At 60.6% G+C, this 113,766-nt stretch carries 117 protein-coding genes, 1 tRNA gene and 1 pseudogene (1 of these 119 only partly in view); 65 read left to right on the top strand and 54 right to left on the bottom strand.

The annotated features are described in order from the left end of the window. A protein-coding gene (locus tag G8767_RS24340; protein WP_240952731.1) for a TetR/AcrR family transcriptional regulator crosses the window boundary here: on the bottom strand, positions 1–494 show its 5' portion. It extends 154 nt beyond the left edge of the window; the window shows 494 of its 648 coding nt (coding positions 1–494); its start codon is at positions 492–494; the stop codon falls past the left edge of the window. 111 nt (positions 495–605) lie between these two features. Between G8767_RS24340 and G8767_RS24335 the strand changes: the two genes are divergently transcribed. The 7 genes from G8767_RS24335 to katG all read left to right on the top strand — a co-directional run bounded on the left by G8767_RS24335 (position 606) and on the right by katG (position 8,318). Then, the gene (locus G8767_RS24335; protein WP_166812297.1) at positions 606–1,982 is read left to right on the top strand and encodes an NAD(P)-binding domain-containing protein; all 1,377 of its coding nucleotides are present in this window, start codon (positions 606–608) and stop codon (positions 1,980–1,982) included. A 34-nt stretch (positions 1,983–2,016) separates the two neighbouring features. Continuing rightward, positions 2,017–3,255 carry an NADH:flavin oxidoreductase/NADH oxidase family protein gene (locus G8767_RS24330; protein ID WP_166812295.1) on the top strand — a complete coding sequence of 413 codons (1,239 nt, stop codon included), beginning with the start codon at positions 2,017–2,019 and terminating at the stop codon, positions 3,253–3,255. Between the two features lie 17 nt (positions 3,256–3,272). Then, a complete protein-coding gene (locus tag G8767_RS24325) occupies positions 3,273–4,073 on the top strand; it encodes an SDR family oxidoreductase (RefSeq protein ID WP_166812293.1) in 801 nt (266 codons plus the stop codon). 28 nt (positions 4,074–4,101) lie between these two features. After that, positions 4,102–4,854 (top strand): acetoacetate decarboxylase family protein, encoded by a 753-nt coding sequence (locus tag G8767_RS24320; RefSeq protein ID WP_307846870.1) that lies wholly within the window; start codon positions 4,102–4,104, stop codon positions 4,852–4,854. A gap of 89 nt (positions 4,855–4,943) precedes the next feature. Beyond that, positions 4,944–5,378 carry a nitroreductase/quinone reductase family protein gene (locus G8767_RS24315; RefSeq protein ID WP_166812289.1) on the top strand — a complete coding sequence of 145 codons (435 nt, stop codon included), beginning with the start codon at positions 4,944–4,946 and terminating at the stop codon, positions 5,376–5,378. A 237-nt stretch (positions 5,379–5,615) separates the two neighbouring features. After that, on the top strand, positions 5,616–6,059 hold the full coding sequence (locus tag G8767_RS24310; protein WP_166812287.1) for a Fur family transcriptional regulator: 444 nt from the start codon (positions 5,616–5,618) through the stop codon (positions 6,057–6,059). 36 nt (positions 6,060–6,095) lie between these two features. Continuing rightward, positions 6,096–8,318, top strand: a complete 2,223-nt coding sequence (katG, locus tag G8767_RS24305; protein ID WP_124567413.1) for a catalase/peroxidase HPI — start codon at positions 6,096–6,098, stop codon at positions 8,316–8,318. Positions 8,319–8,487: 169 nt separating this feature from the next. On the opposite strand, the gene G8767_RS24300 is transcribed toward katG, so the two are convergent. Genes G8767_RS24300 through ctaD form a run of 3 tightly spaced genes read right to left on the bottom strand, consistent with a single transcriptional unit; the run spans position 8,488 to position 11,273 of the window. After that, positions 8,488–9,309 (bottom strand): universal stress protein, encoded by an 822-nt coding sequence (locus G8767_RS24300; protein WP_166812285.1) that lies wholly within the window; start codon positions 9,307–9,309, stop codon positions 8,488–8,490. Continuing rightward, positions 9,287–9,538: a hypothetical protein gene (locus G8767_RS24295; protein WP_166812283.1), complete on the bottom strand. Its 252-nt coding sequence runs from the start codon at positions 9,536–9,538 to the stop codon at positions 9,287–9,289. Before G8767_RS24295 ends, G8767_RS24300 begins: the two co-directional genes overlap by 23 nt. Then, positions 9,531–11,273, bottom strand: a complete 1,743-nt coding sequence (ctaD, locus tag G8767_RS24290) for a cytochrome c oxidase subunit I (protein ID WP_166812281.1) — start codon at positions 11,271–11,273, stop codon at positions 9,531–9,533. The genes G8767_RS24295 and ctaD overlap by 8 nt, the downstream gene beginning before the upstream one ends. Before the next feature lie 201 nt (positions 11,274–11,474). Here ctaD and G8767_RS24285 point away from each other — a divergent pair, with 201 nt between their 5' ends. Next, positions 11,475–11,855, top strand: a complete 381-nt coding sequence (locus tag G8767_RS24285) for a VOC family protein (RefSeq protein WP_095971948.1) — start codon at positions 11,475–11,477, stop codon at positions 11,853–11,855. A 3-nt stretch (positions 11,856–11,858) separates the two neighbouring features. Here G8767_RS24285 and G8767_RS24280 read toward each other — a convergent pair whose 3' ends face one another. The 3 genes from G8767_RS24280 to G8767_RS24270 all read right to left on the bottom strand — a co-directional run bounded on the left by G8767_RS24280 (position 11,859) and on the right by G8767_RS24270 (position 14,859). Beyond that, positions 11,859–13,559, bottom strand: coding sequence for a GAF domain-containing sensor histidine kinase (locus G8767_RS24280; RefSeq protein WP_166812279.1), 1,701 nt, complete (start codon positions 13,557–13,559; stop codon positions 11,859–11,861). Beyond that, positions 13,549–14,280 (bottom strand): response regulator transcription factor, encoded by a 732-nt coding sequence (locus G8767_RS24275; RefSeq protein ID WP_166812277.1) that lies wholly within the window; start codon positions 14,278–14,280, stop codon positions 13,549–13,551. Before G8767_RS24275 ends, G8767_RS24280 begins: the two co-directional genes overlap by 11 nt. A 234-nt stretch (positions 14,281–14,514) precedes the next feature. After that, positions 14,515–14,859, bottom strand: coding sequence for a nitroreductase/quinone reductase family protein (locus G8767_RS24270; RefSeq protein WP_166812275.1), 345 nt, complete (start codon positions 14,857–14,859; stop codon positions 14,515–14,517). A gap of 239 nt (positions 14,860–15,098) precedes the next feature. On the opposite strand from G8767_RS24270, the gene G8767_RS24265 reads away from it, so the two are divergent. After that, the gene (locus tag G8767_RS24265) at positions 15,099–15,320 is read left to right on the top strand and encodes an RGCVC family protein (RefSeq protein ID WP_095971810.1); all 222 of its coding nucleotides are present in this window, start codon (positions 15,099–15,101) and stop codon (positions 15,318–15,320) included. Between the two features lie 108 nt (positions 15,321–15,428). Here the strand turns inward: G8767_RS24265 and G8767_RS24260 are convergent, their stop codons facing one another. After that, a complete protein-coding gene (locus G8767_RS24260; protein WP_166812273.1) occupies positions 15,429–15,992 on the bottom strand; it encodes a hypothetical protein in 564 nt (187 codons plus the stop codon). A gap of 62 nt (positions 15,993–16,054) precedes the next feature. After that, positions 16,055–16,504: a helix-turn-helix domain-containing protein gene (locus tag G8767_RS24255; protein ID WP_166812271.1), complete on the bottom strand. Its 450-nt coding sequence runs from the start codon at positions 16,502–16,504 to the stop codon at positions 16,055–16,057. Positions 16,505–16,553: 49 nt separating this feature from the next. On the opposite strand from G8767_RS24255, the pseudogene G8767_RS24250 reads away from it, so the two are divergent. Beyond that, a pseudogene (locus G8767_RS24250) lies at positions 16,554–17,828 on the top strand (MFS transporter); the annotation flags it as partial. Here the strand turns inward: G8767_RS24250 and G8767_RS24245 are convergent. Together G8767_RS24245 and G8767_RS24240 are read right to left on the bottom strand one after the other, a co-directional pair. After that, entirely contained in the window at positions 17,796–19,046 is a 1,251-nt protein-coding gene (locus G8767_RS24245; RefSeq protein ID WP_166812269.1) for an amidohydrolase, read from the bottom strand. The pseudogene G8767_RS24250 and the gene G8767_RS24245 sit on opposite strands and share 33 nt — an antisense overlap. Positions 19,047–19,143: 97 nt before the next feature. Beyond that, positions 19,144–19,566, bottom strand: coding sequence for a hypothetical protein (locus G8767_RS24240; RefSeq protein ID WP_166812267.1), 423 nt, complete (start codon positions 19,564–19,566; stop codon positions 19,144–19,146). Positions 19,567–19,963: 397 nt separating this feature from the next. Here G8767_RS24240 and G8767_RS24235 point away from each other — a divergent pair, with 397 nt between their 5' ends. Both G8767_RS24235 and G8767_RS24230 read left to right on the top strand, forming a co-directional pair. Beyond that, positions 19,964–21,661 (top strand): 3-ketosteroid-delta-1-dehydrogenase, encoded by a 1,698-nt coding sequence (locus G8767_RS24235; protein ID WP_095971813.1) that lies wholly within the window; start codon positions 19,964–19,966, stop codon positions 21,659–21,661. A 588-nt stretch (positions 21,662–22,249) separates the two neighbouring features. Next, positions 22,250–23,050 (top strand): M23 family metallopeptidase, encoded by an 801-nt coding sequence (locus G8767_RS24230; protein ID WP_166812265.1) that lies wholly within the window; start codon positions 22,250–22,252, stop codon positions 23,048–23,050. A 106-nt stretch (positions 23,051–23,156) separates the two neighbouring features. Here G8767_RS24230 and G8767_RS24225 read toward each other — a convergent pair whose 3' ends face one another. The 5 genes from G8767_RS24225 to G8767_RS24205 all read right to left on the bottom strand — a co-directional run bounded on the left by G8767_RS24225 (position 23,157) and on the right by G8767_RS24205 (position 27,206). Beyond that, positions 23,157–23,300, bottom strand: coding sequence for a hypothetical protein (locus G8767_RS24225; protein WP_166812263.1), 144 nt, complete (start codon positions 23,298–23,300; stop codon positions 23,157–23,159). Positions 23,301–23,408: 108 nt separating this feature from the next. Next, complete coding sequence (locus tag G8767_RS24220; protein ID WP_166812261.1) at positions 23,409–23,870, bottom strand: Hsp20/alpha crystallin family protein; 462 nt, start codon at positions 23,868–23,870, stop codon at positions 23,409–23,411. 199 nt (positions 23,871–24,069) lie between these two features. After that, positions 24,070–25,440: an FAD-binding oxidoreductase gene (locus G8767_RS24215; protein ID WP_166812259.1), complete on the bottom strand. Its 1,371-nt coding sequence runs from the start codon at positions 25,438–25,440 to the stop codon at positions 24,070–24,072. Between the two features lie 279 nt (positions 25,441–25,719). Continuing rightward, the gene (locus G8767_RS24210) at positions 25,720–26,268 is read right to left on the bottom strand and encodes a hypothetical protein (protein ID WP_166812257.1); all 549 of its coding nucleotides are present in this window, start codon (positions 26,266–26,268) and stop codon (positions 25,720–25,722) included. A gap of 53 nt (positions 26,269–26,321) precedes the next feature. Beyond that, the gene (locus G8767_RS24205; RefSeq protein WP_166812255.1) at positions 26,322–27,206 is read right to left on the bottom strand and encodes an MBL fold metallo-hydrolase; all 885 of its coding nucleotides are present in this window, start codon (positions 27,204–27,206) and stop codon (positions 26,322–26,324) included. A gap of 182 nt (positions 27,207–27,388) precedes the next feature. Between G8767_RS24205 and G8767_RS24200 the strand changes: the two genes are divergently transcribed. Next, positions 27,389–28,138 (top strand): pentapeptide repeat-containing protein, encoded by a 750-nt coding sequence (locus G8767_RS24200; RefSeq protein ID WP_166812253.1) that lies wholly within the window; start codon positions 27,389–27,391, stop codon positions 28,136–28,138. An 18-nt stretch (positions 28,139–28,156) separates the two neighbouring features. On the opposite strand, the gene G8767_RS24195 is transcribed toward G8767_RS24200, so the two are convergent. The 5 genes from G8767_RS24195 to G8767_RS24175 all read right to left on the bottom strand — a co-directional run bounded on the left by G8767_RS24195 (position 28,157) and on the right by G8767_RS24175 (position 34,298). After that, positions 28,157–28,615 (bottom strand): HtaA domain-containing protein, encoded by a 459-nt coding sequence (locus G8767_RS24195; RefSeq protein WP_166812251.1) that lies wholly within the window; start codon positions 28,613–28,615, stop codon positions 28,157–28,159. A gap of 172 nt (positions 28,616–28,787) precedes the next feature. Next, positions 28,788–29,225 (bottom strand): TetR-like C-terminal domain-containing protein, encoded by a 438-nt coding sequence (locus G8767_RS24190; protein WP_240952729.1) that lies wholly within the window; start codon positions 29,223–29,225, stop codon positions 28,788–28,790. Between the two features lie 332 nt (positions 29,226–29,557). Beyond that, positions 29,558–31,030 (bottom strand): MFS transporter, encoded by a 1,473-nt coding sequence (locus G8767_RS24185; protein WP_124567395.1) that lies wholly within the window; start codon positions 31,028–31,030, stop codon positions 29,558–29,560. Positions 31,031–31,309: 279 nt separating this feature from the next. Continuing rightward, positions 31,310–32,587 carry a wax ester/triacylglycerol synthase domain-containing protein gene (locus tag G8767_RS24180; RefSeq protein WP_166812249.1) on the bottom strand — a complete coding sequence of 426 codons (1,278 nt, stop codon included), beginning with the start codon at positions 32,585–32,587 and terminating at the stop codon, positions 31,310–31,312. 46 nt (positions 32,588–32,633) lie between these two features. Beyond that, on the bottom strand, positions 32,634–34,298 hold the full coding sequence (locus tag G8767_RS24175; RefSeq protein WP_346843032.1) for a hypothetical protein: 1,665 nt from the start codon (positions 34,296–34,298) through the stop codon (positions 32,634–32,636). 475 nt (positions 34,299–34,773) lie between these two features. Between G8767_RS24175 and G8767_RS24170 the strand changes: the two genes are divergently transcribed. After that, the gene (locus G8767_RS24170; RefSeq protein WP_166812247.1) at positions 34,774–35,265 is read left to right on the top strand and encodes an FBP domain-containing protein; all 492 of its coding nucleotides are present in this window, start codon (positions 34,774–34,776) and stop codon (positions 35,263–35,265) included. Between the two features lie 140 nt (positions 35,266–35,405). Here the strand turns inward: G8767_RS24170 and G8767_RS24165 are convergent, their stop codons facing one another. The 4 genes from G8767_RS24165 to G8767_RS24150 form a co-directional block, all read right to left on the bottom strand. Next, positions 35,406–36,146, bottom strand: a complete 741-nt coding sequence (locus tag G8767_RS24165) for a hypothetical protein (RefSeq protein ID WP_029254675.1) — start codon at positions 36,144–36,146, stop codon at positions 35,406–35,408. Then, complete coding sequence (locus G8767_RS24160) at positions 36,143–37,078, bottom strand: ABC transporter ATP-binding protein (RefSeq protein ID WP_166812245.1); 936 nt, start codon at positions 37,076–37,078, stop codon at positions 36,143–36,145. The genes G8767_RS24165 and G8767_RS24160 overlap by 4 nt, the downstream gene beginning before the upstream one ends. Further along, entirely contained in the window at positions 37,075–37,437 is a 363-nt protein-coding gene (locus G8767_RS24155) for a GntR family transcriptional regulator (RefSeq protein ID WP_019747490.1), read from the bottom strand. The genes G8767_RS24160 and G8767_RS24155 overlap by 4 nt, the downstream gene beginning before the upstream one ends. 2,305 nt (positions 37,438–39,742) lie before the next feature. Beyond that, a tRNA-Gly gene (locus G8767_RS24150) sits at positions 39,743–39,816 on the bottom strand. Between the two features lie 306 nt (positions 39,817–40,122). Between G8767_RS24150 and dcd the strand changes: the two genes are divergently transcribed. The 4 genes from dcd to G8767_RS35910 all read left to right on the top strand — a co-directional run bounded on the left by dcd (position 40,123) and on the right by G8767_RS35910 (position 42,854). Then, positions 40,123–40,692, top strand: a complete 570-nt coding sequence (gene dcd, locus G8767_RS24145; protein WP_019747488.1) for a dCTP deaminase — start codon at positions 40,123–40,125, stop codon at positions 40,690–40,692. A 25-nt stretch (positions 40,693–40,717) separates the two neighbouring features. Then, positions 40,718–41,002: a hypothetical protein gene (locus G8767_RS24140; protein WP_019747487.1), complete on the top strand. Its 285-nt coding sequence runs from the start codon at positions 40,718–40,720 to the stop codon at positions 41,000–41,002. 91 nt (positions 41,003–41,093) lie between these two features. Next, positions 41,094–41,300 carry a hypothetical protein gene (locus G8767_RS24135; protein ID WP_019747486.1) on the top strand — a complete coding sequence of 69 codons (207 nt, stop codon included), beginning with the start codon at positions 41,094–41,096 and terminating at the stop codon, positions 41,298–41,300. Positions 41,301–41,330: 30 nt separating this feature from the next. After that, complete coding sequence (locus G8767_RS35910; RefSeq protein ID WP_346843031.1) at positions 41,331–42,854, top strand: hypothetical protein; 1,524 nt, start codon at positions 41,331–41,333, stop codon at positions 42,852–42,854. A gap of 2 nt (positions 42,855–42,856) precedes the next feature. Here the strand turns inward: G8767_RS35910 and G8767_RS24125 are convergent, their stop codons facing one another. Both G8767_RS24125 and G8767_RS24120 read right to left on the bottom strand, forming a co-directional pair. After that, entirely contained in the window at positions 42,857–43,609 is a 753-nt protein-coding gene (locus G8767_RS24125) for an IclR family transcriptional regulator C-terminal domain-containing protein (protein WP_166812243.1), read from the bottom strand. Next, positions 43,609–45,120 (bottom strand): APC family permease, encoded by a 1,512-nt coding sequence (locus G8767_RS24120; protein ID WP_166812241.1) that lies wholly within the window; start codon positions 45,118–45,120, stop codon positions 43,609–43,611. Before G8767_RS24120 ends, G8767_RS24125 begins: the two co-directional genes overlap by 1 nt. Before the next feature lie 238 nt (positions 45,121–45,358). On the opposite strand from G8767_RS24120, the gene G8767_RS24115 reads away from it, so the two are divergent. Genes G8767_RS24115 through tatA form a run of 3 tightly spaced genes read left to right on the top strand, consistent with a single transcriptional unit; the run spans position 45,359 to position 47,825 of the window. Then, complete coding sequence (locus tag G8767_RS24115) at positions 45,359–46,939, top strand: FAD-dependent oxidoreductase (RefSeq protein WP_166812321.1); 1,581 nt, start codon at positions 45,359–45,361, stop codon at positions 46,937–46,939. A gap of 38 nt (positions 46,940–46,977) precedes the next feature. Next, positions 46,978–47,649 carry a Rid family hydrolase gene (locus tag G8767_RS24110; protein ID WP_166812239.1) on the top strand — a complete coding sequence of 224 codons (672 nt, stop codon included), beginning with the start codon at positions 46,978–46,980 and terminating at the stop codon, positions 47,647–47,649. Beyond that, positions 47,649–47,825: a Sec-independent protein translocase subunit TatA gene (gene tatA, locus G8767_RS24105; protein ID WP_050655684.1), complete on the top strand. Its 177-nt coding sequence runs from the start codon at positions 47,649–47,651 to the stop codon at positions 47,823–47,825. Before G8767_RS24110 ends, tatA begins: the two co-directional genes overlap by 1 nt. A gap of 51 nt (positions 47,826–47,876) precedes the next feature. On the opposite strand, the gene G8767_RS24100 is transcribed toward tatA, so the two are convergent. From G8767_RS24100 to G8767_RS24080, 5 genes are all read right to left on the bottom strand, one after another. After that, positions 47,877–48,491, bottom strand: a complete 615-nt coding sequence (locus G8767_RS24100) for an SAM-dependent methyltransferase (protein WP_166812237.1) — start codon at positions 48,489–48,491, stop codon at positions 47,877–47,879. Further along, entirely contained in the window at positions 48,488–49,246 is a 759-nt protein-coding gene (locus tag G8767_RS24095; protein ID WP_166812235.1) for a PIG-L family deacetylase, read from the bottom strand. The genes G8767_RS24100 and G8767_RS24095 overlap by 4 nt, the downstream gene beginning before the upstream one ends. Next, the gene (locus G8767_RS24090) at positions 49,240–50,178 is read right to left on the bottom strand and encodes an acyl-CoA dehydrogenase (RefSeq protein ID WP_166812233.1); all 939 of its coding nucleotides are present in this window, start codon (positions 50,176–50,178) and stop codon (positions 49,240–49,242) included. Before G8767_RS24090 ends, G8767_RS24095 begins: the two co-directional genes overlap by 7 nt. After that, the gene (locus tag G8767_RS24085) at positions 50,175–50,879 is read right to left on the bottom strand and encodes a glycosyltransferase (protein WP_124567386.1); all 705 of its coding nucleotides are present in this window, start codon (positions 50,877–50,879) and stop codon (positions 50,175–50,177) included. Before G8767_RS24085 ends, G8767_RS24090 begins: the two co-directional genes overlap by 4 nt. A gap of 201 nt (positions 50,880–51,080) precedes the next feature. After that, positions 51,081–51,848, bottom strand: a complete 768-nt coding sequence (locus G8767_RS24080) for a GAF and ANTAR domain-containing protein (RefSeq protein WP_124567385.1) — start codon at positions 51,846–51,848, stop codon at positions 51,081–51,083. A 109-nt stretch (positions 51,849–51,957) separates the two neighbouring features. On the opposite strand from G8767_RS24080, the gene G8767_RS24075 reads away from it, so the two are divergent. Then, positions 51,958–52,656, top strand: a complete 699-nt coding sequence (locus tag G8767_RS24075) for a HemK2/MTQ2 family protein methyltransferase (protein WP_206029714.1) — start codon at positions 51,958–51,960, stop codon at positions 52,654–52,656. Here the strand turns inward: G8767_RS24075 and G8767_RS24070 are convergent. After that, a complete protein-coding gene (locus tag G8767_RS24070) occupies positions 52,613–53,662 on the bottom strand; it encodes an iron-containing redox enzyme family protein (protein WP_166812231.1) in 1,050 nt (349 codons plus the stop codon). The genes G8767_RS24075 and G8767_RS24070 overlap by 44 nt on opposite strands. Between G8767_RS24070 and G8767_RS24065 the strand changes: the two genes are divergently transcribed. Continuing rightward, complete coding sequence (locus G8767_RS24065; RefSeq protein ID WP_166812229.1) at positions 53,663–53,902, top strand: CDGSH iron-sulfur domain-containing protein; 240 nt, start codon at positions 53,663–53,665, stop codon at positions 53,900–53,902. It begins immediately after the preceding gene. 122 nt (positions 53,903–54,024) lie between these two features. Here the strand turns inward: G8767_RS24065 and G8767_RS24060 are convergent, their stop codons facing one another. From G8767_RS24060 to G8767_RS24050, 3 genes are all read right to left on the bottom strand, one after another. Further along, positions 54,025–54,228: a cold-shock protein gene (locus G8767_RS24060; RefSeq protein WP_003943666.1), complete on the bottom strand. Its 204-nt coding sequence runs from the start codon at positions 54,226–54,228 to the stop codon at positions 54,025–54,027. A 316-nt stretch (positions 54,229–54,544) separates the two neighbouring features. Then, on the bottom strand, positions 54,545–55,522 hold the full coding sequence (locus tag G8767_RS24055) for a YhjD/YihY/BrkB family envelope integrity protein (protein WP_166812227.1): 978 nt from the start codon (positions 55,520–55,522) through the stop codon (positions 54,545–54,547). A gap of 86 nt (positions 55,523–55,608) precedes the next feature. After that, entirely contained in the window at positions 55,609–56,046 is a 438-nt protein-coding gene (locus tag G8767_RS24050) for an STAS domain-containing protein (RefSeq protein ID WP_124567382.1), read from the bottom strand. 315 nt (positions 56,047–56,361) lie between these two features. On the opposite strand from G8767_RS24050, the gene G8767_RS24045 reads away from it, so the two are divergent. Beyond that, on the top strand, positions 56,362–56,610 hold the full coding sequence (locus tag G8767_RS24045; protein ID WP_124567381.1) for a modification methylase HgiDII: 249 nt from the start codon (positions 56,362–56,364) through the stop codon (positions 56,608–56,610). 16 nt (positions 56,611–56,626) lie between these two features. Here the strand turns inward: G8767_RS24045 and G8767_RS24040 are convergent, their stop codons facing one another. Both G8767_RS24040 and G8767_RS24035 read right to left on the bottom strand, forming a co-directional pair. Continuing rightward, complete coding sequence (locus tag G8767_RS24040; protein ID WP_234036979.1) at positions 56,627–57,346, bottom strand: SigB/SigF/SigG family RNA polymerase sigma factor; 720 nt, start codon at positions 57,344–57,346, stop codon at positions 56,627–56,629. A gap of 59 nt (positions 57,347–57,405) precedes the next feature. Next, entirely contained in the window at positions 57,406–57,840 is a 435-nt protein-coding gene (locus tag G8767_RS24035) for an ATP-binding protein (RefSeq protein WP_166812225.1), read from the bottom strand. A 236-nt stretch (positions 57,841–58,076) separates the two neighbouring features. On the opposite strand from G8767_RS24035, the gene G8767_RS24030 reads away from it, so the two are divergent. Continuing rightward, positions 58,077–58,514 carry a hypothetical protein gene (locus G8767_RS24030; RefSeq protein WP_095971958.1) on the top strand — a complete coding sequence of 146 codons (438 nt, stop codon included), beginning with the start codon at positions 58,077–58,079 and terminating at the stop codon, positions 58,512–58,514. Between the two features lie 9 nt (positions 58,515–58,523). Here the strand turns inward: G8767_RS24030 and G8767_RS24025 are convergent, their stop codons facing one another. The 5 genes from G8767_RS24025 to G8767_RS24005 all read right to left on the bottom strand — a co-directional run bounded on the left by G8767_RS24025 (position 58,524) and on the right by G8767_RS24005 (position 60,742). Continuing rightward, positions 58,524–58,841 carry a WhiB family transcriptional regulator gene (locus tag G8767_RS24025; protein WP_095971959.1) on the bottom strand — a complete coding sequence of 106 codons (318 nt, stop codon included), beginning with the start codon at positions 58,839–58,841 and terminating at the stop codon, positions 58,524–58,526. Positions 58,842–59,025: 184 nt separating this feature from the next. Beyond that, on the bottom strand, positions 59,026–59,697 hold the full coding sequence (locus G8767_RS24020; RefSeq protein WP_095971902.1) for an ANTAR domain-containing protein: 672 nt from the start codon (positions 59,695–59,697) through the stop codon (positions 59,026–59,028). Between the two features lie 48 nt (positions 59,698–59,745). Beyond that, the gene (locus G8767_RS36385; RefSeq protein ID WP_020968725.1) at positions 59,746–59,880 is read right to left on the bottom strand and encodes a hypothetical protein; all 135 of its coding nucleotides are present in this window, start codon (positions 59,878–59,880) and stop codon (positions 59,746–59,748) included. A gap of 73 nt (positions 59,881–59,953) precedes the next feature. Continuing rightward, entirely contained in the window at positions 59,954–60,499 is a 546-nt protein-coding gene (locus G8767_RS24010) for a DNA starvation/stationary phase protection protein (protein ID WP_095971904.1), read from the bottom strand. Between the two features lie 84 nt (positions 60,500–60,583). Further along, positions 60,584–60,742: a hypothetical protein gene (locus G8767_RS24005; protein WP_166812223.1), complete on the bottom strand. Its 159-nt coding sequence runs from the start codon at positions 60,740–60,742 to the stop codon at positions 60,584–60,586. Positions 60,743–61,100: 358 nt separating this feature from the next. On the opposite strand from G8767_RS24005, the gene G8767_RS24000 reads away from it, so the two are divergent. Beyond that, the gene (locus tag G8767_RS24000; RefSeq protein WP_124567380.1) at positions 61,101–61,403 is read left to right on the top strand and encodes a MerR family transcriptional regulator; all 303 of its coding nucleotides are present in this window, start codon (positions 61,101–61,103) and stop codon (positions 61,401–61,403) included. Positions 61,404–61,428: 25 nt separating this feature from the next. Here the strand turns inward: G8767_RS24000 and G8767_RS23995 are convergent, their stop codons facing one another. From G8767_RS23995 to G8767_RS23980, 4 genes are all read right to left on the bottom strand, one after another. Continuing rightward, on the bottom strand, positions 61,429–61,806 hold the full coding sequence (locus tag G8767_RS23995) for a hypothetical protein (protein WP_095971906.1): 378 nt from the start codon (positions 61,804–61,806) through the stop codon (positions 61,429–61,431). 137 nt (positions 61,807–61,943) lie between these two features. Beyond that, the gene (locus G8767_RS23990; protein WP_095971907.1) at positions 61,944–63,431 is read right to left on the bottom strand and encodes a trehalose-6-phosphate synthase; all 1,488 of its coding nucleotides are present in this window, start codon (positions 63,429–63,431) and stop codon (positions 61,944–61,946) included. Next, entirely contained in the window at positions 63,428–63,847 is a 420-nt protein-coding gene (locus G8767_RS23985; RefSeq protein WP_095971908.1) for an STAS domain-containing protein, read from the bottom strand. The genes G8767_RS23990 and G8767_RS23985 overlap by 4 nt, the downstream gene beginning before the upstream one ends. A 259-nt stretch (positions 63,848–64,106) precedes the next feature. Next, entirely contained in the window at positions 64,107–64,295 is a 189-nt protein-coding gene (locus G8767_RS23980) for a PI-type proteinase (RefSeq protein ID WP_124567378.1), read from the bottom strand. Positions 64,296–64,482: 187 nt separating this feature from the next. Here G8767_RS23980 and G8767_RS23975 point away from each other — a divergent pair, with 187 nt between their 5' ends. Next, positions 64,483–64,731 carry a hypothetical protein gene (locus G8767_RS23975; protein WP_095971909.1) on the top strand — a complete coding sequence of 83 codons (249 nt, stop codon included), beginning with the start codon at positions 64,483–64,485 and terminating at the stop codon, positions 64,729–64,731. A gap of 264 nt (positions 64,732–64,995) precedes the next feature. Here G8767_RS23975 and G8767_RS23965 read toward each other — a convergent pair whose 3' ends face one another. After that, positions 64,996–65,487: a hypothetical protein gene (locus tag G8767_RS23965; RefSeq protein ID WP_206029713.1), complete on the bottom strand. Its 492-nt coding sequence runs from the start codon at positions 65,485–65,487 to the stop codon at positions 64,996–64,998. Then, positions 65,484–66,062, bottom strand: a complete 579-nt coding sequence (locus G8767_RS23960) for an RNA polymerase sigma factor (RefSeq protein WP_029537811.1) — start codon at positions 66,060–66,062, stop codon at positions 65,484–65,486. The genes G8767_RS23965 and G8767_RS23960 overlap by 4 nt, the downstream gene beginning before the upstream one ends. A gap of 185 nt (positions 66,063–66,247) precedes the next feature. Here G8767_RS23960 and G8767_RS23955 point away from each other — a divergent pair, with 185 nt between their 5' ends. The 10 genes from G8767_RS23955 to G8767_RS23915 all read left to right on the top strand — a co-directional run bounded on the left by G8767_RS23955 (position 66,248) and on the right by G8767_RS23915 (position 69,963). After that, entirely contained in the window at positions 66,248–66,712 is a 465-nt protein-coding gene (locus tag G8767_RS23955; protein ID WP_003943699.1) for an Asp23/Gls24 family envelope stress response protein, read from the top strand. Continuing rightward, positions 66,709–66,993: a hypothetical protein gene (locus tag G8767_RS23950; RefSeq protein WP_095971912.1), complete on the top strand. Its 285-nt coding sequence runs from the start codon at positions 66,709–66,711 to the stop codon at positions 66,991–66,993. The genes G8767_RS23955 and G8767_RS23950 overlap by 4 nt, the downstream gene beginning before the upstream one ends. Before the next feature lie 70 nt (positions 66,994–67,063). Then, positions 67,064–67,252 (top strand): hypothetical protein, encoded by a 189-nt coding sequence (locus G8767_RS23945; protein WP_235171495.1) that lies wholly within the window; start codon positions 67,064–67,066, stop codon positions 67,250–67,252. A 38-nt stretch (positions 67,253–67,290) separates the two neighbouring features. Beyond that, positions 67,291–67,470, top strand: a complete 180-nt coding sequence (locus G8767_RS23940) for a hypothetical protein (RefSeq protein ID WP_003943629.1) — start codon at positions 67,291–67,293, stop codon at positions 67,468–67,470. Then, positions 67,463–67,855, top strand: a complete 393-nt coding sequence (locus G8767_RS23935) for an Asp23/Gls24 family envelope stress response protein (protein ID WP_095971914.1) — start codon at positions 67,463–67,465, stop codon at positions 67,853–67,855. The genes G8767_RS23940 and G8767_RS23935 overlap by 8 nt, the downstream gene beginning before the upstream one ends. Further along, a complete protein-coding gene (locus tag G8767_RS23930; protein ID WP_095971915.1) occupies positions 67,852–68,424 on the top strand; it encodes a DUF6286 domain-containing protein in 573 nt (190 codons plus the stop codon). Before G8767_RS23935 ends, G8767_RS23930 begins: the two co-directional genes overlap by 4 nt. Continuing rightward, positions 68,421–69,005 (top strand): hypothetical protein, encoded by a 585-nt coding sequence (locus G8767_RS23925; RefSeq protein ID WP_095971916.1) that lies wholly within the window; start codon positions 68,421–68,423, stop codon positions 69,003–69,005. The genes G8767_RS23930 and G8767_RS23925 overlap by 4 nt, the downstream gene beginning before the upstream one ends. A gap of 64 nt (positions 69,006–69,069) precedes the next feature. Next, positions 69,070–69,192: a hypothetical protein gene (locus tag G8767_RS36380; protein WP_260395499.1), complete on the top strand. Its 123-nt coding sequence runs from the start codon at positions 69,070–69,072 to the stop codon at positions 69,190–69,192. A 221-nt stretch (positions 69,193–69,413) separates the two neighbouring features. Then, positions 69,414–69,677 (top strand): GlsB/YeaQ/YmgE family stress response membrane protein, encoded by a 264-nt coding sequence (locus tag G8767_RS23920; protein ID WP_003943661.1) that lies wholly within the window; start codon positions 69,414–69,416, stop codon positions 69,675–69,677. Positions 69,678–69,765: 88 nt separating this feature from the next. Next, entirely contained in the window at positions 69,766–69,963 is a 198-nt protein-coding gene (locus tag G8767_RS23915; RefSeq protein WP_007726588.1) for a CsbD family protein, read from the top strand. Between the two features lie 33 nt (positions 69,964–69,996). Here the strand turns inward: G8767_RS23915 and G8767_RS23910 are convergent, their stop codons facing one another. Further along, positions 69,997–70,719 (bottom strand): hypothetical protein, encoded by a 723-nt coding sequence (locus G8767_RS23910; protein WP_124567375.1) that lies wholly within the window; start codon positions 70,717–70,719, stop codon positions 69,997–69,999. A 305-nt stretch (positions 70,720–71,024) separates the two neighbouring features. Between G8767_RS23910 and G8767_RS23905 the strand changes: the two genes are divergently transcribed. From G8767_RS23905 to G8767_RS23890, 4 genes are all read left to right on the top strand, one after another. Next, the gene (locus tag G8767_RS23905; protein ID WP_166812219.1) at positions 71,025–72,986 is read left to right on the top strand and encodes a hypothetical protein; all 1,962 of its coding nucleotides are present in this window, start codon (positions 71,025–71,027) and stop codon (positions 72,984–72,986) included. Continuing rightward, entirely contained in the window at positions 72,983–74,716 is a 1,734-nt protein-coding gene (locus G8767_RS23900) for an ABC transporter (protein ID WP_124567373.1), read from the top strand. Before G8767_RS23905 ends, G8767_RS23900 begins: the two co-directional genes overlap by 4 nt. A 46-nt stretch (positions 74,717–74,762) precedes the next feature. Beyond that, entirely contained in the window at positions 74,763–75,911 is a 1,149-nt protein-coding gene (locus tag G8767_RS23895; protein ID WP_095971920.1) for a cellulase family glycosylhydrolase, read from the top strand. A 571-nt stretch (positions 75,912–76,482) separates the two neighbouring features. Further along, a complete protein-coding gene (locus G8767_RS23890) occupies positions 76,483–77,406 on the top strand; it encodes a UTP--glucose-1-phosphate uridylyltransferase (RefSeq protein WP_166812217.1) in 924 nt (307 codons plus the stop codon). Here the strand turns inward: G8767_RS23890 and G8767_RS23885 are convergent. The 3 genes from G8767_RS23885 to G8767_RS23875 all read right to left on the bottom strand — a co-directional run bounded on the left by G8767_RS23885 (position 77,400) and on the right by G8767_RS23875 (position 80,923). Further along, positions 77,400–77,726: a helix-turn-helix transcriptional regulator gene (locus G8767_RS23885; RefSeq protein WP_235171503.1), complete on the bottom strand. Its 327-nt coding sequence runs from the start codon at positions 77,724–77,726 to the stop codon at positions 77,400–77,402. The genes G8767_RS23890 and G8767_RS23885 overlap by 7 nt on opposite strands. Before the next feature lie 261 nt (positions 77,727–77,987). Continuing rightward, positions 77,988–79,424: a glycosyltransferase gene (locus G8767_RS23880; protein ID WP_172436649.1), complete on the bottom strand. Its 1,437-nt coding sequence runs from the start codon at positions 79,422–79,424 to the stop codon at positions 77,988–77,990. A gap of 29 nt (positions 79,425–79,453) precedes the next feature. Beyond that, entirely contained in the window at positions 79,454–80,923 is a 1,470-nt protein-coding gene (locus G8767_RS23875) for a hypothetical protein (RefSeq protein WP_206029711.1), read from the bottom strand. Between the two features lie 874 nt (positions 80,924–81,797). Here G8767_RS23875 and G8767_RS23870 point away from each other — a divergent pair. From G8767_RS23870 to G8767_RS23760, 22 genes are all read left to right on the top strand, one after another. Then, complete coding sequence (locus tag G8767_RS23870; protein WP_166812213.1) at positions 81,798–83,318, top strand: sugar transferase; 1,521 nt, start codon at positions 81,798–81,800, stop codon at positions 83,316–83,318. Between the two features lie 145 nt (positions 83,319–83,463). Further along, a complete protein-coding gene (locus G8767_RS23865) occupies positions 83,464–84,561 on the top strand; it encodes a glycosyltransferase (RefSeq protein ID WP_166812315.1) in 1,098 nt (365 codons plus the stop codon). Further along, positions 84,542–85,684, top strand: coding sequence for a polysaccharide pyruvyl transferase family protein (locus G8767_RS23860; RefSeq protein WP_166812211.1), 1,143 nt, complete (start codon positions 84,542–84,544; stop codon positions 85,682–85,684). The genes G8767_RS23865 and G8767_RS23860 overlap by 20 nt, the downstream gene beginning before the upstream one ends. A 377-nt stretch (positions 85,685–86,061) precedes the next feature. Next, positions 86,062–87,111 carry a glycosyltransferase gene (locus G8767_RS23850; RefSeq protein WP_166812209.1) on the top strand — a complete coding sequence of 350 codons (1,050 nt, stop codon included), beginning with the start codon at positions 86,062–86,064 and terminating at the stop codon, positions 87,109–87,111. After that, a complete protein-coding gene (locus G8767_RS23845) occupies positions 87,108–87,899 on the top strand; it encodes a glycosyltransferase (protein ID WP_166812207.1) in 792 nt (263 codons plus the stop codon). The genes G8767_RS23850 and G8767_RS23845 overlap by 4 nt, the downstream gene beginning before the upstream one ends. Continuing rightward, complete coding sequence (locus G8767_RS23840; protein WP_095971929.1) at positions 87,889–88,815, top strand: glycosyltransferase family 2 protein; 927 nt, start codon at positions 87,889–87,891, stop codon at positions 88,813–88,815. Before G8767_RS23845 ends, G8767_RS23840 begins: the two co-directional genes overlap by 11 nt. Positions 88,816–88,820: 5 nt before the next feature. Next, positions 88,821–90,155 carry a polysaccharide biosynthesis protein gene (locus G8767_RS23835; RefSeq protein ID WP_260395490.1) on the top strand — a complete coding sequence of 445 codons (1,335 nt, stop codon included), beginning with the start codon at positions 88,821–88,823 and terminating at the stop codon, positions 90,153–90,155. A gap of 64 nt (positions 90,156–90,219) precedes the next feature. Beyond that, positions 90,220–91,251, top strand: coding sequence for a GDP-mannose 4,6-dehydratase (gmd, locus tag G8767_RS23830; protein ID WP_019747432.1), 1,032 nt, complete (start codon positions 90,220–90,222; stop codon positions 91,249–91,251). Continuing rightward, a complete protein-coding gene (locus tag G8767_RS23825; protein ID WP_166812205.1) occupies positions 91,248–92,216 on the top strand; it encodes a GDP-L-fucose synthase in 969 nt (322 codons plus the stop codon). Before gmd (G8767_RS23830) ends, G8767_RS23825 begins: the two co-directional genes overlap by 4 nt. Before the next feature lie 52 nt (positions 92,217–92,268). After that, positions 92,269–93,594 carry a UDP-glucose/GDP-mannose dehydrogenase family protein gene (locus G8767_RS23820; protein ID WP_166812203.1) on the top strand — a complete coding sequence of 442 codons (1,326 nt, stop codon included), beginning with the start codon at positions 92,269–92,271 and terminating at the stop codon, positions 93,592–93,594. A gap of 640 nt (positions 93,595–94,234) precedes the next feature. Beyond that, complete coding sequence (locus G8767_RS23815) at positions 94,235–95,680, top strand: polysaccharide biosynthesis tyrosine autokinase (protein WP_166812201.1); 1,446 nt, start codon at positions 94,235–94,237, stop codon at positions 95,678–95,680. A 1,413-nt stretch (positions 95,681–97,093) separates the two neighbouring features. After that, positions 97,094–98,617, top strand: coding sequence for a sugar transferase (locus G8767_RS23810; RefSeq protein WP_206029710.1), 1,524 nt, complete (start codon positions 97,094–97,096; stop codon positions 98,615–98,617). Between the two features lie 16 nt (positions 98,618–98,633). Further along, positions 98,634–99,902 carry an O-antigen ligase family protein gene (locus G8767_RS23805; RefSeq protein WP_260395483.1) on the top strand — a complete coding sequence of 423 codons (1,269 nt, stop codon included), beginning with the start codon at positions 98,634–98,636 and terminating at the stop codon, positions 99,900–99,902. A gap of 1 nt (position 99,903) precedes the next feature. Then, positions 99,904–101,115 (top strand): glycosyltransferase family 4 protein, encoded by a 1,212-nt coding sequence (locus tag G8767_RS23800; RefSeq protein WP_166812197.1) that lies wholly within the window; start codon positions 99,904–99,906, stop codon positions 101,113–101,115. Next, complete coding sequence (locus tag G8767_RS23795; RefSeq protein ID WP_166812195.1) at positions 101,112–102,323, top strand: hypothetical protein; 1,212 nt, start codon at positions 101,112–101,114, stop codon at positions 102,321–102,323. The genes G8767_RS23800 and G8767_RS23795 overlap by 4 nt, the downstream gene beginning before the upstream one ends. Continuing rightward, positions 102,320–103,216: a glycosyltransferase gene (locus G8767_RS23790; protein WP_166812193.1), complete on the top strand. Its 897-nt coding sequence runs from the start codon at positions 102,320–102,322 to the stop codon at positions 103,214–103,216. The genes G8767_RS23795 and G8767_RS23790 overlap by 4 nt, the downstream gene beginning before the upstream one ends. Beyond that, positions 103,213–104,379 carry a glycosyltransferase family 4 protein gene (locus G8767_RS23785; protein WP_166812191.1) on the top strand — a complete coding sequence of 389 codons (1,167 nt, stop codon included), beginning with the start codon at positions 103,213–103,215 and terminating at the stop codon, positions 104,377–104,379. The genes G8767_RS23790 and G8767_RS23785 overlap by 4 nt, the downstream gene beginning before the upstream one ends. A gap of 5 nt (positions 104,380–104,384) precedes the next feature. After that, the gene (locus G8767_RS23780; protein ID WP_166812188.1) at positions 104,385–105,182 is read left to right on the top strand and encodes a WecB/TagA/CpsF family glycosyltransferase; all 798 of its coding nucleotides are present in this window, start codon (positions 104,385–104,387) and stop codon (positions 105,180–105,182) included. Positions 105,183–105,279: 97 nt separating this feature from the next. After that, on the top strand, positions 105,280–106,311 hold the full coding sequence (gene gmd, locus G8767_RS23775) for a GDP-mannose 4,6-dehydratase (RefSeq protein WP_095971940.1): 1,032 nt from the start codon (positions 105,280–105,282) through the stop codon (positions 106,309–106,311). Beyond that, the gene (locus tag G8767_RS23770; protein ID WP_166812186.1) at positions 106,308–107,276 is read left to right on the top strand and encodes a GDP-L-fucose synthase; all 969 of its coding nucleotides are present in this window, start codon (positions 106,308–106,310) and stop codon (positions 107,274–107,276) included. The genes gmd (G8767_RS23775) and G8767_RS23770 overlap by 4 nt, the downstream gene beginning before the upstream one ends. 53 nt (positions 107,277–107,329) lie before the next feature. Continuing rightward, the gene (locus tag G8767_RS23765; RefSeq protein ID WP_166812184.1) at positions 107,330–108,655 is read left to right on the top strand and encodes a UDP-glucose/GDP-mannose dehydrogenase family protein; all 1,326 of its coding nucleotides are present in this window, start codon (positions 107,330–107,332) and stop codon (positions 108,653–108,655) included. Between the two features lie 130 nt (positions 108,656–108,785). Next, positions 108,786–110,210: a polysaccharide biosynthesis tyrosine autokinase gene (locus tag G8767_RS23760; RefSeq protein WP_166812182.1), complete on the top strand. Its 1,425-nt coding sequence runs from the start codon at positions 108,786–108,788 to the stop codon at positions 110,208–110,210. Here G8767_RS23760 and G8767_RS23755 read toward each other — a convergent pair. Beyond that, positions 110,182–110,706 (bottom strand): low molecular weight phosphatase family protein, encoded by a 525-nt coding sequence (locus tag G8767_RS23755; protein WP_166812180.1) that lies wholly within the window; start codon positions 110,704–110,706, stop codon positions 110,182–110,184. The genes G8767_RS23760 and G8767_RS23755 overlap by 29 nt on opposite strands. A 108-nt stretch (positions 110,707–110,814) precedes the next feature. Here G8767_RS23755 and G8767_RS23750 point away from each other — a divergent pair, with 108 nt between their 5' ends. Together G8767_RS23750 and G8767_RS23745 are read left to right on the top strand one after the other, a co-directional pair. Next, positions 110,815–112,134 carry a UDP-glucose/GDP-mannose dehydrogenase family protein gene (locus tag G8767_RS23750; RefSeq protein WP_166812178.1) on the top strand — a complete coding sequence of 440 codons (1,320 nt, stop codon included), beginning with the start codon at positions 110,815–110,817 and terminating at the stop codon, positions 112,132–112,134. Positions 112,135–112,283: 149 nt separating this feature from the next. Next, positions 112,284–113,766, top strand: a 1,483-nt coding sequence (locus tag G8767_RS23745) for an Hsp70 family protein (RefSeq protein ID WP_240952725.1), incomplete at its 3' end; no start/stop codon positions are given.

The raw sequence follows: 113,766 nt of genomic DNA, 5'->3' as shown, positions 1-113,766 counted from the left end.
CGGGCGGTGAGGTCGACATCGACGGCGGGAAGTCGATCCGGAGGTGTTGCCGCTCGTACGAAGTCCGTCAGTGCTGCGATGAGCGCCTGGCGGCCGTTCTCGAGGCGTCTACGAAAGGTTGGCGTGCTCGAGTCGGCGAGCTGGAAGACCGCCCGCCACCGGTTGGGTGCGGCCAAGACGGCTGTAAGGAAAACTTCGAGGCTTTCTGTCATCGCGTGGATCGGGTCCTGCGTGTGAAGAGGCACGACGTTGGCGAGTTGCGTCAGTGCTGCGTTCTCCTCGCGGTCGAGGCAAGCGCGCAGCAGTTGGTCGGAGTCGTCGAAGTGGCCGTAGACGACGGGGCGACTGACGCCCGCTTCCTTCGCCACGGTGTCGATGGACACCTTGTGGACGCCTTGTTCGACGATCACCCGCAGGACTGCGTCCAGTAGCTGTTCCCGACGTCGTTCAGGAGCCATTCGCGGTGCATACGCCCGGTTCCGTCGTTCGGTCATGATCGTTTGCCGCCTCTCCGTCACGGCGTTGCTTGACATGCAACAACGCCTGGGCAAATACTACACTGACTGTAGCTACACAGACTGTAGCTTTGAGGGAAGGTTGCAACCGTGACTCGGTACTGCATTATCGGAGCTGGATACACCGGGCTGGCGGTGGCAAAGGCCTACGCGGATCTCGGCTTGGACTACGACCATGTCGAGGCCGCCGTTGCGATCGGCGGAAACTGGTCGCACGGGGTGTACGACTCCACGCATCTGATCAGTTCGAAGGACGTCACCGGGTATCCGGACTATCCGATGCCCGACGACTACCCGGACTTTCCCAGCGCCGCACAGATGTGCGAGTACCTGCGCGCCTTCGCTGCCGAGTTCGGCCTGGATCACCGGATCGAATTCAACACGCTGGTTGCCGATGTGGCGCCACTCGATACTTCGGGAAGAGCCGGGTGGCGGGTGGAATTCGGAGACGGCACGGTGCGCGAGTATGTCGGCGTCGTGATCGCCAACGGTCACTACTGGGATGTCAACATTCCCGCGTACCCGGGCGAATTCACCGGCAAACAAATCCATTCCAAGAACTACAAGCGCCCTGCTGACCTCGACGGCTCGTGCACGTTGGTGGTGGGTGCGGGAAACTCCGGTTGTGACCTGGCGGTAGAAGCCGCGCTGACCTTCGGCACCGCGGAGATTTCACTGCGCCGTAGCTACTGGTTCATTCCGAAGTACGTCCTCGGTGTCCCTAGCAGCAAGTTCGACGTGGGCTCGATTCCCGTTCCAAAAGTGTTGCAGGAGATAGTCTTCCGAATGATCGTTGCTGTCGGAATGGGAAGTTTTCGCAGTTTCGGGCTGGAAAAGCCGAAGCACCGTATCTTCGATCAAGATCTGGTAGTCAACCAGCAACTGCCTTACTTCCTCAAACACGGCCGCATTGCAGTCAGGCCGGAAATATCCCGGTTCGACGGACGTACAGTGCATTTCACCGACGGCACTAGCGGCGAATACGACACCATCGTCTGGGCTACCGGCTTCAAGACCACCTTCCCCTTCCTGCGCGACGGACTGCTCACATGGGATAACGGGCAACCGCGCCTGGTGTCACACACCTTCGCCCCGGGGCTGGCCAATTTGTATTTCGCGGGACTGGTCGCCCCGCGCTCGGGTGCAGGAATGCTGCTGATGAACAGTTCACGCCTGCTCGCCGAGGCCGCGATACTGCAGCAACAACTGCATACACCAGTCGGTGATCTCTACTCGTATCTGTCCAAGCCATCCGGAGAAATCCTCGCCGGTGGCCCCGAATTGCGCTGGGAAATGCGGCGCGGCCGGTGGTCGGTCCGGATCATGACCCAACTGGTCACACTCCGCTCGAAGCTTCTCGGTGCACTCGCCGACCCACCGACTACGCCGACAATTCCCGACCCGCAGCCTGTTTTTCCCGGCAGCATCCGGCGACCGATCCTCGCTGCCGCGCACCGCAACGCCTGACCTTCAATTCTCCACCACGACAACAGGAGTAACCATGCTACCCAAGAAGCACGCACCCTGCACCGCTGCCAGTTCACTCACGCTGCCATGCGGCGTTACCCTGCCCAACCGCATCGCCAAGGCCGCGATGAGTGAACAACTCGCCGCGATCGACGGCTCACCCAGCCAGAACCTGACCCGCCTCTACAGCGCCTGGGGACGAGGCGGTGCAGGCCTGCTCATCACCGGCAACGTCATGATCGACCGTCGCGCCTACGTCGAGCCACGCAACGTGACCCTCGAAGACGACCGCCACCTCGAAGCCGTCGGCAACTGGGCCCGGGCAGGATCCCGAGAGGGTGCGGTGATGGTCATGCAGATCAACCACCCCGGACGAGTCGCCGTGGGACCACTGCATCGACGCCCGGTCGGCCCGTCGGCACTGCGGCCGCAGGCGCTCGGATTCAATTTGCGCAAACCCCGGGAACTCTCGCTCGGCGACATCGCCTTCCTACGTCGCCGCTACGCCCGAACCGCGGAACTGGCCGTGGCAGCCGGATTTTCGGGAGTGCAGGTCCATGCCGCGCACGGATACCTCCTGTCGCAGTTCCTCTCACCTGTCGCGAACAAGCGCACCGACAGCTACGGCGGAAGCCCGGAGAACCGGAGTCGCCTGTTGCTCGAGGTGATCGCTGACGTTCGCGCAGCCATCGGCCCGGAGTCCGTTGTGTCGGTCAAGCTCAACTCAGCAGACTTCCAGCACGGCGGGTTGGAGGAGTACGAGTCGCTCGATGTCGCGCTCGCTTTGGAAAAGGCCGGCATCGACCTGCTCGAGATCTCCGGCGGCAACTACGAGGCTCCAGCCATGACCGGCGTCGTGCAGGACAGCACCCGAGCCCGGGAGGCTTACTTCCTGCGCTACGCCGAAAGCCTGCGCGCTCGTACTGCTATGCCGCTCATGTTGACCGGCGGTGTACGCACCCGCGACTTCATCCGCGACGTGCTCGCTCAGGGCGTCGTGGATGTGATCGGGCTCGGCCGACCATTCGCCGTGCGGCCGACAATCGCGGCCGACCTGCTGTCCGGGACCAGTGAGCCGCAGGTGCTTCCGACTGCGCCACGCGTTCCGCTGCCCGGCGCCACACCAATCAATTCCTATCTCCAACTCGCCTGGCATGCGGCGAATTTCCGCCGGATTGCGGCAGGTGCGGAGCAGGTACGTCAACCGGGTGCAGTTCGCACTCTGATCGCTGCTGGTACCGCCGTGACTGCCCGCGCGCTCACCCAATTCTGATCACCCAGGAGCGAACCATGAGCCTTACCCCACCCACCTCAACCACGCGAGCTGTCGTCACCGGTGCGTCCTCCGGCATCGGTCTCGCCCTCGCCGAAGGCCTGGCGCGGCGCGGATACTCGTTGATCCTGGTAGCCCGTCGCGAGGATCGATTGCGTGAGCTGGCCGCGCGGTTGGCCCAGCGTTACGGCATCGAGGTCGAGATCCGAAGCGTCGATCTGTCCGACCGTGCCGAGCGCGCGAAGCTCTGTGACGAGCTCGCGACCAGAGATGTCGCAATACTGTGCAACAACGCCGGATTCGCCACCTACGGGGAGCTCGCGACCGCGAACCCGGAGCGAGAACGCCAACAGGTCGAACTGAATTCCGTTGCTGTGCACGACCTCATCCTCGCTGTACTGTCACCCATGCTGGCGCGCGGCGTGGGCGCGATTCTGATCACCGGATCTACCGCCGGCAACCAACCCGGACCGAACAACGCTACTTACGCGGCGAGCAAGGCATTCGCTAACACCCTCGCCGAATCGCTGCACAGTGAGCTCGTCGGCACCGGAGTGCAATGCACGCTACTCGCGCCAGGCCCAGTACGTACGGAGTACGCCGAGGTAGCAGAGGTCCCGAAGCTCGACGGCCTGTTGCCGGGCCCGCTGTGGGTCAGTGCCGAACAAGCCGCAACGGCAGCAATCGTCGGGCTGGCGGCCGGTCGCCGCCGCGTGGTCCCCGGCGCGTTCGCCAAACTGCAGACCGTCGGTGGCCAATACACCCCGCGAGGGCTGATCGGGCCGATTCTGCGTACCGTCTACCGAAGGGTCAAATGAGATGGGCTGGGAACCTGCCGTCAGGACTGTGGGTCGCTCACTCCGGACGGACCTGCGCCGCACACTGACACTCGGCGATCCGCGGCGCAGCCTCTACCGCGACGCTCACTACTTCAGCGCCACCGTCGAAATCGACCCCGACATCATGAAGCAATGGCTTCCTGCGGGGGTACGGCTGGCCGAACCGGCGCGCGCCGACCTGTTCACCGCCTGTTTCCCGGACAACAATTTCGAGTCACCCGGCTATCACGAGGCCGGACTGTTCGTTCACATCAAGACAGTGCAGGGCACCGGAATTCACTGCCCGTGGATGATTCTCGACGACGACGTAGCCCTGATCATCGGCCGTGAACTTCTTGGCTACCCGAAGAAACTGGGTGAGATCGAGTGGACGGTCACCGATACCGAAATCCGCACAGCGGCAACCCGGCGTGGGCACAAGCTGCTCACCATGAGCGGCCGCGTGGGCGACGTCATCACCGACCCACCGCCGATCCTCGCCCGACCGCACCGCAATGTCGTCGGCGTCGCGGGCATGCTGCCGCCTTGGTTGGTCGCCTTCACTCCACGTGAGAGCGTGCTCGAGGTACGGCGCATCGACGAATTCGCGCTGGAAGTGTTTGGTTCAGAAAGAGACCCACTGGACCAGATGGGAATCGGCCGGGTGGTCGAAGCTCGGCTGCACCGCGTCGACCTGCCGGGCGTGTGGGTGCCGCCTGTCCCGGTACGCCCACTTACTCCGTTGTTCACGACCAGCCGTCTACGGCCGCGGGTCCTGTGACCCTCACATGCTCGAGCGCAACCGCGGGAAATCAACGTGAGCTGCCGCCACCGACAGAATCCCTCTGCGAGAGAAACTTCAGGACCGTCATGAGCGATATCTATCATCACATCTTGCGTGCCCACAAATGGATCTACATGCGTACCGGTGGACTGGTCGGGCACCGTCTCCTCTTCGGCAACCCCACCCTTCTGATACGCACCCTCGGTCGCAAATCCGGTCTGCCGAGAGTTTCGGCATTGACCTACGCACGCGATGGCGGAACCTATCTGGTGGTCGCCTCCGCCGGAGGAGCAGCCAAGCCACCTGACTGGCTTGCCAACCTCACCGCACAACCCGTGTGCGAGATGCAGATCGGCTTACGCAGTACACGAGTTCGCGCGCGCGTCACCCTGCCGACCGATCCGGATTACGCGCGACGGTGGTCGACCCTCGACGCCGTGAACAAGGGGCGATACACCGCCTACCAGAACAAGACATCTCGCACGATCCCGATCGTAGAACTGGTCCCGATGAAGTCTTGAACACCGCAGTCGTTGCGCTGAATGCGTCGAAGTCACGAAAATGAACGGAGTCGCCCGACCACCGCCGCATTTAGGTTCTGGTGTCGGACGATAACTCGGGGCTCGCGGGCGAGCCCGCGTTGTACTTGTTGCGGTGACGGGTGACCGGACGGATTGTTCGCAGGGCCATTAGCTCGATCGGGCAAGAATTTCGCGAAAGTCTGGGTTCAGTCCAGAAGATTGCGCAATAGTGGAAAGGTGCCTTCGACGCCGGATTATGCAGCCCAACTGCGTAACGCTGAGCTTCGCGTGACTCGTCCCAGAGTCACGGTGCTCGAGGTTGTGCATGCACGCCCACATGCAGCCACCGAGACGATTTTCGATGCTGTGCGGGCAGTTCTGCCGGGGGTATCTCGGCAGGCGGTCTACGACGTGTTGCACGCTCTCACCGACGCCGGGCTGATACGGCGGATCCAACCGTCCGGATCGGTGGCGCTGTACGAGTCCCGCGTCGGCGACAACCACCATCACGTCGTCTGCCGGTCCTGCGGGGTCGTTGCCGATGCCGACTGCGCAGTCGGAGAGGCACCGTGTTTGACGCCGTCGGCGCGCAACGGCTTCGTCCTCGATGAAGCCGAGGTCATTTACTGGGGCCTGTGTGCCGACTGTTCGACAACTCAGAGTTTGCGATCACACCCGTGATCGAAGTCCGTTCTACTCGCTCATGGAGGGATTACCGTGTCCGATAGTTGCCCGGTTGCTCACGATGGAAACACCGAGAGCACCAGCGAAAGTGAAAACCCCGCAATCCCGTCTCCGACACCTACCGGGAATCGTCCGAGAACGAACAGTGACTGGTGGCCGAATCAGCCGGATCTCTCTGTCCTGCATTCGCATTCGTCGAAATCCAATCCCATGGGTGCCGACTTCGATTACGCCCAGGAATTCGCCAAACTCGATGTCGAGGCACTCAAGCGCGACGTCATCGCGTTGATGACGGCGTCGCAGGATTGGTGGCCGGCCGACTACGGGCACTACGGCGGACTCTTCGTGCGTATGAGCTGGCATGCTGCCGGCACCTATCGCATCGCCGACGGTCGCGGCGGCGGAGGTCAGGGCGCTCAGCGTTTCGCCCCGCTCAACAGTTGGCCGGACAACGCCAGCCTCGACAAGGCGCGGCGCCTGCTCTGGCCCGTGAAGCAGAAGTACGGAAAGCAGGTTTCCTGGGCCGACCTCCTGGTGTTCGCGGGCAACTGCGCTTTGGAGTCGATGGGGTTCAAGACGTTCGGCTTCGGCTTCGGTCGAGAAGACATCTGGGAGCCGGAGGAGATCTACTGGGGTCCTGAGGACACCTGGCTCGGCGACGAGCGCTACAGCGGAGACCGCGAGCTGTCCGGGCCGCTGGGCGCAGTTCAGATGGGCCTGATCTACGTCAATCCCGAAGGGCCCAACGGCCAACCGGACCCGGTAGCGGCCGCCCGCGACATTCGCGAAACCTTCGCTCGCATGGCGATGAACGACGTGGAGACAGCCGCACTGATCGCCGGCGGCCACACCTTCGGCAAGACGCACGGCGCCGGCCCGGCCGACCTCGTCGGACCGGAACCGGAAGGCGCACCCATCGAGCAGCAGGGATTGGGCTGGAAGAGTGCCTTCGGTACAGGAGTGGGCAAGGACGCGATCACCAGTGGTCTCGAGGTCGTATGGACGCCCACTCCGACGAAGTGGGACAACACTTTCCTGGAGATCCTGTACGGCTACGACTGGGAGCTGACCAAGAGCCCGGCGGGTGCCTGGCAGTGGATTCCGAAGGACGGCGCGGGGGCGGGCACGATCCCGGATCCGTTCGATTCGTCGGCCGGACGCACTCCGACGATGCTGACAACCGACCTCTCCCTACGCCTGGATCCGACGTACGAGAAGATCACCCGGCGCTGGCTCGATCATCCGGAAGAATTCGCCGAAGAGTTCGCCAAGGCTTGGTACAAGCTCCTGCACCGTGACATGGGACCGGTCACGCGCTACTTGGGGCCGTGGGTTCCCGAGCCGCAGCTGTGGCAGGACCCTGTTCCCTCGGCGGAGGATCAACTGATCGGGGACGCAGACATCGCCATCCTCAAGAGTCGACTTCTCGACTCCGGGCTGTCCATTTCGCAGTTGGTATCGACGGCGTGGGCGTCGGCTGCGAGCTTCCGCAGCACCGACATGCGCGGCGGCGCCAACGGTGCGCGAATCCGCTTGGAACCGCAGAAGAATTGGGAAGTCAACGAGCCCGCAGCTCTCTCCGCGGTGCTTCAGACTCTCGAGCGGGTTCAGCAAGACTTCAACCAGGCAGGTGGAGCCAAGGTTTCGCTCGCCGACCTGATCGTTCTGGGTGGTACAGCGGCCGTCGAACAGGCTGCGAAGAACGCCGGACAGGACATCACGGTCTCGTTCACTCCGGGACGTACAGACGCAACGCAGGAGCAGACAGACGTCGACTCGTTCGAGGTACTCGAACCCCGGGCCGACGGATTCCGGAACTACCTCAAGGGTGGGGAGAAGATTCCGGCCGAGATTCTGTTGGTCGACCGCGCGTACATGCTGTCGCTGACCCCGCCCGAGGTGACAGTGCTGGTCGGTGGACTTCGCGCGCTGAACGCGAACTTCGGCAAGACCGGTCACGGAGTGTTCACCGACCGCCCAGAGACGTTGACCAACGATTTCTTCGTCAACCTTCTCGACATGGGTACCGAGTGGAAGCCGTCGAAGACGGACGAGAACGTCTACGACGGCGTTGATCGTGCGACGGGCGATCCGAAATACACGGCAACTGCGGTCGATCTCGTTTTCGGATCGAATTCGCAACTGCGTGCACTCGCCGAGGTGTACGCCAGCGAAGACGCCAAGCAGAAGTTCGCCGAGGACTTCGCCGCTGCCTGGACCAAGGTGATGGACCTCGACCGGTTCGACGCCCGCTGATCCAGCAGATCAACCGACGGCGCCCCGCGAGCTTTGTTCTCGCGGGGCGCCGTCGCTTCTGCACACGATAGCGTGGTCGTGTGGCCGATCAATTTGCGCTGGTACCAGCGGTGTACGGTCAGCTCGCACCCATCCACAGCTACGGCTTCTGACCGGTTGAGGATCTGATTCAGACTTCGCTCGCAACGATGACCGGGCAATGAGCTTTTCGAATCATCGTGCTGCTCGTCGTGCCGAGACCGGCGTCGTCGAACGAACCTCGCCCACGCCGACCCACGACGAGAAGCCTTGCCTCGGTAGAGAGTTGTTCAAGAATGGCAACCGAGGGGCCGTCGAACTCGATCTGACGGATGGCGACGCCAGGGTAGAGCGTGGCCCAACCCGATAGTTGCCACGTCAGCGGCGTCGAGTGCTGGGGCGCGTGCCCGGATGCGAAGTCTCGACGCAGTTCGCCCTCTGGCGGGGCGCCGTGCACGACGACCAGTTCGGTGTTCGCAGCCTCTGCTTCTTTGAATGCAATAGCCAAAGCGCTTTCACTGTGGGCGCTTCCGTCCAAACCGACGACAACGGGCAAGGCTGCCGCAGCGATGCTTTCACGCGGTCTTCCGACTTTTGCGAACGAACACCTCGGGGCAGGGGCAGCGAGATCGTCCTGTGGTGTGACGATCAAGGCGGCCTCAGCGGTCAGCGCGGTGAGAATTGCGGTGTTCTCCCCGGAGATCAGATCGGTCCGGATCCGAAGATCTGGCGCCACCGACTCGGCGATCTGAATGGCTTCCATGAACAGGCCGGTCGGTGACGCCGAGGTGTTCGGATCGGCGGTGGTCGGAGCTACGAAAACAATTCGCATCCAGAGATTGTGGCGATGCGCGAACTCCGCCGCCCACGTGATCACGTCATGGCGCAGAGGGGATCCGTCGATACACACGACGACCGCTCCGTTTGCGGACCACTCGGAGGTGACGAGGTCAGTCGATAGTTCGGGCTTCATCGTGAACTCCTCGAGCTGTGTCTGTCGAATGCGAACTGGCTTGCAGGACAGTGCCGAACAGCAATCCTGCGACGACTATCGAGCATGCGGCAGTCGTCAAGGGCAACCACACGAGCGTCGTGACCGCGAACATGATCACGAGCAACGGCGCGAGAAGATGGCCGGGTTTCGCTCGGCGTTCGTGTTGCTGATCTTCTGCCCAGGCTCGGTACTTCGTGCCGTCATTCATGTTGTTTCACCTCAGTTCTTACGTCGGAAACCGACTTGTGGCCGAGCAGCCCGACATGCGCCTCGTCGCGCATTCTTTCGACCATGTGGGGGTAGTGCAGTTCGAATGCCGGCCGCTCACTGCGGATTCGGGGGAGCTCGGTGAAGTTGTGCCGTGGTGGTGGGCAGGACGTCGCCCATTCGAGCGAGTTTCCGAAGCCCCAAGGATCGTCGACTGTCACAATTCGGCCGTACCGGTAGCTCTTGAAAACGTTCCAGATGAACGGAATCGTCGAGGCTCCGAGCACAAATGCGCCGACGGTCGAGATCGTGTTGAGAAGAGTGAAACTGTCCGACGGCAGGTAGTCCGCGTACCGCCGAGGCATACCCTGAGCGCCGAGCCAATGCTGGACGAGAAATGTCGCGTGAAAGCCGATCAGAGTCAACCAGAAGTGGATCTTGGCGAGCTTCTCGTCCAACATCCGGCCGGTCATTTTCGGGAACCAGAAATAGATTCCGGCGTATGTCGCGAACGCGATTGTTCCGAAGAGGACGTAATGGAAATGCGCGACAACAAAGTACGAGTCGGTGACATGAAAGTCCAAGGGCGGGCTGGCAAGGATGACGCCGGAGAGTCCGCCGAACAAGAATGTGACCAGGAAGCCGACGGAGAACAACATCGGGGACTCGAAGGTCAACTGTCCCTTCCACATCGTGCCGATCCAGTTGAAGAACTTGACGCCGGTCGGAACTGCGATCAGGAAGGTCATGAACGAGAAGTACGGGAGGAGAACGGCGCCGGTTGCATACATGTGGTGCGCCCACACAGCTATCGACAGGGCTGCAATTCCCAGTGTTGCGTAGACCAATCCTGTGTATCCGAAAATCGGCTTGCGGCTGAAGACGGGGAAGATCTCGGAGACTATGCCGAAGAAGGGCAGTGCAAGAATGTAGACCTCGGGATGGCCGAAGAACCAGAACAGGTGCTGCCACAACATGACTCCACCGGTGGCGGGGTCGAACAGGTGCGCTCCCAGGTGCCGGTCCACCCACAATCCGATCAAGGCAGCAGCGAGCAGCGGGAAAACGAGAAGGATCAGCATGCTGGCGACCAGCGCATTCCATGTGAAGATCGGCATGCGGAACATCGTCATACCGGGGGCGCGCAGGCAGACGATCGTCGAAACGATGTTGACTGCGCCGAGGATGGTGCCGACGCCGCCGAGAGCGAGACCGATGATCCACAGGTCGGCGCCCATTCCGGGGGAGTGGAGTTCGCTGGTGAGCGGCACGTAGGCGGTCCAGCCGAAATCTGCCGCACCACCGGGTGTTACGAATCCGGCGGAGGCGATCAGGCCGCCGAAGAGGTACAACCAGTAGCTGAAAGCATTGAGTCGCGGGAAACACACGTCCGGCGAGCCGATCTGCAGTGGCATGAGGTAGTTGGCGAATCCGAAGAAGACCGGCGTCGCGTACAGCAGGAGCATGATCGTGCCGTGCATGGTGAACAACTGGTTGTACTGCTCGTTGGACAGGAATTGCATTCCCGGAACGGTCAATTCCATCCGCATGAGCAGCGCCATCAACCCGCCGATCAGGAAGAACGCGAACGATGTCACGATGTACATCAGGCCGATCATCTTGTGATCGGTGGTCCTGAGGATCTCGACCAGTTTCGAACCCTTCGGAGCGGTTCGGGGAGTGGCGCCGACGTGGATATCAACCTCGTCGACCGGCCGGGGTGCGAGATCAACCACGACGGCCGCCTACGCGCATCGACGTGACGACATACCGAGAATGCTTGGGACTGTGGAACATAAACGCAATGATCGTGGCGGTTGCGACCTCGGGCGAGGGGAAAAGGTCCCGAGGATCGGACAGGGCGGCATGGCGTAGATCACGTGGTCCGGTACGGTCGGGAGAGTTGTCTTCACGGGCGGAAAGAAAGCGAGATGGTCATGGCATGTCGTATCAGTGAACTGGTACTCGGTTGCCGGGAACCCGAGGTGCTGGGCCGGTTCTGGTGCGAGGTCCTGGACTTCGTCGTGCTCGATCGAATGGACGACGGTTCGCTGGAGATCGGCCCACGCGAAGGGTTCGGCGGTCCACAGCCCACGATCATCCTCAGTCGTAGAGACGAGCCGGAGAAGGGTAAGCCCCGCCTGCATATCGATGTCAACGCCACCGACCGCGATCAGGAAGCCGAACTCGAACGCCTACTGGCTCTTGGTGCGCGCCCGGCCGACATCGGCCAGACAGGTCAGGAACAGTGGCATGTCCTGGCCGATCCCGAAGGGAACGAGTTCTGCCTGCTCAAGGCCCAACTGGATCCGCTCTGACGCTCAACGGCCAGAGCTTGGTATCGGACTTCGCCTGGGGCTCAGCGGAACCCGCCACACCAGTTCGGTGACACCGTTCTCGCTGGTGATGTTGCTCGAGCCTCCGCACTGACGGGCGCGGGTCGACAGGTTGTCGAGACCGTGGATTCTGGTTGCCTGGTCGATACCCACGCCGTCGTCGACGATGCTGATGACAAGTTCCTCGGTGGCCCGGATGGTGACGTCGATGGCATCGGCATGAGCATGTCGCAGCGCGTTGCTCAAACCTTCGCGCACAACGGCTTCGGCGTGCGGGGCGAGTCGAGCCGGGACGGAACTGTCGATGGTTCCTTCGAAGGTGACGCTGGGAGTGATCGACGAGTGGCCGGACAGACCGTTGACCGCGTCGAGTAGGCGGCGCCGCAGGCTTGTGGGAGTGGACATCTCGCTCGTGTGAAGGTCGAAGACTGCGGTGCGGATTTCACGGACTGTTCGATCGAGTTGATCGACAGAGGTGTCCAATACGGTTCGAACGGTGTTCTCGTCACCTGGACGTTGCAGTACCCCTTGTAGGCTCAATCCAGTGGCGAACAGCTGTTGAATGACGTGGTCGTGGAGATCGCGCGCGATTCGGTCGCGATCTTCGAGGACGTCGACCAGTCTTTCTTTCCGTTGCTGTTCGGCGAATTCGACAGTGACAGAAGCGATGTCTGCCATTGCCGTCAGTTGCTCGATCTCCTCGGCGCCCCACGGGCGGTCGCTGCGGCGGGACGCGAACAGAACGCCGCCGCCGAACGAGGTTCCGGAGAGGGGGAGCGCGACCACCGAATCGTCGCCGGAAACATTCAGCGCCGGAACGGAACTGCCACGTAAGGCAGAGATCGGCCGACGACTGCGCGCAGCGTCGTCGATCACGGTCCCGGACAGATCGACGGCTGAGCCGGTCGCCGTGAAAGGCTGGGAATCGGCAGCGTCCGCGACGTGAACTACTGGCTCTCTGCCCAAGTCGTAGCGAATTATGCACACCAGATTGCCGTCGGTGAGATGGCGCGTCGTGCGTACGAGTTCGGCCAGCGTCTCGTCGCGCGATCCGCCGCTGAGCAGACGCGCGTTGACGGCGGCGACGGCTTTGAGCCAGGCTTCTCGCGTCCGGGATTCCTCGAACAGGCGCGCATTGTCGATGGCGATGCTCGCAGCGTTTGCCAAGATCTGGAGTACGGCCTCGTCGCGGTCGTCGAATGCAGTCCGGTCCGAACTGTCCGCGAGGTAGATGCTTCCGAACACCTCGCCCCTGACGAAGATCGGAACTCCGAGAAACGTATCCATCGGCGGGTGATTGGCTGGAAACCCCGCCGAGGACGGATGCGAGGAAATGCGCTCGGTTCGAACGGGACACGGTTCTTGAACGACCAGGCCCAGTAGTCCGTGACCTTCTGGAAGATGCCCGATCTCGGCGACCTGCCCCTGATCCAAACCGGAGTGGATGAATCGCGACAAGCGTCCGTCGGGGGACTTCACGCCGAGCGCACCGTAGTCCGCTTCGAGGAGGTGGCGCGCGACGTCGACAATTTGTTGCAGGGTTTCGTCGAGCTCGAGGGTGGACCCGACAGTCAATACGGCACTGAGCAGCTTGGGAATCGCGGTCGGGTTGAGGGCAGTCGCCTCGGCGCTTCCGGCGATGTCGCCGAAAAGGCTGAGCATGAGCGCGTCGCGGCTACCTGGCATGGTGTGTGCCCGTAGTGGCGGAGAATGGCGAACCTGACGGAGTCAGCAGGTGAGTGGTCGCCTGTCCGGAAGGATCCGGGTGAGCAGTGCCCGCACGAAGCTTTGTCGCCAGAACTGCGGCCTGAGTTCGACGCTCGAGACCCAGTTTTTCGAGGATGCGGGAGACGTAGTTCTTGACTGTCTTCTCCGAGAGCTCCGCGTGCGTGCTGATCTCTCGATTGCTCAGCCCCTTGCCGATCAACTCGAAGATCAACAGTTCCTGATCGGTCAACAGTGCTGCCGCAGTGCCGGACTCCTGCTCGGATCGGATGCGCCGAACCAAACCGATGACTGCCTGAGTGTTCAACAGGGATTTGCCGGTGGCGACCGTACGGATCGCCGAAACCAGGTCGTGGCCGCGGATGTTCTTGAGGACGAATCCGCGTGCGCCCGCGATCATGGCGTCGAGGAGGGCGTCGTCGTCGGAATACGACGTGAGTATCAAGGTGGCCGCTTCCGGATAGGTCGACGCCAGTTCTCGGCACAGTTCCACACCGTTGCCGTCGGGAAGCCTGACGTCCATGACAACCACGTCGGGTCGGCATGCGGGTATGCCGGTCGAGGCTTCGCGAACACACGACGCCTCGCCCACGACATTGAATCCCGATACCCGATTCAACAGGTCTGCCAATCCACGACGAACGATCTCGTGGTCGTCGACCAGATAGATGCCGATCGTCACGGTGGTCACCTCTTCCAGCTCACGCCTGCCATCGATGTTACCGGACGGTAATGTCCCGACAGGATCGGGTTGTCCGACCGATGGTCGACAAGAAACCCGCGTCGAAGGGTGCGAGACCGGGTGCCGATTGCACAGAGTCAAAGGTCCCGACCGTCACGAGATCTGAATCACCCCGATGTCACCAAGTGGTGGGTGTGAGCTGAATGTGATTGCGCCGGTGGCGGTTCGATTCGTTCAGTCGACGGGAGCGAGTTCGACCGAGACATAGACGCCCTTTCCTTTTCGGTGTGCGAGTGCCTCACCCGGGCGATCGATACCGTCCAGTTGGAGAATGATCGGTCCTTGTTCCGGATAGAAATTGCGCCACCAACTCTTCTTGTCCGGCATGGCAACGCCGATCGTCACATGGTCGCCCTTGCGCTTGTAGGAGACGGGCGCGCTGAAGGTGCGTCCCGACTTGCGACCGACATAGGTGATGACGGTCATCGAACGGCCAAGCAGCTTGCCCACGACCGGAGCACCGATCAGTGGTTGGACCACTACGTTCACGGCGGCGGACACACGTTGGAAAGTGTTCACAAGAAGCCCTTTCACATCGACTACTGCACGAAATCGAATCCTGCACGGAAATTGCCGCGTGCAGTAGTTCTATCCTGCTCGACGGGGATTGCCGCGCGGGCAGAAATTGGTACAAACCGGTGCGCCGAAGCGAGTAGCGTGGGGTAGGTCGAGGGTCATTCGAATATGCGCGGTCAAGCCATGTCGTCCTCGACGCCAACCCGGTCCGTGGTCGAACGGCCGAGAACTGGAGCGCCTGTATGGCGTCGAACCCGTCCGACGTGTCGAATGCACCAGGGCAAGCCGAGTCGACTGACGCGGACGAGAAAGCATTGTCCATCTGTCCGGCATGTCAGCACAGTATGGAATCCCACGATCCGCTCGGAGTTCGGTTCTGCGCGGTGACTGCCGACCGAGGTCTCGACCGAAAGTGCATCTGCGCCGCCGATCGCGAGGAAATGCAGCACTACTCGCGATATTGATCCGCCTGGACGTCGCGTCCATTCCTTCGTCAGGATTCGACTACCACCCGCGTGATGCTGTCGTCGCCGCTGAATCGCGCCGCGGGGGCAATGCACTGAGGGCCAGATTCAGCGTCGTCGCGACCATCTGTCACGCAGAAGCATCAGTGCGGTAAGGGTTAGCCCCCATCCGATTGCAGACAGCGCAACGCCTACGCCCGCTTGGCCGGTGACATCAGTACTAGCGCCGATGCTGAAAGCTGTGGTGAATCCTGCAGCCGTGCCGGCAGCTGCAGTCAGACCTCCCGACTTGATCCATCGCGCGCAATGTGCGGAAACGAAACACGCGAGAATTACCGTTAATCCGCAGGCGAGGACCTGCCAGGTCGTAAACTGCGTCGGGGCAGGCAGGCCGGGGCCGCGGAATCCGCCTTTGTAGTCGGCTGACCAGCTGAGCCAGCCCACGCAAGACAGAACGCCCAGCGCAAAAGCCAACAGGCCAGTGCGCCACAGTCCGAGTGAGCCCGACCCTGTGAGCCCGGAACCGGGGGCGGTCGTGGAATGCTCCAGGTCAAGTCGTTCCGAACGCCAAATAGTCCAGATGAAGCTCGCACCGACAGCCGTGGGCACGCCGACGAAGATGAATACGATCCAGAGAAACTGCGGCCAGGAAAACTCGAGATCGACTGTCATGAATGGAGTATGCGCGTACTACCAACCCTGCGTGGCCACCGTTCACTGTGCCGAGTCGTCGCTCAACCTTCAACGACCTTCTCGACGTGTGTGTTGGTCGGGTTCAGGTCGATTTTCCGTGCATTGACCAGTCGGAGTCCGGGTACCGGGTCTCCCGTGGTGTCGTCTATCAACGTCGAATGGGGTTCACCGTCATCGAACGCATGGCGTTCGCCCCACTGTCGCAGGCTCGTGATCACGACGAACAGATCCATGCCACGTTCAGTCAAGACGTACTCGTTGCGGGTCCCTTGCACGTTTGATCGAACCTCGAAGATCCCTTGCTCGACAAGGGCTTTGAGTCTGTCCGTGAGAATGTTCTTTGCGATGCCCAGGTTTCGTTGAAACTGACTGAATCTGGATGCCCCGTCGAAGGCGTCTCGCACGATCAACAACGACCATCGATCGCCGATGATGTCGGCCGCTCGGGCCGTCGGGCAGTGCGAGTCCGTCCACTGTGCGCGAGCAGGCATCGAATTCCTCATTGGTTGCGTTTTGAAACCGAATTGACGTAGCCTTCAAATGGTATCAAAATGCAACCAAGTTGAGGTGGAAGTGTCCGAACGTCATGCACTCACGATCGCACCGGTAGGGCCGAAAATGCCTCGTGGACTTCGCCTGTTGCTCGCCGTGCTCTGCGGTGTCTCGGTGGCGAACATCTACTACGCGCAACCGCTACTCGGACAGATCGGCTCGGATCTTTCCCTTCCTCCGGCCGGCCTCGGCTTCGTCGTGGCACTCGCCCAACTCGGTTACGTGGTCGGGTTGATCGTGTTGGTGCCACTGAGCGATCTCGTGAATCGCAAGAGATTGATCGCACTCCAGATCGTCGCTGCTGCAACGGGAACGATGGTTGTAGCTCTGGCCACCACGAGCGCGCAACTGCTGATCGGGATGACCGTCGCCGGCACGTTCTCCGTTGTCGTTCAAGTCGTAGTCGCCTACGCTGCGGCAATCAGCGACCCGGACGAGCGGGGCGCAAACATCGGTGTAATCACCAGTGGCGTTGTCGTCGGCATCATCCTCGCTCGAACTGTCGCCGGCGCAGTTGCGGATCTGGCAGGCTGGCGTGCGGTCTACTCGGGATCCACTTTCATTTCGGTACTGGTCGCGGCAGTCGCGTTGACGATGCTGCCGAAAGACACTCGCTCGCACTCGGATCGGTCTTCTTATGTGCATGCCATGGGATCGGTCGTGACATTGGCGATTACGAACCGACTGTTTCGCACGAGGGCTCTGATCGCCTTGTTCTTGTTCGCGTCCTTTGGCGCCTTGTGGAGTGGAATGGCCCTGCCATTGAGCGAAGAACCATGGCGGTTGTCGACCACACAGATCGGGCTCTTCGGAATCGCCGGATTGGTCGGAGCATTGGGCGCGATCGGTGCCGGACGTTGGGCCGATCAAGGGAAGGCGCAACGTGTTACCGGGGCGTCTTTGGTTGTTCTCTTGCTGTCGTGGGTATTGAACGCGCAGGCGACGCATTCGCTTGTCCTGCTCGTAGTCGGTGTTGTCGCATTGGACTTCGCCGTACAGGCTGTTCACGTCACGAGCCAGAATCTGATCGTCGCGGACCAACCGGAATCGGCCGGACGGATCATCGGCGGTTACATGGTGTTCTATTCGTTGGGCAGCGCCGCTGGAGCAGTAACCACCACAATGGTTTTCGACGCGGCAGGGTGGGGTGCTGCAAGCATTCTCGGCGGTGCCTACGCGTTTGCAGCATTGGCGGTGTGGACGATCGATCGATTGCGGACCGGTCCCGCACTAGGGAGTTGGGAGCCACGTCCTGGCCGCGACGACCAAGGCGTTCACACCGATGGTCAGGGTCGGCTCGATCACTGGAGCGTAGTGCGGAGAGTGGTTCGACGGAACGGTTCGCAGGGCCGGATCAGTCATGTCACCTGTAGTGAACAGTGAAGGGTCGGTCCCGCCCAACAGCCAGTACGACAGTGGCGCACCGGCACTGGTGGCGAGGATTCCGACGTCTTCACTACCTGCGCCCGCACCGGGGTCGAGAATCTTGTTCGTTCCCAGCCATTCGGCAAAAGCATCGAGGGTCTTGTCGAGCGCTGCCGGGTCATTGACGACGATCGGAAAGCGCTCAGTCTCGGTGATGGTCGGTGGGGTGGGTGCACCGGCGGTGGCCGCTTCGCCCCGAACGATGCGGTCGACGCTGTCGAGGATGCGTCGGCGCACAGCCGCGTCGTAGCTGCGGATGTTGAGTTGCAGTTCTGCTTCGCCGGGAATCACGTTGGCGGCATCGCCCGCATGGATGGAGCCGACGGTGAGGACAGCCGTCGCAGTACTCGGCACCTCGCGTGAAATGACAGTTTGCAGTCGCAACACGGTCTCGGCTGCCATGACCACGGGATCGACCGAGTTCTCCGGCATCGAACCGTGGGCCCCCTTTCCGACCAGTCGAACTCGCAATGAATCCGATCCCGCGTACGAGGGGCCGGCGTGCCCAGCGATCGTGCCTGCCGGTAGCGGAGCTACGTGTTGTCCGAGCACGACGTCAGGTCTCGGAAATCGCTCGAACAGTCCGTCGTCGACCATGGCTTGCGCACCCGCGCCAAGTTCCTCGGCCGGTTGGAATACGAGGACAAGAGTGCCGGACCAGGTCGTCGTGTCCTGCGAGAGGATCCGGGCTGCACCGAGTAAGCAAGTCGTATGCAGGTCATGGCCGCACGCGTGGCTGACCGGGACGGACTTCCCCTGATCGTCGGTCGTTGTCACGGTGCTGGCGTAGTCCAATCCCGTTTCTTCCCGAACCGGGAGGGCGTCCATGTCCGCACGCAGCAGCGCAGTGGGTCCTGCTCCGTTCTTCAGGACTCCGACGACTCCGGTAGTCCCGACTCCGGTTGTGATGTCGAATCCCAATGCATGCAAATGTTTTTCGACGATCTTGGACGTGCGATCTTCGTGAAACCCCAGCTCGGGGTGACTGTGGAGATCCTTGTACACGTCGATCAAATCCAGATCGACTGCGATTGTTTCGTGCACTGACGAGGTCATGGGCGTCCTCTCGGTAGCGTCTTTTCAGGCTAACCGGGATGACAGGTCGGTAAACAGGACCTTAGGTCCCACCGTGCCGGTGATGCGGAGTCCGGTGCTACGGCACGTAAAACGATGTGGCACCTGGGGTGATGATGGATCCGGCCATAGACAGCACGGCGACAGCGACTTGACCGGTCCCGGTCTGCACGATCGCCTCGGCCGGGACTCCGTTCAGACCGTCCGAGAGTCGAGCGGAGCCGGAAGCCCCGGTCGAAAGGTTCAGCCAGCGCACTTCGGACGAGAGCAGGCATCCCCAGCGGTCTTCCTTGCCGCCGGTGATCGTCACCGTGCCGGGTTGTTCGCCGACTACAGCTACGCAGCGGACGGCGGGCGCGTCGAAGCTGCCGTTCGGGTTGCCGTACGGCGCAGGGTTGATCTGAAACGGAATGGTCACCGAAGCGGATGCGAGGGCTACCGGCGTCAGAGCCGAAACGATCACGACGGATGCGCAGACGCTGAGTCGGCGAACGAGATTCATCACGAGAGACCTCCAGTGTTCGGCAATGTCGCCTGCGGTTACCACTTTCCACCACGGTCGTGATCGAAGGGACAGCCTCACCATATCCGCTCGAATAGGAGAAATTCGTGGATCGAGGACACACTGGCGTGATGGTGGACCGATCTGCGAATTGGTCGACAATGTCGAGGAACGATCAAACGCACCCACGATTCTTCCCGACTCCCGGCATCAACCGCCGCGAATATGTCACTCAGGGACCGGGCTGTTTGCCGTGACGGCCGAACTGCGCCCACTCTGACCGGATGCTGTCAGAGCCAACCCGCTCGCAGTGTCCCGCTGAATGGGCATCCGGACCCTACTCCGCTGCGACTGCCCTAGCGTTTGCGTCGATAAACCACGTGAAGGGATTCGTTCAATGGCTAAGAATCAGGCACCCCCCGCGACACGAGCCCATGACATCGCTGTCGACCTGCTTGTGATCGGGTCCGGTACCGGCATGGCAGCGGCCCTCACCGCGAACGAGCTCGGCTTGTCCACGCTGATCGTGGAGAAGACGCAGTACGTTGGCGGTTCGACGGCGAGGTCCGGTGGGGCGTTTTGGATGCCTGCCAACCCGGTACTGGCAGAAGCCGGTGCGGGCGACACCATTGCGCGCGCGAAGACGTATGTGCATGCAGCGGTGGGTGATACGGCACCCGCCGCACGTGGTGAGGCGTTCGTCGACAACAGTGCCGCCACGGTCGACATGCTCCATCGCACGACGCCCATGAAGTTCTTCTGGGCCAAGGAATACTCCGATTACCACCCCGAACTGCCGGGCGGTAGCGCTGCCGGCCGCACCTGTGAGTGCCTGCCGTTCGATGCGTCGGTGCTCGGTGCGGAACGTGGTCGCCTGCGCCCCGGCTTGATGGAAGCCGGGCTGCCGATGCCCGTGACCGGCGCGGACTACAAATGGATGAACCTGATGGTGAAGAAGCCGACCAAGGCTTTTCCGCGCATCATCCGCCGCTTGGCGCAGGGCGTCTACGGCAAGTACGTCCTCAAGCGTGAATACATCGCCGGTGGTCAGGCGCTCGCAGCTGGCCTGTTCGCCGGTGTGGTGCAAGCTGGTATCCCAGTGTGGACGGAGACGTCGTTGGTTCGGCTCGTCACCGAGGGCGACCGCGTGACCGGTGCAGTCGTCGTGCAAGACGGCCGCGAGGTGACGGTGACGGCCCGGCGCGGCGTAGTTCTGGCCGCCGGCGGGTTCGACCACAACATGGAGTGGCGCCACAAGTACCAGTCGGAGAGCCTCGGAGAGCACGAGAGCCTCGGTGCCGAGGGCAACATTGGCGAGGCGATCGAGGCAGCGCAGGAGTTGGGCGCCGGTATCGGTTCCATGGACCAGTCGTGGTGGTTCCCGGCGGTCGCGAGCATCAAGGGACGGCCGCCGATGGTGATGCTCGCGGAGCGTGCCCTGCCTGGCTCGTTCATCGTCGACCACACCGGCCGGCGATTCGTGAACGAGGCAACCGATTACATGACCTTCGGTCAGCGCGTGCTCGAGAGGGAGAAGGCGGGCGACCCGGCCGAGTCCATGTGGTTCGTCTTCGACCAGGAGTACCGCAACAGCTACGTGTTCGCCGGCGGCATCTTCCCGCGTCAGCCCCTTCCACCGGCCTTCTTCGAGTCCGGTATCGCACACAAGGCGAGCAACCCGGCAGAGCTCGCTCGCAAGGTCGGACTGCCGGAGGACGCGTTCACCGAGACCTTCCGGACGTACAACGAGGCCGCAGCAGCAGGTAGCGACGCGGAATTCGGTCGTGGAGGAAGTGCGTACGACCGCTACTACGGTGACCCGACAGTGTCTCCCAACCCCAACCTGAGGCCGGTTGACGGCCGTTCCCTCTACGCGGTGAAGATGACATTGAGTGACCTCGGTACCTGCGGTGGCGTACAAGCCGACGCGCGTGCCCGCGTGCTTCGTGAGGACGGCAGCATCATCGACGGTCTCTATGCGATCGGCAACACCGCGGCCAACGCATTCGGTCACTCCTATCCAGGTGCCGGCGCGACGATTGGCCAGGGCCTGGTTTACGGCTACATCGCTGCCCATCACGCCGCAGAGCGGTAGCTCGACAAACACAGAGCGCTAGCTCGACCACATAAATAGATCTACCCGACGGGAGATCAGCGCGCGTTTCCGACACCGGAACGTGCGCTGGTCTCCCGTTCGGCATTTTTCCTGGTGGGGCGTTGTCAGGCGCGGGATTATGTCGCGACCGGTCGGGACGAACGTGCAAAAACAGGTACGTACCCAGGTAGTTCAACCGTCGCGTGCAGCGTCGTGAAGCGACAGCGTATGAGGTGATTCGTCATCCGCAACGCAAGGATCTGCATGTTCCACCCCTTTCTCGACCGTCCGGGTAGACACCCGCCTCGATTGGTCTGCGATCGAAAAATTTGAAGTTCGGTGCGCCTGCATTCACAGTGCACGGCAGAGCGAACCGCCACGAAGTCAGAACTCGTCAGAGTCTGATCGGTCCGTTTGATCGCCAGGTGCCCTCGATCGCGAGCTTCGTCTTTTACACGCCCCGTATTGGGCGCATTCGAAAAGTTCTACACAACGGAGTCGGTGCTGCTCGCCATGAGCTCAGCACATTTCGAGTGCTGTCAGCCGGTAGAGGCTGCACCTTCACCGTCCACATCCAGTCAGGAAACAATGAGTAAGCACAGAAAACACAAGCCCTCCAACACAAAACGATTCATCGCCCTGACCGCGGGAGTGAGCGCCCTCGTAGGTGCCGGAGCAGTAGCCAACGCAGGTATCGCCGGTGCGCAAGGCTGGTCGGCCAGTTGCGGTTGGGAGTGGCCGGTAGGTGGATCACTCTCGCAGGGGTACCACGCGGGCCACGACGGCGTCGACTTCGCCGTAAGCGTCGGTACCACGCTCTACGCGCCGACGTCGGGAACGATTTCTGTTGCAGGGCCCAATGATCCAGGAGGATACGGAACTTACATCCAATTGGAAGCGGACACCGGCGAGCAGATCCAGATGGGACACCTCTCCGACACCTGGGTCGGAGTGGGTCAGCACGTCGAGGTCGGCGATGAGATCGGGGCAACCGGCAACACCGGTAGCTCGACCGGTCCCCACTTGCATCTGCGGATTCACAGTGGTGGGGCCGTCGATCCGATGGCCTTCCTGAGTTCGGTCGGCGCGTGCGATACCGGTTCGAGCATTGTTCCTGCCGCTGCACCTGCACCTGAGGCGGCAATCGAATCCGCACCGGAGCCCGCTTCCGCTCCGGTTGTCGAACCCGTGTCATCCGAATCTGCACCGGCAGAAAGTATTCCGGAGACTGAATCCCGTGTGTCGGGCGAAGAGGTAATCGTTGCGGCTGGCGATACGTTGTCCGGTCTCGGTGCAGAACGGGGGCTTTCCTGGCAGCAGGTCTGGGACATGAACCCGCACATCGTCGATCCCGACCAGATCTTTGTCGGTGACGTCATCAACCTGTAACAGTGGAGAATCCAACTCCGGCACGATGCCTTCCGCCCGGTCGCCCGGGCGGAAGGCATCGTTTTATGTGCTGGACAACATATTTGGCGAAATTTGTGTCGCCTTGTCAGGGTTGAAACTCTTCGTTGTGGGGATTCTCCGGCGGACTGGTTGCGAGTATGCGCTTCCACCACTTTTGCCGCTGCGGGTCTTCGTTCCAGAGCACCGGTTCAGCGAGAGTGGGTACGGGGGCCACGGTTGTCGCGGACATAGGAGACCTCCTGGGATGAAAGGTTCTTGTGCATGCGATTTCGCGCCAGGACTGCAGAATTTTGCAGCGTGATCCAGGCGTGTGGGTAGCGCTACAGATCCGATCTGATCAGGCTTCGATCTGTCCCCGAGCTTCCGTCTCGGAATGTGCAGATCGGACAGGAGTCGCCGACGAGATTTCGATTCGCCTCGGTTTTGCCTTCTCTGCGATCGGCAAGCTCACGGTCAATACGCCGTTGTCGTACGAGGCGACGATCCGCTCGGAATCGATGTCCTCGCTGATGGACAACTGCCTTCTGTACGTTCCCGTGAAACGCTCGCCGGCCAGCCACGTCACGCCCTCTTCGGAGAGGGCGCTACGGTGCGCGGTCAAGGTCAGAGTCGAGCCGTCTACCTGTACGTCCACCGATCCCGGGTCGACGCCGGGGAGATCGGCATGCAGGACGTAGTGGTCATCGACCTTGTAGAGGTCCATCGGCATGAAGCGTGGACTTCGGTTACTACCGGTTCCGGTAGCAAGCAAGGATTTGGTGATCGCGTCGATGTCGGTGAAAGGATCGAAACGAAGCACAGCAACACACCTCCCGTATCGTCGAAGAAAGGTCACCGTCACCTCGACGGCGACCGAACTCACTGTGCGAGAACATGATAACCAAAGAATCTGGCACTCTGCAACCTCGAGTGCCAGATTTTTCGGTTGAGACTTCGGACCGAGATTCGGGAGGATGTGTGCCGAACTCGGGTCGCTGATTGCTCGACCTTTGTGGCCTCTACGGGATCAGAACGCGCGGGTTCAAGATGTTGTTGGGGTCGACGGCGTTCTTGATTGCCCTGTTCAGCTTGACCACGACCGGGTCCAGGGCATTCGACAGGTTTCCTCGTTTGTGTTGTCCCACGCCGTATTCTGTTGTCACGGTCCCTCCCAGTGCCCTCACGAGGTCATAGATCTCTCGTCTCGCCGCGGCTGCAGATGCTGCGGCCGCTTCGTCGCCGACCGGATAGTTGAGGACGGGGTGTGTGAGCTCGTCCGCGGCGTGGGTGTAGCTGACGACAGTGGTGTTGTTGCGATTTGCTATGTCGGCTATACCGTCGGTGAGCTCAGGGAGCTTGTCGATCGGGACGGCAACATCGTCGCCGATGACCACGCCTTTCTGCTCGAAGGCTTCGTAGACGGCGTAGCGCGGACGGATGAACAGCTCACCTTCGTGATGGTCGTCGGTGACGAATACAGCTGAGGCTCCCCGTTTTTCGCAGTGCGTGCGCATCAGTTCCATCTCGGCCTCTGCGGCGTTGCCGGCGTCGGAGCGCCCGATGAGGAGTGCCCCGGCGTCGGTGTCAAGTTCCATGCGAAGGAACTCTTCAGCCACCTTGATGGCGGCATTGTCGAGGATTTCGAGTTCTGAGGGGCGTGTGCGGTTTGTGATGTCCCGTGCGGCGGCGACGGCCTCGGACATCAGCGGGAAGAAGGCCACCAATGTGTGAGGAGTCGGGGGCCGAGGGATGAGCCGAAGTGTCAGTTCGGTTATCACTCCCAGTGTGCCTTCGCTGCCCACGAACAACTTCGTCAACGAGAGCCCGGGGGTGTCCTTGATGCGGTCCCCGCCGAGTTCAGCGATGGACCCATCCGCTAGCACAACGGTCATTCCCAGAATGTAGTCGCTGGTAACGCCGTATTTCACGCAACAAGGACCACCAGCGTTGGTTGCGGCGTTGCCGCCGATCGAGCAGATCTCGAATGACGACGGGTCTGGTGGATAGTACAAACCTTCTTTTGCGGCAGCGGCTTTCACATCGTTAGTGAGTGTGCCCGGTTCGACGATTGCCGTGCGTGACGATGCGTCGATCCGGATCGATCTCATTCGTTCGAGGCTGAGGGTTATCGCGCCGTCGATGGCCGTGGATCCGCCGACGACACTGGTTCCGGCGCCCCGTGGGACAACTGAAATACTTCGGCTGTCGGCGAAGCGAAGGGTCTCCTGCACGTCTGATGCCGTCGATGCACGAACAACGGCTACCGGTGTGCCTGCTGCGGGGTCGAAACTCCAGTCCTGTCGATAGGATTGGAGGAGATCTGGATCGGTGGTCATCGCGCCCGGTGACAGTCGCTGGGTGAGTAAATCCAAGTCGTCGACAGTGTCCATGATTCGAGTTCCAGCCTTCCGATCCGTGATGTTCTACCGAAACCGGTTGAACCTGAGGAATACCGATGGTCGGTCACCCACAAACCGCGTGGACATCAGTCGATGACGCAAGAAGTCTTGCCTCATCCGGGGTATGGGCGTGGACCAGGTAGTTGAAAGCTAGTGTCTCGAGTGCGGTTGAGATCCACTGAATGTGGCGTACGGCACAGTTCGTCCGCCCCGGCAATCCCCAGCAACGAGCGAGCGATGGAGGAACCACACCATGACGGCACCGCTGTGTCAGATACTGCTGAGGTCCGATATCACCTGATCGAATGCTCCGGTACGGCCGGGAGTCACTACTTTCTGGAATAGCGTCAGCACGCACTCGTCGAGTGCGTCCGTTACCGACACGGTTTTCCGAGTGACGGTACTTCGGTTTGACCAGCGTCCGCGGGCCATGTGCGCCAAGGCGGATCCGTCGCGCAGAGCCGTCGCTCTCCGACTCGATGAATGCGCGAAGACATACGTCCGGTCGGAGATGACCACTTCGCATCGCTTGTTCTTTCGACGCATTGCCTTGGGTTGTTGATCTGTCACAGTTCCGGTCATCCCTCCGGACAATCGAAGTGTTGCGGGATGGCCTTTGCGGAAGGTGAGAACCTGTCGATCTCGAGCGGCGATCGACGAATCCCGCTTCCTTCTACCTGGCGTCTGATCGCCCTCGTCCGTGTGTGTGGGGAACAGTGCGCCGTAGACGCTTCCCGATGGATCGAAAATCGTTACGGCTGAACCGTCTTCGGCAAGATTGACAAACCATCCGGTATCTGTGGAACTGTTCCAATTCATGCCGAAGATTATGCTACGAGTGATCGTCGAGCGGCAGGTTGCCTACTCCAACGTCAGAGGACACGACGGTACGTCTTGTCTGCGACTGTGATGACGGCGCCGGATGCGATAAGTCGTTCGAGGTGAAGTTGCGCTGTTCGCCGTTCGACGGCGTCGACGTACGGGGCACTGACGTGGGGCCGGTAGACGAGGCGGTGGGCGACGATGTCTTCCAAGCGTTGTGGTTCATCGAGGAACTTGACGAGTCGTTCTTCGCGGCTGAGGAGTTTGTCCCGGTAGGCGGTCAAGCGTCGACGGAATTCCTCGCTGCCCTCGATCACGCCTTTCTGGTGGAAAGTTCCGTACCAACGCGCGTCGATCGTTGCGACGTGGTCGATGGAGTCGAGAAAGTCGTTGACGCTGCTGCCAAGATCGCCGTACATCGGGCCGAAGGAGGTGAGGTCGATGTCGGCGACGTAGAAGAAGCCGTCGGGCTCGACAAGGACGCCGCAGTGTCCGCGAGTATGACCAGGCAAATGAATGACTGTCGCGGTGCGGTCGCCGAGGTCGAAGACGTGACCGTCATCGATCCCCGCCACATTCTCGTGCGTCGAGGGGATGCCGTACTGAGTTGCTATCGATTGCTGGACCTCGGCTCGTTGGCCTGGGGGAAGGCCGTAGTTGGTGAGCAGCGTGTCGAGGGATGCAACCGCGGGTGCGTCGAGGTGGTGCGCGTAAACCGGTGTGTCGAAGTGACGTAGTCCGGCGATGTGGTCTTCGTGGCCGTGGCTGACGAATACGAGATCCGCGCCGACGGGGTCGCGGTCGAGAGAAAGGGAAGGGTCCATGACGAGGGTGCCTTCGGATCCGCGCACCACCACGGTGTTTCCGTAGGGGACGGCTCCACCGTTCTCCGGAATCAACACCGAGACCTTGCCGAATTCCACGGGTGTGAACATCTTTCGCCTCCCAGTGCGACGACAGTGTCGAGATGACACCGGCTTGCAGGCTCGAATCAGTCAGGACCTCTCGACAATATGCGTTGCCCCGACGACGGGATGAATCGGATAGTGATCCGGCTACAGGTGGCCCGTCTCTTGGCAGGCACACACCGGTTTTCGGTGCTCGATACGATCGATCTGTGAAGAAGTCCGAGATCACCGCACTGCGCCGCCGCTGGGCGGATGAGGATGTCGAGAATCTGCGCGCGCAATTGGTCGTCCAGTCGCGGATTGTCAGGCCCCCTCACACTCTCACTTCTCGTTGGGCAGAGACCGATGACGGTTTCGTGGATCTGCGCGGTCTAGTCGTCGGTAGCGATGGTCTCGACATCAGATTCCTCGCACTCGAACGTGTTGATCTGAGCTACGTACGGGGCGCGCTCACCGCCTTCGAGGCTGAGATGTTCAACTGCCGTTTCGATTTCGCTGCGCTGACGAGTCAGCAACGACTCAATCGCCGATTCGAGCGATGCAGTTTCCGGGGAGTCACTGCTTCGCGTCTGACGATCGGACCGAACGTCGTCGATTGCGATTTCACCGGGATGAAAGCACACAGGCTCCGCTCTGTGCCCAATACCTTGTTCGAGCGGTGCGCATTCGACGACTCGGACCTGGCAGGCGCGGAGTTCGCCGATACCGCCTTTGTCGATTGCACCTTCCAAAGCGCGCGATTCTCCGCGTCCACCAACTTCGAGCGGTGCACCTTCACTCGCACTGACATCGAGTTCTCGACGGCGAGGGTTTCGCGATCGACGAGTAACGGATCTACTCTGCGGGACCAGTGGGAAGGGGAGGCCCAAGCAGCCGTGGCGTTGGAGCGCCACGCAGTGCGTTACGCGTCCGCAGTCGAGATGGGGGAGGAGGACAACGTGTGCCTCGATCCATTCTGAAAGACCGCAAGACGTCTGTCAGTTGCGGTCACTGCCGATTGTCAATGGCGAGAGTCTCGTACCCGAAGGGTAATTGGCGCCGAACACAGCTGAGCCGTCGGCGGTCACCTGTACTTCGGCTCGCAGGACAGACGCTGAGCTCTCGATACCATCGAGGGTCGCAATCACGACGCGTTCCGGCGCGTCCAGAGCAGTCCTCACGCTCAGTTGCCCCTGCGTCTCGTTCACACGAACTTCCGGATCGGCAATGACGATATCGAGAAGCCCGTCGTGAGCACGAAGATGGATCGCGCCACTGAACTCGGCAATCCGAACCCCGTCTGCGTCATGATGATCGGACGCTAGTGGCCAGACCAATTCGTCACCCAGCTCAAGGAGGCCAGACGCATACGAAATCTCACCCAGCACGCGAACATACTGCAGCAGAGACTCTTTCACAGACCAACTCAAGATTGTGGGATTACTGTTCTCTGTCATTCCCAAGCCTCCTTCTCGTGCGCCGAAATGTGAACGGGACGTGATCCGCTCGGATGCTGACCGACCGGGCCCAGCGTCGACGACCTCGAGTCCCGTTCCAACGCCACACGCAATATCGTTCCATGGTTCGCCCGGCTATCCGTCGGGGTCGAACTACCGGCAACAGTGTTGGTTATTCGTCGTTGGATCCGGGTTGGGATTTGAGGCCCGCGAGAACGAGGTCGACGACCAACTCGACGTACGTGTCGGATCCGGCTTCGAACTCTTTGATTTTGGACATCGGGGTCATCAAATAGTGGTGCTCAATTGTTCCTGCCACGGCGTCGAGAATCAAGGCCGGTGACGTTCCTTTGCTGATCTCTCCGCGTTCGATTGCCCGAAAGATAATTTCGCGACCGCCGGCAATGCTCTCACTGCGAAAGTCGGCAATTTCTCCCTCGAATAGTTCGGGATAGATTTTTGCATCGATCATGGCTCGTATTCGTACTGAGCCGTGCTTACCGAGTAACTGCTCTACCGTGACGTGACCGATCGCAATCAAGTCTCCTCGAAGCGTTCCGGTATCGAAGTCGAGGACGGTTCTCTTGCTCGATCGCAATGCATCCGACATTATCTGCTCTTTGGTCGTCCATCGCCGGTAGAGTGCTGCTTTTCCAACTTTGGCGTGTCGGGCGATGATATCGAGGTTCAATCTCGCCCAACCAAGTTCTCCGTACAAATCCAACGCAGAGGAAAGAATGCGTGTCTCTATGTCCGGGTCGCTGGGTCGCCCACGACCAGATGGTTGTGGCATGGCACGCGACATGGACCCATCATGCCACGCGCCATCGTCGGGTCTGTGTCGAGTCGTTTGTTCGGGTCAATCTCGACGGTGCAGCGAAGTGAAGCCGCTTTCTCGTTCGAAGCGGGAGGAATCGAGGCAAAGACTCCTCCCGCACAACGTCAGGATGATTCTCGGACCGGAATGTCGACCAATTGCTCAATCGGTTCGGGTCGATACGCTTTACCGCCTAACTTGCTGAGGAAGGGGGCCAAGACAAAAATCAGAACACCCACTCCGATGCACACGGTCCAGATAGTGACGAACGCACTCTCAGTTGGTAGTTTCGACCCGCTGATCAGCATGCCGGACATAATTGCGGTAAAGGCGGCTCCGGCGACTGCACCCGCAACCGTTCGCGATGTGTTGTACAGAGCACCCGCTATCGCGGAATCCTCCGGGCGTGCGCGCGAAATTACCAGAGCGGGAAGGAGTGCGACGAACAAACCGATTCCGGTACCGCCGACCAATCCCATTGCAATGAAGCCAGACAGAGTGTCTCGAAATACGATCAATCCAGCAAACCATGTGGAAATCAGAATCGCCGACATCTGCAGTGTCGTTCGGGTGCCGAATCTTTGCGCAACGCTGTCGGCGAGTGACGACGCAATCATGACGGCGATGGGTACTGGAGTGATTGCAAGGGCAATGCCCATCGAATCGAGACCGAACCCGTACCCGGCGACTTCGGGTTTGGAAGCGAAATACAGTGCTGAGACAGTGGCAGCTCCGTAGAATTGCAAGCCGAACAGGCTGGTCAATCCCAACAGGAATCCCACGCCACCCTTGGTCAACAAGGTCAAGTCGACCAGCGGGGTGCTGATTTTCTTTTCGAGCGCGACGAAAGCAACAAGCAACGCCAAGCCGCCACCGATTGCCATGAGCGTTGTTGTGGAAGTCCACCCCAATTTGCTTCCGTTGCCGATCCCGACAAGGAAGATCGCGAGGCCGATGCCAAGAAGTGCTGCACCTGTCCAGTCGATGGAACCAGTTGCACGGGTGGATGTTTCGGGAACGAACAGTGCAATAGTGGCAAGGCTTGCCAGTGCGAGCGCAGCGGGCACGAAGAGGACCAGAGTCAGGCTTGCGTTGGTTCCGAGTAGTCCGACCAAAAGGGTTCCTGCGGCTCCTCCGGCGCCAAGGCACCCCACGAGAATTCCGATCGCGCGTCCGGAACCGGCACCGGCTCGTTCTCGGAGAATTGCAAGCTCGAGTGGAAGTAGTGCGCCCAGTGTTCCTTGGATGACCCTGCCCAACAAGAAGATTCCGAAGGACGGAGCTACAGCTGTCAGGATCGTTCCGAGGGCTACGGAGCCGAGCACAACCATTACCATGCGACGATGACCGTATTTGTCACCCAGTTTGGCCAGTAATGGGACGCAGATGACGGTCGAAAGTAGGTATGCCGCCAAGACCCAGTTGAGTTGTGCGGGGTTGACGTCGAGCCTCTGTCCGATTTTCGGTATGAGTGGTATGTACCACGACTGCAACATTCCGCTGGTGACTTCGGAAAATGCGAGGAAGCCAACGGCGGCGAGCCCTCCGGCCTGGCGCGGAGAAATCACAGAACTCGACTGGACGTTCGGTTCGGTCACTGGATCCCCTCGGCGGAGTATTCACTGTGGGTTCGGTTGTTGCGCATCAGTTCTCGGTTCCTTGTCTTCGGGAGATTCGGAGTCGACCGAATTAGAGACGACTATCGTCCGCTGAACAGTATTGAGTGTCTTACTGATGTGTCAAGGCTCACAAAATTACTACTGGGTGGTAGCTATATCGGGTGCTTGAACTCCTGCACTCGGCGGGTGTGGTCGAGTGTGCGAACCCGCGATGAGCGGCGTGTGGTCCGACATCAAGACATCACCTGCGGGGCACAGTCAGATTGCAGTGCTTGCTATTTCGTCGAGAGCTCGCTTGACGGCGTGCGCGATCTTGGAAGCTGGAGGCAGATGCTCTGCATCCGCCTGGATTCCGATCCAGAAGTATTCGTTGTAGGACGCCGCTGTGAAACCGACTCGAACATTGCCGGCCAACGGGCCAAGCGGCCAGAGTTCGACGAGCGCTGCCCCGGCGAGCGCGAGCGGGCCGTGCGGGCCGTGAACATTGGAAATCACTGCACCGATCATGTGCTGGCGCTTCGCGAATTTGTCGAAGAGACCGGCCATGCGCGGTGATCGAAACGTTGTTCCCGCTGCGCGGGCAGACGGTTTTGCGGCAGCGGTTTGCTTCGCGACGAGCGCGACTGCGCGGTCTGGCGGCGTTTCTCGAAGTGGGAGGTCGACAATCATGAACCCGACGGCATTGCGAGCATTCCCGATCGCCGCGACGGCGACGGGGACCGATACGGCGATCGTTTTCGGAATGGGCTCGCCACGCTCTTCGAGGATGAATCGCAGTCCGGCGCCCGCTGCAACGAGGTAGGCATCATTCAATGTGCCTCCCGCTCTTCGCGCACCGCGCTCGACCGGAACCGTCCGGGTGCTGGCGGATGCGATGGATCTCGTGGTGCCGATGGAGCCGAGCAGTACCCGCGATCGGATCGGCCGGTGTAGGAACGTCCCTATGCGAAATCGGAGGAGGTCCGAGAAACTGGCCCTTTGCGGGATGTGTGACTCGGGGGAGTGGCGGGTGTTCGCCGCCGATGGCGCGCCCGAGTCGGGTTCTTTCTGATCAGGCGAGGCGAACAAGCGCTCGAAAAGGTCGGTGGCCCTGGCGCCGTCGAGAACTGCATGATGCACTCGGATGACGATGCCGCACTGACCCGGTCGAGCTGCAGGAACTAATGAGATGTGCCATAGGGGCCGGGTGGGGTCGAGGGACTGCATCACGAGTCGAGCGCAGATCGCTTCGAAGTCGGGTTCGGTAGGCCCTCGTTCGACAATCGAGACATGGAGGTCGACCTCGATGTTGCTTTCCGTCCACCACCACGACCCGTTCCGCATTATCGGTTGTTGCCGCAGAAGCGACTCCTGTGCAATGTGCGGGGCGAGTGTGCGGTGAAGGCGAGCTGGATCAGGCCGACCGTCTCGATCGACGAAGCCGCCAGGAGAGAGTAGCCCGGCAATTGTGACCAGGTACGGCTGTACGTGCACACCGAGCTGAAAGCTCGCCGCGTCGACGGGCGATATCGGCACGTCGCGTGTGGTTTCCGCCATCTACAGAGCGTAATGGACGAACGGGCCTGGGCGACGCGGGTTTCAGCTAGCGGATCACCAAGTCGTGGTCGGTGGCGCTGAGGGTGATTGCCGCAATGTGGTTGCCGTGCATCCAGTCCCGCACGAACGTATCCAAGGCCGGATTGGATGCCCGATCTGCGTACGCGGTCGCCGGGATCTCGATTGCCCCGACGAGGTGGCGCGGATTGCTGTCGAGGCCGGACTCTCGGGGAGACATCCTCAACCCGTCGGCGGTGTGCAGGACGACTGGTAGCGCCGTGCCATCAGGTGCAGTCACGGTCGCGGTCCGGGTAGTGGCGGCCGGGTCGAAGTGGTCCACCTTCAGCTGGTATCCCGACGGCTGGGCGTGCTGGCCGATCGCGTCGAGCAGGCGCGGATCCACGACAGAGTACGGAAACCCGATGTCGATCAATGTTTGGCCGTCGATGGCGCCATTGCGAGCGGGCAGGGATGCGGCCAAGTGCCAGGGGGCGGCGGGGGCGAGAGTGTCTGCCGAGCGGTCTGCCGGCGTGTTCTCGATCGATGTGCCGAGGATGGGAGCGCCTGTCGGTGTGAACTCCCAGACGCCACCGACGAGATCCTTGTGCCAGAAGCCGGATTCAGCGTCGCGGCGGCCCTCGACGCGCAATTCCCGCCGGTTCGGGCCGGGACCGAGTGAGTGCACACTGATCGCGGATGTGACTTCACCCGGAATCTTGGGCTGGTGCACCCAGTCCGGCGCCGGAAGTTGGATCGCGGCGGTGTTGCGGTCGAGGGTTTCTGCAACGAGGTTGGGTGCGGTGGGCTTGCCCGACTGGTCTTCCCAGCTGTATCGGAAGAAGATCGAGTCGGATCCCGAAGAGTCGAAATCAAATGTGCGGGTGTACATGTCGCCGTACTTGTTCATCACGAAGGTGGTCGATCCAGCCGCCGACAGCGAGTCGGCCCGGAACCGACCACCAAGCGGGCCGCCGATCTCGTAGCTGTCGTCGTTTGGCAGCCACGGGTCCGCATAGGTGATCCGGCTACCGTCCCCGGTCAAGGTGGGGATCATCGTCATCTTGGCCAGTCCGACGTAGTGGATTCGTCCCGCGACGTCGGTGAAGGTTCGGTTGTCCCACGGCGACGAGACGCTCAGCGCCCACCCGTTCGGCCGGTCGCCTGGGAGTTGTCTGCCTGGGCCACTCCACAGAGGTGCACCCCACGCTGAGGTCCAGTTCCACACCAGCGGATCCTGCGACGCGTTGTCCATCGTGTAGATCCAGCCGTTGTCGTCGACTGCGACCAGTTCGTCGTCGTCCAGCGATATCCCGACCAGTCGTCCACGCAGGCACTCGGGCATCGGCACGAAATGCCAGGCTTCCGTGGTCGGTACGCCAGGCTCCCGCGGACGGGCGAGCAGGTCGTGGTCGACGAGCGCGAAGTCCCAGAAGCGATTGAATTGAGTTATCGGCGTGCGAATCTCGACGGAGGTAGGGGCCGTCGAACCGGTGAACGTCGGTAGGTGCGCCAGCCCGACTCGGCCACCGCCGGAGGGCACACCTGGCGGCAGTTGGGCGGTTCCGAATGGTACGCAACTTGCCGGCCCGGATTCGGCGGGTGCTGCCGCGGCCAGGGGAGTGGACCACAGTAAACCGGCAGAGAGGAGGATGCCGACGCTCAGCAGTCGCGATCGGTGCGGATGCGAAACTCCACTGTCGGTGTCGTTCACGGTCCGATTGTCGCATGATCGGCACGTTGAATCGGCAGAATGTGAGGATTGTCCATCTGTGTCGGTTGCAGCGCAGAGTCCCGACTGCTGTGTTGCGGGATTTCGGTGACTATTGGAGAGATTGTCCTGCAAGTGCTTTCGCAGTAGTCGGTAGACCGCTCCGCGACCAGGCAGGAATACCGATAGCAGGCGAACCACGTGTCTTATCCGAAGTCTCACGAATTCCTCCTGTCCAGTGCGCTATTCGTCTCTTCCAGCACCCCGCCCTTGCAGGTGTGACGCTAAATAGAGTGGCCCGTGACGCAGGCTTGTGGCTACCATCGCGGTGTGGACACGGTGAAGCCCTATGGGTGTGAGGGGGTTGTCGGCGTCGCTTACGCCGACAGCAGATAGCGCATTCGGACCCGACAGCACTTGGTGCTGATCGGGCCATGAGCTGTACCCACCTTCACCGAGCCACGATTGGTAAACACCCATGATCATTTTGACCGATACATCTATCCGTTCCAGCCTCGTCAACGCGAGCCGCAAGGAGAAGTCCGATCTCACCCTGCCGGACGGCTTCGACGCCATCGACTTCGACGTTCTCGACTATCTGGGCTGGCGAGATCCCAAAATGGGCCGACGCGCCTACGCGATTGTCCCGACACTCGACGGGGAGACCATCGGAGTTTTGCTCGTTCAAGCGGAGGCCACTCCGCGGTCGCGCGCCCAGTGCTCCTGGTGCCGTGACACGCGCCTTCCCAACGAGGTCGTCTTCTACGGCGCCAAGTTGGCCGGGCCCGCTGGTCGCCGCGGCAGCACAGTCGGAACACTGATCTGCCGAGACTTCCAATGCTCAGCCAATGTTCGTAACGACCCCCCGCTCCCGTATGCCGGCTACGACGCCTCCGCTGCGCGCCAGCACCGGAAAGATGAACTGGTGCTGCGTTCTTCGAGTTTTGTCGAGCGGGTGGCTCGGCAGTAGAACGGACCCGGGGACGCGATAGACCTGTTACGAAGTTCGGCCCCTCCCTAGGCTAGGGAGGGGCCGAACTACCTGGGCGGTGTCGATCCGAGGGGCACTCGGAGACCGTGCGACATCTGGCGTCGCACATGATTACTCGGTCAGGGCGTTGCTCGACGTAACGTGACCCAGGCTCCGGCTATGCAGGCGATGGCCAGGGCCAATGGAAGTAGTGCCATCGGCACCACTCGGGAAGTATCGGCAAACCACGAACCGATCGCCGGCCACCAGCTGGCCCAGGTGATTACGATCGCTGACAGGCCGAGCACACCGAAGAGGCCGGTGAGGGAGGCGAGCAAACCGGTGGTCCTCCACCGCTGGTAGATCGCACCTGTCAGCATTGCGATCGAACTGGTCAGCAGCAGTGTCGCGAACAGTGCGAGCAACTGAACGGCTGCGCTGTCGGTGAAATAGCGTGCGATGCCGAACATGCGCATGTGCACACCCCAGCCGTTGGTGGCGGACTCCACCACTGACAGCAGTTGTAGCGCGATTGCGAAGATTGCGGACTGTGCCAACGCCATTATCGTGGTGGCAGTGAAGAACTCGCGGCGAGTCACGCTCAGCCCGAGCGCGAACGGGAACGTCTGGGTCATCGACTGGAGGTAGAACGCCAGCACGAAACCGTAAACGGAGAACACACTGCCGGTGAATCCCTCACCCTCATCGTTCCGGACTATCGCGTAGATGGTGAAGCTGATGAGGAAAGAGATCAAAAGGATGCCCACCGGCCAGGCGATCAGCAACGGCCACGCGACCGTGTGCAGTTGGAGGACGGAACCGATCCTGGACCGGGTGGGCGCCTTCGGGACCGTCCGGGGCGCTGTCGTTGCGATGCTCATGCGGTGATCTCCTTACGCTGCGTCGAAGTCGCGATGACAAGTTCCTGCAAAGATGCCGGTTCCACTTGGACTCCAGCCTCCCGCAGTCGGATTCGCTCGGTCTCGGTCACATCGGCCTGCAACATGATTCGGCTGTGGGCGCCTAGTGTCTCCCGGCGCAGGACCCTGCCGGACGCGGCAACGGCATCCACCGCATCAATGGGGCCGGATACCACTACGGCGCGACCTCGCAGTGCGTCCGCGTTCTCGTCGACGACAATCCGGCCGCTGTCTACGACGATCACGTGCTCGAGCAGACTGGCTACCTCGTCGATAAGGTGAGTCGAAAGCACTACAGTGCGAGGATGTTCGGCGTAGTCGGCAAGCAGTCGATCGTAGAACAGTTGGCGTGCAACGGCATCGAGGCCGAGATACGGCTCGTCGAAGAGCGTGAGCGGTGCACGGGAGGCAAGTCCGATGATCACTCCCAACGCTGACCGCATGCCGCGCGAGAGCTTCTTCACCTTGCGGCACAGTGGAAGTTGGAAATCGTCGAGCAGTGTCTCGGCGAACGCGTGGTCCCAATTCGGGAGCAGATGGCCGGCGGCGACGAGTACATGCTTGACCTTGAGGTCTTCGGGGTACGTCTGGCTTTCCTTGACGAAGCACACGTTCGCCAGGACGTCGGCATTTTCGAAAGGGGCAGCGCCGAATACCTCGACGTCGCCGCTGGTGTGCAGGTCCTGTCCGGTCAGTATCTGCATGATCGTGGTCTTGCCTGCGCCGTTACGGCCGAGCAGGCCGTAGATCTTGTTCTGGCTGATCTCGAACGAGACGTCCGAGAGCGCATCGACGTCCCCGTAGCTTCTGTTCACTGCTCGCATCGAGGCGACGAGTTCAGTTTCGTCGAAACGCCTGACGTGCGACTTGGTCGTTGTCGTGCTCGAGTTCATCGGTCCGCCTTCCTGTCGTCCAGCATGGATTTGAGTTCGTCGAGGGAAATCTGAAGGCGGTCGGCCTCCATGACCAGCGGCTCGATGTATTGGCGCGCGAACGCTTCTCGTCGTCTGAACCTGAGTGCATCGCGGGCGCCGACGGTGACGAACATTCCGATTCCCCGTTTCTTGTAGAGGAGCCCCTCGCCTACGAGTTGATTGAGGCCCTTGGCTGCCGTCGCCGGATTGATTCGGTGGAACGCCGCCAGTTCGTTGGTTGAGGGCACCTGTCCGTCTTCCGGCAGTGAGCCGTCGATGATCGAGCCTTCGATCTGCTCGGCGATCTGCTGGAACAGTGGTCGTCCGTCGTCGATCACGATGATCGATGCCCGGTGTTCACTGGTTCATTACTCATGTAATGAACCATAGAACGTCGTGGGGCATGTTGGCAATGAGATCGCGGAATCTGGCACCGATGACTTGGGTCTCCGAGCGCTACCCATCGGGAAATTCATCGCAGAGGCTGATGGAACAGCTTGGATGCAGACCAGCTACGACTTCCAGATCCCCGGGGCGCTGCGCACAGGCATTGAGCTTCTGCGGAACCGTGGAACCGCCGTTCTAGGTGGTCGACCACGGGACAGGGTTGACCGAAACACCCGTCAGCATCGGCAATTCGCCACCCAACGTGAACAGACGAAACCCGCGGCCTCGGCTTCGGGGCGTAACCCGCAGTCGTAGAACAGAAGCCGGACCGCACGCCGCGGTCGGGCTGTTTTTCGTCAACCCAAAGACGGAATCGCATCCACCGCAAGTAGGGACTTAGCGCCTCGTTTTGGTGTTTCTGTACTGATTCGCGATCCCGATACGTACGCTTCCGGCCAGGGAATCGGACACTCGACCAACAGGGGTATCAATGCCGAATGTGACAGTGAAGTTCGGGGGTTCAGACCCGGAAACAGCAGACCTCGCACGCCGGGCACTGCAACCAGTACTCGACAGCATCTACCGCACATACCGCAGGAAACCGCTCCCATTCGTCGAAGCCGCACTGAAACGCGCAGGCCGAGGGAGCTTCTCACAAGCAGGAATTGAGCGATTCGCCAATTACATTTCAAGAGGCGACCGACCGATTCTCACCAAATAGTGCGGCCGCCCGTGATCAGGCCGAAGACCGAAGCGCTTCCACCGGCTACCTGGTCGACGACTTGAAGTGGTCTGTGCCAACTAGGTTCTGTGCCAACTAGGTACAGGTCCATCGTGGTCAACCTCGGAGACAGCTCCCGCTCGCGTCCGAGATCGGTAGCTGCCTCACCGTGGCATGGGACCTGTCAAACACAATCTCCCCTTCCTGGACAGGTAGGGGAGATTGTGTTTGTGACCACCGCACGATCCACGCATCTGCTGATATGCAGGTTTCAGGCAGAGCTGAAACTGTCATTCACATGCGGTCGGCCGATCTTCCTACAAGTCGGGGGCGGTTAGTGGCCCTGCGCCTTCTAATGAGAAGGGGATCGTGGAACCGTTCGCCATCGCCACGATCACATTGACGATAGCAAAGAGAACGCTATTCATTTCAAATTCACCTCCTCTCTCCGTCGAGAGCCCGGCAGCATTCGCTACTGCATACAGGGCAGAGGCCCTGCTATCGAAATTGGGACCTGCAATGTAAGCGGGCGAGCCTGGACCGAATGAGGTGACGTCCTGATATCCGAGGCCATTCGAGGAGTTTTAGTCCACCAACCAAGGTCCACCAAAATTGCCTCCGCCTAAGTTGCCCGGTTTGGGAGTTGCGTGAGAAGCCGTAGCTCCGAACGTCATAACCAGGGAAGACGCTGCAATGCTTGCGAGTAATAAGGTTTCGACTCTGGACACCTACGGCCTTCTATCGAATTGGGGCCAACCTGCCGGTTTTTTAAGATCTTCGGGAAGGTAGCGCGACGCTAATGTGACAGTCCTCCAAACTGGGGTATTTCTTCGAGATTTATCCGGCTCTTCCGGATCCGGAGTGTATGAGTCGATCCACGGATGATCCGAGCAGGCACAAGATGTAGGTTGGTGAGGGTTTTTAATGTGCAGACCGATGGTCGTGCATTGGGACTTACGGTTAGGGCTGTCCGGTACTGAGGAAGAATACGTACTTGATGCTTTTCGAAGGTGATTTTTGACGGACTTGGGTATTTTCACAGTTGTGATTGTGAGAAGACCTGCATTCTTGCGTGAGTTGTGGTCCCCGGTGTCCGGGTGCGCTACGGCAGATCGGTTTTAAAAACTGATAAGCGCGCGGTGCCCGAGCAGAAACAGTTTCCAACCCCATCGGTTGGTAGTCGCGCTCGAATCACTGATGGACGGCAAACGAACCGAGGTACCGGCGACCATCGGCTTCGAGGTCGACAGCACTCTCCTGACAGTGCGCGCAATGGACACCGATTGAGGCCGGGGCACGACCAGTCGGACGGCATCGATGAACTGCAGAATTCCGAGATCCGGTCCTCTAGCACTTGGTGGCTCGTACCCGTTGAGTAGGGACGACGCTGTGGACGCGCTCGCGACTGTGGAGCGCACAGTGATTGCAATCAACGCTTGCGTCTGAAGCCCGCCGCGCGGCGTATTCGCGGCGTCAGCGTGAAAGCAAGAGGGCGTTTCCGTGAACGGAAACGCCCTCCACCTGCGTTGAATCTGTGGAGCCGATGACGGGAATCGAACCCGCGTATTCAGCTTGGGAAGCTGATGTTCTACCATTGAACTACATCGGCGTCGCAGCCGACCGGACGTGTTTTCACCGCCGATCAACGTGCTTTCCGAACATTATCAGACGAGCATTCGAGCAGACATATCACTGGCCGTCGTTGAAGAGAAGGCGCGTGTCGAAGTCGGCAAAATTGGTGGATGTTTCGTCTAAAAGTTTTGCGCGGGAACGCCTTTCGGGGTGGAGAACTCGAGACAGGTGGGGCTGGGCTCTGCCGTGGGAGTCCCGAACTCACCCATCGCGCTTCGTCACCGCAATGTGATCGCCCCCGGCGATGGGTCGGCACTGCTCGCAGAACCGGTAACCTCTACCTGTGCTGCTCTCCGATCGTGACATCCGTGCCGAAATCTCCGTTGGACGTCTGGGTATCGACCCTTTCGACGATTCCATGGTGCAACCGTCGAGCGTCGACGTGCGCCTCGACGGTCTTTTTCGGGTTTTCAACAACACGCGGTACACGCACATCGACCCGGCACTGCGCCAGGACGAGCTGACCAGCCTGGTCGAACCGGCAGAGGGCGAGCCGTTTGTACTGCATCCCGGCGAGTTCGTTCTCGGTTCGACTCTCGAAGTGTGCTCACTGCCGAACGACCTGGCCGGGCGCCTCGAAGGTAAGTCGAGCCTCGGGCGCTTGGGCCTTTTGACGCACTCCACCGCCGGCTTCATCGACCCGGGTTTCAGCGGCCACATCACACTGGAGCTGTCCAACGTCGCAAACCTGCCGATCACGCTGTGGCCGGGAATGAAGATCGGGCAACTCTGCCTGCTCAAGCTCTCGAGCGCTGCAGAGTTCCCCTACGGAAGCTCCGAGGCAGGATCCAAGTACCAGGGTCAGCGCGGCCCGACTCCGTCGAAGGCGTACCTGAACTTCAACCGCAGCTGAACGAACCAACTTCGGGGGGAGTCGCATGATCGGAATTTTCTACGGTCTGGTTTTCATGAACTTGTTGTTCGTGACCAGCACCGTGTGCTTGATGAAGCCGTCGAAGGCCAGTGTTGTTGCGACCGTCTGCGCAGGAGTGGCGTGGCTCTTCTTCAACGGCCCGCTGGAAGGTCAGGTCTTGTGGTCGTTGAATCGAGAACACGGTCTGACGGTCTCGGATCTGATGTCGCTTGTTGCCTTCGGCATCGCCGCTCGTGGTTGGAATCAGGTCCGTAAGGTCCGCGAAACTGTCGACGCCGATCGCTACTGACCTGCGAGCTCACCTCAATTGAACGCCACGATTCGGACAGAAGTTTCGACCTGGAGCACAACGGTCGGCGAATCGGGCACAATTACTGAGTATGTGGTGGATTGTCGGAGGCGTACTACTCGTATGGGTCGTGTGTTCCATTCCGATTGCCATCCTGGTCGGACGCGGTATCGCGCGCCGGGACCGCGCAGAATTCGACGGCCGAAATCAACAGTGGGCCGACGAGGTTGTCAGGTCCATAGAGAAGCAATCGGATCAGGACAATGCCGATCGGCGTAAGCCACCACTGATCAGCTGACCAGCTGGACTTTTCCGGAGGTGAGTGGGCGTGGAACTTCCATCCGATACTCCCGACGACGTCGTGGCCGCAGCCGCCGGGGGACCCAGGATTCCGCAGTTCGATCCCACCCTGGGTATTCCGGTTATTCCGCCCGGGGGCGATGCTCCCCACAGGTTGGTGGTCATCGGCGATTCGCTGTCGCAGGGATTTCAGAGCGGGGCGGTCTTCAATACCGAGCTGTCGTATCCGTCGATCATTGCTCACCAGTTGGGCTGGCTCGATCAGTTCCGCTTTCCCCGATACGGCGGCCCGGGCGGGCTCCCACTCAACATCGAACTGCTGCTCCGCACCCTCGAAGAGCGCTTCGGCCCACGGCTCGACCTCTGGGAGGTTCCGCTCGCACTCTTTGCTGCACGCGGGTTCATGGACCAGGTGGAGGACTACTGGGAACGCGGACCGGGCAGCGAAGCGCCGACGTTCTCGGCGATCAACCACAACCTTTCGGTCTACGGGTGGGATCTTCGTGATGCTCTGACCAAGACCGCGCAGGGGTGTGAAGCGGCCCTTCACCAACCACACGACGACCTGATCAGCCAGATCGTCGAGAACAACGGCGAGCGTGCCGCACTGAGAGTTCTGCCGCGAGGCTCCGAGGCAGAGAAGCGCATGACGGCGTTCGACGCAGCAGCGGAGCTGGGCAAGGAAGGCATCGAAACTCTGATCGTCTTCCTCGGTGCCAACAATGCGCTCCGCACCGTCACCGAACTTCGGGTCGAGTGGAGTGGCAACAACTTCCGCGACCCGGATGGTAAGCGCGATTACACGGTGTGGCAGCCGGAGCACTTCGCGTCGGAGTACGCCGAGGTGCTGGCTGCGATCCGCAAGATCAACGCCCAGCACGTCATTCTTTGCACGGTCCCGCATGTGACCATCGCGCCGATCGCCCACGGGCTCGGCGGCAAGATCGAAATCGGATCACGATATTTCCCGTATTACGCGCGACCATGGGTGCGCGACACCGACTTCGACCCTCAGCGCGATCAACACATCACCGGCGCGCAGGCGTGGGCCGTCGATACCGCAATCGACATGTACAACGACGGAATCGAGCAAGCCGTGGCGAATGCCCGTCGGGTGGGGAAGGACTGGTACCTCTGCGATATTGCCGGGTTGCTCGAGCGCGTGGCTTCACGGCGCTACGTCACCGATGTCAATGCGCGGCCGTCATGGTGGACGCCGTACCCCCTCCCCAAGGCACTGACCGATCTGCAACCCGTGCCGGACTCACTGTTCCTCTCCGCAGACGGTCGCGGTGGCCGCGCATCGGGCGGCCTCTTCTCGCTCGACGGCGTTCATCCCACGACAGTCGCGTGCGGGGTGATGGCGCACGAGCTGGCGAACATCATGGTCACAGCCGGGGTCCAGTTCGACCGAGCGCAGGTCGATTTCGACCGACTCGTCCGACGCGACACCTTGGTACGCACGCCGCCGCAGAATCTCGACTCCACTCTGGGCGTCATCGGCTGGGCCGACGAGCATCTCGGCTTTGCCAAACGCGTTTTCGGTCTGTGATTTCAGCTTGCTTTCGACATCGTCGGAGCAACGATGCGTTCCGCGTACTCCCGCAAGAGCGCCACCAGGTCTGCGTCGTTCACGGAAAGTCTGCCGGTCGGACCTATCGCAGCCAAGGCACCGACGACACACCTTTCCGCGTCGTGGATCGGGACGGCGACGGCAGAGCGTCCGACACGAATCTCGTCGACCTCACGGGCGGGCTCACCGCGCCGGATCCGCGAGAGTTCGAGTTCCAACGCGTCGCCGTCGGTGATGGTGTGTGCGGTGACCTTTCGCAATGGGGTCTCGGCCAATTCGGGTCGGCCGGCGAGGAGCAGCTTCCCGATAGCTGATGCGTGAACGGCTGTGACCAGTGTTCGTTCACCGCTGAGCTCGTGGTCGGGATCGCGATCCACAAGTCGAATTCTGTTCTCTGCAAACGACGCGAGATAGACGCCGAACCTCAGCTGTTCGCGGAGTTCTTCGAGGAGCACCGAGTTGTCGACGGGTGTGGGTTCGGCGGCAGCCCCGGCCAATTCGCGGGTGCGTCGGCCCAGCGCGAAGCCGGAGAGGTCGGCGATCCGAACCAGGTAGCCGTCGGCGACAAGGATGTTGAGCAACCGATACGCGGTGGCAGGTGGGATGTCGGCCAGGGCTGCAATGTCTTTGGCGGTGGCTCCCGATCCGAGCCTGGCTGCCGACTCGAGCAGGGCAAGGGCGCGCTGAACGGCTCGGGGTTCGTGCCCACCGAGATCGCGGGGTCGGCCCACCATCAGCGGGCGCCGGCAGTCGGCTCGCCCACCAGCACGATGTTTCCGGCTGCGTCGGTGGCGAACACCCCAGCTCCGGGTAGTACGTCCTCGGTTTCGGGGCTGTCGAAAGCTCCGACGTGCAGCAGACTTTTGGGGCTTCGGCGTCGCAGGTAGAACTGCCAGAGTGTGCCCGAGGTCAGGATCACGAGCACAGCGATCGGTGCAACGTACGCGTCGTCGATCGTGTTGGCGTAAACCAGGTATCCGAGGACTATCGCGCCGGCGCCACTTCCACACGACGCGGCCGCGAGAACGCCGGGAGTGTGCTCACCGATCCGTGTCAGGAAGACCACGGATGCGATCGCCACCAGTGCATACGCCACGATGACGGCGCCGCGAACCGTCAGCCGGACATCGTCGAAAATCTCTCCGCGTCCGAGAACGGCAAAAGTTCCACCGCCTACCAGGACTGTGCAGACGACGGCGGTCAAGGCAAAGTACGGCGTGCGGAAGGCACGGTGAACCGAGGCGAACCGGCGGGGGAGTAGCCGCTCGACGCCGAACGAATAGACCAGGCGTGACGCAGCATTGGACGACGCCATCGACGACGCCAGCCACGAGCACCCCAGACCGACGTTGAGCGCGATCACGACGGCGGGGCTCACACCTGTCGCCGTTCCGTGAAGATAGGCGTTGACCAGAGTGTCACTGCGTCCGGACCAAGCGGCCCAGCCCGCGAAGATGAAGAGCGATCCACAGATGATCGGGGTGAGAAGAACTGTGCGGGTGACGGTTACCAGCGGACGACGAGCTTCGGGGCCGAAGAAGGCCGCGCTCTCGAATCCGGCGAGAGCGAACACGGCAGCCAGGGCGGTGAGCAGTAATCCGTGGCCGGAGCTGGGCGGAACGATCTGTGCCTGTTGGCTTCCGGAACCGCCCAGGACCATGAGCCCGACGATGAACAGCAGTGAACAGCTTTCGACGACGAGGATCGCGAGAGCGGCAAATCTGACACCCCGAACGAGGGCACCGAGAATCAGCAGGGCTATCCCCAGATAGAGCGCGATGACGTGAAAAGTCTTGTCCACGTGCACACCCGCGAAGCCGAGCAATGCGATTGCGGCCTGTCCTCCGTGATAGAGCGTCATCACCGCGCTTCCGACGTATTTGACCAACATGGCGATGCCGGTGGTCAATGCTGCCCGGGTGCCCAGTCCACGAAAGACGAAGCTGTGCAGCCCACCTGATGCTGCCATTCGGCGCGTGAACTGTGAAACGCAGAACGCTATGAGCGTCACCAGCACGGTGGCCGCGATGATGGTGATCATCCCGCTCAACAATCGGCCGTGTGTCAGCATGGTGACGGGCAGAACGACCATCGACACCGCGGGAGCAGTGGTTGCCACCGACTGGGCCAGTACCTCGGCGCCGGAGAGTTGCCGACGGCCCAACGCGCGCAGCGGCGATCGCGCCGGGGGCTGCTTCTCGCGCGTGGTGAAGGACCGCGCGATGGCTTCGGTGAGAGCGGACATGTCGCGTCACGCTAGTCCGGTTCTGTAACGCGGATATTGCGGACATGCTTCCGCTGATCGCACTCGGGTGAGAGAGCCCGATGCGGATGCTCGCAGGTTTCTCACTCGGTCCCCACTGACTGTTTCCTGTGCGTCAAGTTCCGGACCCAACGCTCCTGAAGTCTGTGTTCAACACCAACCACCCGGATCACCGGGAGCACACTGGGGAGCTCGAATGCCATACACACGTAGATCTTTCATGCGCAGTCTGGGAATCACCGGCGGTGCCGGCCTGGCACTCGGTGCTATGTCGTCCATCGGCCTGGCGCCGGCGGTGGCGGCGACGCCGAGGCGATTCCAGGCGCCAGCTGCCGGTGACCTGATCGGGAAGGTCAAGGGAAATCACTCCGTCGTGATCCTCGGCGGCGGACCGTCCGGTCTGTGCTCCGCCTACGAACTGCAGAAGGCCGGATACAAGGTCACTGTCCTGGAAGCGCGCAACCGGCCTGGTGGTCGGGTGTGGTCGATCCGCAATGGCACCGAAGAAACCGATCTGAACGGTGAGACACAGACCTGTACGTTCTCCGAGGGGCACTTTTACAACCTCGGTGCGACGCGTATTCCGCAAAATCACAACACCATCGACTACTGCCGCGAGCTGGGCGTCGAACTGCAGATGTTCGGGAACCAGAATGCGAACACCTTCGTCAACTACACCGGCAACAAGCCGCTCGCGAATCAGTCGATCACCTACCGAGCAGCCAAGGCCGACACCTACGGATACATGTCCGAGCTGCTGCAGAAGGCTACCAATCAGGGCGCTCTCGACCAGGTCTTGAGCAAGGAAGACAAGGAAGCACTCTCGTCTTTCCTCACCGACTTCGGTGATCTCTCCAGCGACGGGCGCTACGTCGGATCCTCGCGTCGAGGGCACTCCGCGGAGCCGGGCGCCGGCCTCAACTTCGGAACCGAGATCGAACCCTTCGGGATGAGCGATGTCATCCAGGGCGGCATCGGGCGTGCGTTCTCCTTCGAGTTCGGTTACGACCAGGCCATGACGATGATGACCCCCGTCGGCGGCATGGACCGGATCTACTACAAGTTCCAGGACGCGATCGGCATGGACAACATCGAGTTCGGCGCCGAGGTCAGCGGCATGAAGAACGTGCCGGAAGGCGTCACCGTCGACTACGTCGTCGACGGCAAAACCAAGTCGATCACCGCCGACTACGCGATCTGCACGATCCCACCGCACCTGATCAAGCGGCTGAACAACAACCTGCCCTCCGACATCTTGCTCGCGTTGGATGCAGCCAAGCCGTCGTCGTCGGGCAAGCTCGGTATCGAATACTCGCGTCGGTGGTGGGAGACCGAGGACCGCATCTACGGCGGCGCGTCCAACACCGACCGCGACATCTCCCAGATCATGTTCCCCTACGACCACTACAACTCCGACCGTGGCGTCGTCGTCGCGTATTACAGCTCGGGTAAGCGTCAACAGGCTTTCGAATCGCTCACGCACCGTCAGCGCCTGGCCAAGGCCATCGCCGAAGGCGCAGAGATCCACGGCGACAAATACACTCGCGACATCTCGTCGTCCTTCTCCGGAAGCTGGCGTCGTACCAAGTATTCGGAATCCGCCTGGGCGTCGTGGGCCGGCGCGGGAGATTCCCACGGCGGCATGGCAACTCCCGAGTACACCAAGCTGCTCGAACCCGTCGACCGGATCTACTTCGCCGGCGATCACCTCTCCAATGCCATCGCCTGGCAGCACGGGGCCTTCACGTCCGCGCAGGACGTCGTTACCCATCTGCATCAGCGTGTTGCGCAAACTGCCTGACGTGCTTCATTTTCCATCACATTTCTGGAGGTCACATCATGAAATCTCGCAGCACCAAGGTTCTTGCAGCGGCATTCGCCGCCACCGCGCTACTGGGGTTCGCCACTGCCTGCTCGTCTGACGAGGCGGACGCCGAGACCACATCGAGTTCGTTCGTCTCCAAATCGATTCTCGAAGCGGGGCAGGCCAACCCGATGATCGCTCAGGGTGTCGCGATCGGCGGCGACACCGCGATCTACAAGACCAGCGGCATCGGCCCGTCGGCAGGAAACAAGGCGGCGCCGGAAGGTTCGCCGGAGTCGTACATCGACGGCCAGTTCTCCGGTGGAGTTCTGCCTGCCGGGGTCACCGTCACCGAGGCGCAGGGCATCAACGTACTCAAGAAGATCCGCGACAACCTCGAAGCCCAGGGATTGAGTCTCGAAGACGTCGTGACGATGCGCGTCTTCCTGGACAACGCGCCGGGGTCGGACAAGGCCGACTACACAGGATGGAATCGCGCGTACCGCCAGTTCTTCGCCAATACCAATCTCGACACCGGTGATACGGAGCTGGTTCCGATGGGCACTGCCGAGCCGATCGCTCCGATCGAGCGCAACAGCGCCCGCCCCACCCGCTTCGCGCTCGAGGTTGCCGGACTGCCGGTTGCCGGTTGGCTCGTCGAGGTAGAGGTCGATGCGGTGTACCCCGAGGGCAAGGAACCCGCCTGATGGGCGCGCTGAGCCCGACCCACTGGGCGATCGTCGCAGTAGTGCTCGTGGTGCTGTTCGGTTCGAAGAAGCTGCCCGACGCGGCCCGCGGCCTCGGCCGGTCGATGCGGATCCTGAAGTCCGAAGTCGGTGAACTGCACTCGGATACGGACCTCGCGTTGGAGAAGCGAGACTGACCCCGTGCGCGGTTGAGGAGTCCCCACACTCCTCAACCACGCACCGGGGTTCTAGATCAAACCTTCGGAACGAGCTACCGATGGTGGTGACGGTGGACCTTTCACGAAGACATCGATCAGCACATCCTCGTCCTGGTACGACGCGAACTGCGCCAACCCCGGCGTCTGGCGCACAGCCGAATGAACGGCGTCACCGTTTTGCGGATACTCCGGTACGACGTGACGCCAATGGGCGCACAGCAGCGTTCCGCCAGGCTCGAGGTGCTCGACGACGTGCAGCATTGCCTCGGTGAGCTTTTCGAAGGTGAGGTAGTAGCCGACCTCGCTGACGACGACGAGGTCGAAGGTCTCGTCGGGCCAGTCGTCACCCAAAGCCCAGAGACGGAATTCGGCGTCACGACCGGAAAGCCGCGCGCGGGCATTCTCGAGTGCGACGGGGACGATGTCGGTGGCGAGAACGCTGTCGCAGCGCTCGGCCAACTTCTCGGTGAGAACCCCGATCGAGCACCCAGGTTCGAACGCGCGGCGGTATCGAGGTTTCGGGAGCATGGCGACACTGAGCGAGTACTTTCGCTGCTCGTACCAGCGGGATTCGAAATCCCATGGGTCGGACTGTGCGGCATACATCTTGGCGAAGTAATCCGCGGGCAGTTCACGATCGCTCATACGAACACCGTCTCGTACGGTCGCAGTAGTCGTTCCATCGCGTGTCGGGGGAGGATGGGCGCATCCGCGGGGTGATCGGAAAGCGGGGCGATCTGTGAAGTGAACTCATTGGTGGCAGCAGATTTTGCAGCCTGCACGTCGGAGGGCAAGGTCACTCTTCTTGCTCTGTCCCACGGGACTGCCGCATGATCCGGCGCGGCCCAATGCCATGCCCAGATGGGGTACTCGATCAATCGCGCTCCAGTATCCGCGCACGCCCTTGCCGCAGCGTCCCCGGTGGCCTCATGATCCGGGTGGCCGTCCCCTCGCCACGTCGAGGCGCACCAGGTATCGGCCGAGGAATCACCGAGAATCGAGCTGAGGCGGTCGGTCAACTCTCGCCGGTTCTCGCCGATCTTCCCGTCCGGGATGCTCAATCGAACCGGCGCGGGAATCCCGAGCACACGCGCCGCTCGATCCGACTCGGATCGTCGAAGTTGTTCCATCTCGGGCTGAGTCACCGTCGGTGAGTCGGGATGTGAAGCGCCGCCGTCGGTAACGGACACCACGTGGACATTGATTCCGGAAAGTGTTGCCAGGATTGCGGTTCCACCCAGACCGAGGATTTCGTCGTCGGGATGAGGTGCGACGACGATCAATCGCGAGCACCCGCTCAGGTCCAGTTCCGGAAACCTGCGTCCCCACTCCCGCCACGTCGATTCGGGGGTGCCACCGTCGTCGACGGGCTTCTGCGCGAACAGTTTCGAGTTCACCACGGCCGTTTCCCCTTGGCCGCAATCCGGCCCAGTTCTGCGAGATCTTTCTCGGCGTGGCTCTGCCGCAAGTAGACGGTGAGGTCGGCGACGCGGGCGGCATGCTCGGCGTCCATGCAGAGCGGTGCAGCCCCGAGAGCGCGTCCCACCCGATCCAGGGTCTCGGTGGCGGCGCGCTCGACAATTGCCCGCACACGCAGTGCCCGTTGCATGGCCTCGGCATTTTCGTCGAAAGGGTCGGCGTCGATCTCCGCCGCCGCGCCTGCGAGCGCGTTGCGGGCCGCGGCCAACGCCGCGTCGACCGCACCGAGGTGCGCGAGTACATAGGGATCTTCGCTGCTTGCGGCCTTGTCGTACAACGGATCTGCGACGCCACAGGCACCGCCGTACCAGCATGCGGCCACTCCTATCGCGCCGTGCCAGAACCCCGGCCGGCTCAGGTAGTCGCCTGCCGTCCCGACCGGTATTGCCGGAACCATGTCGAAATCGACCGCGCTGGAGTCGCTTTCGGCCATGCCAACGGCCTTCCACGAATCGGGAACGGGATGTACCCCAGGTAGTCCGAGCTCAACCGCGAAGAGCGAGGGGACACCGTCGACCAACGCGGTGATCAGTGCATGCGTGCAGGTGTTGGCGCCCGAACACCACAACTTGCGACCGGTGAGCGTCCAGATCCCCACGTGCTCAGATGCATTCACCACTGGTTCGGGTGGCTCGGCTGCCCACACTCCCCACAGCTGACCCGGTTCGGGATCGGGTCCGTCGAGTTCGGTGAGTATCGCGACTGCATCGGTGTGGGCCTCAGCCATTCGGCCGAGGACCACGTTCTCTCGAGTGAGTTCTGCCAGGGAGGTCCATCGTGCGGCCGTCGCGCCGCCGCCGGGCAACGGTAAGTACAGTCCACCTGCGTCCAGGAGTGTGTGTAGTCGTTTCATCGTGCCAGCTCCGCTTCTTCGTTATCGGCGGTCGTACCACCCAGGTTACGGATATGTCCGGCAAAACCGCCCGGAGTTCGGCCGTCGAGACGTGCAGACGTGGTGACCGCAATGTCTTCGGCCCATGCGATACAGGCACCAGCTTCGCTCAACCGCCGGACGAGATCGACGTCCTCGTCTTCTTCGAGATCGGAGAATCCTCCGACGCTCCAGTACATGTCGGCGCGGACACCGAGGTTGGCACCGTGGACGTGACCGTGTCGACCGTACGGATGCTCGTGATACATACGTTCGTATCGTTCGCGGACGGAGTGTGGATGACCTTCCCAGTCGGCGATGCGCACGGTTCCCGCGACGACATCCGCTGTACGCGCATATTCCAATTGGCGCGCAATCCACGTAGGGCCGACCACCGAATCGGCATCGGTGGTGGTGAACCACGCTGAGGCGCCCAAATCTGAGCCGAACGCGGAGAAGCCCGTCGCTCGCGAACGTCCGACGTTCTGATGCTCGACGCGCAGTACTTCCACTCCGTCGGGGACGACCCCCGCGGTTCCGTCCGAACAGTTGTCGAGGACGGCAACAAGTCGGACGGGGACAACGCAAGCCGATGCCGCTGTTGCGAGTGCGCGAAGGCAGTTGGGAAGGTCTTCGGCTTCGTTGTGGGCGGGAACTACGACAAGAACCTGGTCGATTGGCACAGTGACGATCCTTTCCTCACCCTGGTACGGTCGGGTCTTCTTTCGTCCCGGTTCTCAACAGATAACCACATTTCGGACGAGTGCCGCCGCGCGACCGCCAGCAGTTACGCAGGTCGAAAACTGTTTCGGTGAAACATCTCTGGATGCGTTTGGGAACTGCACCTTCGGGGTACAAAACGGGGTTTTGTCACCGGCGTTCTTTCAGAACCGGCGGTGGCGCACCGAATCGACGAGCATCCGGGCAACCTCGTGCAGTTTCACGTTGGTGTGCTGCGATTGCTGCACGAGACGGCTGAATGCTTCGTCGGCGTCGATACCGTGGACGGCGATCAGGACGCCCTTGGCCTGTTCGATCTCGGCCCGAGATTCCATGGCGCAGTGCAGTTGTTCGATGTGTTCGTGCGCCTGACGCCAGCGTCGTGAATCTGCGATCGCTGCGCCCGCACCGGCGGTGAACAATTTCATCAACTCCTCGTCGAAGGGCTTGAACTCTGTCGACGCGAATCCGTAGACGTTGAAAGCGCCGAGTAGTTCGGTGCTGCCTTCTCCCATGGTGATCGGCACGGACAAGTAGGACCGGACGCCTTGTTTGCGGGCCTCGGCGGTGAATTCCGGCCATGTGTCCTCGTGATCACCCACCTTTGCCCGTACCGACGACACAGTGCGCGCGGCGTCAACGCACGGACCACGATCGGCAGAGTGCTGGGCGTCGTCTATCTCGGAAAGGTAGTCCGCGGTGGATGCGGCAGTTCGTGGGCCATCGGCGGACAGCACCGTCACGCTGACAGCATCGGCATCCGGCAGGGCTTTGACAGCAGTCTCGGCCAGACGTTGGAGCATGGAGTCGAGATGCTCGTCCGTGTTCAGAGTGGACCGGAGTCCGGCGATCGCTTCGGCGAGAGTGTCGAGCGAATCTGCTGCGGAAGCAAACGCCGCGGCTCCCTGTGGAGTGTCCGCATTGCCTGTCATGACTCAGGTCTACTCCGCAAACTGCGACGATGTAACCGTTCCAGGCGGTTGATGCTTCGATGTTGCATGAAATCCGAGGTTCCTGGGTAGCCGCACGCAGCGATGTGCGATGTCGCCTGAAAAAGAGGAGCCGATGATGATCCTGCGTCTACCTGGTGTGTATCCACCGCAACACGACACGTCGTTACTGGCGGATGCGCTGCTGTTCGAGCACCTCACCGCTCGCAGTCGGGTGCTGGATCTGTGCACGGGGACCGGCGCCCTTGCCGTCGCGGCATCCGCGGCCGGCGCAGGTCACGTCGTCGCGGTCGACATATCTCGCCGAGCGTGTGCCAACGCTCGTCTCAACGGGATCCTCAACGGAACCTCGATCGACTCCCGTCGTGGGGACCTCACCGGCGCGGTGCACGGGGAACTCTTCGATCTGGTGATCTCCAACCCGCCGTACGTCCCTGCGCTTGCAGATGATCTCCCTACCGCTGGAATCGAACGGGCTTGGGACGCAGGCAAGGACGGTCGTGCCCTGATCGACAGGATCGCGGCCACGGTTCACGAAGTGCTCGTCCCCGGCGGCACACTTCTTCTCCTGCAGTCGGTACTGTGTGGGGTCGACAAGACCGAGGCCATACTCGAGGAACACGGTATGGCCGTGGAGATTTCGGCCCGGAAGTACATTCCCTTCGGGCCCGTGATGCGCGAGCGGCGCACCATGCTGGAGGCGCGAGGGCTGATCACCACAGGTCAGGAAATCGAACAACTCGTGATCATTCGCGCAACGAAGTCTCGCCCTTCTCCCAGCTCGATGTGAGGTGATCGCCGAGAAGGTCGTCGAACGCGAGGCACGCTGCGGCGCCGAACAAGATGTCATCAGTGCGGTGCGGCTGCGAAGAAGCAAGACCGCCGGCAAGTTCGCGAACGGCGATCTGTTCGTGAACCGAATCTGCTTCCACGTGCTCGTCGTAGAACAGTGTCGCGTCCGAACCGAATCCGAGTCGGCGCAGTCCGGCACTGTAGCGCTTGCTCGGCAGCGCCGACGTGGTCTCGACGGCGCACAGGTGCCCGACCAGCGTTCCGAGATGTCGACGGTGAAAACCGAAGAGCGAGAGAGCATTCAACGACGCCAAGGTGACCGCGGGAACAGCATCGATGTAATGGCCGTAGCGGTCCGAAAGACCGACTGCCCGCATGGTGTCGGCAAAAAGACGCGAATGCATACGCTCGGCGCGGCCGCCTCCGTACTCGTCGCTCTGCACTTCGACGAGTGCCGCCTTGACGGCACCGGAGAGCCGCGAAATTCCGAGGGTGTGCACATCCGCTTCACGGAGCTGATTGAGCGAACGGTGAATCAGCACCTCCGCGAACTGATCGACCGTGGCGTCCTTCGCCATGAAGGACGCCAGACCGGGGCCGGCGCTGGGAACGGTCATCGCCCACAGGTCGGCCACCACGTCGCCGGACGACGGAACCTCTCCCACAAGTTCCGCGATGCCGGGCTCGAAGTGCGCTTCGAGCCGAGAGCGCACGGCGAGCAGATCCGGATTCCACTCCCACTCGTCCGAGACGTTCTCGATTCCCTGCAAATGAAGCTCGTAGAGGAGCGTCAGGGTCAACTGAGCGTCGTCGTCTCGAAGAATGTCGTAGGTGGGGTCGATGGACCGTGCATCCTCGTAGGCGTCGGTGGCAGCCGTAAGCTCCCTCGGATCGGCCGAGGAGCGCAGAATGGAAACAAGAGTGGCGCTCAGTGGGCCGCGCGCCTGTGGAACAGGCATGGAAGTGGGCACGCCAGTGGCCGAATCGAGAAGTGAAGAGGACATATGACCGCGTTTCCCGAATCGTCATCTGCCGAAACACCGAGTGTTCCTGGTAACAAGACCACCATAACCGCCTGCTCGGACGGCCCGCTGCTGGTGCGTGGTGACTTCGAGTTGCTCCGTGACGACGGCACTCCGATCGAGAACAAGCGCTCCACGGTTGCTTTGTGTCGATGCGGACGAACCGGTATCGCGCCGTTCTGCGACAGCTCACACAAGAAGAAGCGAGCGCGAGCGACCTAGCCGGTACCGGACCCGGAGTCCAGGAAGGCCAGGAAGACTTGGAAACCAAGAAAAGGCTGGATGCCGGCACCATGCGGTGCAGCGTCCAGCCTTTTCAGTCTGAAGTCAGACTGGGATCGAACTCAGATGGCGCGAACGTTCTGAGCCTGGGGGCCCTTCTGGCCCTGTCCGATCTCGAACTCGACCTTCTGGCCCTCGTCGAGGGACTTGTAGCCGCTGCCCTGGATCTCCGAGTAGTGAACGAACACATCCGGTCCGCCACCTTCCTGCTCGATGAATCCGAAGCCCTTTTCACCGTTGAACCACTTGACACTGCCCTGAGCCATAACCAAATTCTCCTGGATCCATCGAGCCGAGCCCTCCCATCGAGAGTCCGGTCTCACACCTGATCCTGCCATGCTCTTCTTTTTCTGTCTCCAATTACATGCATGGCGAGTTGCAGTATTTGACGGCTTTGTCCCGTTCCGGGACCGCGTCGGAAGCAGGTGATTGTTCAACTATGCGCGTTTACCTGCTGTGATGTATTCGTCGCTTCGATGCAGCGCGAAATGACAACACTTGTGTTAAATCTGGATTCGCGGCGCAGAATGCCACCCCGATACCCAGGAGGGGACCAAATACCCAACTCGATCGGGGTCGAGATCAGTCCGAATCGTCGGGTTTGGTGCGCCCGTCGAACGTCACATGGATGTTCTCGTGAGGAACCGCGCGTTGCGCCTTTGCTTGATCGGCGAAGGTGCGCCGATCGCCTTCGATGAGCTCGGTGTTGTCGGTGAACGGAGCCAACAACCCCCGCGGATGGAGTTTGTCGACTCGCACGACGTTGATTTCCGCGCACATGACGATCGAGGCGGCAGCGAGGAACAAGAAGGCCAACAAACCCAGAACGATGGCGAAGACGCCATTGGTGGTGGAGGCGCCTCGCACCACGGATGTCACGTAAAGGGCACCGAAGGACTGAAGTGCTTGCCAGAGAACAGCAGCGGCGATCGCTCCGGGTGCCACATCGGCCACCGAGAGCGGGCGGGCGCAGGTGAGCCGGAAAGCGACGATGAAGATGCCCGCGTTCAATACGACTACCGCAAGGGTCAGCAGGAAGCTGAACGAACCGCCCAGATGAAGCGCACCGCCGATGTTGGAGACAGCGGTGGTCCCCACGATCGCGAGACCGATCGTGCCGAGAAGCAGTAACCCTTGAAGACGACCGCGGATGGGATCCGGTCGCATGTTTCGGGGCACCGACCACACCGTGTTCATTGCATTCTGGCAAGCCAGAGCGACGCCGAGGCCACCGTAGAGACCACCGACGATTCCGATCACCAGCCCTGTGACACCGCCGCCGATCTGTTGCGCATTGCCCAGGTCGTCACCGATTACCGGAAACTGATGCAGCGCGGAGTCCAAGATCTGTTGCTGAAGCACGGGGTTGCCCGAGAGCACGAAGCCGAGAATGGTCGAGAGCAACAGAAGAAGAGGAAAGAGCGAGACGAAACCGTAGTAAGCGATCAGCGCGGCGAGATAAACACCTTGATCGTCGAGGAACTTGTAGAGGACCGCTATCGGGAACCCCAGTGCCGGATGCTTCTGTTGCAAGGCATCGAGGCGCTTGGCGATTGTCATTCTCGGTCTCTCTCAGCTCGTCGGACAGCCCGACGAACCTTAGTCGCTGCGAGCGTGCGGCGCTCGACGCCGGTGCAGGCGTGGCGTCAGGAGGCTTCGAGCGACTGCTCGGCTTCGTCGAGTGCGCGCATGGCTCCCTCGACAGAGTTGGTGACCGGGAATTCCTCGTCCGCCCGCGCAGCCCGAAGCAAGCGTCGAAGCGGGTGTGACCCGATGACGGACCACTGGAAATCGTGGGCTCGCGAACGGGAGTTCAGTTCGGCGAACAGTTCGAGGCAGACCGCACCGACGAACAGTGAATTGGACAGGTCGAGAATGACGCGAGACCACTCCGCTGCGTACGAGTCGAGAAGTTCTCGTAGTTCTGGCGCGGACAGTTTGTCGAGGTCGACGTCGACCTGGATCAGGACTGTCGAGGGTGTTATCCGCCAGGCCGCGAAGCCTTGTGTGTCCACGATCGGCCCCAATTGTGTTGAGGGATCGACGAAATCGATCGGTGCATGGTCGAGATCATTCAGATTCATGGCAGATCCGGTCTGTGTGCTTTTCATCGAAAGGCTGACGACCGACCTGGCGGCACGGAAAGTGAAAGAGTCCAGGTGTGGAAAGCATTGAGCCCAATGGATGTACGCAGGAAAATGTGACCTGATCCAGAGCCTTGATGCGAACCGAGCGCCAGCGGCTTCAGCCCCGGCTGTATTCTCAACCTCGGTACCGTTCAGTGTAGCTCGAGGGCTTGGATCGGTCCAGGCTTGTAGTCGAACATTAAGCGGTGCAATGTTTTTGGACAGGCACTTCGGTATGGTGGGGGATCAGCGTCACCTGACGAAGGGATTCAGATGAACGACCGCGATGCACTCACGGCCATCTCGACCAAGCTGGACACATTGATCGGCGCGCAGACCAACGGACTGAGGGACGAGGTTCCGCCCGGTTCCAGTGTTCAGCGCGCCGAGCAGGACGGCGAGCACGGTCGTTGGGGGCACGATTATCGCCTCGCCAACAAATATCTCGAGGCTCTCGACATCGGCCAGCCCGGCCTCATCGATCGAGACGAATTGGAACGTCTTGCACAGGAATACATTTGATCCGCGAGACGTACCTTCAGAAGATTTCACCCATCTCGGTCCGTAGCTGCTTCAGAGTCTGAGTGAGAATTCTCGATACATGCATCTGAGAGATGCCGACCTTGTCGGCGATCTGGGATTGGGTGAGATGACCGAAGAATCTGAGAACGACGATCGTGCGCTCGCGCTCCGGTAGTGCCAGGAGCGCGGGCCGCAGGGTTTCGTGATTGTCGATCCGACTGATCGCTTCGTCGTACTGTCCCAAAGTATCGATCAGGGTCAGTCCGCTCCCGTCGCCGGCGGACGCCGTGTCGAGCGGGGTCGTTCGATACGAATTTCCGGCGGTCAAACCCTGCTCGACCTCGTCCGGCTCTATGTCGAGCTCCTTGGCGAGTTCCGCGACTGTCGGTGCACGGCCGAGCGTCTGCGACAACGACGTGAGCGCCCGGTTGAGGGCAAGGTGTCGTTCCTGAAGGCTGCGAGGCACGCGCACGGACCAGCCGTGATCGCGAAAGTGCTTGCGTACCTCACCCATTACGGTGGGGACTGCGAACGACAGGAAATCTGACCCTTTGTCTACGTCGAATCGCTGCACAGCCTGTACCAAACCCACGCGCGCAACTTGTTCCAAGTCCTCGAATGGCTGGCCGCGTCCCTGGTAGCGGCGAGCGACGTGGGTGGCCAGTGGTAGGCACAGTTCGATGATCGAGTTGGTGATCTTTTCTCGGGTCGGATCGTCAGGCGGAAGCGAAGCCATCGAGACGAACAGTTCGACAGCTAGTTCGTACTGGTCCTTCTTGTCCGGTGGGACAGCGGTCACGCACGCTCCTGGAGCAAGCCCTTTTCAAGCGTCATCGTCAGGGTGATGTGACCGTCCGCGTCGATTTCCGATTGTTCCAAACGGACCGAGTCGACCAGTGCTTCGAGAACGAACCATCCGAAGCTGTGGGACTTGTCGGGTATTTCGGAGTGCGCAATCACCGATACGACGATCCGCAGTGTGCGACCGTAGGTCTCGAATCGGCAGGTCAAGTCGCTGGACGGTATCGCATGGCCGATGAGGATGCTCGCGACTTCGTCCATCGCCAGAGCAAGATCGGCTGTTCCGTCGACATCCAACCCGGTGTTGTTGGCAACAGTGCGAGTGATCCCACGCAGAGTCGGCAGTTGGGAGTAGGACGCTCGGACGCGGAGCGAGGCGATGGAGTCGTGAGTAGGTTCGGCTTCGGTCGGACTCGACAGAGGGATCAAGGGGCTTCCTGTAGGTAGATGTGGCGTAATTCCGGCGGACCGAGGCAAGGAACGGTACCGGCCATGCGTGCCAGCCATCTCTACCCCGGAAGTATTCATGGCCTTCGATTACCCTTCGCGCGGCGAAGTAATCCTCTTTACTCGAACTAGAGGATGAATTGTGAGACACATCACCTGTGGTGCGCTCGTACCGATTGCCATCTTTCATTTGTGACCCGTTCGGGTACGTCCGTTTCATGGGCACTCAGGCGGACAGGCAGATCCCCGTACACACACGACCGGAAGGCGTCACGGACGACGAGGTGAAGGCAGCGGGGGTGTTGTCGAACGCCCTCGAAACGGTGGAGCGGGCGCGCGGCGCTCTGTACGACTTCCATCAGCTGATCGGACATGCGGATCTCATGCTCGACGAGGTCGTCGAGTTACTGCGATCCAGCGGTAACGACGAGCTGGCCGATCAGATCGAGGGCGAGTTGATGGGCCGGAACGTGGTCGAAGGGCGCTGGACCTTCCAGCTCGTCGAAGAGTTCGACGAGAACTACTGGTCCTTCTTTCGCGAATGCGAGCAGGTGGTGCGTGACAAGCTGGCCGGTGGAGTACCGCACCTCTTCGAAGCCGAGATGAAGGAGCGACGCCGCACGCACGGTTTGCGACACCACGAGGCCAGACCTTGAGGTTGCTACCTATTCCGGTGAGCTCGCCGCGGCACTGATCAGTGGTTCAGTTCGACTTTTACGCAACGATTCTCGTTCGGTCGCCGTCATGCCGCCCCAAATGCCGTGGGGTTCCCCGGTCTGGATGGCGTGCACGAGGCATCTCTGCACGACAGGACATCTGGCGCACACCAGCTTCGCCGAACTCTCGCGCTTCGCTCGCCTGGAGCCGCGCTCGTTCGTGTCGTCGTAGAACAGGGCGGGATCGGTGTCGCGGCAGGTGCCGGACAGCTGCCAATCCCACTCGTCGGCAAGGGGCCTGGGAGATGTGTAGGAGCGCATGAACATGGACGTTCCCTTCGCTGCGTGACGAACTCGACTCGGATCGAGGATCCAGGTCGGGTGTTGAGGCAAAGCTCGGTCCCGCCGGCCTGAACCGGCGGGACCTTCGAGGCTCCTCCCTCGCGGGGAAGATTTCGGGGGTACCTCTGGTCGGTCATTACCCAGCCGTACAACTTTTGAATCCCGGTCGTCAGGAATTCTTTTGATCCACGGCACGTCTTTCTGCTGCGGCGACAAGACCACCGGCGATGTCGCGCACCTTGACGTTCCATTCCTGCGACATCTGAACCAGAAAGTCGAAGGCGTGGTCGGCAGAGCACTCGCGCTCTGCCATCAGTAATCCCTTGGCCTGCTCGATCACTGGCCGAGAGTCCAAAGCTCTTCTCAGTTCGTCGTTCTCCGCGCGAAGGCGGGCAAGTACGTCTGACGCCGAACTGGACTGCTGAGCCCGCGGTCGTAGAACCTCGTACACACGATGAAGCACTCCGATAACCCTGCCGTCATCATCGGTGACAGAGGAATTGACCGTATTCCAATAGCGCGTGACAAACAGCCCGCTGCCTCGCTCGTCGCGCACATCGTAACGCTGAGTCGGCAGTGCGTCCCGAGTTCTGGAGTGCATCGTGCGCTCGAATGACGCTGTCAACGAGAAGATTCCGTCGGCAAACGAGTCGTCGGGATTGTCGGGGAAGGCTTCGAACACTTCCACTCCGTGTAACTGATCGAGGCTGCGGCCGGATACGGCAAGGTACTCGTCGTTTGCGCCCTGGATGCGAAAATCGCTGTCCACGAGCAGAAGAGAAGAAGTGCTTGCCGCAAAGCGATCGCTACGAACGATCGAGCGGAGAGTGCTCGAACTCATGATTGTGTCGTTTCTGTCCTGTCTTCGACGGCTGCGGCCCCTGATATTTCAGAAGTAGTTGATCGCGAGAACTCCAAGAGCGGTGCCTGCCACGATCGATCCGAACAACAAACGCTGCTGCAACACGAACATCTGATACTCGCGACGTGTCTGTGCCGACGTGCCGCGCGAGTCCGCAGACATGCTCTTGCCCTTTCCTGTTGTGGGGGGTGCGATTTCGGCCGACCCCCGATCGGCCGAAATCGCGGACGGTGCATCAGCTCTGGCGTGCCTCATTTGCGGCATCCTGCTCGGTGGACGCGCCTTCGTGTACGAGGCTGCCACCCGAGTTCTCGAGGTGAGCACGAACGAACCACTGGAACTTTTCCAACTGTGCCGTCTGGCCGATCAACATGTCTTCGGTGATCGGATCGATTTTGCCGACGCTGTCAATTGCTGTGCGACTGTCGGTGATGACCCCGGTGTAGACGAGGTCGAGCGCAGCGAGGTGCGCGCGAGCGTCGTCTCGGCCGACGGAGTAGTCGTCCCACGTGCGGTCCCGCTCGATCGCTCCCGCGGTGCCCTTGGGCGAGTTACCCAGTGCCGCGATACGTTCGGCCACATCGTCGGCGTAGCCGCGGACCAACTCCACCTGGGGGTCGATCATCTCGTGGACGCCGATGAAGTTGGGGCCCACGACGTTCCAGTGAACGTGCTTGAGCGTGAGGTGAAGATCGTTGTAGGCGCTGAGGCGTTCCTGCAGAATATCGGCGACGGACGAACCGTCTGCGCTGCTCAGTCCCGGTACGGTGAACTCGGACATATGTTTTCCTCTCGTCGTGATGGGGATCGCCCGCAAACGGGGCGATCTCGCGCCATCGTCAATCGGATCGCGTGTCGGACAGGTTCAGTGCGCGAGTGCTACCGGCTCCTCTGTCACCGGGTCGCCGTACATCATCGCGATTCGGCGCTTGACCTCTTCGGTTGTCAAAGTCGCGCTTGCGACAGTGAATCCGATGCCGGTGTTGCTCTCGCCCTGTGTGGGCGGGATGTCGATCGTCGTCATCTTGCTCCCGGTGAAGAGTGTGCCGTGAGGGAGTCGGCTGAACCACCGACTCCGACGTCTGGGTGTTCTGCACCATCGAGCTCCGGTTATGGCGCTTTCAGGTGCTACAAAATCTATATCAGCCGATGTAGATAATTGGCAAGGCTGCTTCGGCTCGGTGGCGAAGGGGAGCTAGCTCTGCGATCTCGTTGAAATGGGACTTGAGCTGCATTTACATGCATTTCTGGCACTCCAATTTTTGCCGTCAGTGGCCCTGGACACGCTTGAATCTATGTTCCCCGCGTCAGATTCACTGCGTGATGATGCTAAGGTCGGATAACGCCGATCGAGACAGCCGACACCGAACTAGGAGGTTCCAGTGACGTCGGAATCCCAGACCCGGGCGCTGCGCGGCGTATACGGGATCTCAGTGATGTCAGAGCTGTCCGGGGTAGGACCTCAGACGCTGCGCCTTTACGAGCGAAGGGGTCTACTCACCCCTACCCGCACGGACGGTGGTACGCGTCGGTACAGCGAGGCCGACCTGGATACGCTCGGACGCATCACCGCGCTGATCGACGACGGGGTCAATCTTGTCGGAATTCGTCTGATTCTGTCCCTGGAGGCAGAGAATGCAGTCTTAGCGGCTCGAATCAGCCAGTTGACCGCCGAGAACGACTAGTGACGCCCGCGGGAGACGATGCTGTTCAGGATGGAGTTTCGGTGCGGGTAGGGTCGCCGAAGTCCGCGTCGGCGGAGATCTTGTTGCCCGCCGCTTCGATCTGTTCGAACGCGGCGTCCAGAGCATCGACCAACCATTGGTGCGACGCCTCCGCGAGAAGGCGATCCGCAGTGTCAGTGTTCTCGGATTGGAAGAACCGCACCAGCCACGATTCCCCGTTGTCGGGTCGATCGGAGAGTCCGGCCGCGGTATTTGTCGCCAGCAGGTAACGGTTGTACTCGAGATCGACACGAATGGCGTACTCGCCGAACAGATTCACCACGTTGGCCGGCCGATGAGTAGCGGCAGCGAGCGCGATGAGTGCGTCGTTGTAGGTCTCGGAGTACTTCATCGTGAGGGGCATGGTCGGCCTGTCTTTCTGGGCCGATGCAGCATTGCACGGCTATGTCGAGGAGATCAGTTCGCAGCCGCTGCTTGACGATGAACTGAAACCAATCCTAGCTCGAGTCTCCGAGTGCCCTTGACGCAAGCCCGCGAGGGTCAGTTGTTGCGCGCAAAGTCCGACTCACGCTCCGTGACGAACTGATCGTCCGGAAGCGGTCCGGGTGGGGCAAGCGCGGTCAGGAACGACTCGGCCCACTGATGCACATCGTGCGTCATGACCTGCCGATGTAGCGCAGCCATCCGGCGACGGCCCTCTTTCGGATCCTGATGAACCGCGGTCAGAATCGTATTCTTCACGCCGTCCAAATCGTGCGGGTTGACCAGATACGACTGTCGTAATTCCATTGCAGCGCCGGTGAACTCGCTGAGAACGAGAGCGCCTCCCAGGTCGCTTCGGCAGGCTACGTACTCCTTGGCCACCAGATTCATCCCGTCGCGCATCGGCGTCACGAGCATGACGTCGGCAGCGACGAACAACGCGATCAGTTCTTCACGGTCGACCGGTTGATACAGGTAGTGAACTACGGGGCGGCCGATCTGACTGTGGTCGCCGTTGATGCGGCCCACCTGTTCCTCGATGACACTGCGAAGGTCGATATAGTGTTGCACGCGTTCACGACTGGGCGTCGCGAGCTGCACCATCGTGTACTTCTCCGGATCCAAACGGCCCTCGTCGAGGAGTTCCTTGAGGGCTTGCAACCGTAGATCGATGCCCTTGGTGTAGTCCAGGCGGTCGACTCCCAGCAGGATTTTCTCGGGATTTCCGAGCTCTTCCTTCAATTCGCGTGCGCGGCGCAGGACCGATTCGCTCTTCGACTGCCGCTCGAGCTCGGCCGAATCGACGGAGATCGGAAAGGCTCCCACCTTGACGACGCGAGAATCGAAATCCACATGCCCGAGCGCACTTCGAACACCGACGCCTGCGGTCGTTGTCTTGAGGCCGAGTAGTTTGCGGGCCAAGAACAGGAAATTGTTTGCGCCACCAGGTAAGTGGAAGCCGATCAGATCGGCGCCCAGCATGCCCTTGACGATCTCCTTGCGCCACGGAAGCTGCATGAAGAGCTCGACAGGAGGAAACGGAATGTGAAGAAAGAACCCGATCGTCAGGTCCGGGCGCAGCTCGCGCAACATTGCCGGCACGAGTTGCAATTGATAGTCCTGCACCCAGACGGTGGCTCCGTCCGCGGCGCAACGGGCGGTTTCCTCGGCGAACCGCTGGTTGACCGCGACGTACGTGTGCCACCACGACCGTTCGAACGTCGGAGCCACCAGAACGTCGTGGTAGAGCGGCCACAACGTGTCGTTGGAGAATCCCTCGTAGTACTCGGCGAGGTCCTGAGAGGTGAGCTCGACGGGAAACAGGCGAAGGCCGTCAACCACTATCGGATCGACCTTCTCGTCCGCGACCCCCGGCCAGCCGACCCAAGCGCCATCTCGCTGTCGCAGGATGGGTTCGAGCGCAGTGACGAGTCCACCCGGACTTCGCTTCCAGTTCTTGCCTCCGTCTTCGTCGGTTTCGAGATCGACGGGCAGTCGGTTTGCGACGACGACGAATTCGGAGAGCTTTTCGAGATCGGTACTCACGCCGACATCGGCTCCGCCAGGGTCTCGTCCAGGACGGGCGTCGAGGACAGGTACGTGACCGCCTCGGCTGTCGAATCGGTGAACACGATGTCGGCGTCCATTTTCAGAAGAGAGAGCGGGCGCCTGACGGGGTGCGCTGCGACGAGCGTCCAAGGTACGCCGAGCCTTCGTGCCTTGGCCGACAGAGTCTCGATGATGGAAAGACCTCCGACGGAGATGAACTGGACGTCCGAGCAGTCGAGTACGAACGGGTGACGCTCACCGATCAGGTCGTCGACGCAAGCAGCGAAATCAGCTCGGGACCGGACGTCGATCTCACCGCTGACCACGAGCGACTGAATGTTTTCCGCACACGTCGTGGTGAATGTGGGGGGACTGTCCGTACGCTCATCTGTAGTTCTCGAAAACTCGTTCATCGAAACTCCTGACGGATTGCTCGAAACGGTTCGTTCGAACGGTCTGGTTCGAAACGGTTTCGTTCGAAACCGGGAAACGGCACGGGAAGCAACGCACGAACCGTGCTCGTCTTCAACGGCTGGGTACTCAACCGTGCTGAGTGCCTACCTTACCGCATCGCGAAAACCCAGGTGAAAAGCGTTAGATCCGTACGGATTTCAAGGACCCGTGAGCGTCGACCCACGGGACCTTGGTCCCGATGACTAAGTCCCTGCGGGATCAGTCGGTGTCGGTCGCCGGGCCGGTGGTCGTAGCTCCACCCTCGTCGGCCCAGGTTCGCTCGCCCGACGGATCGGTCTGAACGTCTTTGTGCGCTGCATCGGAGCCGGTTCCGGGACCATGATCGGTGTCGGTGGTCTGCGGCTCGTCCGTCTGATCCGCGTGGTCGGTGGAATTCTGTTCAGTCATGGTGTGTGCGTTTCCTTCGGGAAGTCGTTGTTCATGTACTTGTCGTTTCCTGCTCACCCGCGAGGGGTACTCAGTAGGTGGTAGTGCGTCACGTCGAGTCAGTACGCCACGTCGAGTCAGTACGCCACGTCGAGTCCGTACCAGCAAAGTCAGCTGTCACCGAAGCAGGAGATTTCACGTGAACCATATGACCGTGACGACCGAACACCTGCGTGCACTGCTCGGCAGCGGCCCCCATTCGGAATTGGTAGCGGTCGGTGGCGAGATCGAGATCTACGTCCCCGACGAAGAAGGGTTCGGCCTCGAGGGTATCTCGCTTGTCACTCGCGAGCAGTTGGCCGAACGCCTACCGTCCTCGCACGACAACCCCGACGAAGGTGAACTGCGTATCGCCGCGGAATCGTTGAGCGAGATGATCGCCGAACTCGGTGGCTGACTACTGAGGCCAGTGACTACTGGGGCCACCTGACTACTGAGGCCCCGTGGCTTCAGATTCTCGCTGACTTCAGATCTGGGGGATGGGATCCGGGGGATACGGATTCGGTGGTGTCGGAGTCGGCGGCACAGGTGGTGGATTCAGCGGATCGGGTGGTGTCGGGGCGGGTGGTGTCGGCGGCCCCGGATCGGGGACCGGGCCCGGATCCGGTGGTGGGGGAGTGGTCATGAGTGCCGGGTTCCCAAACACTTGCCGAACAAACACCTAGTGTTCGGAGTGGCTTTTGGTGTTCACCTCGGCAGGTAGATCATCCACGATGTCGACTACGGCGATGTGGACGCTCTCTGCAGAGACCGGTGGGTCCATGTCGCCGAGGATCAAGTGAACGACGTCGACGACGGTGAACCGTACCCGGTCCGACAGTTCGGCCAGATCCACTCCGTACGGCGCTGTCAGTTCGATACGTAGTGAACGTATTTCGTGGCCGTCGACGAAGAACTCGATACTGCTCGGCGAGCAGTGGTGTCGAGAACGGATCTCGGCGGCCAAATGGGTGCGGAGTACGTGATCGCTCACCGACACCGTGCCGAGACGTGGACCCTCGGACGCATGTGCATCGAGCGGCCAACTGGACGCCGAGGTCGACCGCAGTGCCCGGATCACCTTGTCGCTGATTCGATCCCATCCTGGCTCGGGAGCGTTCCGCAGGACGTCGGATGCGTGCGCCATCAATGCGTCGGTTCGTGATTCAGTCATCGCCACCTCGTCATTCGTTCACTCAGGTTAGCCCGTGCGCGATGGTGATGCCCACGCACCGAATCCGGAGTGAGTCTCAGAATCTTGCCGATTTGAACGAACGTGAGCATCTCCACCTCTCGTAGTGTCCAGGCTGCACGCTGGCGATAAGGCAATTCACCCAAGGCTTCTTCCAGAGCTTCCAGGAACGCGGAGTTCGAGGTCGCGTCGAACGGACCGGCCTCGGGAGACGGCACGAGAGGATCGAGCAGCTTGTCGTCGATCGGTTGAGCCCGCTTGATTCGATAGCTGTCCACGATCTTTCGGGAACAGATAGCGAAAAGCCATGTTCGCATCGACGATTCGCCACGAAATGAATCGAGGCGGCGCCACGCGGCAACGAAGGTGTCCTGGACTACCTCGAGAATGTCGCCTTCGTCCGCGAGCATTCGACGCGCATATCGGTGGAGCGCGGGGCCGTAGTAGTGCACGAGTGACTCGAATGCTTCTCGGTCGCCGAGTATCGCGGCGTCCACCGTTGCAGGGTCCAAGCCGTCAGGTGCTTCGGCGAGCCCCTGTGTGTGCGGTAACGCCACAGTCGCTCCTCTCGCAGAAATGCGGATACTCGGCTGCGTTCGAAGATTGTTCGCGCGGCCGGGGCGTTGAATGTTACGGACAGTAACTAACAAGTGTCAGTGATGCACGTCACCCGGCTGAGGCATTCGGTTTTGCGTTCGAGTCGCGACTACACAGGTAGATCGATCAACAGGAGGAGATGACAATGGTCAGCACGCAGGTTGCGACAGCATCTACGAAGGATGTTGCATCATCGAACGACTCGGCTCTCGTGAGCTCGCAAGGAAAGACGTCGATCGCCGACACCGTTGTCTCGAAGATTGCCGGCATCGCTACGCGAGAGGTGAGCGGCGTGTACGACGTCGGCGGCGGAGCGTCCCGAGTCGTCGGGGCACTGCGTGAGCGGATCCCCGGCGCGAGTGTCAACCACTCCCAGGGAGTATCGGTCGAGGTCGGCGAAAAGCAGGCAGCGGTCGACATCGACATCGTGGCCGAGTACGGCGTATCGCTCGCCGATCTGGCCACCGGCATTCGTCGCAACGTCATCGCGGCGCTCGAACGGATGACCGGTCTCGAGGTGACCGAGGTGAACATCACGGTTCACGACGTCCACCTTGACGAGGGCAGTGACGACGAAACCGGCGAGCCCAAGACTGCACGGGTGCAGTGAGTTCCGAAATCGCTGACACCATCGCGGCGGCTGTGACGCGGGTGCCTGGGGTCGCCTCGCTTCATGCCGGAATGTTCGGCGAGGTTGGCACGTACCTCCCCGGTCGTCGCGTCGTCGGCGTGCGGGTGACGGAGTCGTCGACGGACATCCATGTGTGCATCTTCGTCGACGCCGCCGTTCGCGATACGGCTTTACGTATCCGCCAAGCCGTTTCGGGACTCGTTGCAGGCCCAGTGAACGTGACCGTGGAAGACGTAGTCGGTCGTGCGCACGATGCCTGAGCACTCTCGAGGTTCAGTTCCTGATCGCCGATCCGCACGCCGAGAGGCGATCAGGAACTACCACCCCGACGTGGGCGGATCTGCGGACGCGCTCAATCGAGCGCTCGCACGAGTCGACCGGGACTTCGCATCCCCGATCGGTGTGGTTGTGCGCACGACGCTGCGCGGCACGATGCGACAGATATCCAAACCCGTTCGGGCCCAGTACACGCGGGTGCGCGCTCGGTTTCCGGGTGCCAAGACCTATACCGAAATCTGACCCGCACCATCGAACAACATCCACAACGGAGGATTCACATGACCACCTCGACTGTCGGCCTACTGGCAGGACTACTCCTCGGAGTCGCGGCTGCTGCAGGCGGTTTCACCGGATTCCTCATCGCGTTGGTTCTCGGCGTGATCGGATACCTCGTCGGTGGTCAGCGTGACGGCGAGTTCGATCTCGGTGTGATGTTGAAGGGCCGCGGGCGTGGCTGAGACAGTTGGACCGGAGTTGTCTGCGCTAGGTGAGCCGGGCGATCGCGGAACGCTGACGATTCGAGACAGAGTCGCGCAGAAGTTGGTTCTCGAGGCGACGCGCGGAACCCCGGGGGTGCGTCATCACGCCGGCGGCATGGACAAACTGACCGGGCGCGAATTGCCGAGGGCGCGAGTGCTGGTATCCGGCAAGCGGGTACGGGCCAAGGTCGACATCGCGATCGAGTGGCCCGGATCCTTGTCGGTGATCGGTACCGCGGTGCGAGAGAACGTGACAACGCAGTTGCAGTCCGTATCGGGCCTGGACGTGGACGGCGTGGACGTCGCGATCGTGAGCGTTCTCCCCGCATCGACCAAGAGTGACGAGGGAAGGAAAGTGCGATGACTGCGGAAAAGGTCGCACCACCATCCACGGCCTCGAGGGCTGCTGCTCCTGTTCCCCTTGCGACGCCCGGATCGGCCGTTACTGGATTTCTCATCGCGGCGGCGCTACTTGCACTCGGCGTGGTCGGCGTCCGCGACGCACTGGTGGACACCGGCGTGATCACCGGCTCGCAGTGGATACCAAGGGCTGCCACATATGTGGACGGGCTCACGTACCAGGGTTGGATGTTGCCGGCCGGGATCGCAGCCGTCGTTCTCGGACTGTGGTTCGTGATCGTCGGACTCAAACCGCGACGAAAGACTGCCAATGCCTTGGTCGGAGTCACGAATACATGGATCGATCCCGCCGATGTAGCGGCGATAGCATCGGTTCGCGTCGAGTCACTGGCGCAGGTTCGATCTGCTTCGTCGCACGCGACTCGGCGCAAGCTCGAAGTGAAGGCCTCGGTCACACCCGATGGAGCCGCAACCGCTGAATCGGAAATCCGTGCGGTGCTGGGGGACTTGACCGGGTCACTGTCACCATCGCCGCGAATCAAGGTTCGTATTCAGACGGGATCGATGTCATGACTCGGACGGCGACGGCGATTGATCGCGTGGCGACATGCGTAGTGGGGATGCTCGCGGTAGTGCTGGGAGTCGCAGCGATCCTGTGGAATCTCGACGTGATCAAGGATCTCCCTGCGCGTATCGAGATCCCGTGGGCTGAAGATCTTGTCGATCACTCGTGGTGGCCGTGGGCTGTCGGAGGCGTGGGAGTACTACTTGTCCTCCTCGCATTGCGGTGGTTGATCTCGCATGTGCCGCTGCGGCGGGTGAAGGAGATCACGGTCCCAGGGTCGAACTCGCACAATTCCATCACCGCGGATCTGGGTGCAGTGGCGGAAGGAGCGAGCGCATCACTGGAGGACTTCGACGAAGTATCGCGTGTCCGAGGAAAAGCGTTGGTCGATCGCGGAGTTCGCATTGTCGAGCTACGGGTGATACTGAGACGTAGCGTCGTATCCGGATCGGAAACTCTGTCCGAGTTGATTTCTCGTGTCACCGGTACGGGGGATCAAGTCGCTGTGGTGGTCGGTGATCCCTCCGTGGCGACCAGAACCCACATCGCCGTGGAAAGTGCGAAACGCGATGAGCCGAGAACTCTCTGATCGATCGAGGTTTGAGCCTCCGGACGACCGGGTATTGGTAGACCTCCCGATCGTCCACAGAGTCATGGATGTTGCTGTGGCACTGTGTGTCACGGTGCTCCTCTCGACCGTTACCTCGGTGACGATCGCGATCTTCGTGACGCTGATCATGTGTGCGTCGGTGAGTGTCGTTTCTCGTATGTGGTGAATCGCCAGTCATTTTGGTTCTGTCGTTAACACCTGATAGAAATGTAAGCAGACAATGTGGCTGCTACTGAGTGCACGATCCCCCGCGCGTGCGGCGGAGACTCCGGTTGTGTGCAAACACAACCCGCGATCACGGTCTAGTTGCGCGGGCCGATCGCTCGGAACTCTCCCTTCACCGGCAGTCTCTCATTGCGCCGTCCCTCTTTACTCTAAGGAGTTCAAATGCTTCCTCTCGGTATCATCGCCTGGATCATCATCGGTGGACTGGCGGGTTGGATCGGCAGTAAGATCATGAAAACCGATGCGCAGCAGGGGATCTTCCTCAACATCGTTGTCGGTGTCATCGGCGGCCTGATCGGTGGTTTCCTGCTTCGAGTCTTCGGCGTAGATGTCGAGGGCGCCGGCTGGATCTTCAGCTTCCTCACTTGCCTCCTAGGCGCTGTCATCTTGCTGTTCCTGGTCAAGGCAGTCACCGGAAAACGCTGACACATTTTTCCACGCTGTTCGAGTTCGACTGAATCCACGACCGAATCCCACGGCCGTATGCACGACCGAATCAAAGAAGGAGAAATACATGTCTGACTTCATCGACAAGGCAAAGCACCGCGCTGAGGATCTCATCGGCGAGGCGAAGGAAAAATTCGGAAATGCCACGGGCAACGATGATCTGGCTGCCGAAGGTGTTGCCGATCAGGGCGAGGCGAAGGTCAAGAAGGCCGGAGACACCGTCAGTGACAAGGTCTCGGATATCAAGGACAAGTTCACAAGCTGAGTGAGCTTCGGCGCGGTTGATCGGCAAGTCCGGTCAACCGCGCTTTTGTGTGTCTCCTCGGCCGTTGCGGCTACCGCGATACGCGAACTTGCGCGTTTCTGCGAGCCACTCCGGAAGCATGCGCATGTGGGCCGGCCTGTTCAGAACCGGATCGAAGGACGGCTGGAGGCAATCCGGGTGGTCCTCGACCTCGTCGAGACAGAGATGCCCGATCGGTATCAACTGAAGTTGAATTCTCGCGAGGTACACGGAGAAGTGCAGAGGGGAATGATCGACCGCCGTTTTCAATGCCGACAAAGAAGTGCCGGCCGGGTGGACGCCGCGCGGTGTCACGATCAGCCACGCCGCCGCACCGCCTGCGCGTGAGTAAGGAACCAGTGTGCTGTATCGCGCGCCGTTCCACGAGAAAGCCGGAGCTGGAAACATTTTCGAGAAGGTAGAAAGTCCTGATGTTGCGAGAAGAATGTCCCACGGATTTTCATCGGCGCCGACCTCGTGCAACCGAAGCGCCAGGCCGAGTATGTCGGGTAGGTCTCCCGGTGTTCCGAGGGCTTTCGACATTCGAGCGGTGACGGAAATCGTCGAGGACTCCGATACCGGCCACCAAGGGGTGGCCGGCTTCAACGTTCCCTTCAGTTCGATCCCGTGAGGGTGAAAAACCCTGGCCATACGTAGCGATGATGCGAAGTGGAAAGGCGCGCCGACCAGCTTTCCGATCGCGCTCTTGCCGGTGGGGATGATCGAATTGATCGTCACAGCATCCTTATCTGAGAATTATCCGCCCGCGAAGTGTTCGGACTGGACGGACGTTCAGGCGTATTGACGGGGTTTCGGACGGTTTCTTTCGGCTTCCCAGCGGCAGCGATTGCTAATCATGTGACGCGCCGTAACAAAAGTCTCGCCGGTCGGGATAATTAGCCAAACGCACAAATCGGTCGTTATGGTTCGTTTGTCCGTAATGGTGCGATCGGACCTGCGACCGTCACGAACTGGCGAGATTGCTACTCGTGATTTGTGTTTGGTGATTGCGCGGAAACAAGAAATGTCGAGGAGACACGCTGATGGGCCACTCTCGAACCTGGCTGACGCGCGCGCTGGCAATGCCGGTGGCTGTCGCGGTGACTTTGTTACTTCCGCTCGGCAGTGTTGCCTCGGCCCAGGATTTCGAGGACGACACGGATACGTCGGTGGCCGCCGCAGCCACAACTCCGATCTCCTTCACCGAACTCGGCCGAGGGACGGACATCGTGTTCTCCTCCGATGACGCACCCGTGTTGGTGACCGTGCCGGTACCGGACGGACTCACCGCAACAGCCGTGACCGGAATCCTGACTGCCCCGACCGACTTCAGTAGAGGTTGGCTCGAAGTGACTGCCGACGGGAGATTGGTGAGCCGTGTCGACTTCGACGCCGGGCAAGCCGGAACCGGACTGCCGATTTCGGTTCCCCTGCAAGGTCTCGAAGTGGTCGACCGCAGCGTGACCGTGTCGATGATCGCTCATCTCGTTCCCGTCGACGACCGCTGTTACGACCGAACGAGATACCAGCCCCTTGCACTCCGGGACGCCTTTGTCACCTACGACGGTGCCGAGCAGCAGCCTATGACTGTTGCAACCTTCTTTCCGCCGATTTTGAGGAAGGCGACCATCTACGTCACGGATGGTTCAGCAAGGTCACAGCAGAGTGCGGCTTTGCAACTGAGTGCGGCGATTGTCAACAAGTACGGAAGTCAGCCTGACGCCGTGGTGGTGGAGCAGCTGCCGAACGGCCAGAGCTTACCGTCCGCCGAGCCGGGACTGTTCGAGCGGGCTGTAGTGATCGGCAACAGTGGGGACGCCGGCATCGATCTCGCGGCGACTCCGAATGGATCACCCGTGCTGCGGATTTCGGGGGACGACAAGACACTCGTTCCTCAAGTCAGTCTCTTGGCGGCGAACTTCGACGGCTACTGGGCGGCGAGCAGAGCGCTGGCGTCTCCGGACAACACAGTTGCCCAGATTTCCCAGGACGCCATCACCGTCGGTGAGCTGAAGCTCGGAACGTTGACGGCCTCCGGTCTCAATCACATCGAGGTCGACGTCCCGTTCAGTCAGTCGCAACTTGGCCGTCCGATGAAGGACGTGTCGATCCGGATGATCGGTTCCTATGTGCCGCTGCCGAATTCGCGCAACGGAGAACTGTCGATCTCGCTGGGGGATACACGGCTCGCCTCGCAGACGGTGAACGAGACTGGGCGCTTCGACATCGGCGTCGATGTTCCGAACGAACTCCTGCGTCGCGACTTGACGTTCGAGGTGTCGATGGATGTCACCGGCGACTTCCAGTGCGGCACCAGTAGCCCGTCTTCGCTCACTGTCGATCCGGCCAGCACCATCACGTCCACTACCGGATTCCCGCCGACACCTGGAGGATTCGAGGCATTACCGCAGTCGATGCTGCCCACACTCGATGTCGGTTTGAGTCACGGTGATTTCGCAGATCTCATTCGAGCGCAGCGCCTCGTCGTCACGATGCAGCGGTTGAGCTATCTTCCGTTGCAACCGCGTGTGCTCCCGTTCGGTGACGCGGCGACCAGCTCTCTGCCGGCGTTGTTGATCGCGGCGGACGGGACGCTGCCCACTCCGGTGGCTCTACCCATGGACACCGCAGATCAAGGGCTCCTGCGCTTGCAGGGTCTGGAATTCGGTGGACAGTACGGTGCCTTGCAGGTGGTTTCGGGTTCGCACAACGAAGTGGTGGCGCTGACCTCTGCGAGTGATGCGGCCGATGCCGACGGCCTGCTCAACTGGTTGGAAGGTGGGAAGGACCGGTTCGCAGAACTGACCGGTGATCTCCTGGTCGCACCGCGCGGAGGAGAGCCGTTCGACGTCGGAGTCAACGTCGCCCCGTTGGGCACTGCGACCTCGGCCGAAGAGGAGACCGGACTGAGCGCGGTCACAATCGGCTGGATCGGATTCGGGACCGTGGTTCTGATCGCTGTCGCCGTCGGTGGTGTGCTCGTGGCTCGGCGTCGCGGACAGTGACCGTCATCGATCGCCCGGCCCTGTCCGTCGCGGTCCACGATCTACCGGGCCGGAAGCCCTGGCGGATGTTCGTCGTCCTCTTCGCGATCTACACCGCGTTGGGCGTGTGGATGAACGCGGGTATCGGGTTCATCTTCACCGATTCGCTCAGTCGCGTCGCCGCGGTATCGGCGATGTTGCTCAGCCGTGATCCGCACTTCGCGGCGATCGGATTCGTGTTCACCCCGTTGACGGCGGCAGTCCAGATTCCGATGGGCCTGATGGGTCATTGGTGGCCGGATCTGCTGCGGTGGAACATCACTGCGGTCGTGATGTCCGCGGCCTTCATGGCTGGTGCTGTGATTCAGATCCGCGGGATCAGTCGTGACCGTGGGTGTACGCGATGGGTCACCGTCATCTTGACCGTGCTGTTCGCTGCCAATCCGATGATCGTCATGTACGCGGCGAGCGGAATGAGCGAAGCTCCGTTCCTCTTCTTCGTTCTGTGGGCGACACGTCGACTGATTCGGTGGATGCGAAGCGACGACGTCCACGACCTCATCGGTGCCGGCCTCGCGTTCGCTCTGGCGTACCTGACCCGCTACGACGCATTGGCACCGCTGTTTGTCGCAGTGGTGCTGGTGACCGTGGTGAGTTGGCTTCGTTTCCGCCCGACCGCGGAGGAGCGGGGCGAGGGCGCGGGACCTGGCTTGCGGCTCTGGGCAGCAGCGCTCGACGGTGCCGTCGTGATGATGCCGGGATTCCTTGCCTTCGCGTTGTGGTCGTTTGCCAGTTGGCTCATCACCGGTCAAGCGTTCCAACAGTTCTCGTCGGTGTACGGGAACAGTTCCATCCTGGAGCAGGCTGGTGCCGGAACCGACTCACCGATTGCCCGCCTCGGGTTCTCGATTACCGAAATGGCCGTCCTCGGGCCGGCGCTCCCGGTGTTCGCGGTCCTGGCCGTCATCTACGCACTTCGGCGGCGGGACACCGAAGTGATCGTGCCTCTTGTGTTGTTCGGCGCCATCCTCGGCGCCCAAACCTTGCTGTACGTGATGGGATCGACGTTTCCCCTTCTGCGCTTCTACATTTCGATCATTCCGCTGTGTTTCGTGTTGGTCGTCTTGATCGCTCCTCGCGGAGCGCCGGTCGTCACGCGTCGACCGGGGGCTGCTGCGTCGCGCTCGGTGTCGACGTACCCCGAGCAGGCGGGACCGTCGCTACCTCTTGTGATCTCCCTGTGCTTGCTGGTCGGCTCGACGCTGGTCACGTTTGTCGCGATGGGTAATGCGCGGATCGCAGTGCTCGAGCATTCCATTGCCAGCGCGATCATTCCGGGCCGGCAGAACCTCGAGGAGCAGACGAATCTGCGCACGTTTGCGGCCGAGCGTCGCATTGCCAGGTACCTGGACGACTTGGCTCTGCCGGAGGGATCGGTTCTGCTCGACACCGTGCAGAGCTATGCCGTCGTGGCGTCGTCGAACAACCCTCGGCAATTCGTCGTGCCCTCCGATGCGGACTTCGTGCGCGTACTGAACAACCCGGCCGAACATCACGTCGAATACATCCTGTCGGTTCCGAATACCGGTCGCGGTGTGTCGGACGCGGTCAATCGGCGCTATCCGACGATGTACGACACCGGTGCCGGCGGTGTGGGAGCGCTCGTGCTCGAGGTGCCCAACGACGGCGGGATGGACCCTTCGGCCTGGCGTTTGTATCGCGTCACCGGTGAACGTCAAACGGGTCGATGAGGCAATTCGTGTGGGAGGATTGTCCGTATGACGTGGATGGTTGTAGATGTCTTCTGAAGAAGCGCGTCCGCGTGTGCGACGCACAGTGCGTCGCCGTATCGCTGCCGCTGTAGTCGGCTTCGCAACCGTCGCGGTGGTGACAGGAATGTTCACGACGCCGGTGGTTGCCGATTCGCCCAAGCCGGTTCGGGTCGGAGCGTCGTCGAGCGGACTGACGCTCGACGGACAGCCGTGGTGGCCTACCGGGCTGAATGCCTATCAACTGGCCACCGATTGGTCGGTGAACTTCGGCTGTGGCGCGATGGTCGACCTCGACGCGTACTTCGGTTCACTGCCGCCGAACTCCGTCACGCGTTTCAACGCCTTCCAGGCGCTCGCGGTGAACAAGGTGTCCGGAGAGATGGATTTCGGACCGATGGATGCCGTGTTCGACGCTGCCGCGCGACACAACCAGTTCACGATTCCGGTGCTCTCACCCCAGGACAGCGGGTGCGATGACGGGCTGTTCAAATCCAGGGACTGGTACACCGACGACTGGAAGGTCGCGAACCTGATCCCAGGTCGAGCCACCATGAGCTTCCAGGACTGGATGCACACCGCCGTCGACCGCTGGAAGAACGAGCCTTCCGTCGCGGCGTGGGAATTGGTGGGGGAGCCGGAACCGAGCCTGTGCACCGATGCCGCCTGCAACTGGTGGACAAGAACGTGCCCGTCTGATTCCGCGCAGATGTTGCGGGACTTCTTCGACACGGCAGGCGCCGAACTTCGAGCGATCGATCCGAACACTCTGATCACGGCCGGATACGTCGGGGGCGGTCAGTGCGGCACTGCGGGTGACGACTACCAATACGTGAGCGAGTCCGACTTCGTCGACGTTCTGCAGTATCACGACTACGGAGCCGACGGGGTGCCGCTTCCGGGCGACCAGTGGAACGGACTGGCACGACGTATCGAACAGGCGACGAACGTCGGGAAGCCGTTGTTGGTCGCCGAGACAGGCGAATTGGCGGGTAGTTGTGAATCACTGGCGACCAGAGCCACGAATATCGAGACGAAGCTGACGGGGCAGAAGGCGGCCGGCACGGCCGGAGCTCTCCTGTGGGCATTCGTACCGGATCCACGGCCGAACGAATGCACGATGGACATCGGGCCTGACGATCCACTCTTCGACGTGATCGCTTCACTGGCAAGTTAGGACACTGCTAGTAGTCCACTGGGAGTTCCGCCCAGTGGGAGTATGGTCACGATTTGATAACAACCTGAACCTGGCATTGTTACTCGATACCCGTATTTCGTTCGTATTCAATGGTATTCAGAGGCATTCACCTGCGGATAACCGAACTTGAAGGCCGGTGGAGTCGCACGGGACCATTTACGCGGCGCCTCCAGGACCTACGTCCGGGTCGACTGGGGACGGTCCGGTCGGGGTGCTGAGCTCGTAAGTTGTGTCGTACCTGTCTCTTTGGCAAGTAGCTACGTCCCGCCGTGGTCAACGTCGAAAAAGGGCCACAACCGTTCGCCGCGGTAACGGGTAGTGAGCGGAGCGCGGTGTGCACCTCGTAGGAGTGACAACGAGGGGTGGTGTGCAGCTCTCGCGCGCAACGAATTCCGAGTTCGGGTCAACTTGCGACGGCATCGGTCGCCCGGTAGACCTTGTGCGCAGGCTGTACATGCGGTGTGAGCTTCGGTCGTCGAAATGAGGGGACGACCGCTGCATGCGCGTAACGGTAAGTGTGTGAAACATCGCGTGAGCGGAGAGGTGAACGATGACAGGGTGCGCTGAACGGTCTTTCAAGACTGCTGTGGTGCCGGCCGCCGGGATGGGGACTCGCTTCCTCCCGGCCACCAAGACGGTTCCGAAAGAGTTGCTCCCCGTGGTCGATACACCCGGGATCGAGCTGGTCGCAAGCGAAGCGGCCCAGGCAGGCGCGGAACGTCTGGTGATCGTGACTGCGCCGGGCAAGGCATCGGTCGTCGGGCATTTCGTCGAGGACCTGGTGCTCGAGGGCAAGCTCGCCGCCAGCGGAAAGCATCATCTGCTCGAGCGCGTGCGGCGTGCTCCAGGCCTCATATCCGTTGAACCGGTCGTACAGGAATCCCCGTTGGGCTTGGGACACGCTGTTGGACTGGTCGAATCGGTGCTGGACGCAGACGAGGACTCGTTCGCGGTACTGCTGCCCGACGACCTGGTACACCCCTGCGGTGTTCTCGACACGATGGCGAAGGTGCGTGCCGAGCACGGTGGCTCAGTGCTGTGCGCGTTCGACGTCGCACCGGATCTTGTTGGCGCATACGGAGTGTTCGACGTCCGAGCGCCGGAAGAAGGCGATGACCCCGACGTGCTCGCAGTCGTCGGCATGGTCGAGAAGCCGGACCCTGCGGATGCCCCGTCGACACTCGCAGCGGCCGGACGCTATCTCCTCGATCGCGCGGTTTTCGACGCGCTCAGAAGAATTTCACCCGGACAAGGTGGCGAGCTGCAACTGACGGATGCGATTGCGCTGTTGATAGCGGAGGGACATCCGGTTCACGTCGTCGTGCATCACGGAACCCGCCATGATCTGGGTAACCCGGGTGGCTTTCTGCGGGCTTCTCTCGACCATGCGCTCAGCCGCACCGAGTACGGACCGGAATTACGAGTCTGGCTCAAGGCAAGGTTGGATCAACCGGATCCGCAGTTGACTTACTGATCTTCGGGGCTGTGTGACGCGGAGCGTCTCGCCAGTTCGTCGACGAGTTCTCGGGTGCTGAGGGCGGACAGCGAAATCGGTTTGTCGTCCAGCCCTGATTCGTCGGGTGTCATGTATCCCGCGGCGACGAGAATTTCCTGTACGTGGACGTCGAAGACGCGGCACGCAGTTCTGATCGTGTCCTGCGTGGGAGGGCGTTTCGCGGACAGCCACCGACCGAGCTCCGATGGTCGTATTCCCAGCGCACGCGCAGCATCGGCCACGTCTGTTTCTTGGCGAAGTTCCAGTTGATGCTTCACCCATTCCGAAAAACCGCTCATACCGGTCATAGTGCCTGAGTGCTGCGCGGTAAGCCAGCGCCGCCCCGGCGCATAAGCCACTGAACGTCGATTCTGTGATCGTTCGGCAACCTTTCACTGCCATTCTCGCGTATCGGTAGTTAAGTTCTGTGACTGAAATGAGTGTTTACCGCAACCGTCTAGCTGTGTGTTTTCCGTGGAAATCCGGATTCGGGTGAAATTGCGGGTGAGATTGATCAGTAGACATAACTCACACCTGTGTAAAACGCGAGGCTCACGCTCTCAGGTGTTCAGACCGTGAAAAGTTTTCTCCCAGTACGACGGGTTGCGAATCAATTGATAGGTTCCCTTGATTGCCGCGATGCTCATGAGTACCCAGTACAACGGAGCAGTCAGACAGGCAACGAGGAGCATCGCGTTTCGCGTTTCGCGGCACGCCACGAGGTTCATGTAGAGAACGGCGGCATTTCCGAATGCCAGAGAGATCAGCGCGGGGAAATAGACGTAGTTGGGGAAGATCTGGTGGATGACTTCAGGTTGTCCGAGAATCCAGTCCAGGCTGATGAGCCAGAACACCATGTTCAAAGTGGCGACCACGGGTGTGCCGGCCATGAGAATTGTGAATCTGAGAAAGCCGATCGGGCCCAAACCACGCCACAATTTCACCGGCTGACGCATGTGAACGAGCCACGTCTGCAAATATCCCTTGTACCAACGCGATCGCTGCCTTATCCAGTTGATCGTGTCGCTGTTGGCTTCTTCGAGTGTGGTGGAATTCAAGACCGCGGTGCGATATCCGCTCTCGGCTATCCGCACCCCGAGGTCTGCGTCCTCGGTGACGTTGAAAGGATCCCATGCACCGATCTCGTCGAGAACGCTGCGTCGTAGATGATTAGAGGTTCCGCCAAGAGGGATCGGTGAATTGCTCCGCATCAATCCAGGAAGGATGAAGCTGAACCACAGCGCGTAATCGGCGGTGAACCATGCGGTCAACAGGTTCTGAGTTCCGTTGTGGAATGCAAGTTTGGCCTGAACGCAAGCAGTGTTCTCGGGAAGCTTCGCGAAAGTTGCGACTACTCGACGTAATTGGAGTGGGTCGGGGGAATCTTCGGCGTCGTAGATCGTGACGATCTCGCCCGTCGAGAAATGCAGCCCGTAGTTGCATGCTTTCGGTTTGGTTCGTGGATCGGCCGCGGGCACCTTCAGAATGCTGACGACCTCGTCCACACCGGCGGCAAGCGCCGCTTCGATCGTGATGGCATCATCCTCCTCGAGTAGGAGCAGGACTTGCATCTTGTCTGCCGGATAATCGATCGCTCGCATGGCTGCGATGAGGTCGCCGACGACCTCCGGCTCGTTGTATGCGGGGACCAGAATGGTGTAGGTGGGAAGGTCGTCGTATGAAAGAGCAAGTGCCTCTTCGTCACTGATCGTCATGATCGAGGACGCATCAAGACCCCTCGTGAACAAGATCAAGCGGTCGACCATCGCCCAGATATATCCGATGGTGCAGATCAATGTCAGAGCGATGAGAGTTGGCGCGAGGAAGAAGACGAGGCTGACAGCAACCAACGCGAAGCCCACCAATAACACGTTTCGTTGCCACGGGTAGAAGGCAACCGAAGCGGATGAGATCGGATGGCGCTCGCGTAGTCCGTTCACTGCATCGTGCAGGGCAGCCTCGCGGTACTCCGGCGTATCCGGGTCGCCGTTGACCACGACACTGTTCTGCCGGCTTCGGTTTTCGTTCACCACGTCTGAGCCTCCACGAGTAGTCGAGCGAGCGCTTCGAGCATGTCCAGATCCTTGTACTCGGATTCGGTGTCTTCGGTCGAGGTTTCACCACGAAGCAGGACGGCGAGCGTATTGCTACCGTTGGACGCCATCGACGGCTTCGGTTCGGGGAAGTAGGCATCGGGTTCGTGATTGTCGACGCTGATCAGGCTGACTCGCTGCGCGGCTCCGTCGCCCCGCGTCCAGACGAAATTGAGATTGCTCCATGTGAGAAGGAGAGCGTCGTCGACGATCGTGTACATCTCGGCGACGATCCCGCGTGGTAACTCCACCGTGACCGTCGGGCTGACTCTCGCATTCTCCAGGTCGTATGTGGTCTTGCTGGGATACACGGCGAGCGTGGATGGCCGACGGACCTGGACGACGTCAATCTGTACCGTGCGAGGCCGCATCTGTGAGTCCCAGGCAGGATTCGGGGTGTCGGCCCGAATGGTCTGACGGCTCAGTTCGGAGGTGCTGCCGAAGTAGCGACGGGGCCAGTCGTATTCGGATGCTGCAATCTGATGCCAGCCCAGTGGAACGACAAGTCGAGGATCGGCAGTAGCCGGGGGCGGACCGACGTTAACGGTCAGGCTTGTCGGTGGCAGCGGTGTGAAGAACATCAGCACGGCGGCGGCAAATACCGCGAGGATGGTCCAGTTGCTCGTGGCTGTCGAGGGCTTTCGGAGTGGTCGGTCGAACGGCTTGAGCGACTTTCCCCGGCGTTCGTACAGATAGAAGGCGGCACCGACGACAATTGCGGTACCGAGCGCCGGAAACAACTGCACGACGAAAAGCGGAGCAGTGGGGTACTTCTGAATCGTGATGTAGAGGACCACCACGCCGAGTACCGTTGCGGCGACGAACGCGATCGCCCCTCGCCTCCACGTGCTGCTGACGGCGATCGTGGTCGCGGCAGACGCGACCAGCACCATGAGGACGCTGTAGTCGAAACGGGTCCCGCCCATTTCGGTCGCGATGGCTCGGTAATGCAGGGGCGCCAGGATGATCGGGACCACCCAGATCGCCCAGTACCGATTGACCGGACGGAGCCCGAACATCAGAACCGCTGCGCTCCAAACGAATATCCAGGCTGCGATCACGTCGATATGCATCAATTCGTACGTCTCGGCAAAGCGAGGTAGCAGGAGTGCCTGGAGTCCCAACGCGACGAAGAGACCGATGCAACCGACTATCTTGTCCGTCTCGCGATCGTGAATAGGAAGTTCCGGACCGCGCCTCAAGTCTGTTCCGACGGCCGCAACAAGGCACAACAGCGGTAGGGCGAAGACATAGCCGATGGCTGTGCCGCTGGCCGTGCTCTGCCATAGCTTGGTCCAGGTAGGCCAGAAGGCAAAGATCGTGGCGAGCACTATCATCAACCATCGCACGGCGAGTCGAGGAAAGATCCCGGACTCGGAGCGGATCTCACGAATCTTCAACATTTTCAGTTCCATTCGCTTGTACCCGATATGTCTACGTGCGATTCGAGGCTGCGCACTCGCTGGAGACTGCCGATCACCGCCCTCGGTTCGGCGCCACGTGCTGACATTACTTGATCAAGACATAACGCCCACGACGCGTCGAGGACCCGCCCCCGAGCGGTTCGGCCCTCGCGCTTTCATGTTTTACATCTCACATAGTGGGAAGCATGAAATCTTTTTTTCGACGCTTCGCGAAGGGCTTGGTCATCCGTGTGGCATTGCGAGATTTTCGATCTGCCGAATTACTGGACGTCGAAGGCTAATTCACCTTCGGATTGCAGAAAGTTCAATCAGGTCGAGCCGATTCGACCTTCGGGGACATAGGTCCCCGGAATGCAGGGACGGTTCTCGATTGTGTTGTTTCGGGTCCAGTTACCCAAGCGAAAGAACTGTGGACTGCACTGACTAGGAATGTCCGCTTTGTGAGCTATTGCGATCGTTGGGACCTAAGGCCTGAGTGATTTCTCGAATCAGCCGGATAGCTGAGTTATAGCTACCGGTTGGTAACTGGGGCGAGAATGATGGACTGACATCGCGGTCACCGAATATGAACAATTGTCCAGGAGCCTTCGGGTGTCTGAGTCGAGACGAGATTGCTGCTTAGAGTCTTGACCTGCAACATTATTCGAATTGAACTCGGGCCTTCGAGATGTTCTCATAGTATCCACACGGCACGTGCAACACCCCCGGATTATCAAGTTGCAATGTTGCCGACACCTAAGCGGAACATTTGCTCTACTCCATATTTTTGGTGTGTCTGCAGCTTTTGGATGCAAACCGGAAATTCCGAAGAACGGTCGGGGCCTGGCGGCTCGCAAACGGGAAGGTTGGTCAGATGTCGGCATTGGACATGCCCATGGCGCCGTCGCTCGGGTATCAGCGTCCGCGCATCGTGCCGGACTCCCGTGCGGAGTTTTCCTCGCGTGCTGCGTGGCAGCAGCGTTACATACGCGCTCTGACAGTGACGGATTCGCTGATTGTCATCGGGGCGGTGTCGGCTGCTCAGTGGCTTCGATTCGGCGCCGCGCCGACTGCCGTCGACGCCCGTGAGCTCGGGCAGTTCAGCTACACCGGATTGTCCGTCGGTGTCGTGGTCGCATGGCTGGCGACGTTGCAGATATTCCGGACGAGATCCGCGAGTGTGATCGGGAGCGGTCCGGAAGAGTATCGGCGAATCCTCGTGTCCGCGATGAGATTGTTCGGGGTCATCGCGATCGTGAGCCTTCTGCTTCGACTCGACATCGCCCGGCTGTACCTCGCTTTCGCATTTCCCGTCGGGCTTCTCGCACTACTTGTCAGCCGCTGGCTGTGGCGCGGGGTGATCGTACGACGTCGTACGCGCGGAGAGTGCCTCACATCTGTACTGGTGGTGGGCAGCAAGGACGCCGGCGCTGAACTGGCACGAAACTTCGAGCGAGGCAGTGCTGACGGTTTCCGCGTGGTCGGAGTGTGTGTGCCAGGGTTCCTTCGGCGCGCAGACGAATCCATTGCGGTCGACGGACGTGACATACCGCTTCTCGGCGGTGAGACGTCGGTTGTCGAAGCATTGGAACTGGTCGGCGCAGACACCGTTGCCGTGACGGCAACCGAGCATCTCGGCTCGGACGGTATCCGCGCGCTTGCCTGGGATCTGGAATCGCGGGACGTGGACCTGGTCGTTGCGCCCAGCATCGTCGATGTGTCGGGCCCACGATTGTCGATGCGCCCGGTAGCAGGTCAGCCTCTGATTCGCGTCGAGCGACCGAAATATCATGGTGCGCAACGCTTTGCGAAATCATCGTTCGATGTGATCTTTGCGTCGCTGATCTTGGTCGCGATCGCACCTGTTCTTCTGGTGGCGGCGATGGCGGTCAAGATCTCGAGTCCGGGACCGGTGTTGTACCGAGCAGAGCGAATGGGACTGGACGGCAAACCGTTCCCGATGCTCAAGTTCCGTTCGATGGTCCAGAATGCGGACTCGCAGGTGTCGTCGTTGATGGCCCAGAACGACGGCGCCGGTGTGCTCTTCAAGATGCGCAACGACCCGCGCGTTACACCGGTCGGGCGCTTCCTGCGCAGATACTCGATCGATGAACTGCCTCAGTTCGTGAACGTTCTTCGTCGCGAGATGAGCGTTGTGGGCCCCAGGCCGCCGCTGCGTCGCGAGGTCGAGGCATACGACGGAACAGTCAGTCGCAGACTTCTCGTCAAGCCAGGCATCACAGGGTTGTGGCAGGTCAGCGGACGATCGGATCTTTCCTGGGAAGAGACTGTACGACTTGATCTTTCGTACGTCGACAACTGGTCGCTCATGGGGGATGTCTTGATCGTCGGCAAAACACTGAAAGCGGTATTGGCCAGTGACGGCGCATATTGAGATGTGAATGCCCGCGGCAGGTGAGCAGTCGATCGAATCTAGTGGAAAGACGCAGCTCGCCTTGGTCTTTCGTATGTCGACGACTGGTTGATGACGAGCGACATCATGATCGTCGCGAAGACGCTCGAGTCGGTGTTGGGAAGTGATGGAGCAAATTGACCAGGAGAAGTTTGTGTCGGAACCGCCAAAGTTGAAGTCTTTGCTCGTCGTGGCACCCTGGTTGGAAGGTGGGGGTGCACAAAAGTCACTGTGCGGATTGCTACGCGGCCTTGCCGACACACATACGACCGTCGTCACTTTGTTTGCAGGCTGCCGAGACTTCAACGAGGTTTCCGACCTTGCCGACGAGTTCGTCATGCTCGACTATCCAAGGAGTCCTCGCGGACTGGTCGGAGCCAGTCGTGCAATAACAACACATCTTCAGCGTTCGGATGTGGTCTATTCACTGATGAGGGGCAGCCATGTCGCACTCGGCGTCGCGAGTGTCTTCAAACGCCTTCCGAGTGAGCTGATTGCGACCTTCCATCAGTTGCCGAGTGCGGATGAAACTGGCGTTGTCTCCCTGATCGAGAACGTGCTCGTTCGTAATGCACTTCGGAACGCAAAGCTGATCACTGCGCCTTCGGAATTAGCCCTGAGTCAGATTCGCCAACGACGTTACGGACCGCATGCTCGCCTTGTATACGAGCCGAACTTGATCCGAGTTGACTCGAGAGAAACCACTCGTCGTGAACGTGCGGGGGCACCCCTACGGCTCTTGGCTTGTGGTCGTCTATCCAAGCAGAAGGGTTTCGATCGAATTCCCGAACTTCTGTCAGATATCGAGTTTCCTTGTGAAGTAAAAATCTTGGGATCAGGGCCGGAAGAGGAAGATCTGAAACGGCGGTTCGACGATGCGAAGCCTTCTGCGCATACGGTGGAACTAGTCGGACGCGTCGATGATGTTGTGCCCTACCTGGATTGGTCAGATGCGGCATTCATGCCCAGTCGAAACGAACTCAATCCTGTGTTCGTATGGGAGGCGTGGGCACGCGGCCGGCCGGTTGTTGCCACCGATCTACCTGCATTCGAGGATCTGCGTACCTCCGGGCCAGTGCTCACATTTACCGGCGCGGCCAGCCTGCGGTCCGCCCTCGGCATCGTATCGAGTGACGGGTACCGAGATTCTGCCTATTCAATGGGTTTGCAGGCGTCCCGCACCATGACGACCAGGAGTGAGATCGTTGCCCGAATACAATCGTGACCGCCCGCGCATCCTGGTCATTCATGCATACAGTGCTCAAAACTCTGGCGACCGGTTGCTGGTGGAGGAAACACTCGAATTGCTGAGATCGGTGTGGCCGGACTCTGTCGTCGACGTGATTGCCACTGATGCAGAATCATTCCGCCACCATCCGATGGCGAATCATGTCAAGTTCCATCAGTGGACATCGGCATGGATTCCGAACCCGAAAAAGAAGGCGTCCGTACGCGTTTCCATGCTGGCCAGTTCACTCACCGGCGGGCCGGCATCTGTCAAGATGCTGTTCGAGCAAGCAGATTTGGTTGTCGCTGTCGGGGGCGGATACCTACGAGGTTCGTCTGTTTCTGAAGCCCTGAAAACTGCAGGGGCGCATTTCGGTCAACTCGATCTTGCCGCACGAAGTCGTGCGCGCAAGATCTATCTCCCGCAGAGTATCGGCCCGTTCCCGAGCCTTCTCCGTCGCCGTATCGCAGGTTCGCTGAAGGCGATGGACCAGGTGCTCGTTCGAGACGATCGATCACACGAATTGTTCGCCGACCTCGGCAATGTCGAACGAATCTCGGATCTGGCGGTTCTCAAGATGGCGGAGGTCCGTGCACCTCGCGATATCGAGATCACGCATGGCCCGGTAGTCGTGGCCCGTGAGCTCTCCCGCCCTGGATCCTACGAGAACACTTTGTCCGACTTGGCTCGGTCAGATCATGTCGTATGGGCGATTCAGTCCACAGGTGGCGGAAACAATGACACGCCCCTCACCGCCAAATACTCTCCGGAAACCCCAAAGCCATTGCAGCACTATCTGGAAAGCGCGGAGAATCGCGTTGTTGTCAGTACACGCCTCCACGGATCGTTGTCTGCATTGCTCGCTGGAAAGCCGAGTGTGCACCTAGGCTACGAACGAAAATCATGGGGAGCTTTTCATGATCTAGGGCTGGAACAATACGTTCTCGATGCCCGACGGACTTCGGCAACGCGCGTTCTCGACGCGGTGGAATCGATTCGAGACGATCCAGCCACTTACTGGAGTCTGATCGATTCACGCATCGAGGCCGTCGCGTCCCAGCGGGAACGCCTGCTCGACTCCCTGGCTGTGCCATGCCAGTCGCCGACGGTCGGCCAATGACATGAATCTCTCGATCCTGTTGTTTGCCAGTGTTTTTCTCTTGCTGATCGCACGTGCAAATGTGGTTACGGTGTTGCAAACCCGACCTCAAACCTCGACAAATGGTCGCTGCGATCTGGGCGCTGCTGACCACGGACGACGAAGATCGATACTTGGCATCGGCGCTTATCGTGACCACGGCTGCTTGGGTTTCCCGGAGGCGCCGATCCAACCCTATCGAACCGGTCTGCTTCCGTTCTTGTGCCCTCTCTCCTCCTTCTCTTGTGCTCCTCAGGCATGCGGAAACGATCATTTGATACTTCGGAGACGGAAGACGTTGAGATGAAAACGATTCGAGATGCACCGGTTGGTGCCGGTCCGACGAGAGATGGTGCGCGATGAAAGTTCTGCATGTCACGGAAGCACTCGGAGGGGGTGTAAGCACCGCGATCTTGAATTATCAGGCGTTGACCCCGGAAATGCATCACTGCGTGATCGCTCGCGAACGGGTCGGGCAGAGCACGTACAATTTTCCCTCCGAACTCAGCGTGACATTGGTACCTGGAAGTTTGGCCGCACTGTTACTGTCCGCGATTCGTATGGTGCGCCGAGGAGATTTCGATATTCTGCACCTGCATTCCAGCCTTGCCGGTCTCGCCCGGATCATCCCAGGACACCGGGCTGGGATCGTATACACCCCACACTGCTATGCGTTCGAGCGCACCGACGTCAGCCCTCTCGCGCGGGTACTCTACAAGTCTGTTGAGCGTGGGCTACTTTCGATTCGGCGCCAGTGCGTTGTCGCGGTGAGTGGACGAGAAGCCGAGTTGACTACGGAGTTGTCGAACTCCTCCACCTCGATCGTGGTCGGCAACGTATCACCGACCGATCACGGCGGGTATTTGCGCGCAAGCAGCCATGGGGCAACGGAAACATCGGCTGAAAGAAGCCGAGTAGTGATGGTGGGAAGAATATTTCCCCAAAAAGATCCCCAATTGTTCGCCGATATTGCATCAAGGCTGTCGAGCAGGTTCGAGTTCGTGTGGGTAGGAGATGGTGAAGCCGTCTTGAAAGAAAGTCTCGTGGAATCAGGGGTTCGGGTGACGGGCTGGATTCCAGCTGAACAGGTGCTGGATGAAGTGCGCGCCAGTTCGCTGTATCTCCATACTGCAGCCTGGGAGGGCGCTCCGATATCCGCGGCGGAGGCTGCCGCTTTAGGTGTCTCCGTAATCAGTCGAGATATCAAAAGTATGGTCTCGCTTGGTTATCCAGTCGCCGGCAATACCGCCGAGTCGCTTTCGACGGCCGTCACACACTATTTCGACTGCCTGGACTACCGAACCGCAATTCAGGCCAAGACACAAAGTTTCAACCGAACTGTCGACGTCGTGAGTGCGCGGACAGCACTCAATGACGCCTATGCACTCGCGAGAGGGGTTTCTCGATGAACTCATCGGTCACCGTCATTACCATCACCAGGAACGATCTATCTGGGCTGGTCCGCACGATCGAGAGTGTCCGGACTCAGAGTGCACGAGGAGTCGAACACATCGTGATCGACGGTGGCTCGACCGATGGGACTGTGGAATACCTTGATTCACTGGGTGATTCGTTGGTGTGGAACACAGGTCTCGACAGCGGTCGTTATGACGCAATGAACATCGGTGCAGAGTTGGCGAGTGGCGAATTGCTGTGGTTCATGCACTCGTCGGACGTATTCCATTCAGGTGACGTTCTGGAACGAGTTTCTCGGGAGTATCAAAGAGGGGACGTCTCTTGGCGGTGGGGTTACGGGCTGAGCAACATTCATGACTCCGGAAGTTCCATCGGAATCGGTGGCCGGATCCCGTTCAGTCTGTCCCGATTCTCGCTGGGTGGAAACATCATTCCCCATCAAGCATGTGTGATCGAGAAGTCTCTGCATGTTGAGATCGGCGGTTACGATACCGAATTCGGGCTCAGTGCCGATCAGCTGTATCTGTTGAAGATGGCAGTCCGATCAGAACCGCGGGTGTGGACCGAGTTCTTCTGTGATTTCGATTCGGCCGGCGCTGGTTCGGTGCGGGGCATGATGGATCACTATCGGGACATGCGGCGATCGCGCGCCCTGACCGGTGTCACAGTCTTCAGGTCGCACTGGCTCGATTATGCAGTGTCCTTGGGAGTTGCGCTTCTTGCAAAAACTGATCGTGTCCAAAGACGAGTACTAGCGGGGGTGACTCCTCGTGTCCGGTGAATCTTCAGAACCCACAACGGAATTGAAGTCGAACTTCGCAGTTGTCATACCAGCTTTCAACGCGGAAGCCACACTTATGGCGTCAATCGAGAGCGCGCACAATGCGGGCGCTTCGGAAGTCATCGTGGTGGACGACGGATCCACAGACGGTACCGCCGCGCTATGTCGCGCCCACGACATCCGTGTCCTGACGCAGCCCAATGCGGGTGCATACCTTGCGAGACGACGGGGGGCCGCGCTTGTCACGGCACCGTACATCGTGTTCCTGGACGCGGATGATCTTCTGGTCACATCCGGCGTTCACGAGTCCTTGCGTATTCTCTCCGCGCAGGCGGACTGCGCAGTCGTCGCTGGACGTGTGATGGCGAGCCTCCCGCGTGGGCGTAGTCGGTTGAACAAACAGTCGTACTCCGAGATCAATACTCGAACCCTGTTGACGCAAGGTTATGGTCCGTTTCCACCGGGAGCGGCGCTGGTTCGGCGTGCCGATTACGAAGCGGCGATCGCGCTCGACGTACCTGAGATCGTCGAGCGTTATGCCGACGACTACGAATTGTTCATTCGGCTATCCGTCGTCGGCCGAATCGTTCAACACAACACTGTGTCCCTCGTGTATTCGATGTACGCAGGGAAATCCATTGGTTCTCCCGAGAAATCGCTGTTGTGCAAGGAGTCGATCAGGGGGCACTACGCGCGACATCTGGGGATCACCGTTCGGCTGATGAGCGCATCGGCGGTTGCCGCAGCTGCGAACGCACGTATGGGACGAGCGTCGTTCGCGCGTGGGTTTTACTTGCGGGGCTGCACGAAGGTAGCAGTTGCCGCGTGCTACAAGGTACTTTCTCGGCTCGATAACAGCGGTCTGAAGCAGTCCACAATCGTGTCTGGTGCGGGAACCTCGGAGGCGCGAGGGTGAACACAGTGGTCAGCTCTTACCTGAGGTCGGCGAAGTCGATCGACCTGGGTGGGACCGGGTTCTTTCGACTGGTAGGTCTGCTGGCCGGAGCTTGTGCGAACTTCGCCGTAATAGCAATTCTGTCTCGTGACTACGGCGTTGAGTACTACGCCTTCTATGCGCTGATGGCGTCCATGTTGAACCTACTTCCCTTCGCGGACTTCGGTATCGGCGCGACCATGGTTAATGCAACAGCAGATTACCGAAGTGGTGCACTCGATCGGATGTCGTTCCAATCCCATTTTCGGCGGGCGAGTCTGGTTACCGTTCTGGTGTCCCTCGCTGTCGCGAGCCTCGCTTTCCTGTTCTACCAGTTGGGGCTGTGGGTGCCGATGCTAGGCGCAGTCGGTGAGATGAGTCATGCGTCAGCGCTGGCCACAGTGGTGATTATATCTGCGGCAGTTGGTATTCCGTTGGGTTTGGGATCCCGCATCCTGCAGGGTTGCGGAAAGATGCGCGTTGTCGTTACCGCAGCGTTGATCGGTCCGATCATTCAACTGATCGTGATAGTGGTCTGTTGGACTACTCACGCGCCGGCCTACCTGTTTGTTCTGGCACCGTGCGCAGGCTACCTCGCCGTCGGATTTCTGACTCTTGCTCTCGCGCTTCGGTCGATTTCCGGCGATGTGGGTTCGTTGGTCGGCTGGAGTCTTACAAGCCCGGTGCGAGTTCGCATGGCTGAAACTGCGGTTCCGTTTTTTCTCATATCGATCGGCATGGTCGTCGGCTTTCAGAGCCATAGGTTGCTGATCTCCACTTTCGGGACGGTGGAAGACGTCGCACAATATTCGGTGGTGGCGCAATTCGCTGGACCGCTACTGGCGATCTTGGGAGTGATGGGTCAGAACTTGTGGTCGAGATATCGCCAACGCTACCGACTCGGGACACTTCGGGTACGCGAATTTTCCCAGCATATAGTGCTTCTCGGCACTGTAGGCGCCGTATTTGCGCTCGCCCTGATCGTCATCAGCTATCCGGGAATACGGTTTGTCTCGGGTGGAAGCCTTGCCGTGCCACTGGCAACCGTTTTGGCCGGAAGTGTTTACATCCTTGTTGTTTCGGTGCATCAACCGGCGGCAATGTTCCTCATGGACCCGCGAGGGCTGTGGTTGCAAGTCCTGTGCGTCTGGCTGAGCGGCCTCGCCGGAATGGCATTGGCAATATCTTTGATTCCTGATCTCGGACCCGCCGCGCTGTACCTGGGGTTATCCGCAGGAATGGTTGTACTCCAGGTCATTCCGTGCATCTGTATTTCGGTGCGGCGAATTTCAAGCATGGAGAAGACGGGCGTGACCGTGTGAATAGATGCCCGAAAATCTCGAAGTCGTACATACACATGGTCGTACATACACATGAAGGAGAGAAATGAAGAAGGCACTGATCACCGGAATTACAGGCCAAGACGGTTCATACCTGGCCGAGCTGTTGTTGAGCAAGGGGTACGAGGTCCACGGACTTATTCGTAGATCGTCCACGTTCAATACAGCTCGAATCGATCACATGTATGTGGATCCCCACACGCCGGATGCAAAACTGTTCCTTCATTACGGCGATCTCAGCGACGGGGCGCGTTTGGTCACTCTTCTCGCACAGATACGCCCGGACGAGGTCTACAACCTCGCAGCGCAGTCCCATGTGCGGGTGAGTTTCGACGAGCCGGAACACACCGGTGACACGACGGGAATCGGGTCGATCAGGTTGCTCGAAGCAGTCCGGATGGCTGGTCTCGAATGCAGGTTCTACCAGGCGTCCAGTTCCGAGATGTTCGGTGCGACACCGCCTCCGCAGGACGAGCAGACTCCCTTCTACCCGCGATCGCCGTACGGTGCGGCGAAGGTGTACTCGTACTGGATCACCAAGAACTACCGCGAGGCGTACGGGATCTTTGCCGTGAACGGAATTCTGTTCAACCACGAATCTCCCCGGCGAGGCGAAACATTCGTCACTCGTAAGATCACGCGAGCGGTGGCACGGATCAAGGCCGGTCTGGAAAGCCATTTGTACATGGGCAATCTCGATGCAATCCGCGACTGGGGCTATGCGCCGGAGTACGTGGAGGGAATGTGGAGAATGCTGCAGGCCGACGAACCGGACGATTACGTGCTCGCGACAGGCGGCAACTACTCGGTCAAGGATTTCCTGACGGTGGCCTTCGAGCACGCCGGCCTGAACTGGGAAGATCACGTGCGCTTCGACGAGCGCTATCTGCGGCCGACGGAAGTAGATGCGTTGATCGGAGATGCCGGTAAGGCGGAGCAGAAGCTCGGCTGGAAGGCGACTGTGCATACCCCTGAGCTGGCTCGAATCATGGTCGATGCGGACATCGAGGCTCTGACGTGTGAGGGCAAGCCCTGGATCGACCGTCCGAACCTGGTGGATTGGGAGCACGCTCGATGACGGGGGAGTACGCGCAGAAGCCCCTCGATCGGAGCGACGCGGTGTACGTCGCGGGTCATCGTGGCCTCGTGGGTTCAGCGATTTGGCGTCGGTTGGAAGCCGACGGTTTCAATCGCCTTGTCGGTCGCACGTCTGCCGAACTAGATCTTCGCGACCGCGGTGCAGTGTTCGAATTCTTCGCTGCTGAGAGGCCGAAGAACGTGGTTCTCGCGGCAGCCAGAGTCGGCGGGATCCTGGCGAACAGCACACTGCCGGTGGACTTCATCTCCGACAACCTTCGCATCCAGGTGAACGTGATGGACGCGGCGGCCGAATTCGACGTAGATCGCCTGCTGTTCCTCGGATCATCGTGCATCTACCCGAAATTCGCTCCTCAACCGATTCGCGAAGAATATCTTCTGACCGGTCATTTGGAACCGACGAACGATGCATATGCCATCGCAAAGATCGCGGGAATCCTGCAGGTACAGGCCGTTCGAAAGCAGTTCGGGTGTCCGTGGATCTCCGCGATGCCGACCAATCTCTACGGCCCGGGTGACAACTTCTCCGCCAAGGGCTCTCATGTGCTGCCGGCCCTCATCAGGCGCTTCGACGACGCGCGCCGTGATGGAGTTGCGTCAGTCGTGAACTGGGGCAGCGGGACGCCGAGACGCGAGTTTCTCCACGTCGACGACATGGCGGATGCCTGCCTTCACTTGCTCGACCACTATGACGGAGCAGAACACGTCAATGTCGGTACGGGCGAGGACCAGAGTATCGCGGAGATCTCCGCGATCGTGGCGGACGAGATCGGGTTCGACGGCGAGATCGAATGGGATCATTCGAAACCTGACGGGACGCCGCGGAAGTTGCTCGACATCGGGAAGCTTCGAGATTTGGGGTGGCAGCCCAGGATTGACCTTCGTGCGGGGATCGCATCGACCGTGGAGTGGTATCGACAGAATGTCGATTCGATCAGGACATGAAGTACTACAGCATTATTCGACGTAAACCCGACTTCGACAGGCAGACATCGTTATGACTTCTCGTATTGCGGTATTCGGCACCGGCTACCTCGGGGCGACACATGCTGCGTGCATGGCCGAGTTGGGCCACGAGGTTCTCGGGGTGGATGTTGATCCGAACAAGCTCGCCATGCTCGAAGCTGGGGAGGTTCCTTTCTACGAACCAGGACTCGAGGAAGTGCTGCGCCGCAACATAGCCGCGGGACGTCTTCGATTCACCGCCTCCTACGAGGAAGCCGCAGAGTTCGCCGACATCCATTTCCTCGGCGTCGGCACGCCGCAGAAGAAGGGGGAGTTCGCGGCCGACATGCGTTTTGTCGATTCGGTGATCGAGACGCTCGCGCCCCTCTTGACCAGGCCGACCGTTATTTTCGGGAAATCAACTGTGCCAGTGGGCACAGCAGAGCGACTGGGTGCGCGGGCACGCGAACTGGCGCCTGCCGGACAAGACGTCGAGGTGGCGTGGAATCCGGAATTTCTCCGGGAAGGCTACGCGGTGAAAGACACGCTTCACCCGGACCGGCTTGTGCTCGGGGTCGACCGCCATCGACCCGGACGTGCGGAATCGGTTGCGCGTGAAGTGTACGAGCAGCTCTTGAACGAAGGTATTCCCTTTGTCGTGACCGACCTTGCGACTTCGGAGTTGGTCAAAGCATCAGCCAATGCATTTCTGGCGACGAAGATCTCGTTCATCAATGCGATCTCGGAGGTCTGTGAGGCGTCGGGTGCAGATGTGACCGTTCTTGCCGATGCCATCGGCCACGACGAGAGAATCGGTAGGCGATTCCTCAACGCCGGAATCGGTTTCGGTGGTGGCTGCCTACCGAAGGACATCCGTGCTTTCATGGCACGTGCGGGTGAGCTGGGAGCAGATCAAGCACTCACCTTCCTACGCGAAGTCGACAATATCAACATGCGTCGCCGTACTCGGATGGTCGAACTGGCTCGAGAAGCGTGTGGTTCGCTGCTAGGAGCCAACGTTGCGGTTCTCGGTGCCGCCTTCAAGCCTGACTCCGACGACGTGCGTGACTCACCTGCGCTGAACGTTGCCGGCCAGATTCAGCTGCAAGGCGCTGCCGTCAATGTCTATGACCCGAAAGCAATGGGAAACTCGAAGGCGTTGTTCCCCACCCTCACTTACACTTCGAGCGCACTTGACGCGTGCGCAGGCGCTGACGTCGTCTTGGTTCTGACCGAGTGGACCGAGTTTCGAAAGCTGTTGCCGTCGGACCTCGAAGCTGTCGTCCGCAAGAAGGTCATCATCGACGGACGTAACTGCCTGGAACCGACCACCTGGCGCGACGCAGGGTGGACCTACCGAGGTCTCGGGAGGCCGTAAACCGGTGAAACCTTCACGGAGGCTGGGTTGTTGTAGGCATCGAGGGGAAGTGGCCGTGCGCCCGGGACCAAAGTCCGTCAGCGAGCGAGCTGTGACCGGGGGAGATGCTGGGATCGCAGCTCGTGCGTCGCATGGTGAGAGGCATGTTGCCTTGTTCGGTTGGTGTGCATCAACTTCCGGCGGCAAGTTACGTAGTTGGTCGACGACGGACGTTGGTCCTACGGCTCGCTATGGTATGTGACCCTTTCGCGGTCGGCGCGGTCGATTGACGATACCGAGGGCGTTCCGAGGCTCCGTTGCGGTGGTGAAAAGACCAATGACGCAGTAGAGTTCAGCCTGGCTGCACGTTGTGTCTGCTCTGCGCGATGTGCGAGTGGACCCGATGTCAGTGTCGCGGGTTTGTCAGTGTCGCGTGTTCGCCGCTTCCCGATCATGTATCGGCCAGGAAGTGAGATGTGTGAGATGCCGTGAAGGCTTCTCCCCCCTGGCTGTTTCGGCAAATACCTCGCGCTGGGACGCAGGGACGCGCGATAGAAGATTGGCTGCCTCGTTCAGCCTGCATTGAGTGCAGCGGCTCGACAGCGGCTGTCGATTACTACTCGAAGACGTGATACGTGTTCGAGCCGAAGGAGATTCGACGATGGATGTACGGGACTACCTGAAGATTTTGCAGGCACGGTGGAAGATAGTCGCTGTCGTCACTGTGGTCGTGATCTTGGGCGCATTGGGCGCCTCGTTGATTGCGACGCCGGTCTACCAGGCTTCCACGCGCCTGTTCGTGTCGACCTCTACCGGAACAACCGTGAACGAGGCTTACCAAGGTAACCAGCTCTCGCAGCAGTTGGTCACTTCCTACGCCAAGCTCCTTACCGGCGAGACACTGGCACAAAGAACGATCGATTCAGTCGGGCCCGATCGGCTCGGCGGGCTTTCCGCTGCGGAGATTTCGTCCAAGGTGACCGCGACATCGGCGCCGGACACGGTACTTCTCGATTTGAGTGTGCAAGATGCGTCGCCTGAACTGGCACGTGAAATCGCAAATGCGCTGTCGGACGAGTTTGTCGTCATGGTCAAAGATCTGGGTACGCCTGCGAATGGTGGCACAGCGCCGGCGCGCGTCGTTGTCGAGCAGCGAGCACAAACTCCCGCGGAACCGGTGTCGCCGAAGACATCGCGGAACGTGGCGCTCGGTGCCGCGATCGGGCTTCTGCTGGGGATCGGGTTGGCTGTGGTGCGTGATCGCCTGGACAACACCGTCAAAGAGCGCAAGGTGGTCGAAGACATCGCCGGCGCGGCGATGGTGGGAACAATTCCGTTCGACAAGGAACGCGAAGTTCATCAAGCGATCAACTTCCACGAGGGCAATTCCGCAAGTGCCGAGGCGTACCGCGAGCTCCGAACCAATCTGCAGTTCCTGGCCGTGGATCGTCCACCGAGTGTCATCGTCGTCACGAGTTCTCTTCCCTCCGAGGGAAAGACCACGACTGCGGTCAACATCGCACTCGTGTTGGCCGAGGCGGGCAAGAAGGTGTGTCTCGTCGAAGGTGACCTTCGTAAGCCTCGCGTTTCGAAGTACCTTGGACTTATCGGAATCGTCGGTCTGAGTTCGGTCCTGGCCGGGCAAGCAGACCTGGACGACGTACTTCAAGTTACGAGCAATGCCGACCTGACGGTTCTTGCCTCGGGTCCGATTCCTCCGAACCCGAGCGAATTGCTGGGGACTGACACTGCTCATGCAGTCTTTGCCGACCTCCGCAGAAGGTTCGACTACGTCATCATCGACGCCTCGCCGTTGCTTCCTGTTACGGATGCTGCAGTTCTTTCAGCTCTGGCGGACGGTGCGCTCGTGATTGCGCGTCACGGCTCGACGAAGAGGGAACAGCTGAGCAGGGCGGTCGGCAATCTCCACAGTGTGGGTGCGACGATTCTCGGCACCGTCATCACGATGACCCCGCTGAACGGCCGTGGATCCTACGAATACAAGTACTACTACGATTCCGATCCGGTTGTCGCTGACGTGGCCGTGGGAGGTTCCGTGGACAGCAATCCAGTTGGCGAACGAAAGGTCACGTCGACAGTCATCTGACTTGGTCGTACTTTAAAACCCGACGCCTCACAGGGCCCCCGAGCAATGCTCGGGGGCCCTTCTCTATGTGGTGAATCGGACGCAATCTCTAGTCGGGTCCTCTGAGTCTGCACGCGCATTGCCGGAATGCAGGTTCATCGGTCGTCGCAGTAGTTGGGTAGATCGATCTGGTTGCATCCCGCGATGGATTTGGACAGAGGATGCAGGAGCTGTTGGCGCAGCCGGCGGCGTTGCCGGGCCCGACATTGTCCCGGCAACCAGCTGGCGGATCGCTCGAGACGGTAAGAAGGGGTCCGGCCGTCGGAACACCGGAAGGGAGAGCGTCGACTGCTCTGCGGGAGTTGCTCACGTATGCCACGCAACCGGTGGGCCTCGGTCGTGTCTTGATCACCTGCAACGAAACGAACGCGGGTTCGCGTAAGGTCATTGAAGCGTGCGGGAGTCTACTCGATAGCCTGCGCACAGCTGATCAGTTGTCCCGCAACGTCGATTATTCGACAGACACGCTCCGCTACTGGGTGCCAACAAGCGCGTCGAGCATCAGCTGACCCTATACGGCCACACACGCTTGCCATGGCCATCGGTAGCGATCGCCCCGCTTTGCAGCCGGGCGGATGTGCAATTCCGCACCTCTCGAATCTAGCTGTGCTGCAGCTATTTTAGGGCCTCGCAGACGGTCGTTGACGGCCCAGGCTCCTCCTTTCGCATGTCCGAATTCTCGGTGTCGCCCGATCGCAGGTTTGCGCATTGTCGGCCCGTCGTAGGTAAGACGCCCATAGGCGAAGTATCGGACAATTGTCCAGGGTTGAGGCGACGCTGAACGCATCAAAGCATGGTTTGCAGAGCGATTACCAACTGCGTGCTTGTTTCCGTCCAAACGTGGAGTCCAATTGACCACGGAAATGAAAACTATAGGTACGCAACGGTAATTGTGGGGAATGTTCGTACCTTCCTGCTTGGAGGGTAAGTAACTGAGTTCAATGCCGGAGTCCGGAAGAAGTTCGGAAAGCGCTATTGCCACGCTGTCCGGAATGTGGCAAACTCCTCACTGGTACTGACCAGCTAGCCGAATAATTGCCAAGTCCTGAGTCCCGGCAATATCGAGGCTGGCGACGTCAGCGGGCGAGGAGAAATCGCCGATCGTCCTGTGTTTGGGTCGTTAGTGGACTCTGCTTCAATCATGGGGTGTGAGCTGCGGCAATGCCGCATCAATCGACCGTTGGGCCGAGGCCTGACAATAGTCGCCGGGCTAACTACAAGGCGCACGTAATGCGACCATTCGCACTGAACGCAGTGATGCGGAGCAGTTGCTTCGCAGTCGAAGTATCGGGATTCGGCACGGCGGTCCGCTGGACCTCGGCCGGTGAACAGCTTCAGGCCGAATTCTGTGCATGGGGAAAGGTATCTGAACACATGACGGTTCTCGAGATGGCCGCGCCTACGAACGAACGGCCACAACAACACCGACGAGTAGCGCCGGAGCGGGCTGGTGGAGTGTCCGCACGCAGGAAATGGCAATCTGCGTACCTTCGTCGCCTGGCGATCACCGACACGATCATCGTTGCGGCAGTTGTGTTTCTGGCTCAATGGTGGCGATTCGGTAGCGACGCGGATGTCGTCGACGGTGAAGCGTTCGGCCATTTGAGCTACACCGCACTGTCTTTCGCCCTGATCATCGGCTGGTTCGCCGTACTAAGAGTGTTTCGCACCAGATCTCCTCGGGTGATCGGAAGCGGCCCTGAAGAGTACCGATTGATCGCTGTCGGAACGCTCCGCCTGTTCGGACTGATTGCGATCGCCAGCCTTCTCCTTCACCTGGAGATCGCGCGCCTGTACCTCGCAGTTGCGTTTCCGATGGGATTGACCGCCTTGATCGCGAGTCGTTGGATCTGGCGACGGGTGATTGCTCGTGAGCGGGCCCAAGGTGAATTTCGAACTGCAGTTCTCGTGGTCGGTGTGCGAGGGGCGGTTGTCGATCTTGCACGCAACCTCGAGCGCGACGATGCCCATGGATACCGAGTCGTCGGCGTCTGCGTACCTGGCTACGGCGGAGACGTGGGCGAAGTTGTCACAGTGAACGGCCGGGACATTCCGGTGCTCGGGGACGAGCACAGCGTCGCCGACGCACTCGAACAGGTCGGGGCCGACACGGTGGCGGTGACGGCGTCGGAGCGACTCGGACCGGAAGGGCTGCGCAAACTGGCCTGGGAACTCGAGCGTGATCATGTGGACCTTGTTGTCGCACCGGGGATTCTGGACGTGTCCGGACCGAGGCTGTCGATGCGCCCGGTCGCTGGATTTCCGCTGATCCATGTCGAGCGTCCGCGCTATCACGGCGCACAGAAGTTCACGAAGACGACCTTCGACATCGTCTTCGCAACCGTGGTACTCGTCGTGATCAGTCCGGTGCTTCTGGCGGCTGCGATCGCAGTCAAGCTCACGAGCAAGGGGCCGGTTCTTTACAAGTCCGAGCGGATGGGGTTGGACGGGCAGCCGTTCCCGATGCTCAAGTTCCGCTCGATGGTCCAGAATGCGGATTCTCAGGTCACGGCGCTGATGAAGGAGAACGAAGGCGCCGGAGTGCTTTTCAAGATGCGAGACGATCCGCGGGTGACGACTGTCGGTCGCTTCATGCGTCGGTACTCGATCGACGAGTTGCCCCAGTTCGTCAACGTCCTTCGGCGAGAGATGAGCGTCGTCGGACCGCGGCCACCGCTTCGGCGCGAGGTCGAGATGTACGACGGTGCGGTCAGTCGCCGACTGCTGGTCAAGCCCGGTGTCACCGGCCTGTGGCAAGTCAGTGGACGTTCGGATCTTTCGTGGGAAGACACTGTCCGCCTTGACCTTTCCTACGTCGACAACTGGTCGATGATGGGTGACGTCATGATCGTCGCGAAGACGCTCAAGGCGGTGGTGGGAAGTGATGGCGCCTACTGACCAAAAGGCGGCACCGGTGCCGTGCGAAAATGAGGCTCCGAACAATCCGCTGATCTTGCGAACGGCATTGGTGATCGCGGTCATCGGCGCGAGCGGAGCCTTTCAGGCGTACACGCAGAAGACAGCTCTCGGATCGTTGCTCGTACACGGTTCGGCCGTTCTCGCGGCGACACTGGCGTTGGTCTACTTCCTCGATCGGCGATACTCACGGAATGCGACCTGGCCCGTCTTCGCGCTTCTGATCGCGGCCTGCGTTCCGGCGACCAGCTGGTACTGGTCGACGCTACCCCGGAACTCCGCAGTCGCCGGCATCGTCATCGTGTGCCTGGCGATCACGGGAATCATCGTCGCCCGGGAGTTGACCTTCGCGGTGCGAGTGCGGACTGTGGCCATCACCTTGCTGGTACTACTCGTCCTGTCTCTGATCGTCGTGATTCTCGATCCTTCGACTGGCATCGACGTGGACACCCGCGCCGTTGCCTATCGCGGAATCTTCACCCACAAGAACACTTTGGGCCGAATGGCTGCGATCGAAGTTGTTCTCGTTGCTGTCATACTCATGCTTCCCGACGTCAAGCGGATACCGTGGGTGGCGGCGCTTGCTGTCGCGGGCATCGTGTTGTTCGAAGCCCGGAGCCAGACCAGTCTCGTCGCTGCTGGGATTGCACTGGCGACAGTGCTTGCTCTGAAGTGTTTTCGACGGACACCGAACGCTCACCTCGCCTCGACGGTGATCATCGGGCTCTACATCGGGGTGTCCGGCGCGATGAAGGTGCTCGGACCCGATGTCGCAGCGATACTCTCGCGAGATGTCACGTTGACCGGCCGGCTACATCTCTGGACGGTATCCGGCTACTACGCCGAACAGCGGCCTCTGCTCGGCTGGGGTTTCGGCTCGGTCTGGGCACCAGACAGCGCCGTTGGACAGATGATCCGGTCCAAGCTGTCCTTTCCGGCGACCAGCGCGCACAACGGAATGCTCGACATTCGTCTGCAGATCGGTTGGATCGGATTCCTGCTGCTGTTGGCCGGCTTTTACCTGCTTCTGAGCACGGCGCTCGGGCGAGCCCGCAGCAGAACGGAGTACATCGCCGTCGTCGCGATCATGGTTCTCGTCTTCTCGATGGACTTGACGGAATCGACGCTCTTCTTCGGCGCCATGTGGTTGATCGTATGGGTCTTCCTGGCACCGTACGGACCCTCGACGCACCGCTCTCACAGTGCGCGGCGTGCCGACACGAACGATGTGTACAGCCTCGCTACGCAGCAAAGAGGAGGTCGGTGAGATGTACAAGACGTTCGATGTAGCGCGTTCGAAGCCTGATGTGACCCTAACGCCCGCCGGTGGATCCACGCAGCCGAAAGCCTTGATGTTCCATGCGATCTATCGGAACCCGGGTGGCGAGGAACAGAGCTTTGCGAACGAATCCAAGCTCCTCGAATCGATCGGATACGAGACGGTTCGGTGCACCACGGACAACTCCGAGATCTCCGGGGGACCGTGGGCGGCAGTCACAGCAGTATTCAGCCCGCGGGTACTTGTCGACGCGTTTCGTATTATCCGTTCGGAGCGGCCCGACGTCGTCTACGTCAACAATCTCTGGCCTGCGTTTTCGGCCTCGTTGCTCGTGGCTGCGCGAGCAGCCGGAATTCCTACGCTGCAGGCGGTTCGGAACTACCGCCTGGCCACACCGTCAGCCAAGTTGCGCGGGGATGGCACGTGCACCGAATGTGGTTCCACGAACTACTTCTCGAGCTGTGTCCGCAACGGATGCTACGGCAACAGCCGACTTCAGAGCCTTGTCTGCTACTTGAGTGCTGCGGCAGTCAAGCTGAGCGTCTTGGGATGGAAGCAGCACAGGTTCGTGGCAACGAGCGCGATGACAGCGCGGCTGATCGAGGGGCCACTGATCGATTCCGATCGCGTCGTGGTTCGTCCGAACTTCGGATTCGAAGAAAACGAACCCGCGTTTCGGAGCACTGATTCGGTTGTCTGCGTGAGCCGACTGACACCGGAGAAGGGTGTCCTGGACCTGGCGCGCAACTGGCCACAGGACGAGGGAAGTCCCTCGCTCACAGTGCTCGGTGACGGACCGCAGTACGCCGAGATCTCCAGCATCAGCGCAGCTCGCGACAACGTCACGCTGGCCGGATTCACTTCACACGAAGATGTGATCGAGATACTCCGCGACAGTGCGGCGTCCGTGGTGCCGTCTCAATGGGCAGAGCCGTTCGGACGCGTTGCGATCGAATCGATGTCGGTTGGCACCCCGGTCATCTACGCAACCAGCGGCGCTCTCGCGGACATTGTCGGACCTGGCGGAACGCCTCTCCATTCCTTGGATGAGTCGTCGATTCGCGAGGCCCTCGACCGGATCTTCGGAGCGGGCGACCGATCGGCGATACGTAAATCCGCATATCGTCACTACTCGAATCGCTTCACATCGGGCAAGGCATCGACGTCGATGCGTGAGCTCATCAACGAGGTGAGATCGTGAACGATCGCACTCGACATGTGACATTCATGGCGGATCAGGCGCTTTCGAGCATCCTCACTTTTGTCGTCCTCACCTCGGTGGCACGACTCGGCGGTCCGATCGAAGTCGGACAGATTGCCGTGATTCAATCGGCGGGTCTGTTGGCACTGGCACTGGGGCGAGCGATCGGCGTCGACGTCTGGCTGTCACGAGGGGCGAGGACCGACGAGCGCGGACCGGCGTTGGCACCCACGATCGCGCTGGCGGCGGTATCAGTGACATCGGTGTGGGCTCTGTTCCTGATTGCCGGCTCGGACTCGATGAATCTCACGGTATACGCCTTGGCTGCAGCTGGTTTCGTGGTGTTCGACGTGATACGCACGATGCTGATGCACGACGGTGCGAGTTGGATCTCTGCGTCGATACAGATCGTGACACTCTCGTTCGTCCTTGTAGCAGCTTTCCTGGTCGAGAATCTGACACTTGCACTCGTGACCTATACGGTCGGTGTCTTCGTCGCGCTCGTTCTCGGTCACGCAACCATGCGTCTGATACCGCCGGTGCCGTCAATCAGGTACTCACGCACTCACCGGTACAGATCCGTGCCGTTTGCGATCGAGATATTGATGGGATCAGCTGCGCAGCAGGCGATGTTCTTGATACTGACCATGGTGGCGTCGATCTCGATGATCGGTGAGATCAGAACTGCCCAGACACTGCTCGGTCCACTGTCCTTGATGTTCGCGGGCATCTCGCCAATTCTGATGCGCAAGTTCGGCAGTGGTGTCGAAGCGATGAGCCCGGCCGAGTGCATGGCACTCGGTCGCCGAGTGGGCTTGCAGGTCTTCTGGGTTTCGATCATCTGCGTTTCGCTGATCTGTCTCACGCTCGAGATTCGACTCTCGGGAGTGCGATTGATGGATCATCTGGTCGGGACGCACTTTCCGAACTTGATACCGGTCATTCTGATGTGCGGGCTGGCGGTGGCGTTCAACGGGATTCTTCTGGGCATCGGCACGTCGATCCGCGTCCTGGACAAGACCGGAACCCTCAACACATTCCGCGCAGTGCTGCTGCCGGTGCAGTTTCTGATCGTTCTCGGGGCCGGACTGTCCGACGATGCCGTCTATGTCGCTGGAGCCTTGGCGCTGTCGGCATGTGTCAGCGCGAGCGTCGCACTCCTGGTCTCGATGAATCACACCTCTCGACCGAAAGTTGATCTCTCATGAAGAACCTGAGCGGCGTCATGGTCGCGATTCTGACGTTCCGTCGAGAAGCCTCACTTGCTATGTGCGTCGAGAGTGTCAAGGCGTCGATCGAGGGCGCCGGCGTCGAGGCCGAAATCGTGGTGGGCGAAAACGATCCGGAATCCACGACGCCGATGTATGTCGCCGACGGGATCGAACGATTGTATCTCGGATTCGGCGGGGTATCTCCGGCACGACGTGCGCTGGTCGATCTCGCCCGTGCACGAAATCGTCGGTACATCATCTTCGTCGACGACGACGAGTACGTCGACGTCGACTGGCTGTCGAATCTCCTCACCTGCGCCGCAGATTTCGACGCAGGTGCTGTGGCCGGTCCCGTGATTCCGGTGGGCCTGCCCGCCTCGGAACTTCCATTGCACACTCGCGTTCGACATTCGACCGGGACGCCGGTTGCGTCGGCAGGTGCTGGAAATCTGTTGTTGGACCTGAAAGCTTTGAACGGCTTGAACTTCAGTGACGACTGGGATCTACCTGGCGGCGAGGACACCGAGTTCACGCTCCGGATGAGTGCCGGCGGTGTCCGGCTGCTGTGGTGCGACGAGGCGCTTGCGTACGAACCCGTCGACGAGGAACGGCGTCGGGACTCCTGGCTCTTCGCCCGGTACGTCAACAACGGACGAATCCTCGCGGTCTGTCAGGGACAGCTCGGACTGCCACTGCTGACGGTTCAGATTGCCAAACGCGCTTTGCTCGTACTCGCGTCGGCGACCTTGATCCCCGCTGCCCTGATCAGCCCACGGATCAAACGCGTGGTTCTCGACAACGGTGCACGAAACATCGGTTGGTTCTCAGAGCAATTCGGCCACCGCGGTTCACGGATGCCGCGCGCACAGAGGCTCGAGGTAGCGCGATGACACGGTTGTTGATGACGGCATACGCCTGCGATCCGAATCAGGGGAGTGAATCCGGGGCGGGTTGGGCGCTTCTCTCGGCGGCTTCCGAACTGTGTGAGTCGATCACGGTGGTGACTCGCTCCGGTGAGGCCCCCACATTGGAATCAGAATGTGAACAGCTCGGTTGCGAAGTTCGTGTCGTACGAATAGCGACTTTGACCGCGGAAGAAGCCGGATCGTACGGTCGATATCTCCGATGGCTCTGGCACACTTCACTGTTCGTTCGTCGTGAAGCGGCACACTTCGACGTCCTGCACCATGCAACGTTCGCGTCCGACTGGCTGCCCCCACCGGTGCTGTTCGGTGGAGCCGGCGGCGCACGACTCGTATGGGGGCCTGCCGGGGGCAACACCTACCCGCCGATGCCACTCGCCAAGCGCATCGGTTTGCGGTATCTGGCAACCACGGCAGTTCGGACCTGCTCGACGAAAGCCGCTCGGTCACTGACACACATCTTCATGTCAGGACGAGTCGACACTTTCATCGCGATGAACTCCGACAGCGGACGTGGCGCACCGCGGGCACGCAACGTCGTCGTCCAACCCAATTGTGTCCTGGACTACGACGGAATCGAGAAGCAAACGGTACCCAGGCCGAAACGAAGACTCTTGTTCGTAGGAAGACTGTTGCAGTACAAAGGAATCGATCTGATTCTGGATGCGCTCGAGCAGCTGGGCACCGAGTGGTCCATGACCTTTGTCGGGGAGGGACCCGCCCGTGGGCGGATTGAGATGTCGCTTCCGTATCGCCGCGGTCAGATCACGCTTCGCGGGTGGCGCGACAGATCGGAAGTGGTGGGCGAGATGGGGGCCTCCTCCGTTCTGCTCTTCCCGAGCATGCACGATTCGGGCGGCTGGGTGGCGGCCGAAGCAGCGGCCGTGGGCCTGCCGGTGGTCTGTTTGGATCTCGGCGGTGTACCGACACTGGCCGGTAGGAACGCCGTGGCGATCCCGGTTGCGCCGGCGTCGACTCTCGTCTCGCGTATCGCTCGATCGGTTGTCGAGACAGAGCTTTCTCTCTTTGAACCGCAGCGTGATTGGACTCGATCTCGGTTGAAATCGGTCTTGTCGCGCAGCTACGGCCAGTGCAATGAACGTCAACAAGGGAACGCTGAAAAGTGGTGAGACAGATGAGCAGTCCGTTCGAGGTCATCGAGGTGGGTGGCATTCCGTTTGCCGCGACCAACCTCGAGGGAGCTACTGATTGGGTAGTCAACGACAGACGAGAGGGAGCGGGAACCGGAGTCTCCGTGAGGTTGTCGAATTCCTACTGCGTGTCGGCGGCGCACAACGATCGTGACTACTCCGCGATTTTGAAGGGTCCCGGTGTGAACTTCGCAGACGGAACCCCGGTCAGTTGGGTGATGCGCCTTATCGACGCCACCGCTTCCGATCACGTCGGTGTTCGACCAGTCCGGGGTCCATCGTTCTTCGAGGCCACCCTGGACAAGGGGCGCCGCTACGGCCTTCGTCACCATTTTGTCGGCACGACAGAAGAGACGTTGAGTCTTTTGACGGATCGAGTGGAAGAGTTGTACCCGGGCATCACGGTGGCTGGCACTTACGCCCCGCCGTTTGCCGCGTTCAGCAAGGAGTTCGTCGATGACATCATCACGAAGGTCGGTCCGTCGGCGCCGGACATCGTGTGGGTCGGCTTGGGAGCGCCGAAGCAGGATTTTGTCACGAAGGCGATAGCGGATCGAACGGACTACGTGGCCGTCGGTGTCGGCGCGGCCTTCGACTTCTTGGCCGGAACCGTTTCTGAGGCACCGTCTTTCGTACGAAATTCGGGATTCGAGTGGTTGTATCGACTTGCATCGGAACCCAAACGTCTGTGGCGGCGCTACCTGTTCGGTAACTCGACATTCGTCCGGTTGGCATCGCGCGACATTCGAAAGTTCCTCGGCCGTTCGAGAGGACACGCATGAGCGAGATCAAGACTGCCGGTCGATTCGGAGGAATACGGACCACAACCGTGGTTTCGCAACTATCAGGCGGGCTGTCCCGCAACGGAAGGAACGCAGGATGAAACGCGCACTGATTACCGGAATCACGGGGCAGGACGGCTCGTACCTCGCCGAGTTGCTGCTCTCCAAAGGCTACGAGGTTCACGGACTGATCCGTAGATCGTCGACGTTCAACACTTCGAGGATCAACCACATTTATGTGGACCCCCACCATGTGGATGCGCGGCTTTTCCTTCACTACGGTGACCTCAGTGACGGAGCGCGCCTGGTGACGCTGCTCGCGCAGATCAAGCCGGACGAGGTGTACAACCTTGCTGCGCAGTCTCACGTCCGGGTCAGCTTCGACGAACCCGAACACACGGGGAACACGACGGGTGTGGGGTCGATCCGTCTTCTGGAGGCGGTGCGGATGGCGGGGCTCGACTGCCGGTTCTACCAGGCGTCGAGTTCTGAGATGTTCGGTGCGACGCCACCGCCGCAGAACGAGGAGACGCCGTTTTATCCACGCTCTCCCTACGGTGCGGCGAAGGTGTACTCGTACTGGATTACGAAGAACTACCGTGAGGCGTACGGGATCTTCGCGGTGAACGGAATTCTGTTCAATCACGAGTCTCCCAGGCGCGGTGAGACGTTCGTGACGCGCAAGATCACGCGTGCGGTGGCGCGTATCAAGGCAGGGATCGAGGATCATCTGTACATGGGTAATCTCGACGCGATTCGTGATTGGGGATATGCGCCGGAGTATGTCGAGGGTATGTGGCGCATGTTGCAGGTCGACGAGCCTGAGGATTTTGTGCTCGCCACCGGTGGCAACTATTCGGTGCGCGACTTCCTGACAGTCGCTTTCGAACATGCGGGTCTGAACTGGGAAGATCACGTGCGATTCGACGAGCGGTACCTTCGTCCGACTGAGGTCGACGCCTTGATCGGGGATCCGAGTCATGCCGAGCGCAAACTCGGGTGGAAGGCCGGAGTGCACACCCCCGAACTGGCCCGGATCATGGTCGACGCAGACATCGAAGCGCTCGAACATGAGGGGCGCCCGTGGATCGACACTCCGGCACTTCCCGACTGGTTGGCGACGCGATGAGTGATTCGTTCGCAGCGCGAGCGCTCGATCGAGGCGCACCGTTCTACGTAGCCGGACATCGAGGATTGGTCGGCTCCTCGGTGTGGCGGCACCTGGAATCCGAAGGCTTCACGAACCTTCTCGGAAAGTCGTCCGCCGAACTCGATTTGCGTGACCGGGACGCTGTCTTCGATTTCTTTGCCCGCGAAAAGCCGACCAATGTGATCCTCGCAGCAGCAAAAGTTGGTGGAATTGCGGCGAACAGCGCGTTCCTCGTCGACTTCCTGTCGGAGAATCTTCGGATCCAGGTGAACGTGCTCGACGCTGCGCTTGCACACGGCGTCGAGCGTCTCCTGTTCCTCGGATCATCGTGCATTTACCCGAAATTGGCGCCGCAGCCGATCAAGGAGGAGTACCTGCTCACCGGGCATCTCGAGCCGACCAACGATGCCTATGCAATTGCAAAGATTGCGGGAATACTCCATGTCCAAGCTGCCAGACGACAGCATGGTCGATCCTGGATCTCGGCGATGCCCACCAACCTGTACGGCCCGGGCGACAATTTCTCGCCGCGCGGATCGCATGTACTGCCCGCCCTCGTTCGGCGTTACGACGAGGCGCAGTCGTCCGCAGTGCCGTTGGTTGTCAACTGGGGGAGTGGCAATCCTCGCCGTGAATTTCTGCATGTCGACGATCTGGCGTCGGCGTGTCTGCATCTGCTCGACAACTACGACGGTGCATCGCATGTCAATGTCGGAACCGGCGAGGATCACACAATTCGTGAGATCGCTTCGATGGTTGCCGACGAGGTCGGATACACCGGCGAGACGCGATGGGACACCTCGAAGCCTGACGGAACGATGCAGAAACTTCTGGACGTGAGCATGATTCGAGAGATTGGATGGCGGCCGACCATCGGATTGTGCGAAGGGATCGCGTCGACGGTCTCGTGGTACCGCGACAACATCGGTGCCCTACGTACGTGAATTTCCCATCCCATCAACACTTCACACACTCTCGAGAAAGTAGATCGAGCACCATGAGCACTCGCATAGCAGTTTTCGGCACGGGATACCTGGGCGCGACACACGCGGCCTGTATGGCCGAACTCGGTCACGAGGTCCTCGGAGTGGATGTCGATGCGGCAAAGCTGGAGAAACTGGCAGCAGGGGAAGTTCCTTTCTACGAGCCAGGTTTGCGTGAGGTTCTACGAAGAAATATCGATCGAGGAAGACTGAAGTTCACGTCGTCTTACGAGGAAGCCGCTGAATTTGCGGACGTGTACTTCCTCGGGGTCGGTACACCGCAGAAAAAGGGCGAGTTCGCTGCGGACATGATCTACGTGGATGCCGTGATCGAGACTCTGGCACCGCTACTCACCAAGCCCTCGGTCATCTTCGGGAAGTCCACGGTACCGGTGGGCACCGCGGAACGGCTCGGTAAGCGCGCGCGGGAGCTGGCACCGAGCGGCGACGCTGTCGAAGTGGCGTGGAATCCCGAGTTTCTCCGTGAGGGATTTGCCGTCCAGGACACATTGCATCCCGATCGTCTGGTGCTCGGGGTCGACCGCAATCGACACGGACGCGCGGAATCTGTTGCGCGCGAGGTATATGCAGACCTTGTCGATGAGGGGATTCCCTTTCTCGTCACGGACCTGGCTACGGCGGAGTTGGTCAAAGCATCAGCGAACGCATTCCTGGCCACGAAGATCTCGTTCATCAACGCCATTTCCGAAGTGTGCGAGGCTGCTGGTGCCGACGTCACAGTGCTCGCCGACGCGATCGGATACGACGTTCGGATCGGACGTCGATTTCTCAACGCGGGAATTGGTTTCGGGGGAGGCTGCTTACCGAAGGACATCCGTGCCTTCATGGCTCGCGCCGGTGAACTAGGTGCCGACCAAGCACTGACGTTCCTTCGCGAGGTCGACAACATCAACATGCGCAGACGTACACGCATGGTCGAATTGGCACGGGAGGCATGCGGATCGCTGCTCGGCGCGAGAGTTGCAATTCTGGGTGCCGCGTTCAAGCCGGACTCGGACGACGTTCGTGACTCGCCGGCGCTCAATGTCGCGGGCCAGATTCAGCTCCAAGGTGCTGCGGTGAACGTGTACGACCCGAAGGCCATGGACAATTCGCGTGCGCTGTTCCCGACGTTGACCTATTCGGCAAATGCGTTGGAGGCCTGCGAAGGTGCTGATGTCGTCCTGGTGTTGACCGAGTGGCCCCAATTCTTGAAGTTGCAGCCGTCCGATCTTGATTCGGTGGTTCGCAAGAAGGTGATCGTCGACGGGCGCAATTGCCTTTCCCCCGACGACTGGCGAGGCGCTGGTTGGACTTACCGCGGATTGGGACGTCCGTGAGTACCAGGCATCGTGCCTGCTGCAGTTGATCGATATCGAAGTTGAGAAAGCCCGGTTCGCCCTCGCGGTCTGACCGGCAAGAACCGCTCAGACCCGCAGTGGACATGCGTGAGCCGAAGGAGACATCAAGATGGAAATTGTCGACTACCTGAAGATATTGCAAGCCAGATGGCGAATAGTTGCTGCTGTAACTGTACTCGGAATCCTGGGAGCTCTTGGTGCGTCCCTTCTGTCGACACCGATCTACCAGGCCTCGACGAGGCTTTTCGTTTCGACGTCGGCGGGTACTTCGGTCAACGAGGCGCTTCAAGGTAGCCAGCTGTCACAGCAGCGTGTTCTGTCCTATACAAAACTCCTGACCGGCCGAACTCTCGCGCAGCGGACGATCGACGCACTGGGGCCGAGAGTGGTCGGCGGGATGTCGGCTGACGAGTTGGCGTCCAAGGTCACTGCGACGTCGGCGCCCGACACTGTGCTGATCGACCTCGGAGTCAAGGATCCTTCACCGGAACTCGCACGGGAGATTGCAGATACTCTGTCGTCCGAATTCGTCTCACTGGCAAAGGAACTGGAGACGCCTGAGAACGGCGGAACGCCGCCTGCGCGTGTGGTCGTCGAGCAGCAGGCCCAAGAACCGTCTGTTCCCGTGTCACCTAAGACTTCACGCAACCTCGCTCTGGGAGCCGTGGCGGGACTGGTGTCGGGAATCGCGCTTGCGTTGATTCGTGATCGGCTCGACAACACGGTGAAGGATCGTCGAACGGTGGAAGAGATTGCGGGTTCGGCGATGGTGGGCACGATCCCGTTCGACAAGGACGTCGAGGCCAATCACGCGATCGCTTTCAGTGACGGAAATTCCGTGAGTGCCGAAGCCTTCCGTGAATTGCGCACCAACCTTCAGTTCCTCGAGGTGGACCATCCACCACGTGTCATCGTCGTCACGAGTTCGCTTCCCTCCGAGGGTAAGACGACCACGGCCGTGAACATCGCTCTCGTCTTGGCGGAGGCCGGCAAATCGGTGTGCCTGATGGAAGGCGACCTCCGCAAGCCGCGAGTATCGAAGTACTTGGGATTGATCGGAAGTGTCGGCGTCAGTTCGGTGCTCTCCGGTCGAGCGACGCTGGACGATGTGCTTCAGCCGACCGAGTTCGACGGACTGACTGTGCTCGCCTCCGGACCGATCCCCCCGAACCCGAGCGAACTACTCGGTACGGACACGGCCAAACATGTTCTCGAGGAACTGCGGGCGCGCTACGACTACGTCATCATCGACGCCTCGCCGTTGCTCCCCGTCACGGATGCCGCGGTTTTGGCCGCGATGTCGGACGGCGCTCTGGTGATCGCCCGACACGGCTCCACGAAGCGCGATCAACTGGCGCGCGCGGTCGGAAACCTACAGAGTGTGGGTGCGCACGTCCTCGGCACTGTCATCACGATGACGCCGTCTCGCGGACGCAATGCGTACGAGTACAGCTATTACTACGAGTCGGACAAATCGCTACCGCAGTTGACCGCGGTGACCTCGCTCAGCGCTCACCGAAGCGAAGTCGGCTGAGCAGTGGGCCGACGAGATCGGCGATCTGAAGTCCGATCTCGTGAAACACCTTCTCTTCCTTACCTATCGGATCCAGGACGTCCTCGGGTTCGGTGGCACGAAATCGGGGCCTGGCGGCGGCGAGGTCGTCGACCGTTCCTGCATCCGCGAGCGAGCCCAACCGTGCGGCTTCTCGAAGGGTGAACGTGCGCTTCAGCCGCGCCGGAGCCATCGCCAGGACTTTGTCTCGCTGACTTTCGGTCATCGTGAGAATGAGGTCGGCGTCCGAGGCCAGCGCTGTTGTCATGCGTCGAGCTTGAAACTCCGTGGGGTCGCCGCCGAGCCCCGCGAGAACCCTCGCGGCCGTCGGCTCGATCGGGTGCCCGACCATCGCCCGGGTTCCAGCACTCGACGCGGTGAATCCGATGATCCCGGCTTCGGCGGCATATGCACGTGCGAGGCGTTCGCCCGTGGGTGATCGGCAGATGTTTCCCGTACAAACGAAGAGAACGTGCATGGCAGAAGCATAGGTTGCACGCGCGACGCACTCGTCGTACGCCCGATGTTGGTTTCGCGCCCATCTGGCGTACGCGTTTCGGAAAGTTCGGACGCATACCAACAACACATGAAGATGAACGTGTTCGGAACGGGATACCTGGGCGCGACCCACGCTGTGTGTATGGCCGAATTGGGTCACGACGTGCTGGGGGTCGACATCGACCAGTCCAAGGTCGACAAGTTGTCCCGTGGGGAGGTCCCGTTCTTCGAGCCGGGTCTGACCGACATGCTGGAGAAGAATCTGGAGTCGGGTCGGCTCCGGTTCACGACGTCCTATGCCGATGCCGCAGATTTTGCCGACATTCATTTTGTCGGTGTGGGGACTCCGCAGAAGAAAGGGGAGTACGGCGCGGATCTGAGCCACGTTCATTCGGTGATCGATCTGCTGGCGCCGTTGTTGCGACGGCCATCTCTGATCGTCGGCAAGTCGACGGTTCCGGTAGGTACGGCTGCCGCTCTCGGCGAGCGACTACGTGCCGGCGCGCCGGCGGGCGCAGCAGTAGAGGTGGCCTGGAATCCAGAGTTCCTGCGTGAGGGGCACGCCATCGCGGACACTTTGAGACCTGATCGGTTGGTTCTGGGGATCGATCGTGATCGACCGGGAAGCGCCGAAGGTGTTCTTCGTGAGGTGTATGCCGCGATATTGGGCGCGGGGGTGCCGTTTCTCGTGACCGACCTGGCGACATCCGAGTTGGTCAAGGGATCGGCGAATGCATTTCTCGCCACCAAGGTGTCCTTCATCAATGCGATTGCGGAGGTGTGCGAGGCCACCGGGGCCGACGTGACGATGTTGGCTGACGCTCTCGGATACGACGATCGGATCGGCAGACGGTTTCTGAATGCGGGGTTGGGGTTCGGCGGGGGATGTCTGCCGAAGGACATCCGGGCTTTCATGGCGCGGGCTGGAGAACTGGGTGTGGACCAAGCGTTGTACTTCCTTCGCGAGGTCGACAGCATCAACATGCGACGACGCACGAAAGCCGTCGAGCTGGTGACGGCGGCCTGTGATGATGGTTTGCTGGGAGCTAACGTGTCGGTGCTGGGGGCTGCATTCAAGCCGGAATCCGACGATGTGCGCGATTCGCCTGCACTCAACGTCGCAGGAATGATGCAGTTGCACGGGGCGGCAGTCACCGTCTTCGATCCGAAGGCAATGGACAATTCTCGCCGACTCTTTCCCACCCTTCACTACGCAACCTCCACGTCAGACGCCTGCAAGAACGCTGATGTCGTCTTGATTGCGACCGAATGGGACGAGTTTGCCTCGCTCGTGCCCGCCGATCTGGATCCTCTCGTTCGTCGACGCGTCATCGTCGACGCCAGAAATTGCCTCGATCCGGAGGTCTGGCGTGCTGCTGGATGGAACTATCGCGGATTGGGGCGGTAGGTCGAACGTCCAGGTAGCGAAAAAGTAGCTGCGATTAGGCGTTAGATGCGATGCGCGAACCTTGTAGACCACCCCTAGTGGGTAGACTTCCGGCCGGGGAATGACGGGGTCTGCTGACAGGACCCGTCCACGGTCGACGAAGGTGGATCATGAACTTGGTATTGGGTGTGACGGTGGGAGCCAGCGCTGTGCGTTTGGCGCGCCCGGGGACGCCCGACCACCGTGGTCCGGTATTTCGATCGAGAGCGGTCGATCGCGGACGCGACGTTCCCGAGGAAATCGCCGCAGAAGCAACGAAGGTGGCATTGGCCGAGAATGTCGGCGTTGGCAGTCATACGGTCGTCGCCTACCGCGATCAAGCGCAAGCCGGTGCACTCCAGGCCGCGTTCGAGCAGAAAGGCATCGGCAACTTCGAGTTGATTCCCGAAGTTACAGCCACGCTTCGGATGCTCGAGGAACCCGGTGCGCTGACCGACCAGAGCACGCTTGTCGTCGTCGACATGGGTAGCTCGGGATCGACGATCAGCGTTGTGGACAGGCATTCGAGGTCTACCGTCGTGACTGCTCGGTCGACTCGGATCAGCGGCGACCACTTCGACGACCTCGTTTACTCCGACCAGACCGTACGCCGCCGAATCTCGACGCCGGCCGACCCGGGCGGCGACTCCGAACTGCAGTCGCGATGCCGACTTGCCAAGGAACAACTGTCCACACGGAGCGCGGTGTGCCTGCCCGGTCCCGGTGGGCTTCTCCTGCTGTCGCGGGAAGTTTTCGATTCGTTGGTCATCACGTCGGTGGAGGCCTTTGCCCGAGAAATACGGGAGGTCATCGCAACGTCCGGCCGTAACCCGGACGCGATTGTCCTCATCGGTGGCGGTGCGCGCATCCCGATCGTGCGGGCGACGCTCGCTGCGTGGCTGGATTGCCCCGTCATCGCGCAAGAACAGCCTGAACTGGTGGCTGCGCAAGGCGCTGCACTGATCGCGGAGTCGTCCCTGGCGCCGTCGTCACGACCTGTCGCTGCACCGGTCCAGGCCCCTGCGGTGGCACCGATCTTCGCGCCCTATCCGATTCACACACCGGCAGAGGTGCCTGTCCCGGTACAGGCGTTCAGTCATGGAGGAGTCGCTACGCTCCCCGAATCGGAACGGCCGGAGGTCGCTGCCGAGACGAAGTCTGTTCCACAGGAACAGATGTCGAGTCCGTATGCCGCGGACCTGCCGCAGCCGCGACCGAACCGACACGAGCAACGATTCGATCCGGCCGCAGATCTCGCGGTCGCCGTCAGCGACCCGGCCACGGACGGATTCGGCACAGAACGTGACGCCGACACCGAGGCCGTGATGGTTGACGCCCAGGCGTACTCGGCGGTGCGCGAAGACGAGGGAGTAGGAGCAGGAACCGCGCACCCGTCGTGGCTTGCCGGTACACAGACTGCGGAAACCACGTCCACGGAACCGAGGAATCCGCTGCGTTTCGCCGGCCTGGGCGCCGGTGTGATCGCGGCAGTCGTCATCGTCGGGTTGGGGTTGGGCTATGGCGGAAAGGTCTTCGGTGATTCCGACGAAGCCGGACCTGTAGCAACCGAGGTGACCACGACGGCACCGACAACCACGACGACTCCGCCGCCCC

It is taken from the genome of Rhodococcus sp. IC4_135 (assembly GCF_011602025.1).
Classification (GTDB): Bacteria; Actinomycetota; Actinomycetes; order Mycobacteriales; family Mycobacteriaceae; genus Rhodococcus_F; species Rhodococcus_F baikonurensis.
Note: the sequence above shows the minus strand (reverse complement) of the source record. Positions and strands in the feature narration are given on the sequence as shown.

Bases quoted from the DNA above. Each gene is read 5' to 3' on its own strand.
- G8767_RS23925 (WP_095971916.1), top strand. From the start codon at position 68,421: ATGACTCGGACGGCGACGGCGATTGATCGCGTGGCGACATGCGTAGTG.
- G8767_RS24125 (WP_166812243.1), bottom strand. From the start codon at position 43,609: ATGGTGGGCCGACCCCGCGATCTCGGTGGGCACGAACCCCGAGCCGTT.
- G8767_RS23985 (WP_095971908.1), bottom strand. From the start codon at position 63,847: ATGAACGAGTTTTCGAGAACTACAGATGAGCGTACGGACAGTCCCCCC.
- G8767_RS24300 (WP_166812285.1), bottom strand. From the start codon at position 9,309: ATGAAGCCCGAACTATCGACTGACCTCGTCACCTCCGAGTGGTCCGCA.
- G8767_RS23890 (WP_166812217.1), top strand. From the start codon at position 76,483: ATGACAGGGTGCGCTGAACGGTCTTTCAAGACTGCTGTGGTGCCGGCC.
- G8767_RS24295 (WP_166812283.1), bottom strand. From the start codon at position 9,538: ATGAATGACGGCACGAAGTACCGAGCCTGGGCAGAAGATCAGCAACAC.
- G8767_RS24030 (WP_095971958.1), top strand. From the start codon at position 58,077: ATGGGCACTCAGGCGGACAGGCAGATCCCCGTACACACACGACCGGAA.
- G8767_RS23965 (WP_206029713.1), bottom strand. From the start codon at position 65,487: ATGACTGAATCACGAACCGACGCATTGATGGCGCACGCATCCGACGTC.
- G8767_RS24020 (WP_095971902.1), bottom strand. From the start codon at position 59,697: ATGAGTTCGAGCACTCTCCGCTCGATCGTTCGTAGCGATCGCTTTGCG.
- G8767_RS24195 (WP_166812251.1), bottom strand. From the start codon at position 28,615: ATGACAGAGAACAGTAATCCCACAATCTTGAGTTGGTCTGTGAAAGAG.
- G8767_RS24115 (WP_166812321.1), top strand. From the start codon at position 45,359: ATGCGCAGTCTGGGAATCACCGGCGGTGCCGGCCTGGCACTCGGTGCT.
- G8767_RS24070 (WP_166812231.1), bottom strand. From the start codon at position 53,662: ATGTCCTCTTCACTTCTCGATTCGGCCACTGGCGTGCCCACTTCCATG.
- G8767_RS23820 (WP_166812203.1), top strand. From the start codon at position 92,269: ATGACTTCTCGTATTGCGGTATTCGGCACCGGCTACCTCGGGGCGACA.
- G8767_RS23920 (WP_003943661.1), top strand. From the start codon at position 69,414: ATGCTTCCTCTCGGTATCATCGCCTGGATCATCATCGGTGGACTGGCG.
- G8767_RS23865 (WP_166812315.1), top strand. From the start codon at position 83,464: ATGGAGCAAATTGACCAGGAGAAGTTTGTGTCGGAACCGCCAAAGTTG.
- G8767_RS24100 (WP_166812237.1), bottom strand. From the start codon at position 48,491: ATGAGCGATCGTGAACTGCCCGCGGATTACTTCGCCAAGATGTATGCC.
- gmd (WP_095971940.1), top strand. From the start codon at position 105,280: ATGAAACGCGCACTGATTACCGGAATCACGGGGCAGGACGGCTCGTAC.
- G8767_RS23750 (WP_166812178.1), top strand. From the start codon at position 110,815: ATGAAGATGAACGTGTTCGGAACGGGATACCTGGGCGCGACCCACGCT.
- G8767_RS24255 (WP_166812271.1), bottom strand. From the start codon at position 16,504: ATGCCTGCTCGCGCACAGTGGACGGACTCGCACTGCCCGACGGCCCGA.
- G8767_RS24140 (WP_019747487.1), top strand. From the start codon at position 40,718: ATGATCGGAATTTTCTACGGTCTGGTTTTCATGAACTTGTTGTTCGTG.
- G8767_RS23930 (WP_095971915.1), top strand. From the start codon at position 67,852: ATGACTGCGGAAAAGGTCGCACCACCATCCACGGCCTCGAGGGCTGCT.
- G8767_RS23800 (WP_166812197.1), top strand. From the start codon at position 99,904: ATGTACAAGACGTTCGATGTAGCGCGTTCGAAGCCTGATGTGACCCTA.
- G8767_RS24235 (WP_095971813.1), top strand. From the start codon at position 19,964: ATGGCTAAGAATCAGGCACCCCCCGCGACACGAGCCCATGACATCGCT.
- G8767_RS24210 (WP_166812257.1), bottom strand. From the start codon at position 26,268: ATGAATTGGAACAGTTCCACAGATACCGGATGGTTTGTCAATCTTGCC.
- G8767_RS23815 (WP_166812201.1), top strand. From the start codon at position 94,235: ATGGATGTACGGGACTACCTGAAGATTTTGCAGGCACGGTGGAAGATA.
- G8767_RS23975 (WP_095971909.1), top strand. From the start codon at position 64,483: ATGACCGTGACGACCGAACACCTGCGTGCACTGCTCGGCAGCGGCCCC.
- G8767_RS24285 (WP_095971948.1), top strand. From the start codon at position 11,475: ATGGCATGTCGTATCAGTGAACTGGTACTCGGTTGCCGGGAACCCGAG.
- G8767_RS24165 (WP_029254675.1), bottom strand. From the start codon at position 36,146: ATGAGCATCGCAACGACAGCGCCCCGGACGGTCCCGAAGGCGCCCACC.
- G8767_RS24075 (WP_206029714.1), top strand. From the start codon at position 51,958: ATGTCGCCTGAAAAAGAGGAGCCGATGATGATCCTGCGTCTACCTGGT.
- G8767_RS24050 (WP_124567382.1), bottom strand. From the start codon at position 56,046: ATGAATCTGAATGATCTCGACCATGCACCGATCGATTTCGTCGATCCC.
- G8767_RS24025 (WP_095971959.1), bottom strand. From the start codon at position 58,841: ATGTTCATGCGCTCCTACACATCTCCCAGGCCCCTTGCCGACGAGTGG.
- G8767_RS23915 (WP_007726588.1), top strand. From the start codon at position 69,766: ATGTCTGACTTCATCGACAAGGCAAAGCACCGCGCTGAGGATCTCATC.
- G8767_RS24160 (WP_166812245.1), bottom strand. From the start codon at position 37,078: ATGAACTCGAGCACGACAACGACCAAGTCGCACGTCAGGCGTTTCGAC.
- G8767_RS24080 (WP_124567385.1), bottom strand. From the start codon at position 51,848: ATGACAGGCAATGCGGACACTCCACAGGGAGCCGCGGCGTTTGCTTCC.
- G8767_RS23895 (WP_095971920.1), top strand. From the start codon at position 74,763: ATGTCTTCTGAAGAAGCGCGTCCGCGTGTGCGACGCACAGTGCGTCGC.
- gmd (WP_019747432.1), top strand. From the start codon at position 90,220: ATGAAGAAGGCACTGATCACCGGAATTACAGGCCAAGACGGTTCATAC.
- G8767_RS24230 (WP_166812265.1), top strand. From the start codon at position 22,250: ATGAGTAAGCACAGAAAACACAAGCCCTCCAACACAAAACGATTCATC.
- G8767_RS24215 (WP_166812259.1), bottom strand. From the start codon at position 25,440: ATGGACACTGTCGACGACTTGGATTTACTCACCCAGCGACTGTCACCG.
- G8767_RS23810 (WP_206029710.1), top strand. From the start codon at position 97,094: ATGACGGTTCTCGAGATGGCCGCGCCTACGAACGAACGGCCACAACAA.
- G8767_RS24325 (WP_166812293.1), top strand. From the start codon at position 3,273: ATGAGCCTTACCCCACCCACCTCAACCACGCGAGCTGTCGTCACCGGT.
- G8767_RS23940 (WP_003943629.1), top strand. From the start codon at position 67,291: ATGACCACCTCGACTGTCGGCCTACTGGCAGGACTACTCCTCGGAGTC.
- G8767_RS24330 (WP_166812295.1), top strand. From the start codon at position 2,017: ATGCTACCCAAGAAGCACGCACCCTGCACCGCTGCCAGTTCACTCACG.
- G8767_RS23955 (WP_003943699.1), top strand. From the start codon at position 66,248: ATGGTCAGCACGCAGGTTGCGACAGCATCTACGAAGGATGTTGCATCA.
- G8767_RS23995 (WP_095971906.1), bottom strand. From the start codon at position 61,806: ATGCCCCTCACGATGAAGTACTCCGAGACCTACAACGACGCACTCATC.
- G8767_RS23980 (WP_124567378.1), bottom strand. From the start codon at position 64,295: ATGACTGAACAGAATTCCACCGACCACGCGGATCAGACGGACGAGCCG.
- G8767_RS23785 (WP_166812191.1), top strand. From the start codon at position 103,213: ATGACACGGTTGTTGATGACGGCATACGCCTGCGATCCGAATCAGGGG.
- G8767_RS24010 (WP_095971904.1), bottom strand. From the start codon at position 60,499: ATGTCCGAGTTCACCGTACCGGGACTGAGCAGCGCAGACGGTTCGTCC.
- G8767_RS23905 (WP_166812219.1), top strand. From the start codon at position 71,025: ATGGGCCACTCTCGAACCTGGCTGACGCGCGCGCTGGCAATGCCGGTG.
- G8767_RS24120 (WP_166812241.1), bottom strand. From the start codon at position 45,120: ATGTCCGCTCTCACCGAAGCCATCGCGCGGTCCTTCACCACGCGCGAG.
- G8767_RS23770 (WP_166812186.1), top strand. From the start codon at position 106,308: ATGAGTGATTCGTTCGCAGCGCGAGCGCTCGATCGAGGCGCACCGTTC.
- G8767_RS23825 (WP_166812205.1), top strand. From the start codon at position 91,248: ATGACGGGGGAGTACGCGCAGAAGCCCCTCGATCGGAGCGACGCGGTG.
- G8767_RS24240 (WP_166812267.1), bottom strand. From the start codon at position 19,566: ATGAATCTCGTTCGCCGACTCAGCGTCTGCGCATCCGTCGTGATCGTT.
- G8767_RS24090 (WP_166812233.1), bottom strand. From the start codon at position 50,178: ATGAAACGACTACACACACTCCTGGACGCAGGTGGACTGTACTTACCG.
- G8767_RS24315 (WP_166812289.1), top strand. From the start codon at position 4,944: ATGAGCGATATCTATCATCACATCTTGCGTGCCCACAAATGGATCTAC.
- G8767_RS24265 (WP_095971810.1), top strand. From the start codon at position 15,099: ATGGCGTCGAACCCGTCCGACGTGTCGAATGCACCAGGGCAAGCCGAG.
- G8767_RS23875 (WP_206029711.1), bottom strand. From the start codon at position 80,923: ATGTTGAAGATTCGTGAGATCCGCTCCGAGTCCGGGATCTTTCCTCGA.
- G8767_RS24110 (WP_166812239.1), top strand. From the start codon at position 46,978: ATGAAATCTCGCAGCACCAAGGTTCTTGCAGCGGCATTCGCCGCCACC.
- G8767_RS24065 (WP_166812229.1), top strand. From the start codon at position 53,663: ATGACCGCGTTTCCCGAATCGTCATCTGCCGAAACACCGAGTGTTCCT.
- G8767_RS36385 (WP_020968725.1), bottom strand. From the start codon at position 59,880: ATGTCTGCGGACTCGCGCGGCACGTCGGCACAGACACGTCGCGAGTAT.
- G8767_RS24135 (WP_019747486.1), top strand. From the start codon at position 41,094: ATGTGGTGGATTGTCGGAGGCGTACTACTCGTATGGGTCGTGTGTTCC.
- G8767_RS24190 (WP_240952729.1), bottom strand. From the start codon at position 29,225: ATGTCGGATGCATTGCGATCGAGCAAGAGAACCGTCCTCGACTTCGAT.
- G8767_RS23780 (WP_166812188.1), top strand. From the start codon at position 104,385: ATGAGCAGTCCGTTCGAGGTCATCGAGGTGGGTGGCATTCCGTTTGCC.
- G8767_RS23765 (WP_166812184.1), top strand. From the start codon at position 107,330: ATGAGCACTCGCATAGCAGTTTTCGGCACGGGATACCTGGGCGCGACA.
- G8767_RS23845 (WP_166812207.1), top strand. From the start codon at position 87,108: ATGAACTCATCGGTCACCGTCATTACCATCACCAGGAACGATCTATCT.
- G8767_RS23850 (WP_166812209.1), top strand. From the start codon at position 86,062: ATGAAAGTTCTGCATGTCACGGAAGCACTCGGAGGGGGTGTAAGCACC.
- G8767_RS23755 (WP_166812180.1), bottom strand. From the start codon at position 110,706: ATGCACGTTCTCTTCGTTTGTACGGGAAACATCTGCCGATCACCCACG.
- G8767_RS24180 (WP_166812249.1), bottom strand. From the start codon at position 32,587: ATGGCGGAAACCACACGCGACGTGCCGATATCGCCCGTCGACGCGGCG.
- tatA (WP_050655684.1), top strand. From the start codon at position 47,649: ATGGGCGCGCTGAGCCCGACCCACTGGGCGATCGTCGCAGTAGTGCTC.
- G8767_RS36380 (WP_260395499.1), top strand. From the start codon at position 69,070: ATGGATGTTGCTGTGGCACTGTGTGTCACGGTGCTCCTCTCGACCGTT.
- G8767_RS23760 (WP_166812182.1), top strand. From the start codon at position 108,786: ATGGAAATTGTCGACTACCTGAAGATATTGCAAGCCAGATGGCGAATA.
- G8767_RS24225 (WP_166812263.1), bottom strand. From the start codon at position 23,300: ATGTCCGCGACAACCGTGGCCCCCGTACCCACTCTCGCTGAACCGGTG.
- G8767_RS24205 (WP_166812255.1), bottom strand. From the start codon at position 27,206: ATGTTCACACCCGTGGAATTCGGCAAGGTCTCGGTGTTGATTCCGGAG.
- G8767_RS24060 (WP_003943666.1), bottom strand. From the start codon at position 54,228: ATGGCTCAGGGCAGTGTCAAGTGGTTCAACGGTGAAAAGGGCTTCGGA.
- G8767_RS24040 (WP_234036979.1), bottom strand. From the start codon at position 57,346: ATGGCTTCGCTTCCGCCTGACGATCCGACCCGAGAAAAGATCACCAAC.
- G8767_RS23885 (WP_235171503.1), bottom strand. From the start codon at position 77,726: ATGAGCGGTTTTTCGGAATGGGTGAAGCATCAACTGGAACTTCGCCAA.
- G8767_RS24170 (WP_166812247.1), top strand. From the start codon at position 34,774: ATGATCATTTTGACCGATACATCTATCCGTTCCAGCCTCGTCAACGCG.
- G8767_RS24280 (WP_166812279.1), bottom strand. From the start codon at position 13,559: ATGCCAGGTAGCCGCGACGCGCTCATGCTCAGCCTTTTCGGCGACATC.
- G8767_RS24005 (WP_166812223.1), bottom strand. From the start codon at position 60,742: ATGACGACGATCGACATCCCGCCCACACAGGGCGAGAGCAACACCGGC.
- G8767_RS24260 (WP_166812273.1), bottom strand. From the start codon at position 15,992: ATGACAGTCGATCTCGAGTTTTCCTGGCCGCAGTTTCTCTGGATCGTA.
- G8767_RS24245 (WP_166812269.1), bottom strand. From the start codon at position 19,046: ATGACCTCGTCAGTGCACGAAACAATCGCAGTCGATCTGGATTTGATC.
- G8767_RS24055 (WP_166812227.1), bottom strand. From the start codon at position 55,522: ATGACAATCGCCAAGCGCCTCGATGCCTTGCAACAGAAGCATCCGGCA.
- G8767_RS23790 (WP_166812193.1), top strand. From the start codon at position 102,320: ATGAAGAACCTGAGCGGCGTCATGGTCGCGATTCTGACGTTCCGTCGA.
- G8767_RS23870 (WP_166812213.1), top strand. From the start codon at position 81,798: ATGTCGGCATTGGACATGCCCATGGCGCCGTCGCTCGGGTATCAGCGT.
- G8767_RS24045 (WP_124567381.1), top strand. From the start codon at position 56,362: ATGAACGACCGCGATGCACTCACGGCCATCTCGACCAAGCTGGACACA.